Raw genomic sequence first — 112555 nt, 5'->3', positions numbered from 1 at the left:
GCTGGGCGCGGGCCGAAGGCACGGTGATGAACCTCGCCGATCGCCGCTTCGATCTGTACCGGATCGAATGGGATAAACGGGTCGGCAACATCAAGGATCCACTGGGCGAGGAACACGTGACCGGCCAGACACGGCCGCTCGGGCCTCCGTCTGCAGGCGGTGGGTGACAGCGCTGCCAGCACACGCTAGGCGTTTGGTGTGGCTGGCGAACTGACCATTACTCCATTCCTGTCTGACGCGCTGGTAATTCTTGGCGCGGCAGGAATCGTGATTCCGGTGTTCGCACGGTTTCGCGTCACCCCGATCATCGGGTTCATCCTGATCGGCGTGCTGGTTGGCCCTTTCGGGCTGGGATCGCTGGTGCCCCGAATACCATGGCTGGAACACATAACGATAACCAACCCGGAAGCGCTGACCCCGTTTGCCGATTTCGGCATCGTGCTGCTGCTGTTCGCTATCGGGCTGGAGCTTTCGTTCAACCGCCTGTGGCAGATGCGCAAGCTGGTGTTCGGCCTGGGCGCGCTGGAATTGCTGATCATCGGCTCCTCGCTTGCTGCCTTTCTCGGATTTGCTGGACTGCTCGACTGGACTGCCGCGCTGGCGCTGGGTTTCGCGCTCGCGTTCTCCTCCACAGCGATCGTGTTGCCGATTTCCGGCACCCGCACCCCGGTGGGGCGAGCGGCGCTTTCGATGTTATTGTTCGAAGACATCATGATTGTCCCGATCATCTTCATCCTCGGCGCGCTTGCCCCCAATGCGCAGGGAGAAGGCTGGGAAGGACTGATCGAAACGTTGTGGCAGGGCGGACTGGTGATCGCAGTGCTGTTGGTGGTCGGGCGCGTCGCCCTGCCCCGGTTGTTCGCACAGGCGGCGCGCACAAAAAGTCCCGAGCTGTTTCTGGCCGCATCGCTGTTGGTGGTCATCGGCTCAAGCCTTGCGACCGCACTCGTCGGCCTCTCGCCCATCGTCGGCGCGCTGATCGCAGGCCTGCTGATTGCCGAGACCGAATATCACACCGAAGTTGAACTCATTATGGAGCCGTTCAAGGGACTTGCCCTCGGCGTGTTCCTGATCACCATCGGAATGAGCATCAACCTGTTCGATATCGGGACACAGATCGGCACGATTGCCATGGCCGTGGTGGGTGTGCTGGTATTCAAGGCATTGGTCACCGGCATCCTTCTACGGTTGATGGGTGCGCGGCGCGGCACTGCGGCGGAAACCGGGGTGCTGATGGCCTCCCCCAGCGAAACGACGCTGATCGTACTGGCCGCAGCCACCAGCGCACTGGTGGTCGACCTCGAAACGGCGCAATTCTGGCAAACCGTCACCGCCATCGGCCTTACCGTCACCCCGTTGCTGGCAAAACTGGGTCGGGTGCTGGCCCGGCAGGTTGATGGCGTGGCTGAACACACCGCCATCAGCGACAGCGACGCCCCCCGGACAATCATCGTGGGTGGCGGCCGCGTGGGACGGCTGATTGCCGACATGATGCACACGCACGCCAAGCCCTATGTGATGATCGATACCAACCCCGATCTCATCGCCAATGCCAAACGTGACGGTTACAACGCCACCTTCGGCGATGCCGCGCGGGGCGATGCGCTGGTGAAACTGAGTGTGGAAACCGCCCCTGCGGTTGTGCTGACAATGGACGAACCTGTGTTGGCCCAGCGCCTTGTTTCCAAGCTGCGCGATGCATATCCCGATCTGCTGATCGTCGCCCGTGCACGGGATACCGATCACGCGGCCGCGATGTACCGGGCCGGGGCAAGCCATGCGGTGCCGGAGACGCTGGAAAGCTCGCTCCAGCTATCCGAAGCGGTGCTGGTCGATATCGGCGTGGCGATGGGCCCGGTGATCGCTTCGATCCACGCCAAGCGCGACGAATATCGCGAACAGCTGGAGCGCGAGGGAGGCCTGAGCGAAAAGCCGATGCTGCGAACGTCGAATTTGGCGACCGGCGCTTAATGCAGCCGCGTCATTCCTCGTCTCGTGCAACCGCCAGGCCGAACGGCTGCTCCAGCGGTTCTAGCAGCGATGCCGCGGGATCAACATCAACCGGCTCGCCATCATAGGTCAAACTGTAGGCCAAGCCCGCACCAGACCACTGAACGCGATATTCGACCAGCGGCCCATCGATCTGCGTCACACCATCTTCGCCGTGAAGATAGCGTTCCTCGATGTGAGAGAAGCGGAAAGCATTCCCTCTGCCGTAACTTCGGCGACATAAGTGCGGTTGCACCAACCTTCGCACAAGACAAACTCGGCCATCTGCTTGCCCGCTTCTTCGTAGAAGCGGACTTCAAAACCCCCGAGATCGCCCGTTTGCTCCGACACAAAGACATTGCTGTATATGCCTTGAGGCGGCGCGGGGCGGTTGACCGAACCGGTCTGCGCCTGACACGCTGCCGCTGCGAACGCAGCAAGCACCGACAGGCCGATCCGCGTCTTCGCGCTGGCGGCGGTCATTGCGCTGCCATCACCGCTTTCACTGCGGTCAGAGCGTCAGCCGCCTTGGCCCCGTCCGGCCCGCCGCCCTGCGCCATATCGGGCCGGCCGCCGCCGCCCTTGCCGCCCAGTGCTTCAACGCCTGCGCGCACCAGATCGACCGCGCTGAAGCGTGCTGTCAGATCATCCGTGACCGCAGCCGCGATGCTGGCCTTCCCGTCATTGACTGCAATCACGGCCGCTACGCCAGAGCCCATCCGCTGCTTGGCCGCATCGAGCAGCGGACGCAGTTCCTTCGGGTCAAGCCCTTCCAGTACCTGACCGCTGAAGGTGACGTCCGCGACGATTTCGTCCGCAATCGCAGACGCGCCGCCAGAACCGCCGCCGCCCAGCGCCATCGCCTTCCTGGCTTCGGCCAGTTCCTTCTCCAGCCGCTTGCGATCGTCGAGAAGTGCGGCAAGGCGCGCAGGGACTTCCTCAGGCGTTGCGCGGATCACGCTTGCGGCAGCCTTGAGCGCTTCCTCGCGGGAAACGAGCCACTGGCGCGCGCCTTCTCCGGTCATTGCTTCGATCCGGCGTACGCCGGAGGATACGGCGCTCTCGGAGATAATCCGGAACACGCCGATATCACCCGTGGCGCGGACATGGGTGCCGCCGCACAATTCGACCGAATAGGTGCGCCCGCCTTCACCCGCACGTCCCATCGCCAGCACACGCACTTCGTCGCCATATTTTTCGCCGAACAGCGCCAACGCGCCAGCTTCGACCGCATCGTCCGGCGTCATCAACCGGGTCGAGACCTGTTCGTTAGCACGGATTTCGGCGTTCACTTCGGCTTCGATCGCCGCAATATCTTCGGGTGTCAGCGCGACCGGATGCGAGAAATCGAACCGCAAACGGTCTTCAGCGACCATGCTGCCCTTCTGCGTAACATGCCCGCCAAGCCGGCCTCGCAGCGCGGCGTGGACAAGGTGCGTCGCGGAGTGGTTGGCCCGGATCCGGTCGCGCCGGTCAACATCGACATCAAGCTGGACATTGTCGCCCACGGCAACTGCGCCTTCCTCGATCCGCACCTGATGCGCATGGAGGCGGCCAAGCGGCTTCGATGTGTCCGTTACAGTTGCCTTGAGGCCCGCGAGGCTCGCCATGGAGCCAGCATCTCCGGTCTGGCCGCCGCTTTCGCCGTAGAACGGGGTTTGATTGGTGAGGATCGCCACCTCATCGCCCGCTGCGGCGCTTTGCACCTCTGCGCCACCCTTGATGATGGCGACCACCCGGCCCTCACCGCTGGTCGCAGCATAGCCGGTGAATTCGCTGGCGCCTTCGCGTTCGGCGATGTCGAACCAGGCTTCGCCCGAGGCTGCATCGCCGCTGCCCTTCCATGCAGCGCGAGCGGCGGCTTTCTGGCGGGCCATCGCAGCGTCGAAGCCGTCCTTGTCGACCCCGATGCCGCGGGCGCGCAAGGCGTCTTCGGTGAGATCATAGGGAAAGCCGAAAGTGTCGTAGAGGCGGAAGGCGATCTCACCGTCGAGCTCGCTGCCGCTGGCAAGATCACCGGTCGCTTCGTCCAGCAATTTCAGCCCTTTGTCGAGCGTACGGCGGAACTGCGTTTCCTCGCGTTCAAGCACTTCCTCGATCAGCGCCTGCCCTCGGGAAAGCTCGGGATAGGCCTGACCCATTTCAGTGACGAGAGCGGGAACCAGGCGGTGCATCAATGGCTCGCTTGCGCCCAGCAGGTGGGCATGACGCATGGCACGGCGCATGATCCGGCGCAGCACATAACCGCGGCCTTCGTTCGATGGCAGAACCCCGTCAGCCATCAGGAAGCTTGTGGAGCGCAAGTGATCGGCGATCACGCGGTGGCTGGCGGCCTGATCGCCTTGCGCGGCAACGCCGGTGAGCGATTCCGAAGCCGAAATCAATGCCTTGAAGGTATCGGTATCGTAATTGTCGTGAACGCCCTGCAGCACTGCGGCGACGCGTTCGATACCCATGCCGGTGTCGATCGAGGGCTTGGGCAGGTCACGACGGCTGCCGTCTGCCTGCTGCTCATACTGCATGAACACCAGGTTCCAGATTTCGACGAACCGGTCGCCGTCTTCATCCGGGCTTCCCGGAGGGCCGCCAAAAATGTGATCGCCATGATCATAGAAGATTTCGGAACAGGGGCCGCAGGGGCCGGTATCGCCCATCGACCAGAAATTATCGTTTGTACTGATACGGATAATGCGATCGTCGGGCAGGCCCGCAACGCGCTTCCACAGTGAATGCGCCTCGTCATCGGTGTGGTAGACCGTGACAGTAAGCTTGTCCTTGGGCAGGCCCCATTCGTTGGTCAGCAATGTCCAGGCATGGGTGATTGCCTCCTCCTTGAAATAGTCGCCGAAGGAGAAATTCCCCAGCATTTCGAAGAAGGTATGGTGGCGGGCTGTGTAGCCGACATTGTCGAGATCATTGTGCTTGCCGCCGGCGCGGACGCATTTTTGCGACGATGCGGCGCGCGGGCTTGGCGGGGTTTCGAGCCCGGTGAACACGTTTTTGAACGGCACCATTCCGGCGTTGACGAACATCAGCGTCGGATCATTGTAGGGCACGAGCGGCGCCGAAGGCGTGGCGGCGTGACCATTCCTACTGAAATAGTCGAGGAAGGAGCGGCGGATGTCGTTCGTGGAGGTCATGGTCGTGCAGTTAGGCATTGCGCGGGGCTAAGGCAATCCACCGCGCAATCGGGGCGACCGACGGCGTTGCAAGCGTGCCACATCCGGGCACCGGATTGCACCGGATTCGGCAATCTGGAGGGAGTCAAGCAGGGGCCTAGGGGGGTCTAAGCGACACCTGGAGGGGTCTAGCGGGGGTCTAGATGGGGTCTGGCCAAGCCTGAAACTCCAACCGAGCCAATCCCTGCCGTTCTCAAACGAAAAGCCGACGCGGGCCTTTGAAAAAGCCTGCGCCGGCGTTCCGGTTTTCCGGGCTGGCCGGTTACCCGGCCGGAGCGCGCTGTGCGCCCCTGTTCATGCCCGCTTGAGGATCAGTCGTCAGAGTCCGCGTCCGGCCCCACCATCATCTCCTCGGCGACCTTGTCAGTGCGGCTGCGGATCGCAGCTTCCAACCGGTCGCAAACTTCAGGGTGCTCCTTGAGGTAGGTTTTTGCGTTTTCACGCCCCTGCCCGATACGGATGCTGTCGTAGGAGAACCAGCTGCCCGACTTTTCAACGAGGCCCGCCTTCACGCCGAGATCGATGATCTCGCCGATCTTGGAGATGCCTTCACCGTACATGATATCGAATTCCACCTGCTTGAACGGCGGGGCGACCTTGTTCTTGACCACCTTCACGCGGGTTGCGTTGCCGGTGATTTCGTCACGATCCTTGATCTGGCCGGTGCGGCGGATGTCGAGCCTGACGCTCGCATAGAATTTCAGCGCATTGCCGCCGGTGGTGGTTTCGGGGTTGCCGTACATCACACCGATTTTCATGCGCAGCTGGTTGATGAAGATCACCATGCAGCGCGAGCGGCTGATCGAGCCGGTCAGCTTGCGCAAGGACTGGCTCATCAAGCGGGCCTGAAGGCCCACGTGCGAATCGCCCATTTCGCCTTCGATTTCAGCGCGCGGCACCAGGGCCGCAACCGAATCGACCACCAGCACATCAATCGCGTTGGAACGCACCAGCGTATCGACGATTTCCAATGCCTGTTCGCCGGTATCGGGCTGGGAGACGATCAGTTCGTCGATATCCACGCCCAGCTTCTTGGCATAGACCGGATCGAGCGCGTGTTCGGCGTCAACAAACGCAGCAGTGCCGCCCATCTTCTGGGCTTCAGCGATAACATGCAGCGCCAGCGTGGTCTTGCCCGAGCTTTCCGGCCCGTAAACTTCGATCACGCGGCCACGCGGCAGGCCGCCAATGCCGAGCGCAATGTCCAAGCCCAGCGACCCGGTCGAAATCGATTCGACCTGCATCGTTTCCTTCGAGCCCAGCTTCATTGCCGAACCCTTGCCGAACGCACGGTCAATCTGCGCAAGCGCGGCTTCGAGAGCCTTTTGACGATCCACGGCTTTTTTGTCCTCTTCCACCAATTTCAATTGGGTAGCCATCGCATGCGCTCCTTCGATTGACCAGAGGTGGCAAGCAGTTTTCCGCCGCCCCGTGGAGCCCATGTATCGCGTTTGTTCTCATGGAACAAGTAGGGAACGAAAATAATTCCTACGCGTGCACCGCGTCGGTCAATCAGCCACTGCGTTACGCAGCTTCCAATCGAATGTGCGGCTCTGGCTGGCTGGCACCGTCAGCTCGACGGTCTGGTAGCCGTTCTTCACCACCACCTTGTGGCGCGGAAAGCGGATGTCATATTCCCCGCCCCTGCCCAGTTGCAGGCGCAGCGTGATCGCGTGCGGATTGGCGTTGGTGAGCTCGGCGCGCATGTTCATCCACTTGCGCCCATCATCGGGATCAGCATTGTCACTGGTCGCGGCGCAGCGGGTGAACACCTGCGCACTGTCATTGAGTTCCAGCTCGATATCCTGCCCGCGCGCATAATCGCGCAAAGACACCTGTCCTGCCAGCTGCGGGCCTCGCTGCGTCGGCTCATACAGCGTCATCTGCCCCTGGGGCAGTGCGATACCGAGGCCTTTGGCGGTTTCGTTCTTGGTTACCAGCAGGACGCTGGCAGGTTGCGGTTCGTCACCATCGCCGATCCACGCATAGGGATCGCAAGCCGCCTGATAGAGGAACCGTGCCTTCACCGCGTCCTTGTTGAGGAAGGCAACCTGCTTCATCCCCTTGGCCGAAACATCGACGCGGCCCGGTACGCGGAACAGCTTGAGATCACCGAGATTTTCCTCGTCAGCGGTGATGACTGCGGCGGATTCGCCCACATCTTCCATCCGCATGCGCGATGCAGTGACGGTGATCATCTCGGCCTCCATCGGCGCATAGGCCATCGCAGGTGGAGGCGGCGGCGGGGGCGGCACGGGGCCGTAATCGGGCACCGGCGATCCTGCCGCCGTGCTGCCGAACGGATAGCAGGTCAGCCGCAGCGGATCGGCTGTGGGCGGATCGGCCAGACTTTGGAAATCGCTTTCGACATTGAGCCTGCCCGCAATGATCTGGAGCCTGGCCTTGTCAAAGCTCTGGCCGTTATCGTTCAACAGCGTCAGCCAGCTGAGCAGCCGCATGGTGAAGCCTTCGCCATCGCCCCCGGCATCACCCCCGCCATCAACATTGTCCAGCATGGTGCCGACATAATTGGCCTGCCAGTCAAAGCCCCAGGCAAGGTAGGTCAGCGTCACATCGTAACTGCCGCCCGCGTCCGAACGGGTATCGACCGAATAGACCGGCGCGGCAGACAGTCCGGCGGGCACGCGATCGAAGGTGAGCTTTTCGGGGAGGCCCGCACAGCGCACCGCTTCGAACCCCTGCCCGGTTTGCAGCACCAGCCCGCCATCAGCCCGCGTGCGCACAACCGCCTGTTCGCTGCGTGTCTCGCCCGTGGCGGGATTGGTGCGAGTGATCGTCACCCGGTTACCCAGCGTCCCGTCCACCAGCGCTGCGGGCGACAGCAGCTGGGCGTTGCGGTTTTTCTCGATCGTGCCGCCGGGAAGGCCGGTGACAATGGCGGACACGCCCACCATCCCCTCGGCCACGCCTTCGAAACGGATGGTGGATTCGCCCTTGGGCAGCGTCACCCGGCGGGTTTCGCTGATCATCGCGAAGCCTTGCGGGTAATTGCGGTTCAGCGGCGCGTCTACATCGCGGTCGGGATCGCGGTAGATCGAAACCGAAAGATCGGTCGGTGGCGAGGCATCGACCACCTCGCGTGCAGCGACAGGCACAGCGATGCCTGCCGCCAGAGCCAGCATACATGTCACGGCGAGGCGCATCGCCCGCGCCCTCAATACCGCGTTTCGTAGGTGACGCGGATCACCCGCTCGCCCTCGGCAGGGACGGGGACGGTGTAGCGCCGCCGGTCGGCGTTCATCTGTTCGCCTGTAATATCTTCAAAGGTGACGCGGGTATCATTGCCCCACCAGCTTCGGGACAGGCCGTTCTGCGTCACTTCGACCGCGACGGGCTCTGCCTTGGCGTTGGTGAGGGTGTAACGCATGGTGGTGCGATAGAAGGTCTTGGGCCGTTCGGCCTGCACCTCCTGCACCAACCTGCCACCTTCGAATACGCGGTAACGCGCGCTCTTTTCCCACTCGGCGCCGGTAATGGTTTCGCGCTTTTCCACCTCGGCCTTTACCGTGATGTCGAAGGCGTCGCCCGTTACCAGCGACAATTCGCTGCCCATCGGGGTGTGGCCGATGCCGTTTTCGCCGATGAATTGCGGGGTGCCTTCGCGGTCGCGCTGGTAAAAGCGCACGGTGCCAGCGGGCAGTGCATCGCCCAGCCCCTGGTTCCTTGACGAGGAAAAGGCGATGCGGCTTTGCACGTTGCGCGGGTCTTCGTCGTTCTGTTCCCAGCCGACGGAGATGGAATAGACCTTGCGCGCGGGCACGGCCTGCACATCAAGGAAGCTCACCTGCTTGGTCTGCGCATTGGCAACGGTGGTGCGGGCCGTGATCGGGTAGAGGTAGAAATCGCCGAGCCGTTCGCGCGCGGCCGCCTCGGTTCCGGCGCGGGTCATGCCGCGGCTGCCGAAGCTGCGCCCGCCCCCGCTGTTCGGGTTCCCGGCGACCAGCACGGTGTCGGCACGGTGGAATGTGGTGCCGGTGTTGTTGGTCAGCGTAACCCAGCCCTGCATATCGATGGTGTTCGCAGCCTCGTTGTAAAGCGCGACATAATCGGCGCTCCACCCCAGGCCGCCGGTGAGATAGCGCAGCGAAACGGGGCGCGTGCCGGCGCGGGCGGAGTCGAGATTGACCGAGAGCGTGGGCCGGGCGCGCAGGTTGGGCGGCACGCGGTCGAAGATCACGCGCACGGGCAGGCCATCGTCGCGCAGCACTTCGATCCGGTCGCCGATCTGGATCACCACGCCGCCTGCGGTCGAGAGCACTTTGGCGCGCTCGCGGGTTTCGGTGCCGGTGGCGGGGTTGGTACGCAGCAGGGTCACGGTTTGCCCGATCGCCTTTTCCATCAGCTTGGTGGGGGTGAGCAGATCGAAATCGAAGTTCTGTTCGATGATCGTGGTATCGGCGGCGGCGAAGCTGAGCGTTTCGGGCCGGATGCTGGCCGAGACATCGGGGAACTCGACCCGGCTGACGCCGCCTGCGATGTTCAACTGCCGCACGTCCTGCACCAGCGTGGTGCCGCCGTTGTAGATGGTGAGCGAGACATCGCCCTGAGCCGTGGCGTCAGGATCGGGGAGCGACTGCGCTGTTGCCGCCGCTGCCAGCCCCACAGCCGCCAGCGCTGCTGCCGAAATCCCGCTTGCACACACAGCTTTGCGATTGATCATATCGTCCCTCCTGCCTCAGGAGGGGTTTATGAGCGATCTGCGCAATTTATCCAAGGTGAACGAGGCGCTGTCAGGCAGTTTTCCCGCGCCGTGTCAGGCCCTCTCGTCTGCACGCGCCTGTTGCAGCACCGCACCGACCTTGTCGCCGATCGACGCGACGCTGAAGGGCTTGGCGATGAAGTGCATGTCGGGAATGTCGATGTCGCGGCGCAGCTGTTCCTCGGCATAGCCCGACATGAACAGCACCGGCATGTTCGGCAGTTTTGCACGGATCGCGCGCACCATTGCAGGGCCATCCATCCCCGGCATCACCACATCGCTGACGACAATATCGAACTGCGTGCTGCCTTCGAGAATCGCGGCCAGCCCCTCTTCGCCATTGGCGCAGGCGGTCACTTCATAGCCAGCGCGGGCCAGTGCGCGTTCTGCGACGATGCGCACCATGTCCTCATCCTCGACCAGCAGCAGCTTGCCGCCAGCCGACCAGTCGGACGATACCAGCGGTGCGGCTTCGCGTTTCTTGGGTGCTTCGCCGCGGTGGACGGGGAAATAGACAGTGAACCGCGCGCCGGTGGGGTGGCCGGTCTTATCGGTGACGTTGTCGGCGAAGATGAACCCGCCTGATTGCTTGACGATCCCGTAGGCGGTCGACAAGCCAAGCCCTGTGCCCTTGCCCTGTTCCTTGGTGGTGAAGAACGGTTCGAACAGCTTGGGCAGCACGTGCGGCGCAATGCCCCCGCCGGTGTCCTGCACGATCAGCACAGTGTAATCGGCGGCAGGCAGCACTTCCGAGCCAAGCTGGATCACCTGCCTGGCCTGCAACGTTCGCGTGTAGAGTGAAATCCGCCCCATCCCGTTTCCGCGCGACTGGATCGCATCGCGGGCATTGACTGCCAGGTTCATGATCACCTGTTCCATCTGCTGCGGATCGGCCCGCACCGCGCCAAGATTGCGATCATGCTGCACGTAATAGGTGATCTTTTCGCCCAGCAGCCGCTTGATCAGCGGGCTGACCTCGCTGACGACGTCAGGCAGCTGGATCACTTCCGGCCGCAGGGTCTGCTGACGCGAGAAGGCGAGCAATTGCCGCGTCAGCGCAGCGGCGCGGTTGGAATTGGCGCGGATCTGCTGGATATCATCATAGTCGCTGTCACCCGGAATGTGGCGCAACAGCATCAGATCGCAGGTGCCGATGATGGCGGTCAGCACGTTGTTGAAATCATGCGCGACTCCGCCTGCCAGTTGCCCCACGGCCTGCATTTTGGTCGCCTGCGCCACCTGCCGCCGCAACTGGTTTTCCTGAGACGAATCCGCAAGGCTCAGCAGCACCGCCGCCTCGCCCAGCCCGCGCACGCCAGCAAGGCCGAGCGACACGGGTTCCTCAGGCGAATTGACCAGCCGCACCGCCACATCGCCGCTGGTCGAAGGCCCACGCCCGTGGCGGCGCACCGCATCGGACAGCGCCGCCTTGTCTTCGCGCGTTACCAGATCGGTCGGGAAGGCTGGCAGCCCCCGCCCTTCGCGCCCGACCGAACGAAGGAAGGCTTCGTTGCCGAACAGGAAGCGTCCGTCACGATCGGTCATCGCAAGGCCCAACGGCAATTGCGCCAGCAAGGCATCAAGCTGCGCGACACCCGCGTGTGATGCCCCGTCCCAGCCCGAACCGATGCCCACGCCGCTATCGATCAGCAGCATCAGCGATGTCGCCTCGTCAGGCCCGGCGGGCGCGCTTTGCGTTTCGGGATCGACCAGCGGAATATCCACCAGCGTCTGCGGCGTTCCGCCGCGCCCTTCGCGGGCGAAGAATATCCGGTCGCGTTCGTCAGAGCGCAGGAAGCTGACGAAATCCTGCCCCATCAGCGTGGCGCGTTCGTCCCCTGCGGCGCGCTCGGCAAAGCCGGCGCTGACGGCGCGGATCACGCCATCGGCACGGGTTATCGCGGTTTCGATCCCGGCCCGGCTCAGCATCTTGCCGAACGGCCCGGCCAGATCGAGCGCGCCAAGATCGGTGCCGCGTGCGCGAACAATCGGGCGCAACCGCCAGATCAGGTGATCTTCGCCCCGCCCGGCCCGCTGCGCGGAAATCTGCCATTCGGATTCGTCCTGCCCTTCGACCTTGTCGAGCGCGGACGCACCATCGCGCCACGCAATGCGCGCCAGCAATGTCACCGCTTCCACCGCCTCGCGCGCAAATGGCAGCGCGGGCGGCGCCGCGCCGACGCCGAAATGTTCGACGAACAGGCTGTTGGCGCACACCATGCGATTGGCGCGATCTGTAATCGCGATCGCCTCGCCCTCGCGCTCGATCGCGGCGACTGTGACTGTCCAGTCGGGCGCGCTTTGCGCTTCTGCCAAAGGCTCGCTGCGCATCCGGTCAAGCACCACTACGCCGCCCAGCAGCACCCCTGCTCCCAGAAGAAAGGCCAATGCAACCAGCCAGCTGGCGGTGGCGACATAAAGCACTGCCGCGCTCAGCAGCAGCGCAGCCCCAAGGCCGGGCAGCAGCCATGTTGGCTGGATACCCGCGCCGGTTTCGGCAACGGTTGCAGTGCCGGTTGCGGTGGGGGCATAGGCAGCGCGATCAGAACGGGTGCCGTTGTGGCGGGACAAGCGGGAGGCTCCTGTAACTCGTTCGGCCTGCCGCCCGCGCCAATGCGCGCGGCTGACCCGGAGCCTCTCCTACTGCGAGCCGAGCCGCTGGTCGAGACGCGCTTCCATGGTCTTCAACCGTCTGGCTCGCCTGCGGGACACTACGGCGCGCCAGACCCAGACAGAAACGAAATAACCCACCATCGGAGCGACCGCCGCCAGCACACCAAAGCCAACAATGGTGACGCCGGCCATCTGAAAGAAATCGACTACCAGCGCCCATGTGGTCGATTCCATCCGGGCGTGGGCAAGCGCGGGGCCAGCCGCATCCAGCCGCAGCGTGAAATTGCCGACCTTGTTGGCAATCACCAGCCAGAACGGCAGGGTAAACGGGTTGGTGACAAACGTAACCAGCGCCGCCAGCGGCACATTGGCGCGCGACGGCAGGGCGAGAAACGCGGCAAGGAACACCTGGCCCAGCGGGATGATAAAGGCCGCAAACAGCCCCAGCGCCACGCCGCGCGGCACCGAGCGGCGGGTGAAACGCCACAATTCCGGTGACAGGAAACGGTGCGCAATCGGGGCGAGATACTTGTTCTTCGCCATGCCTTCGCGCGTGGGTGTGTGTTTGCGGATAAGATCCATCGCCCAGGTCTTTGATCGCCAGCCTGTGGCACGGCGGGGCGCGGGATCGGGGATTGGCGTGGTCATGCGCGCACCAAAACTGTCGGCGCCAATGCAAAGCCCGGAAGCGCATTATTGCAGAAGGTCGGATCAGCCAGCATGGTCACGTGCATATGGGTAGCGCGGCAGTGCTGACCAAGGCATGAATCGCACCCTTCGCAGAATTTTTTCAGCCGCGGTCGCGCATCAGGCGCGCCTTGTCGCGCTTCCAGTCACGATCCTTGATCGTGGCGCGCTTGTCATGGTTCTGCTTGCCCTTGGCCAGCGCCAGTTCCACCTTCGCGCGTCCGGTGCGGTTGAAGTAAACCATCAGCGGCACCAGCGTCATGCCTTTGCGCTCCACCGCGCCGACGAACTTCTCGATCTCGCGTTCGTGCAGCAGCAGTTTGCGCGGGCGGCGCGGCTCGTGGTTCAGGCGGTTGCCGTGGCTGTATTCGGGGATGTTGGCATTGATCAGCCAGACCTGCCCGTCCTTCACCTCGGCATAGCTTTCGGCAATGCTCGCCTCGCCCGCCCTCAAGGCTTTCACCTCGGTGCCCTGCAAGGCCAGTCCGGCTTCGAAGGTGTCCTCGATATAGTAATCGAACCGCGCGCGGCGGTTTTCGGCGACGATCTTGAGCTTGTCGAAGGTAACGGGTTTGGGGCGTGCCATGGGACGCGCGATGTAGGCGCGCGACCGATAAAAAGCGAGGGGCAAAACAAACGCGCGCTTTGCGCTTTGGCCTATGCCCGCGTAGTCCTCGGCAGAGAGGCAAGGGGGAATGCAACCGGATGGCGACAAGCGAAGCCTTCACGATCGGCGGAATTGACATCAGCCCCGGCACTGCGGGGGATGTCGCCTTTCCGATCACCACCATGGCGACCGGAACGGCATCGTCGCTGGCGGTGCGGGTGCTGCACGGTGCGCGCCCCGGCCCGGCAGTGTTCGTCAGCGGTGCAATCCACGGGGACGAGATTGTCGGCACCGCGGTGATACAGCGGCTGGCGCAAACGCTCGATCCGGCGCAGATGGCGGGCACGGTGCTGCTGGTGCCGGTTGCCAATATCTTCGGTTTTCTCAACCGCTCACGCTATTTGCCAGACCGGCGTGATCTGAACCGTAGCTTTCCCGGCAGCGCGGGCGGATCGCTGGCCGGGCAGATCGCCAATATCTTCTACCGCGAAGTGGTGGAACGCTGCGAACTCGGCATCGACATGCATTCTGCCGCGATCCACCGTTACAACCTGCCGCAGGTTCGCATTGCGGCAGGCAATGCCCGGCTGGTCGAACTGGCGATGGCTTTTGGCGCGCCGGTGATCATCGAAAGTCCCCTGCGCGAAGGATCGTTGCGCGACCTCGCCCGGAAAAACGGCGTCGACATGCTGTTGTTTGAAGCGGGAGAGGCGCTGCGGTTTGACAGGCTGTCGATCGAAACCGGGGTGGCAGGCGTGCACCGCGTGCTCGCCCATCTCGGGATGATCGAGGAAGATGACGGCCTTGGCGCGGTGGGCATTCCGGCGCGGGCCAATCACTCGGTCTGGGTCAGGGCGCCGCGCGGGGGCGTGGTGCAGATGGAGCGCGAATCCGGCGCTCCGGTCAGGAAAGGCGATGTGCTGGGCCGGGTCAGCGGATTGTTTGGCGAGGATGCGCAGCCGATGTGCAGCCCGGTCGATGGCATCATCATCGGCCATGCCACCCTGCCCGTGGTGCATCAGGGCGATGCCTTGTTCCACATCGCCGAACTCGACCACCCCGAACGGATCGGCGCGCGGATCGAAAGCATCACCGAAGCGATACTGGCAAGCGAACCGCAAGGCCCGGCAGAACGGCTGCTGGACGAAGACGAGGTGGTTTAAAGCACCCCGGCCAGCACCAGCGCCTCGTCCACGGCCTTCCTCGCCTCTTCGGAAGCTTCGACCAGCGGCAGACGCACTTCAGGCTCGATCCAGTCGTGCACGCGGCTCAGCGCATATTTCACCGGCGCCGGGCTGGCGTCCGAGAACATCGCGTAATGCAGCGGGAACAGGCGGTCGTTCAATTCCCGCGCCTTCTTGAGTTCGTTGGCGGCAATCGCTTCGTGAAACTCGGCACACAACTTGGGCGCGACATTGGCCGTTACCGAAATGCATCCGCGCCCGCCCGCCGCCGCGTGGGGCAACCACAGCTCGTCATTGCCCGAAAGCTGGCAGAATTCGCGCCCAATACCCATGCGGTGATCCGCGACCCGCGAAAGATCGCCGCTCGCATCCTTGATGGCGATGATCCGTTCGGGATATTTGCGCACCAGTTCCACCACCGTATCATCGAGAATATCGGTCACGGTGCGCGCTGGCACATTGTAGAGCACGATCGGCAGTTCGCAGTTTTCCGCAAGATAGCTGAAATGCGCGATCAACCCGGCCTGACTGGGGCGGTTATAATAAGGCGCAACGCATAGGCCTGCCGCCGCGCCTGCCTTGCGGGCAAAGTTCATGTGCAACTGCGCGTTGCGGGTGTCGTTGGAACCGCAGCCCGCAATCACCGGTACGCGCCCTGCTGCCTGTTCGATACAGACTTCGATGACGCGGTGATGCTCGGCGTTGGAGAGCGTCGAGGCCTCCCCCGTCGTCCCGCATGGCACCAGCGCAGCGCTGCCGTTGTCGATCTGCCAGTCGACCAGCCGCCGGAAGGCCGCCTCGTCAAACGTCCCGCCGCGAAAAGGAGTCACCAGAGCGGGTATCGAACCGCTGAACATTGCCATTTTCCTGCCAAAACCTGTAGGTAGCAGCAGCATCGCGATGCGTATCGCGGCCCACTGCACCTCTCTTCGTTCACCACCTGATAAGGAGCCGATTGGCATTATGTCCAGCATGGACCGTAATACTCTGAGATTCTCCCGAATTTGTGCTGGTGTCGGCCTTGCGGCTTTGATGGCAGGCGCAAGCCCGTTGCTGGCGCAAGCCTATGGTGCGCCTGCGGGCGACAACCTCGTCGCGCGCCAGCCATCGTCGGTCAGTGCCGCCATCGCCCGCTGGGAAGTGCTGCAAGCCAGCACCACGCACAGCTTTGCCGATTATGCCGGATTCGTGCTCGCCTACCCCAGCTATCCGCGGATCGATATCCTGCGTCAGCGGGCCGAGGCAGCGCTGGAAAATGAGGCACCTTCGCAAGCCGAAGTGCTGCGCTATTTCGATTCCCAACCGCCGCTGACCAATCCGGGCCGAGCGCGTTACGCATTGGCGCTGGCTGCGATGCAGCGTCCCGAAGCTTTGGCCGAGGCGCGCAAGGCGTGGCGCGGCGGTGCGATGGCCGATCCGGTCGAGCTTTATCTTTCCGGCATTTACGGCGCGCAGTTCACGCCCGAAGACCACGCTGTGCGGATGGATGCGCTGCTGTGGCAGGGCAAGGCCGATGCGGCATCACGGCAGGTGGTCAACCTGCTTGAGCAGGACCGGCCGGTAGCAATCGCCCGCCTTTCACTGTTACGCGGCGCACGGCCTGAAAGCGCCGGGCTTGCTGTACCAGCAACGGCACAAAGCGATCCCGGTTACGTCTTCAATCTGGTCAAGCATCTGCGCACCAGCGGCCAGACCGGCGAAGCGGCTCGCGTATTTGCATCGCGCCCCGATTTCGTGCGCCCTGCACTCGATCCCGAAGCTTTTGTGGGTGATCTCCTGGCTGTGGCCAAGTCCGCACCTACCCGTGATGCGGTGCGCCTTGCCAGCCGCACCGATGATCTGTTCGCGCCGGGCACCGATGTTTCGGCCACCAGCTTCACCCTGCGCGATCGCTACACCGATCTGATGTGGCTGGCGGGCACCAAGGCCCTGTGGGATCTGGGTGACGGCAATGCCGCCGCGCCGCTGTTCCAGCGTTACGGTGATGCAGCCAAGACCCCGCTGACCAAGGCCAAGGGTTATTTCTGGGCAGGCCGCGCCGCGCGCCAATCCGGCAACGAAGCTGCCGCGCGCGCCTATTTCGACATGGCAGCGCGCTGGCCCGATTATTACTACGGCCAGCTTGCCCTTTCGGCGCTTGGCCAGCCGATGCCTGCCTTTGCCGGCCTGCCGCAGCCCGCCATGGATGCGAGCGAGCGCGCCGAGTTCGAAGCCCGCCCGCTGGTCAAGGCGATCCGCGCGCTGGCCACGGGCCGCCGCGACTGGCGGACCGAGCGCCGCTTTTTCGAAGCGTTGGGCGACGAAGCCGCCAGCCCGCAGGAAATGCTGATGGCCGGCATGCTGGCGCGCGAAGTGGGCATGGACGAGCTGGCCGTGGTGCTCGGCATGAAGGCAGGCGAAAACGGGCTTTCGGGGCTGGAACGGATCGGCTTTCCCACCGTCACCACGCCGTCTTTCGTCAATGACTGGACGATGGTGCACGCCATCAGCCGTCAGGAAAGCGAATTCGATCGCAACCGGGTGTCCCACGCCGGCGCGCGCGGGGTGATGCAGTTGATGCCCGGCACTGCCCGCGAACAGGCGGGTAAGCTCGGCATGAATTACATGGCCGCCGATCTTACTGCGACGCCACATTACAACATCCAGCTGGGCGATGCCTATTTCGCCCGGATGATGAGCTATTACGGCGGGGCCTATCCGCTCGCGGTTGGCGCTTACAATGCCGGGCCGGGCCGCGTGAACCAGTGGCTGAGGCTGAACGGCGACCCGCGCCGGGGTGAAATCGACTGGATCACCTGGGTCGAGAAGATCCCGGCCAATTTCGAAACCCGCTATTATATCATGCGGGTGATCGGCAACGCGGTGACCTATTCGCACATGTACCCCTCCGAAGCGGGCCTGCCGCGCCCGGTTGATGCTTTCCTGCGCTGATCGTGCAGAAGGTTCAGGGGGCACCGATTACGCCAGCGGGGATGGCTGCGCTGAAGGCGCGCTATGACCTCCTGCTCGGCACCGAACGTCCGGCGATTGTCGAAATCGTCAGCTGGGCGGCGGGCAATGGTGATCGCAGCGAAAACGGCGATTACCTGTATGGCCGCAAGAAAATGCGCGAGATCGACCGCGAGCTGGCGCATCTGATCAAGCGGATGAAGGCGCTGCGGGTGGTCGACCCGGCTGCCCAGCATGATCGCGGCCGCGTGTTCTTCGGCGCGGCAGTGACCATCGCGGACGAGGATGACAACGCGCAAACCGTAACGCTGGTGGGCGATGACGAACAGGATGCCAGTGCTGGCAGGATCGGCTGGAATTCCCCCATGGCGCGCGCCTTGCGCGGGGCGAGCGTGGGCGATGTGCGGGTGGTGGCCCTGCCTTCTGGCACCCGCGAATGGGAAGTGGTGGCAATCGCCTATGATTAGGCTGTTCGCCCTTGCAGCCATCACTCTTTCAGCGCCTCTGGCGGCGCGCGATAGTCTGGGTGTTTATGATGGTTGGGCCGCGTTCAAAGATGCCAGCCCGGCGCGCTGCTATGCGATTGCCAAGGCGCAAGGCAAGCCTGCTGCGCCCGCCTATGCCACGGTTTCCAACTGGCCGGACAGGAAGGTGCGCGGGGCGCTGCATCTGGTGCTTTCGCGCGAAGTTGCGGAGAAAGCGGCGGTGCGGCTGGCGGTGGGTGGTAAGCGCTTCACTCTTGTTGCCAAGGGGCGCAATGCATGGGCGAAAGACGTGCGTGATGATGCTGCAATCATCGCCGCGCTGCGCGGTGCCAGCCGGATGAGCGTTTCAGCCAGCAGCGCCAAGGGCGGCACTTTTACCGATCGCTACGCCCTGGCCGGCGCCGCCACGGCGATGGATGCGGCAACCGTGGCGTGTGCAGGACGACGCTGACTGGTCAAACCGCCTGCGTGCGACTATATGCGCAGCCCTCATGGCCGATACTGCACTCATGTCCATTCCGGGCCTCGTTGACCCGGTTCCCGCCTCGCGCGACATCACGCCGCGTGATGATGGCCGCGTTGACCTGATCGGTCTGCCGCGCCCGCGCATCCGCGAACTGTTTGCAGAGGCCGGTCTGGACGACAAAGCCGCCAAGCTGCGCGCCAAACAGGTGTTCCACTGGCTCTACCACCGCGGCGTGACAGATTTCGAAGCGATGACAGATATCGCCAAGCCGATGCGCCCGTGGCTGGCCGAGCGGTTCGTGATCGGCCGTCCCGAGATTGTCGAGGCGCAGCACAGCACCGATGGCACCCGCAAATGGCTGCTGCGAACCGCCGATGGCCACGATTTCGAGATGGTGTTCATCCCCGATGAAACCCGCGGCACGCTGTGTGTCTCCTCGCAGGTTGGCTGCACCTTGAACTGCACCTTCTGCCACACCGGCACGATGAAGCTGGTGCGCAACCTGACGCCGGGCGAAATCGTCGGGCAGGTGATGCTGGCACGCGATGCGCTGGGCGAATGGCCCAAGGGCACCATGATCAGCGATGCCGATGTGATCGACGAGGATGACGAGGCCGGCCACTACACCGCCGATGGCCGCCTGCTGACCAACATCGTGATGATGGGCATGGGCGAGCCGCTGTATAACTTCGATCACGTGCGCGATGCATTGAAGCTGGTCATGGATGGCGATGGTCTCGCCCTGTCGAAACGCCGCATTACCCTGTCCACCAGCGGCGTCATCCCAATGATGGAACGCTGCGGCGAGGAAATCGGCGTAAACCTCGCGGTGTCCCTGCACGGCGTGCGCAAGGAAGTGCGCGACGAGCTGGTGCCGCTCAACAAGAAATACGGCATCGAAGACCTGTTGCAGGCCTGCGCTGATTACCCCGGTGCCAGCAATGCCCGCCGCATCACCTTCGAATATGTGATGATCAAGGACAAGAACGACAGCGACGATGATGCGCGCGAACTTGTCCGCCTGCTGCGCCAGTATGATCTGCCCGCAAAGGTCAACCTGATCCCGTTCAATCCGTGGACCGGGAGCGGTTACGAATGTTCGCCCCCCGCCCGCATCCGCGCTTTTTCCGAAATCGTGTTTCAGGGCGGGATCAGCGCGCCGGTGCGCACGCCCCGTGGGCGCGATATCGATGCGGCTTGCGGCCAGCTGAAAACCGCCGCTGAGAAGAAGTCCCGCGCCCAGCGTGATCGCGAGGCAGCAGCGGCAGTAGCCGACGCGTGAGCACCGATCCGGCGACGATCGCGTTCTATCAGGAACGCGCGCCGCACTGGGTTTTCCATTCGGGCGAAGCGCACAGCCACCAGCTTGATGCATTTCTTGACCGCCTGCCAGCGGGCGCGGCGGTGCTGGAACTCGGCTGCGGCGGTGGACGCGATGCGGCGCACATCCGCCAGCGCGGCTTTGCCGTGGATGCCACCGATGCCACCCCCGCGCTCGTCACCCGCGCCAATCAGGCATTCGCACTCGGCGCGCGCGTAATGGCGTTCCACGAACTTGAAGCCGACGGCGCGTATGCCGGGGTCTGGGCGCATGCCTGCCTGCTGCATTGCCCGCGCGGTGCCCTGCCCGATGCCCTCGCCCGCATTCACCGCGCTCTGGTGCCCGGCGGCTGGCATTTCGCCAGCTTCAAGCTGGGCGAGGCCGAGGGACGCGACCTGCTGGGGCGCTTGCACAACTTCCCCACGCCCGAATGGCTGATCGCCGCTTACCAAGCTGCCGGATTTGTCATCGAAGCCCGGCATATATACGCCGGAAAGGCCAGCGATGGCACGCAGCGCGACTGGATCGATCTTACCGTGAGAAAGCCATGAGCATCTGGACTGTCGAAGCCGTCTGCACCGGCACCGCCCGCCCGTTCAACGGTGCCGAATTGAGCGCCATCACCAAACGCCCGCGCGAAGGCACGATGCAGGTGCTGCGCGACGGGCTCGCTCCCGATGAGCAGGCCGACCGCCGTGTGCATGGCGGGCCGGAAATGGCGCTGCACCTCTACCCGCTCGATCATCACGCCTTCTGGCGCGCAACAATCGGCGATCATCCCGCGCTGGATGAGCCCGGCGGTTTCGGATCGAACCTTGCTGTGAGCGGCCTGACCGAGGAGCACGTGCACATCGGCGACCGCTTCCGGCTGGGAGCGGCGCTGATCGAGGTCAGCCAGCCGCGCCAGCCGTGCTGGAAGATTGAACACCGCTTCGGTGCGAAAGGCATGGTGGCCGCAATCATCCGGACGGGGCGCTGTGGCTGGTATTTCCGCGTGATCGACAATGGCGAGGTTGCCGCCGGCGATTCGCTTGAACGAATCAGCATCGGCGCTGCCGAGTGGAGCGTGGCGCAGGTATTTGCCGCACTGATCGCGGGCAAAGGCACACCGGCAGAATATACCGAACTCGCCAATCTGGCTGCGCTCGCGCCCAAATTACGAGAAAAAGCGGCCCTGAAACAGGGTTAAGAACAGCCTATCGCGCGCCAAGGCCGGTTCATCCAACCCTGCTGTTTCCTGATCGCGCCGTTCATCCAGCGTTCCGGTAACCTGAACGAAAAGGGTCGTGCTCCATCGGGGAGCCCTGAAGAAAGGGATACGACCATGAAACTTTTTGCTCTCATCGCCGCCACCGGTTCGCTGGCTGCTCTGGCGGTCCCGGCCCAGGCTGCCGAACTGCCCGCAAACACTGCGCCCATCGGCGCCACAGCATTTGCCGGCTTCAATCACACTTCGGCGCCGGTGATCGACGTCGCAGGCTATGACCGTGACCGTCGCTGGCGCGATGACCGCCGCGATCGCCGCTATCGCGACGACCGCCGCTGGCGCGACGAACGCCGCCTTGGTCGCAATGACCGCGTGTGGCGCGGCAATGACGGACGCTATCGCTGCAAGCGCAATGACGGCACCACCGGCCTTGTGATCGGCGCAATCGGCGGCGCACTGGCCGGTCGTGCAGTGGATACCCGCGGTGACCGCAGTGCCGGCACCCTGCTCGGCGCAATCGGTGGCGGCCTGCTTGGTCGCGAAATTGACCGGGGCGGTGCACGCTGCCGCTGATCCGTGCCGGGGGCGCGACGTGTTCCGCCAATAGTGGAACAGTTGCGCCCCCGGACACCTTTATGCCTTCCGATTGAAGACAGGCCGAAAGGAACTGCCATGAAGAAGATTGCACTCATCATCGCTGCGGGTGCCATGACCTTGCCGATGGCTGCCCCGGCGCAGGCCGATCCGCCGCCACATGCCAAGGCATGGGGCAAGCGCGCCAAGGATCAGCAGCGCCTTTACGACAGCCGTGGTCGCTATGCCGATCCGCGCCGCCTGTCGCGCAATGATCGGATCTGGCGCGACGGTGACCGTTATTATTGCCGCCGCGATAATGGCACGACTGGTCTGGTGATCGGCGCGGGTGTTGGCGCATTGCTTGGCCGCACCATTGATACCCGCGGTGACCGGTCAGCCGGAACCTTGCTTGGCGCAATCGGCGGCGGTCTGCTGGGCCGCGAGATTGATCGCGGAGAACTGCGCTGTCGCTGATGGAATGACGGGACGGGCGGGCCGCAACCTCCCTCCCCGATTGAAGCCTGCGGCCCGTCCTGATAGCGGTGCATTCATGCCCGCAATCACACCACTGCATCCATGAATCGCCCCGCCGTGCTGGTCACAGGCGGGGCGACCCGTATTGGCGCTGCGATCACGCGCCGCTTTGCTGCGGCAGGCTGGCATGTGGTCATCCATTACCGCAGCTCGGCAACGCAGGCAGAAACGCTGGCGGCTGCCTTGCCTTCTGCCGAAGCGATTGCGTTCGATCTCGCCGACGATGATGCGGCGGTGGCCGCAATAACGGCACTGGCAGACAGGCTTGGCGATTGGCGCTGTCTCGTCAATTCGGCCTCGGTCTTCGATTATGACGGTGTAACCGCGCTGAACCCGGCAACGAACCGGCAGGCGATGCAGATCAATGCCCTTGCCCCTGCCCGCCTTGCGCAGGCCTTTCTCGCACACGCGCAAAGCACGGGCGTGCGCAGCGTGATCAATGTCACCGACATGAAGACCGCCAACACCAACCCCGATTTCTTCAGCTACACCATGTCAAAGCACGCGCTGGCCGCCACTATCGGAATGATGGCCAAGGCCGATGCCTGTGCCGGTGCGCGGGTCTATGGCCTTGCTCCCGGCGCGATCCTTGCCAGCCATGACCAGCGCGAAGAGGAAACCGATATTTCCCACCGCATGAACCTGCTGGGCCGCAAAACAGGGGCGAGCGAGATCGCCGATGCGGCGCTGTTTCTTGCCAGCGCGGCGCTGCGCAGCGGCGAAACCCTGTTCATCGACAGCGGCCAGCACCTGCTGGATCAGCCGCGCGATGTGATCTGGCTGGCGCGCGAAGCGGCAGCGGCGGGGGCGGCATGATCCGCCACGCACTCTCGACGCGCCTGTGGCACTGGGTCAACGCGGCCGCGATCATCGTGTTGTTCATGAGCGGGCTGAACATCTCCAACGCGCACCGCTACCTCTATTGGGGCAATTACGGCTTCGATCCGGCTGATGCATGGTTGAAGGTGATACGGTTCCCCGGTTGGGCCACGATCCCGCAGCATTACAACTTGGCCGTGGCGCGTGATTGGCACATCATTGCCGCATGGCCCTTCGCAGTGGGCCTGCTGTTGATCTGGATCGCGATGCTGGCGAACGGCCATTTCCGCCGCGACCTCACCACCACCCAGCGCGACTGGACGCCGGGCGCAGTGCTGGCTTCGGTGAAGGCCCATTCGGGCGGTGCTGGCGGCGCGCAGGGGTACAACCCGGTGCAGCGGATACTCTATGGCATGGTGTTCGGCGTGCTGTTGCCGATGATGGTGATCACCGGCCTTGCGATCAGCCCCGGTTTCGAACCCGCCGCGCCGTGGGTGGTCGATCTTCTGGGCGGCAGACAAAGTGCGCGCTCGCTGCACTTCATCGCCTCCTGGGCCATTTTCGGGTTCGTCGTGATCCACGTCGTGCTGGCCTTGATCGACTGGCGGCGGATTGTCGAGATGGTGACAGGCGGGCGCAAGCAAGGGGATACAGCATGAACGATATTCCCCGCCGCTCGCTGCTCGCCGGGATCGCCGCGCTTGGCGTGGGGGCCTGCGCGAAAATCAATGACAGCGAGACGACCAAGGCGCTGGTTGATGCTGCCGAAGGTTGGCACCGCGCCGCGCACCGCACGCTGGCCGGGCGGCAGGGGTTGGCCCCGGAATATGCGCCCGAAGACCGCTCACCCAGCTTCAAGGGCAATGGTTCGCTGACGGTGGACACCCCGGAATACCGCGACCAGCTTGCCAGGGGCTTTCCCGATTGGGTTCTGCGCGTTGGCGGATTGGTCGAACGTCCGCTGGCCTTCACCCTTGCCGACCTGCGCGCACTGCCCCAGCGCAGCCAGATCACCCGCCACGACTGCGTGGAAGGATGGAGCGCAATCGGCGAATGGACAGGGCCGCAGCTTTCCGGCCTGCTGGACGCCGCCAAAGTGCGCGAGACGGCAAACTTCATCGTCTTTCGCTGTGCCGACCGGCTTTATGGCCGTGACTATTACGAGAGCATCGACATGGTGGAAGCCTTCCACCCGCAGACCATCATCGCCCATGCCCTGAACGGGGAGCCGATCCCGGAAAAGAACGGCGCGCCGCTGCGGATGCGGATCGAACGCCAGCTTGGCTACAAACACGCCAAATATCTCACCGCGATCGAAGCGGTTGCCAGCTTAGACGATATCGGCAGCGGCAAGGGCGGCTTCTGGGAGGATCTCGCCGGTTATCAGTGGTATGCGGGGATCTAGCTTTCGGGATATATCCGCAGCATCGCTTCCCAATCTGCAGCGATAATTTCCTCCAGCACCGCCAGATCAACATCGGCCAGCTTGTTGATGTAAAGGCAGCTTTTGCCGACCGAGTGTTTGCCCAGCCGCGCCATGGCCTCGGCATGGCCAGCAGCTGCCAGATCGTCGCAATACCCGCCCATCAGATACAGCGAATGCTTGGCCTTGCGCGGGCTGAAGCCTGCGCGCATCCAGTGGACATCGCGCCCGCTGGCATAGGTTGTGCGATATTCGCCGTAGCCGATCAGGCTTGCCCCCCACATCCGCGGCGCATGCCCGGTCACCTTGCGAAACAGCGCGTCGATCACCTCTGCCTCGGCGCGCTTGGCGGGCGGTTCGATAGCGCCTAGGTAAGCGGCGACCGAGGCATCGGTCATCTGCGTCTTGGCTTCTGCCATGCGGCTCCCCCATTTCGCTGGCTTGAGTATGTTGTCAGCCGGAGTAACACATCCTGCAGCCCGAGCGAAAGGAGACCCATGAGCAAAAACCTTTTCAATCACTGGCTGTCCCGCGCGGTCAAACAGGGGCAACTTGGCGTGGTCTTCGCCGATGGCAGCGCCGCCACCTTTGGCACACCAGCCCCCGGTTTTCCCGAAATCGTCCTGCGCTTCACCGATGACCGGGTGCCCCGCGATATCGTGCTTGATCCGCGATTGGGCGCAGCGGAAGCCTTCGTCGATGGCCGTTTGCTGATCGAGGAAGGCGATGTGATGGGCCTCGTCAGTCTGCTGCGCAGCAACAGCCCGTGGGACAAGGGCGGCGACTTCGCCCGCGCCAGCACTTTCAAACGCCTGATCAACCGTGCCAGCTTCGCCGCCGAACAGATCAACAACCGCGTCGGATCAAAACAGAACGTCGCGCACCACTATGACATCGGCAACGCGCTTTACGCGCTAATGCTGGATGAAGATCATTGGCAGTATTCCTGCGCCTATTGGGGCGCAGGCGTCGCCACTCTGGCCGAGGCGCAGGGGGCCAAGCTGGCGCATATCGCCACAAAGCTGGCGCTGTCGCCGGGGCAACAGGTGCTCGACATCGGTTGCGGCTGGGGCGGGATGGCGATCCATCTGGCAAGGCATCACGATGTCCACGTGACCGGAATCACCCTGTCCGAAGAGCAGGCCGCCTTTGCCCGCGACCGTGTGCGCGCAGCAGGCGTAGCGGACAAGGTCACGATCCTTCTGGAAGATTACCGCGACACCGCCCAATCCAGCCGCCGGTTCGACCGGATCGTGTCAGTCGGCATGTTCGAACACGTCGGGCGCGCGCAGTTCGAGACATTTTTCGAAGCCAGCGCCCGGATGCTGGCCGATGATGGCGTGATGCTGCTGCACACTATCGGGCGAATGGGCGGGCCGGGCACCACCGATGCCTTCACCCGCAAATACATCTTCCCCGGCGGCTATATTCCTGCATTGTCAGAGACGCTCGCCGCCAGCGAGAAGTTCCGCCTGATCGCCGCAGATGTGGAAACGCTGCGGCTGCATTACGCCCGCACGATCCGCGAATGGTATGCCAACTGCGTCGCCAACCGAGACGCCATTGTCGCGCTGTACGATGAACGCTTCTTCCGGATGTGGACGTTCTATTTGGCGGGCGCGGCCACGGTGTTCGAGCATGGCGGCATGTGCAATTACCAGATCCAGTACGTCCGCAGCCGCCATGCGCTGCCGATCACGCGGGATTATCTGCTCAGCGGGGACTAGGCCACCTCGCGGGCGCCGGGGCGGTTGCGGGGGCGGTAAACCGGCCCGAAACCCATCAGCGCCGCCCCCACCAGCGGCAGCGCCACCACCCACCAGCGGATGCCCGAGACAGAGTCGGGGCTGGCGATCGTCAGCCCTGCTGTCGCCCCCAGCCCCGCGCAGATCGCCAGCACGCCCAGAACGGCACGCAAACGCGGCACAGTGCGCCCGCCGCGGATCGGCCCGAAGCTGCGTTCGTGCCGCGCAAAGATCGCGATCATCGGTAGCAGCGCGAGCACGTAGATGCCGATCCATAGCGGCCGCGAAACCCACCATGCGCCAGTGCCGGGCACCGCGTCCAGCCCCGCCCCGCCAAACGCCAGCCATGTCACTGTCATCACCAGCACGAACGCGGTGAGGTGCCACAGATAGATCGTCATGATCATCCCGTTCATCAGCACCGTTGCTGTCCAGATGCGGACATTATCGAGCATCCTGCGCCCCAGCGGCTCCAGCGCCAGCACAAGCCCCGATTGCACCATTCCCAGCGCGAACAACGCCAGCGTGGGCGGCAGCGAATTGGAAAAGCCATCGGGCGCCGACACCATCGAGACGGGGTAGAAGCCGTAAACCGTGATGCGGATCAGCACGGCGAGGCCCACCGCAAACCACGCCAGCGCGAACAGGCGGTTATCGAACCGCCCGTCGCGCCAGGCAAAACCCAGTTGGTGCACGCCCAGAAACACCCACAGGAAGTTGGTGAAATTGACGAAAGGCACACCCGCCGTAAAGGTCAGCCAATCGGTCAGCATGGCAGCCGGAACAAACACGGCAACACTCAGCCACCCGAACCGTTTCCACGCACGGTAAGCCAGCGGGGTAAAGGCGGTGACCAGCAGATAGACCGCGAGGAACCACACCGGGATCAGCGCCGCCTCGGTCGCCATGCGGATCTGTTCACGCGGCAATCCCGCCTGCGTCAGCACCACCGCCAAGGCCGCCCACAGCAGCAGCACCGGAAACGTCGGCGTGATCAACCGCTGCACCCTGTTTGCCAGCCAGTCACGATAAACGCCGGACTGGCCGGGCGCGGCCTTGCCGATGGTCAGTTGCCAGCTCACCGAATTGGAATAGCCGCCGACCAGAAAGAACACCGGCATCACCTGAAAACCCCAGGTCAGCCAATGGGCCCAATCGGACACCAGCAGCAGATCGCCGCGCTGCAATTCGCCTGCCGCGTTCACATACAGCCCGGCCATCAGCCAATGGCCGACCACCACCGCCATGATCGAAACCGCGCGCAGAAAATCGACCCATCGGTTGCGTTCGGGCGGAGTTTGCTCCGCCAACCCGCGCGCTTTGCTCCACATCTGCAACATCCGGCCCCCGTAAATCACGATTCTCACAGTGTTGGCAGTGACTTATCCGGAACTTCTGACGAAATCATTGATGCCTGCCCAGCCGCCTGCTAACGCGCCCCGCACTCTTGCAGCAAGGAATTTCCCCGTGTCCGATATCAAGCGCGTCGTCCTCGCCTATTCGGGCGGTCTCGATACCAGCGTCATCGCCAAGTGGCTGACCGTGGAACGCGGGCTTGAGGTCGTGACATTCACCGCCGATCTCGGCCAGGGCGAGGAAATCGAACCCGCGCGCGCGAAGGCCAAGGCGATGGGCATTCCTGACGAACACATCTTCATCGAAGACCTGCGCGAAGAATTTGTGCGCGATTTCGTGTTCCCGATGATGCGTGCCAATGCCCGTTATGAAGGCGACTATCTGCTCGGCACCAGCATCGCCCGCCCGCTGATTTCCAAGCGTCTGGTGGAAATCGCGCATGAAACCGGCGCTGATTTCATCGCCCACGGTGCGACCGGCAAGGGCAATGATCAGGTGCGCTTCGAGCTTTCGGCCTATGCGCTCGACCCGGACATCAAGGTGATCGCCCCGTGGCGCGAATGGGACCTGACCAGCCGCACCGCGCTGATCGCCTGGGCCGAAGCGCACCAGATTTCCGTGCCCAAGGACAAGCGCGGCGACAGCCCGTTTTCGACCGACGCGAACCTGCTGCACACCTCGTCCGAGGGCAAGGTGCTGGAAGATCCGTGGGAGGAAACCCCCGATTACGTCTATTCGCGCACGGTCAATCCGGAGGACGCGCCCGATGTGCCGGAATACATCACTGTGGATTTCGAGAAAGGTGACGGGGTGGCGCTGAATGGCGAGGCCATGTCGCCGGCCACTCTGCTGACCGCGCTCAACGAGTTGGGCCGCAAGCATGGCATCGGCCGGCTCGATCTGGTCGAGAACCGCTTTGTCGGCATGAAGAGCCGCGGGATGTACGAGACCCCGGGCGGCGAGATCTACGCCCGCGCGCATCGCGGGATCGAACAGATCACGCTGGATCGCGGCGCAGCGCACCTCAAGGACGAGCTGATGCCGCGCTATGCGGAGCTGATCTACAACGGCTTCTGGTTCAGCCCCGAACGCGAGATGCTGCAAGCCGCGATCGATCACTCGCAGGACAAGGTGACCGGGACCGTGCGGCTGAAGCTCTACAAGGGACTGGCCAGTGTGGTGGGCCGCCAATCGCCCCACTCGCTCTATTCCGAAGCCCACGTGACCTTCGAGGACGATGCGGGTGCCTATGACCAGAAGGACGCCGAAGGCTTCATCAAGCTGAACGGCCTGCGTCTGCGCCTGCTGTCACGCCGCAATCGGGACGCCTGATCGCCCGAAAGACGAGTCGCATCGCTGTACGCGGCGGCTTGCGGGGCATGATCTGCCCGCAAAATGGCGTTTTCCCGGCTGCCCTATGGGCCTGCATTGCGGTTTGCGATGGATTGTTGACTTATCCACTCGCGTCCACAGGCGAAATCGCCCGGAGTGGAAAACTCGGCCTTCAGGATGTTGTCAGATCGCCGATTCAGGCGCACCTTCAACTTGTCTTCGGGACACAAATCAACCGGAACGGAAAGCCGCAAGGCCTTGAAGTTCTAATGGTTCTAATCCCAAGGATGGCGGTGAAATCGTCCACGCGCTGATCGAGAGACGGCATGCACGGGGCTTCGGCTCAATGCAAGCAGGCTCGTTTGAGAACAGCACGACGCGTTATCACCGGACAGGCCCTGAACCGGGCCGGACAGAAGTGCAGCGGAAACGGCGAAAGCCCCCAGTCCGCAGTTTTTGTGACCGGCAACACGGCAAGGTCTCGGCCAGGCAACTGCGCATGGCAGCGGACAGCACAGCCTCCGGGCACATGCAGACCGCAGCAGGGCAGGAGCGAAAGCCGGATGCCGGCGCGAGCGCCGGTGACGAAATCCTGATGATGCCAGTCGCAAGACCGGGCAGGCAGGGATTAGACATCGGGCGCCAAGTATGCGCTGTCGAAAGCAAAGGTCGAAGGTTCGCCGGAGATCGCGCCAGAAGCAGCACATCCACACGCCGGTGAGAGTGGGGTCGGCAGCAATGCCGGCCCCATTTGCTTTGGGCCGCGTATGCTTTGCGACAAGGGGGGGCATCCGGCAACCACGGCGATTTGCCTCTGGGCTGGCCGGACATGACCGAGTCGCTGAACGCCCAAACCGCCAAGAACCACATTCTCGTTGCTTTGTTCCACAACGGTTCGTCGTATTTGCAAGGCGACTCGTTCCATGAATGACGGCTCGGGGCGATGAAATATCAACCCAGTTTGCTTTTGGTGGGCACCCCGAATTATCCGGCGCGTCGTGATCAAGGGAATGCGCATAGCGGGCTTCGGGCCCATCGGGCTTCAGGTGGCCGTGGTCGCCGGGCTGCTCGGGCTGGCGCCGCTCGGCGCTTCGACGGCTGCTGCGCCGGATGCGGGGGCATCGCGTGCCGATCCTGCCGTTAGCGCTGCCGCGATCGAGCTGGTTCCGCTGCAACCTTCTGCCGAGGTCACTGCCCCGGTGTTCGAGCCTGCAGTCGAGACTCCTTCCGCCCCGCAGGAGACCGCGATCGGCAGCGGAAGTGCTTCTTATTACGCCGCAAAGTTCCACGGTCGCCGGACCGCCAGCGGCGAGACGTTCGACAATACCGGGATGACTGCGGCGCACCGCACCTTGCCGTTTGGCAGCCTGGTTCGCGTGAGCAATCCGGCCAATGGCAAGAGCGTGGTGGTGCGGATCAATGATCGCGGGCCGTTCACCAAAGGCCGCGCAATCGACGTCAGCCGCGCCGCTGCCGAGGAACTTGGCCTGATCGCCCGCGGCCATGCCACGGTGGAACTGGCGCTGATCGCAGACTGATCGACCGGACAAGGCTGCCGCGGGCTAGCGGGGGTCTGGAGGGGGTCTAAACGGGTCTAGCGGGGGTCTAAACCGGCCTGAAATCCGATGTTTCACACCCAAACCCTTGTTTTACAGACATTTCGAATGTTTCACGCTCTTTTGCGTTTCGCATCCCATCCGCGCGGCGAGCGCGCTTGCGGGGCTGCGGCCCGATTCACTTCCCCCTCAAGGCGTCGGCAGGCTGATCCCGGCGCTGCGGGCGCAGGATTGCGTGATACCTTCCACTTTGGCGCGCTCGCTGCCCAGCATGTCTGTCAGCGCGAGGCCGTTTTCGGCGAGCCTGTCGGTGGTGCAGGTGCACCATGCGGTGCCCTTGGCCGGATCGGAGACGGCCCGGGCAAAGCGGATCTCGCACTTGGCGATCGCGGCGGCGCGGATATCCTCCGGCGATTGCGGCCCGCATCCCGCCAGCATTGCGGCCATCAGCGGCGCCAGCATGAGCCCCGCCCCGAAACCCGCACCCCGTTGCCGCCCCTGCATTGCCCTGTCCCCCGCTGACCGTAGCGCAGAATAGCCCCCCGCCCCGCCCCGGCCAAGCGCCTGATGATGGGATACCGAGGCACAGGTAGTCCCCCTCCCGCTTGCGGGAGGGGTTAGGGGTGGGAGCGAGCGCAGCGAGCCTTGTGACAGGCCCACCCCCAGCCCCTCCCGCAGGCGGGAGGGGGGTCACGTTCCCCCGCCCGCACAGGTGGCGGAGCGCATCGGGCTGCGGGGGGATATTCGCCATAGCCTCACCTCCCGCCCCGCGCCCGGATCGCCCCTCCCTCACGCTGCGCAGCGCCAGAGCCACAAAACCGCGCTCGCGTGGCCGGACGACGGAGGCGCAGCACACCAACGCGCGCGCGGGTGGAGGCTAGCGGGGGGTGGGGGGTGTAGGAAAGGTGGCCACACGGCGTCCTATTCTTCAATAAATTCGGCGTTATCCAAGCATCCCCGAGCCAAAGCGGTGCGCCAATGGTTGTTGCTGAAGGCCCTGAAGCTCCTAACAGATTTTTCCAAATAATCCCGAACCGCCGCCGCCCCTCCAGACTTCCGAAACTCCTCCACCAGCCCAGACTGGCGAGCAAGTTCGGCAGATGCCTGAATTGAATAAAGCTCCCAAAGGCCAAACTCGGTAAAATGATTGACTAATTTCAGTACGTTATTGGCATGGAGAGATGCAGAATCTATGTCAAATTTTGCAATCCAGTATCCGTCAGTTTTTTCAAGTTTACAAACTAGCCAATCTATTCCTTCAAAATAGTCGAAGTAGGGATGAAGAGGGGCCTCAGTGAAAGATTGATACGTACGATCCCTCTTAATTTTGTTGCAGTCAGCGCAGGAAGGCACCAAGTTCTGAGGACATACCGATAATATCGGAAACTTGCTCTTGGCTAAAAAATGATCCAACTGCCCAACATTGCGGTGATTGCAATATGGACAAATATTATGAGGAGTCGACAATCTAATTTCTTCGTAAAGCAACCTAGCCTTTGAACGCCTCCTCAGTAACCCTTGATCATACAGAGTTATTAAATCTAGTGTGGGAATTTTAATTTCGGCAGGATTGCCATCTGCGATCTCATGGAGTGAGTAAGTCGCACCCTTTTTCGAATAGTCCGCCGAGCTTTCCAAGTAAACTGGTCGAGCCTCTCTTAGTCTCTCCCGCAAATTTTGATCCAAAAAGCGCTCTGAAGCGGCATCATACATCTCTTCCGCAGAGATAGTTGGAGAAGCTAAGTTCAGCATCACTTCAACGCCTGAAGACTGCGAGCAACTGCCATTCCCTCAGCGCCAATCTGATCTTCAAACTCCCCGAGCAATTGGTCTAAACTCCAGCCCTCATCGACCATCTTTTGCCGGATGATCTTGTGAAAGCCGGTCTCAGTTATTTCCAAACCAAAAACAGCATGTGTTAGTCGCCCCACATCCTCACCAAAGGTTTCAAGGGGCGGACGAGAGGCCGCGATAGTTCTTCCAGATCGATTGATTATCCACACGCAGTTTGAGGGAACTTCTTGCAGCACAACCGGTGAATGTGTTGCAACTAGAGCAACCCCATTTTGGCTGATCAACAATTCCGAAAGTGCGCGTATAAAAGCAGAAAGAAGAGGGGGGTGCAAATGACCCTCAGGCTCATCAAGGAGGACAAACGTTTGCTCTTCTACTACTTGAACAAGCCTGGTTATTGTCAATAACACAATCGCGTGGCCTGAGCTTAAACCCCCAAAGATGTCCTTGGCCTCCGCATCCCAATCATCAAAGTGCAAACTAGTGTCTGCTAGATCGGAAACCCCTGATTCCGCAAACAAGGGATCTGATGACAGCGTTGCCAGCGCCCTCGCCCAGCGTTCGCGCTTTACGCCCGACAAACAACTTGATGCTGCGGATACAAAATCCAAGACAAGCTCGCTAGTATGCTTCAGGTAGGGGATCTTTTCGCCATCGTCATCTTTCCAACCTCTTAAACCGATGTGATGAAAGTCCGCATCGTCAATTTTATGGTCGAAAGAATCGAACGCACTAAAGGTTACCGCCGCGAGATTGGCAAACTCTTCACCACCAGAAATCGAGTCAATTTCAAACTGCCCTGAATTTGACGCAGGCGCCATAATCGCTTCGATCATATTATTAAGAGTGGTTGTCTTACCGACTCCATTTCTACCAATTAATACGTGCACATTAGTTGGCGGAAGTGATCCAGGTTTCACCGAAAAATCTAAAACACAAGTTCTGCCAACTTGACGTTCATCTCGAGGTGGAAATGTGTATTTGAAATTGTATGGCGTAAGTTCAACATCTCCGTGAGCCAGTCGATTGTATCTAGTTTTCAATCGGCTGGTATCCATTGACCGAAAAAGCGAAATTTTCGCTACATCTTCGTCCTTATAATTTTCGTATATTGTGAGGTCGTACGCCATATCGTGCATGGCCGGAAAATATATTTCCGCGATACCCAGATTCACTATATCAGAATAATAGTCTCCAGAAAGTCCGACAGAGAAAAACCCCTCTGGTAACTGGGAGAAAGTCTTAGGAATCTCGGTCCGGCGCTCTTCTTTTGATTGGCCCGCATGGCCGATCTTTACCCATCCGAGGTGAAAAGTGCGGCTAGACTGATCGGTGTAACGAACGCCGAATTTGGTCTCATATGTAAACCAATCATCCCAATCATTGTAGATGAGTTGCACAGAATTGGGCATCGCTTGGGTCGCAAGCTCTCCCTTCTCAAAGTTGAAGAAGGTGATCGTCACCAAGTCTCTCCCATCAAGCTAGCTAGCTCAGCCCAGATGCAGCATTAGTAGCCTAACCCAACATCCCCCGCAAATACCCCCCGGTAAAACTTCGCTCCACCTGCGCGACCTGTTCCGGCGTACCAACAGCAACCACCTCACCCCCACGCACACCGCCCTCCGGCCCGAGATCGATGATCCAGTCGGCGGTCTTGATCACGTCGAGGTTGTGTTCGATCACGACGACCGAATTGCCGCCGTCCACCAGCCGGTGCAGCACTTCGAGCAGCTTGCGCACATCCTCGAAATGCAGGCCGGTGGTCGGCTCGTCGAGGATGTAGAGCGTCTGGCCAGTGCTGCGGCGGGCGAGTTCCTTGGCCAGCTTCACCCGCTGCGCCTCGCCGCCGCTCAAGGTCGTCGCCTGCTGGCCGACCTTCACGTAGCCCAGCCCCACCTCGTTCAGCATCCGCATCTTCTCGCGGATCGGGGGGACGGCCTTGAAGAACTCCTCGGCATCCTCGATCGTCATGTCGAGCACGTCGGCGATCGAGTGGCCCTTGAACTTCACCTCCAGCGTTTCACGGTTGTAGCGTTTGCCGTGGCATTCCTCACAGGTGACGTAGACATCGGGGAGGAAGTGCATTTCGATCTTGATCAACCCGTCGCCCTGGCACTTCTCGCAGCGGCCGCCCTTGACGTTGAAGCTGAAGCGCCCCGGCTTGTACCCGCGGGCGAGGCTTTCGGGCAGGCCGGCGAACCAGTCGCGGATCTGGGTGAAGGCGCCGGTGTAGGTGGCGGGGTTGGAGCGCGGGGTGCGGCCGATGGGGGACTGGTCGATCTCGATCACCTTGTCGCAATACTCAAGGCCGGTGATGGAATCGTGTGCGCCCGCGATCACGCGCGCGCCATTGAGCGCCCGCGCCGCGCCGGCCTGCAAGGTGTCGATGGTGAGCGATGATTTGCCCGATCCCGATACACCGGTGATGCAGCAGAAGGTGCCGAGCGGGATTTTCGTCGTCACGCCCTTCAGATTGTTGGCGCGGGCGTTCTTGACCACGATCTTGTGGCCGTTGCCCTTGCGGCGGGTGGCGGGGACTTCGATCTTCCGCCTGCCGGTGAGGTAATCGGCGGTGAGCGATCCCTTGGCCTTGAGTATCTGTTTGAGGCTGCCTTGGGCGACGATCTCCCCCCCGTGCACGCCCGCGCCGGGGCCGAGATCGACGATGTAATCGGCGGTGCGGATCGCGTCCTCGTCATGCTCGACCACGATCACGGTGTTGCCGAGATCGCGCAGGCGTTTGAGGGTTTCGAGCAGGCGATCATTGTCGCGCTGGTGGAGGCCGATGCTGGGCTCGTCGAGCACGTAGAGCACGCCGGACAGGCCGGAGCCGATCTGCGAGGCGAGGCGGATGCGCTGGCTTTCGCCGCCCGATAGGGTGCCGGAGGTGCGATCAAGGTTGAGGTAGTCGAGGCCCACGTTGTCGAGGAAGCCGAGGCGTTCGTTGATTTCCTTCAGGATGGCCTTGGCGATTTGCGATTGCTGCGACGTCAGCTGCGCGTCGAGTGCGAGGAACCACGCCTTTGCGTCCGATACGCTCATGGCGACAGGGGTGGCGATATCGGTATCGGCGATGCGGACGCTCAGCGCCTTTTCGTTGAGGCGTTTGCCGCCGCAGCTCTCGCAAGGCTGCGCGGTCTGGTACTTGGACAGCTCCTCCTGCATCCAGGCGCTTTCGGTCTGCATCAGGCGGCGGTTGAGGTTGCCGATCACGCCTTCGAAGGCCTTGTTCACGGTGTATTCGCGGCGGCCATCCTTGAAGGTAAGCGGCACCGGCATCCCGCCCGTGCCGTGGAGGATGATGAGCTTCTGGTCGGGCTCCAGATCTTTCCACGGGGTGGTCAGATCGAACCCGTAAGCCTTGGCGAGGCTGGCGAGCACCTGCATGTAATAGGGCGACGGCGGGTTGGACTTGGCCCAGGGTACGACCGCGCCCTGTTTCAATGTCAGCGCCTCGTTGGGGACGACCAGCTGCGGATCGAACAGCTGCTTCTCGCCGATCCCGTCACAGGCCGGGCAGGCGCCTTGCGGGGCGTTGAAGGAGAACAGGCGCGGTTCGATTTCCTCGATGGTGAAGCCGCTGACGGGGCAGGCGAACTTCTCGGAAAAAACGATGCGGTTGGACGGCAGGCCTGCGCCTTTCATCGCCTTTCCGGCTTGCGCCTCATCCTCGCGGCCCGGCACCACGCCATCGGCCAGATCGACAAACGCCAGCCCCTCGGCCAGCTTGAGCGCCTGTTCGAAACTGTCGGCCAGCCGCGTTTCGATGCCCTCTTTCACCGCGATCCGGTCAACCACCACTTCGATGTCGTGCTTGAACTTCTTGTCGAGCGCGGGGGCTTCCTCGATCGGATACATTTCGCCGTCGATCCGTACGCGGGTAAAGCCGACGCGCTGCCATTCGGCCAGCTCCTTGCGGTATTCGCCCTTGCGCCCGCGCACCACCGGGGCGAGCAGGAACAGGCGCGTGCCTTCGGGCAAGGCCATCACCCGGTCGACCATCTGGCTGACGGTCTGCGCCGAAATCGGCAGGCCGGTGGCAGGCGAATAGGGCGTGCCGACCCGCGCCCACAGCAGGCGCATATAGTCATAGATCTCGGTGACAGTTGCCACGGTCGAGCGCGGGTTCTTCGAGGTCGTCTTCTGCTCGATACTGATCGCGGGGCTAAGGCCGTCGATATGTTCGACATCGGGCTTCTGCATCATTTCGAGGAACTGGCGCGCATAGGCCGAAAGGCTCTCGACATAGCGCCGCTGCCCTTCGGCATAGATGGTATCGAACGCGAGGCTCGACTTGCCGCTGCCCGAAAGGCCGGTGACCACGATCAGCGCATCGCGCGGCAGATCGATGTCGATACCCTTGAGGTTGTGCTCGCGCGCGCCGCGCACGGAAATGGTGGTAAGGCTCATAAGGTTGATCTGTTCCGGAAATGTTCGCAGATGTAAAGGGCGGCGCGGCGGGCTTTTCCGCAAGCGGGTAGGAGATGGGGACGGGTTGTGCCGGTGCAACGGGTGGGTTGCGATTATGATCCGGGGGCAATCCGGCCCGAAAGAGCGCCAATCAAGACAACCCAAACACCCGCGATCATAGCCGCAATGCTGATTGCAGAACGCCTTCTGGTAAATTCTCACCAAGCAAGTCTATGAACAATAGGGATTTCATCGTAAAAACACCTACCCTACAGAAAATCTGAAGTCGCCAGAATTTGCTGCTTGGGCCACATCAGGGGCCTGTCTGCTGGTCTCCAGCCGGGGCCTCCAGGGTCGCAACCTGGCTCGTCCGACAAGATCTGGCCGGGGGCCGAAACACCCAAAACAGGGCACTCAAACGCCTTTGCGGCGCGTGTTTCGGCCTCTGGTCTTTTCTCCGCCGCTTATCCGGCTGCGCGGCCTGCGATCAAAGCCTGCGCCCCTGCCTCGCCCAGCCACCGCGCATCCACGCCCCAACCTTGCGCAATCACTTGCGGGGCGAGCGCGGTTTGCGGTGGGCCGTCCGCGATCAATCGCCCGTCCTTCAGCACCAGCACCCGGTCGGCATGGTTCATCGCTGTGGCCAGATCGTGCAGCACGATCACCACCCCCTGCCCGCTTGCAGCGCAGCCGCGCAGATGGGCGAGCAAGGCCAACTGATGCGCCAGATCGAGCGCCGCCAACGGTTCATCGGCGAGAATCCATTGCGGCTGCCCCGCCAGCACCCGCGCCAGTAGAACGCGGGCGCGTTCTCCGCCGGAAAGCTGGCTGACCGGGCGATGGCGCAAGGGTTGCAGATCGAGCGCCGCCAGCGCTGCCTCAACCGCGGCGGTTCCGCGATCGCGCCACGGCAGGCGGCCCAGCGCCACAAGGCTTTCCACCGCCACATCCCATGCAATGTCAGGCGTTTGCGGAAGATAGCCGATGGCCTGCGCTCGTCCGCGAGGGTGGAGGCTTGCCAGCGCCGCGCCTTCCAGCATCACGCTCCCCTCTGACGGGGCCAGCAAACCCGCCAGCCCCAGCAGCAGCGATGATTTGCCAGCGCCATTGGGGCCGACGATGGCGGTGATCGTGCCGGGCCGAAGTTCGGCAGAAAGGCCTTCCACCACCCGCTTGCCGCCGCGCACAAGCGCAAGGTTCTCTGCCGCCAGCATCACAGTTGCCCCCGCCGCATCCGCAGCAACAGCCAGCCGAAGAACGGCGCACCGATCAGCGACAGCGCTATGCCGAGCCGCAGTTCCGTCACCAGCGGCATGATGCGCACAATGCTGTCAGCGGCCAGCACAAGGCACGCGCCTGCCAGAGCGCTCGGCAGAATGAGGCTCGACGGCAGGCGGTCAGTCAGCGGGCGCACCAGATGCGGCACCACCAGCCCGACAAAGCCGATGATCCCCGCGACCGCCACACCCGCACCAACCGTCAGCCCCACGCCCACCACCAGCAGCGCCAGCAGCCGCCCAGGATTGAGGCCGAGCGAGCGCGCCGCTTCCTCACCCAGTGTCAGCGCATCGAGGCTGCGGGCCGCCAGCGCCAGCACCGCAATCCCGGCGGCGGTCAGCGGAGCGGCAATGGCAACTTCGCGCCACGAACGGTCGGTCAGCGCGCCGTTGAGCCACAAGACGATTTCCGAAAGGGCAAAGGGATTAGGCGCAAGGGTAATGGCCAACGCGGTGAGCGCGCCTGCAAGGCTCGCCAGCATCAGGCCCGCCAGCGTGAACAGGGCGATCCCTCCGCCTGCTCCGCCTGCTGCATCGGACGATGTTCGCCCCGCGATCAGCGCCAGCAGCGCCATGCCAAGGCCCGCGCCGGTCAGCGCCATCAGCGGCAGGCTCCACGCGGCCAGCACCGGCGGCACGAATGCGCCCAGCCAGAAACTCGCCACCGCGCCCAGCGCCGCCATCGGCGCGATGCCGAACAGGCCGGGATCGGCCAGCGGGTTTCTGAGATAGCCCTGCATCGCCGCACCCGCCGCGCCCAGCCCCGCGCCGATCACGATTCCCAGCACCGCACGCGGCAGGCGCAGTTCGGCGAGGATCAGCAGCGCATTGGGCGCAAGATCGGCGGCAAAGGGGTTGATCCACACCCGCCCCGCCAACAGCGACAGCGGCACCAGCACGGCGAGCAGCAGCGCGAAGATCAGGCTGGCGCGGTTCACGGCTTGCGCTCCACCTCGGCGCGGATGGACCGCAGCCGGGTGCGCGCTTTGGAAATGGTCGGCCCGCCGCAATAAAGCAGCGCGGGATCGAAGGGGGCGACGTGGGTGGATTGGAACGCCTCGTCCAGCACGGGGTGGCGCTGGCCCGCCGCATCGCCTGCCACCAGCAAGACCTGCGGCGGATCGGCGAGCACGCTTTCGAGCGTCACCCTGTCGGCCTGCCGCAACCCGCGTGCAGCGGCGTGGCTGGCAAAACCTTCCTGCCGCAGCAGTTCGGCAATCAGGGTCTGCTCGCCCGCCACGATCTCGCCCGGTTGCCACAGCAGCGCGCTGATCGTTGGCGACGCGGTTGGCGCGGAGGAGGTGATGCTGGCGGCGAGTGCTGCGCCCGCCTGCGCCTGCCCGGCCAGTGCCGCGACCTCGCGCACCTGTGCGATGCTTTCGGCGATGGTCGCGGGGCTGCCGAAGGTTGCCACCCGCAGGCCTGCCCGTTCGAGCGCGCTGCGGGTCGGCTGCGGCAGGTAGATCGAGGCGAGCACCAGATCGGGGCGGAGCGCGATCACCTCCTCCGCCGTGCCGCCGGTCACGCCGTATCGCGCGGCAACCACCTGCGGGATCGAACTGCCACCGGGATCGCGGCTGTAATGCGAAAGCGCCAGCACCTGATCCGGCCCGGCCACCTCCACCAGTATCGCATCGAGGCAGGGGTTGAGGCTGACGATGGTTGGCTGCCCGTCCTCGGCCCGCGATGCTGGCTGCGGCGCGCAGGCGGCGAGCGTCAGGGCGGCGATCACGCCGGTCATCCCGATCCAGAAGCTGCTGTGATCCCGCGCCATATCCGCTCGCGGCGATAGGGCGGCGCGGTCAGGCGCGCAAGCGCAAGGCCTGCCGTTAAGCCCTCACCCCCACCTGTCCGGAATCGGGACGCAGGAGTGCGCGGCCCTCGCCCCGCTGCGCGCAGGCGCGTAGGGCGAGCCCATACTATGACCGCCCGCCGCACCCGTCTCGCGCCTGCCGCCCCTGCCCCAGGGCCAGGGCTTGCGCGTAAAAGCTGGCGCAAGCGCTTGGCGGTGCTGCTTGCTGCGATCACCGTGCCCGCGATGGCAGCCACTGGAGGGGTCGGCGCGCTGCCCGGCCCGGCGGTAGAAAGCACCGCCGCGCTGGCCACCCGTAAAGCCGCCGCTGCCGCTTTGCCGTTCGAACGGCCCGGCATGAGCTTTCCGGGGTCAGCATTCTATTACATGGCCGATCCCGCAGGCAGCGCGCTGGTCGCCCTGCCCACCGCCGATCCGCTTGCACGCGGAGCCGCGGAAAGCGGTCGCGAGCTGGGCGCATTGATCGATGTCGGCGCGGCGGCCAAGCCGTTCTTCACCCCCGGCTCCGGCATCACCCACATGCGGGCGCAGGAATGCCTTGCGCAGGCCGTGTGGTACGAAGCCGCAAGCGAGAGCGAGGCCGGGCAGCGCGCCGTGGCGCAAGTGGTGCTCAACCGCGTGGCGCACCCCGCATGGCCGGCGAGCGTGTGCGGCGTCGTCTATCAGGGATCGCAGCGCAGCACTGGTTGCCAGTTCACCTTCACTTGCGACGGCAGCCTCGGCCGCCGCCCCTCGGGCTCCACCTGGGCGCGGGCGCAGCGGATCGCGGGCGATGCGCTGTCGGGCGATGTCTACGCACCTGTGGGTCTGGCGACGCATTACCACACGCTTTGGGTCAATCCCTATTGGGCGGGCACGCTCGACCATATCGGCACGATCGGCGCGCACCGGTTTTACCGCAATCGCGGTGCGGGCGGGCAGGCTGCGGCCTTTGCGGCCAGTTATGCCGGGTTCGAGCCGGTGGTGAGCGGGCGGACCACCCCCGCCCCTGCGTCTGTCACCTCTGCTGCCTACGCGCCGCTCGATACCGCGCCGGATCGTCCGATAATCGCCTATGATCTCGGCCCGGTGCCCGCCAAGGCCGGAAGCGCAAAAGCTGCCTCGCCCGACGCCAGCACCCCGCCGAGCGAGCCTGCGTCCGGCACCGGCGCGGTCAAGGCGGAATATGCCCGCGCAGGCCAGTGGAAGACCCAGCCGAATACCGCTGCGGCAGCAACGCCAGCCGAATAAGCCATAGCGCTGGCCCGCAAAACAGGGTTAAGGGCGCCGAAACCCTGTTATCACACCAAGATTTAGCGGCGCGGGTCTAGACCCCGGCTCGCACACCGATCCTTGCCGTGTGCGCTATCAGACCCGGAAAGCCCTGCCCCCTATGTCCGTTCGCTTTGCTGCCGCCAACAATCCTGTCCGCCGTATCGGCTGGCGGGCCGCAGGGCGCGGTTTGGTGGCCCCTGCGCTGGCGCGGGCTGTGAACGACAATGGCGATCCCGTCGCAGCTGCGGCCAGCTTCGATCCCCTGCTGGCCGATGCGCTGAAGCATTTCGCCGTCCACGGTCTTGCGTCTGCCAAGGCCGCACTGACCGAGGCCGAGGATGCCGCACAACGCGGCGACGGGAACGCCAGAGCACACTGGCTGGCGATCACCGGGCTCTTCGACCGCCGACTGGCCGACCGCGCGCGCCGCCGCCCGAACCCTGCCTGACCTTACGGCACCTGCGCTACGTCGTTTCCCTGATGCGTTGACCTGAAGCACTTAATGCAACTGCGAACTGTTTGCAAAGATAGTTGCCTGATGCGACCTTTTGACGGTTGCAATCGCATTCCCAGCGGCTTACCGCGCCTTCAGAGTATTAGTCTTAACGGGTGCCATGCCGCTTGGGACGGGGGTTGGCGCCACCGCTGCGTGCCGTAATGCGCGCAACCGTATTTTCGTCCCGATGGATCAGGGAAGGAAGTCCAAGAATGGCCCGCAAGAAGATCGCCCTCGTCGGCGCAGGCAATATCGGCGGCACGCTCGCCCACCTCGCCGCGCTCAAGGGCCTTGGCGATGTTGTTTTGTTCGACGTTGCCGAAGGTATCCCGCAGGGCAAGGCGCTCGATCTTTCGCAGTGCGGCCCGGTTGAAGGCTTTGACGCTTCGATCACCGGGTCGAACGACTATGCTGACATCGCGGGCGCTGACGTAGTGATCGTCACCGCAGGCGTGGCGCGCAAGCCCGGCATGAGCCGCGATGACCTGCTCGGTATCAACCTCAAGGTGATGAAGGCCGTGGGCGAAGGCATTGCTGCCAACTGCCCCGATGCTTTCGTGATCTGCATCACCAACCCGCTCGACGCGATGGTCTGGGCGCTGCGCGAGTTCTCGGGCCTTCCCGCCAACAAGGTCGTCGGCATGGCCGGCGTGCTGGACTCGGCGCGCTTCGCCACCTTCCTCGCATGGGAATTCGGCGTTTCGGTGAAGGACGTGAACGCCTTCGTGCTCGGCGGCCACGGCGATACGATGGTGCCGGTGCTGTCCTACTCGACCATCAACGGCATCCCCGTGAAGGACATGGCCAAGATCAAGGGCATTTCCGAAGATCGCCTCGGCGAAATCGTCCAGCGCACCCGCTCGGGCGGCGGCGAGATTGTCGGCCTGCTCAAGACCGGCTCGGCCTTCTATGCGCCCGCCACCAGCGCCATTTCGATGGCCGAAGCCTACCTCTACGACCAGAAGCGCATCCTGCCCTGCGCGGTGCAGGTTGACGGCAAGTACGGCGTCGATGGCCTCTATGTCGGCGTGCCGGTTGTGATCGGCGCGGGCGGCGCGGAAGAAGTGATCGAGATCAGCCTGACCGACGAGGAAAAGAAGAACCTCGGCGTCAGTGTCGATGCGGTCAAGGAACTGCTCGAGGCGTGCAAGGCGCTGGACAGCTCGCTGGCGTGATTACGTTAGCCCTCCCTCTCCTCACGGCGGCCCTGATGGCTGGTTTCGGCTGGATGGGCTTCCGTCGGAAGTGGATTGCGGCGGGGCTGCTCAGTCTGCCGTTTTTTGGTTTGGCAGTCTGGCTCGAAGTTTCGACAGCTGGTCCGCCCCTGCACGAAAGTAACTTTGGCATCTTGATGCTTTTTTTTGTGTTTGGGCCTCTTGTTGCAGCTTGGCTCGCTTTCGTTTGCGCAGCCGTGATTTCATTCTTTCGGTCGTCAAAGACCGTCTCGGAACCTGGAGACTAACTTAATGTCCATCCTCGTAAACAAAGACACCAAGGTCATCACCCAAGGGATGACCGGCAACACCGGCACCTTCCACACCCAGGCAGCGCTCGATTACGGGACGCAGATGGTCGGCGGTGTGACCCCCGGCAAGGGCGGCACCACCCATATCGGCCTGCCGCAGTTCAATACCGTGCGCGAAGCCAAGGCCGCGACCGGCGCGACCGCCTCGTGCATCTACGTTCCGCCGCCGTTCGCCGCTGACGCGATCTGCGAAGCGATCGATGCCGAGATCGAGCTGATCATCTGCATCACCGAGGGCATCCCGGTGCTCGACATGGTCCGCGCCAAGCGCGCGCTGCAGGGCTCCAAGTCGCGCCTGATCGGCCCCAACTGCCCCGGCGTGCTGACCCCCAACGAATGCAAGATCGGCATCATGCCAGCCAACATTTTCAAGAAGGGCTCTGTCGGCATCGTCTCGCGCTCGGGCACGCTCACCTATGAAGCCGTGCACCAGACCACCATGGCGGGCCTCGGCCAGACCACGGCTGTCGGCATCGGCGGCGATCCGGTCAACGGCACCAACTTCATCGACATGCTCGACCTGTTCCTGGATGATCCGGAAACGGAAAGCATCATCATGATCGGCGAAATCGGCGGATCGGCCGAAGAAGAAGCCGCCGCCTTCATCAAGGCCGAACGCGCCAAGGGCCGCGCCAAGCCGATGGTCGGTTTCATCGCCGGCCTCACCGCCCCTCCGGGCCGCCGCATGGGCCACGCTGGCGCCATCGTCAGCGGCGGTCAGGGCGGCGCGGAAGACAAGATCGCGGCGATGGAAGATGCGGGCATCCGCGTCAGCCCCTCGCCCTCGCTGCTGGGGGAAACCCTCGCCGCGATGCTGAAAGAAATGGCATAACCGCCGTTTAGAATACCGGCCCCTCGCGTGACGCGGGGGGCCATCCTTCCTCCTCCCCGGGAGTCCCATGATGGGCAACGAACCGCAGAACTTCATCCCCGCCTTCGCCGATCAGGAAGGCCCGCAGCCCGGCCCTTCGTGGGAAAAGCGCGGCTGGCTCGACGCGCTCAGCGATAGCGCATCCGATCTGGTCGCGGCGATGGACCCGACCGAGATGAAGCTCGCGGTCAAGGCGGCGGCGAAGGATGCCGGCAAGGCGCTCGATCCCAAGGCGGTGGAGAAAGCTGCCTCGCTTTCGATTGCGGCAATGACGCTGGTGCGGCTGTACCGTGTGCGCGGGCACATGGCGGCAGATCTCGATCCGCTGGGCCTTGCAGGGCGCGAAGGGCCGGAAGACCTGACGCTGGCGTGGCATGGGCTCGCCGGCAAGGAGAACGAAGAGGTCTATGTCGGCGGCGTGCTCGGCATGGAATGGACCACCGTGGGCAAGCTCCACGACCGGCTGTGCGAAGTCTATTGCGGCAAGGTCGGCCTCGAATACATGCACATCGCCGACACCGATGAACGCCGCTTCCTGCAGGAAAAGTTCGAAAGCCCCGGCGACACGATCCAGTTCACCCCCGAAGGCAAGAAGGCGATCCTCGCCGCCGTGCTGCGCGGGGAGCAATACGAAGAATTCCTCGCCAAGAAATATGTCGGCACCAAGCGGTTCGGTCTGGATGGCGGCGAGTCCATGATTCCGGCGCTGGAAGCCGTGATCAAGCATGGCGGTTCATCCGGCGTGCGCGAGATCATCTACGGCATGGCCCACCGCGGCCGGTTGAACGTGCTCGCCAACGTGATGGCGAAACCTTACCGCGTGATCTTCCACGAATTTTCGGGCGGCAGCGCCAACCCCGATGATGTCGGCGGATCGGGCGATGTGAAGTATCACCTTGGCACCTCGACCGACCGCGAGTTCGACGGGATTTCGGTGCACATGAGCCTTGTGCCCAACCCTTCGCACCTTGAAGCGGTCAACCCCGTAGTGCTGGGCAAGGCCCGCGCCCAGCAGGCGATCCGCGATGATCTGAAGGTCAAGGCGCAGGTGCTGCCCGTGCTGATCCACGGCGATGCGGCGTTTGCGGGTCAGGGCGTTGTGTGGGAAAGCCTCTCGCTGTCCGGCGTGCCGGGTTACGATACCGGCGGCTGCATCCACTTCATCATCAACAACCAGATCGGTTTCACCACCAGCCCCAAGTTTGCGCGGTCTTCGCCATATCCCAGCGATGTGGCCAAGGGCGTTATGGCGCCGATCCTGCACGTCAACGGCGATGATCCCGAAGCGGTGACCTTCGCCTGCAAGCTGGCGGTCGAATACCGCCAGACCTTCCACCGCGACGTTGTGATCGACATGTGGTGCTATCGCCGCTTCGGCCACAACGAGGGTGACGAGCCCAAGTTCACCCAGCCGCTGATGTACGATTCCATCCGCTCGCACCCCAAGGTCAGCGTCAATTACGAAGGCCGCCTGATCCGCGAAGGCGTGATCGAAGCGGGCACGCGCGAGCGGATGGCGGGCGAATTCGTCGCGCTGCTCGAAGATGAGTTCGAAGCGGGCAAGAACTACAAGGCGAACGAGGCCGACTGGTTCGGCGGGCGCTGGAGCGGGTTGAACAAGCCGGCTGATCCGGAGACCGCGCGCCGCTCTGTCGAAACCGCGATCGAGCCCAAGGTGCTGGATTCGCTGGGCCGCGTGCTGACCGAAGTGCCAGGCGATCTCGCCGTCCACAAGACGCTCGACCGTGTGCTCGCCGCCAAGCGCGAGATGTTCAGCACGGGTGAGGGCTTCGATTGGGCGACGGCAGAGGCGCTCGCATTCGGCAGCCTTGTGATGGAAGGTTACGGCGTGCGCCTGTCCGGTCAGGATTCCGGCCGCGGCACCTTCAGCCAGCGTCACGCGGTGTGGGTCGACCAGACTTCGGAACGCAAATATATCCCTCTCAGCACCCTGCCCCACGGCAAGTTCGAAGTGCACGATTCCACCCTGTCGGAATACGGCGTGCTCGGCTTCGAATACGGGTTTGCGATGGCCGATCCCAAAAGCCTGGTGCTGTGGGAAGGCCAGTTCGGCGATTTCGCCAACGGCGCGCAGATCATGATCGACCAGTTCATCGCATCGGGTGAAAGCAAGTGGTTGCGCGCCAACGGCCTCGTGATGCTGCTGCCGCACGGGTACGAAGGGCAAGGGCCGGAGCATTCCTCTGCCCGTCTGGAACGCTTCCTCCAGCTGTGTGCCGATGACAATATGTGCGTGTGCAACATCACCACACCGGCCAACTACTTCCACGTGCTGCGCCGCCAGATGCTGCGGTCTTTCCGCAAGCCGCTGATCATCATGAGCCCCAAGTCGCTGCTGCGCCACCCGCTGGCCAAGAGCAGCCGCGATGAGTTCCAGGGCGATCGCCAGTTCCGGCGCATCCTTTCCGACACCACCGAAATCGCCGATGAAAAGGTGCGCCGCGTGGTGCTGTGTTCGGGCAAGGTCGCCTATGATCTGATGGAGGCCCGCGATGCTGCGGGGATCGATGATGTCTCGATCATCCGTATCGAACAGCTGTTCCCCTTCCCCGGCGATCCGCTGGCGCTGCGGCTTGGCCGGATGACCAACCTCCAGGACGTGGTGTGGTGTCAGGAAGAACCTCGCAACAATGGCTCATGGTTCTTCGTGAACGAACGGATCGAGGAATCGCTGACCGCCGCAGGTCACACCGGCAAGCGCCCGGTCTATGCCGGGCGCGATGCGGCTGCCTCGCCTGCCACAGGCCTCGCCAGCCGCCACAAGGCCCAGCAGGAGGCGTTGATCGCCGCCGCGCTGGGGCTGTAACGGCCCGCCTTTCTTCACACGAGATTCAAGCAAGTTTCAGGAACCCATTCCAATGGCCACCGAAATCAAAGTCCCCGCTCTCGGCGAATCCGTCACCGAAGGCACGATTGCCGAATGGCTCAAGCAGCCGGGCGAAGCTGTCGCCGCTGACGAGGCGATTTGCAGCCTTGAAACCGACAAGGTCGCGGTTGACGTGCCCTCGCCCGTAGCTGGCGTGATGAGCGAACACCGCGTTGCCGTGGGCGACACGGTTGAAGTCGGCGCTGTGATCGCGGTGATCGATGAAGGCGCAAGCGCTGCCACGGCGGCTCCCGCTGTCGCCGCCAAGGCCGACACGCCTGCCCCGGCAGCGACAGAAGAGCCCTCAGGCGCGGCGCAGACCATGTCGCCTGCGGTGCGCCGTGCGGTGCTGGAACACGGCGTCGATCCCTCCACGATCAAGGGCACCGGCAAGGATGGCCGCCTGACCAAGGAAGATGTGCTGGCGGCGGCCGAAGCCAAGGCGAAGGGCACCCCTGCCCCCGCGCCTGCGCCCGCCCCGGCACCGTCTGCGGCAGCCCCCGCCTCGACCGGCGGCGCGCGCGGCGAAGAACGCGTCAAGATGACGCGGATGCGCCAGACCATCGCCAAGCGGTTGAAGAGCGCGCAGGACAATGCCGCGCTGCTGACCACCTTCAATGATTGCGACATGAGCGCGGTCATGGAGGCACGCGACAAGTACAAGGATCTGTTCGCCAAGAAGCACGACATTCGCCTCGGCTTCATGGGTTTCTTCGCCAAGGCGGCCTGCCTTGCGCTGAAGGACGTGCCGAGCGTCAACGCCTACATCGAAGGCGATGAGATCGTCTATCACGATTACGTCGATATCTCGGTCGCGGTTTCGGCGCCCAACGGCCTTGTCGTCCCCGTGATCCGCGATGCCGACAAGAAGGGCTTTGCCCGGATCGAACAGGACATCGCCGATTTCGGCAAGCGCGCCAAGGAAGGCACGCTGAAGATGGAAGACATGACCGGCGGCACCTTCACCATCTCGAACGGCGGCGTGTTCGGCAGCCTGATGAGCACCCCGATCATCAACCCGCCGCAGAGCGCGGTGCTGGGCCTCCACCGCATCGAGGATCGCCCGGTTGTCCGTAACGGCGAGATCGTGATCCGCCCGATGATGTATCTGGCGCTTTCGTATGATCACCGCCTGATCGACGGGCGCGAGGCTGTAACGGCGCTCAAGATCATCAAGGAAGCGATCGAAGATCCGACGCGGATGCTGATTGATTTGTAAACTTTTTTCCGTTCGGGCTTCGCTGGTGTTGCTGCGCAACAGCTACGCTTCCGAAGCCCTGCTCTTTCTTTCGGAGCAACGGACCCCAAGTGAAGGACTATCCTTCGACAAGCTCAGGATGAGCGGAGTTTTTTATGGCTGAATTCGATTACGACGTCCTCATCATCGGTGCTGGCCCCGGCGGTTATGTCGCGGCGATCCGTGCGGCGCAGCTGGGGTTGAAGACCGCTTGTGTCGAAAGCCGCGAAACGCTCGGCGGGACCTGCCTCAATGTCGGATGCATTCCCTCCAAGGCGCTGCTCCACGGTTCGGAACTGTTTGACGAGGCGAACAACGGCCACTTCGCCACCTGGGGCATCACCGCCACGCCCACGCTCGATCTGGGCAAGATGATGGCCGAAAAGACCAAGGCCGTGGGCGAATTGACCGGCGGGATCGAATTCCTGTTCAAGAAGAACAAGGTCACTTGGCTCAAGGGCCATGCAGCGTTTGAAGACGCGCACACCGTCACCGTCGCGGGCGAAAAGGTCACCGCCAAGGACATCGTGATCGCCACCGGCTCCTCGGTCACCCCGCTCCCGGGCGTCACCGTCGACAACGCGGGCAAGCGCATCGTCGACAGCACCGGCGCGCTTGATCTTGATGAAGTGCCCGAACACCTCGTGGTGATCGGTGGCGGCGTTATCGGGCTGGAGCTTGGCTCGGTATGGCGGCGTCTTGGTGCGAAAGTAACCGTGGTCGAATATCTCGATCAATTGCTCCCCGGCATGGATGGCGATGTGCGCAAGGAAGCGCAGAAGGTCTTCAAGAAGCAGGGCATGGCTATGATGCTCGGCCAGAAGGTCACCGGCGCGAGTGTTGACGGCAAGACCGTGACCCTTACCATCGAAAAAGCCGCAGGCGGCGACGAGCAGACGCTCGAAGCAAGCCACGTGCTGGTCGCCATCGGCCGCCGCCCCAATACCGACGGGTTGGCGCTCGACAAGGCGGGGCTCACCACCAATGCGCGCGGGCAGGTCGAGATCGACCACGATTTCCGCACGTCTGTGCCCAACATCTGGGGCATCGGCGATGTCGTTCCCGGCCCGATGCTCGCCCACAAGGCCGAGGATGAAGGCATCGCGGTGGCCGAGAATATCGCGGGCCTCACCGGCATCGTGAACCATGATGTGATCCCCAGCGTCGTTTATACCGCGCCCGAAATCGCCGGCGTCGGCATCACCGAGGAACAGGCCAAGGAACGCGGGCTCACCGTCAAGATCGGCAAGTTCCCGATGATGGCGAACAGCCGCGCCAAGGCCAACCGCGACACCGAAGGGTTTGTGAAGGTCATCGCCGATGCAGAAACCGACCGGGTGCTGGGCGTGTGGATCATCGCCAGCCTTGCAGGCACGATGATCGCCGAGGCCTGCGTCGCGATGGAATTCGGCGCGACCAGCGAAGACATCGCCTACACCTGCCACGCCCACCCCACCCACGCCGAAGCGCTGAAAGAGGCAGCGATGGCTGTGACGGGCAAGCCGATCCACATGTAAGGCGCAGACGGGGTGTGGGGGCGAGCATCTGATCGCTGGCGCCTCACCCTGCCCTTGCTGTTCCCGTCGCTCGGCGGGCTGGCTTACCTTTATGCCCTCGGTGCGCCCGCGCGACTGGTTGCAGTCAACGCGGGCGCCCTGGCATTGGCGCTGGCGTGGGTCGTGTGGGGATGGCTGCCGGAAGGGCGAAGATCACGGATCGGCTTTGCGGCAACGGCGCTTCTGCTGTTGTTCCTGCCGCCGCTGCTTCAACACGATGTTGACGGGGTGTCGCGCTGGCTGCCGCTCGGAAGGGCGCTTTTTCTCCATTCGGGTGCACTGCTGCTGCCCTTGATCATTGTGATCGCAGCGCGCGAGCCTCGCATCGGACCGTGGCTGCTGGCAATTGCCACAGTCGCTTTGGCTCTCCAACCCGACGCAGGTGTGCTCACCGGCCTCGCCGCCGCGAGCGCGGCTCTGGCTGCGCTGCACCGCTCTTTGACCATCGCGCTTGTCGCCGGTGGAAGCCTGACACTGGCACTCGCAACCTTCGGCGCTGGCGACCTCGCGCCGCAGCTCTATACCGAGGGTGTGCTGGACCATGTAGCGGAGCATTCGCTGGCCGGGGCAGCCGCGCTGGGACTGGTGCTTTTCGGGACACCGCTCTGGTATCTGGTCATCCGGGCAGCAGCGCCGCAAGAAGAAGGCTACGCCCTCGCCGCGCTAATTATCGCGTTCGGGATAATAGCATTCATCGCGCCCTTTCCCTATCCCCTGATCGGTTACGGTGCGGCGCCGATCCTCGGCTTTGGTCTGGCACTCGGCGCAAGCCGGCACGTCACGCCGGTCGGGACAAAGTCCGGCTGACGGCTATCGTGCGCCCGCATGATCCGCTACCGCGTTGCATACATTGCACATAAGGAACGAAAAGTGGCGGCTTGGCGCAAGGTTTCCATTGCAGTAGCGCTGGCCGGCCTGACGCTGTTGGCTGCCTGCAGCAATAGCGCGGAGGGCGAAACCAACGCGCCCCCGCGCGCGACAGACCCTATCGCCTACCCAAAAGATCCTTCGCGGATTGCGGTGGATGTCGATGTTGATCTGGCAGCGCTGGAACGTGCGCTCGAGCGTGAAGTGCCGCGCGAGCTGTGGCAAATCGATCAACCCGAAAGCGAATGCATCGCGCCAAAGACCATCGATCTCGCGCTGTTCAAGGTCAAATCGCCCGAAATCAAATGCCGGATCGTCGGCAAGGTCACGCGCGGACGGCTGCGGCTGAGCGGCAGCGGGCAGAGGCTGGTGGTAAACCTGCCTGTCAACGGGACGCTGGCGGCACGCGATGTTGCAGGCATCTTCAAGGGCGAAACTGCCACGGGCACCGCTGAAGTCGCCCTTGCGATGAGGCTCGATCTGCAACCGGAATGGCGGCTGACGGGTACATCGAAGCTCGATTACCGCTGGACGAAGGAGCCCGGTATCGATTTCATGGGACAGCGGATTACCTTCACCAGCGAGGCCGATCGCGAGCTGCGCCCGATCAAGCGTGACGTCGAACGTATCGTTGCGGGCGAGCTGGCAAAACTCCCGGTCAAGCAAACCGCAACCGAAGGCTGGCGCGCCGGGCACGAGGTGTTCGAACTGAACGAGAAGGACCCGGCGGTCTGGGGCAGGCTCACCCCGCAGCAGTTCCGGTATGGCGGTTACGAGGTCAGGGGACGGGTGCTGACCTTGCAGCTGGGCCTTGATGCCCTGTTCGAAACCTTCGTCGGAATGAAGCCGGAAGCCGTCACCCCCGCTGCCCTGCCCCCTGTGGCCCGGCGCGAAAAAGACACTGTGCGGTCAGTGCTGCACGTGCCGGTGGTGGCCGATTATGCGGTGCTGGAGCCGGTCATCGCCGAGGCTTTGGCCAAGCGGGCGAAGCGGCCATTTGTGATCGAGGATTATGGATCGGTTACCGCCAGCTTCGCCAACATTCGCGTCTATGGCACCGGCAAGGGCCGCATCGCGGTGGGCGCGAAATTTGCCGCGCGCTCCGATTTGCCGGTGGTCGGCAAGGCCAAGGGCACCATCTGGCTGACCGCGCGTCCCGAAAACGAGGCAGGATCGCGCAAGGTGCGCTTTGCCGATGTGGCGGTGACGGGCGAAACCGACATCACCGGCGAGGCATTCCTGTTCGCGCTGGCCAATTCGCCCGGATTCCAGGATGCGATCACATCAGCGCTGGAACAGAACTTCGAAAGCGATTTCAGCAGCCTCAGGGCAAAAATCGATCAGGCGCTGGCGCAGCGCGAGGGACGGATCACCGATTACAGCATCACTATCGGCACGGTGGAAACCGGAATCATCACCGCGCATGGCGAAGGGCTCTACTTGCCGGTCGATGTAACAGCGCGGATCAAGGCGAGGCTGCGGCGCATAGATTGAACAACTGATTTGGCACAAAGGCTTTTGCCGTGCCGCCAGGGCAGATAAGTCCCGATACCGAGAGTGGGGAGAGTTACGCACACATGGCCTATCCGCAACTGACCGACAAATCGGGCGCTTTGGCAACTGCACTGGCTGTCCGCACCCGCAAGATCAGCGTTGCCGAGGCTGTGGACGCCGCGATCACGCGGGTCGAAAAGCTGGATTCCAACATCGATGCCCTGGCCGTGCCCGATTTCGAACGGGCCTACGAAACCGCCAAGGCAATGGACAACGCCGCGCGGCGGCTCGATCAGCCATTGTTCGGCGTGCCGATGACGATCAAGGAAAGCTTCGACGTCGCGGGCCTGCCCACCACCTTCGGCCACCCGCAGTTTCGCGATAGTATCGCGCCGAAGGATTCGCTGCTGGTCAGGCGGTTGAAGGCGGCGGGGGCATTGATCATCGGCAAGACCAACGTGCCGGTGGATCTGACCGACTGGCAGAGTTTCAACCCGGTCTATGGCCGCACCAGCAATCCGCACAATTCCGACCGTTCCCCCGGCGGATCATCCGGTGGCAGTGCGGCGGCAGTCGCCAGCGGCATGGTGGCTTGCGATTACGGCACCGACATCGGCGGATCGGTGCGCGTCCCGGCGCACTTCTGCGGCATCTGGGGCCACAAGACGACCCACGGCCTGATCCCCAAGCACGGCCATGACCATCCCGCCATGTCCCGGCGCGATGGCTTTGTCGCGGCGCATGACAGCCCGCTCAGCATCGCCGGGCCGCTCGCCCGCAACGCGCCCGATCTGGCGCTGCTGGTGGAGGTGGGCGCGGATGTTCCGCTGCGCCGCAAACCGCGCCCGATCAGCGAATGCCGGATGCTGGCGATCACCGCGCTTCCCAATGCGCCCGTCGATGCCAGCGTGATGGCCCCGACCGAAGCCGCGCTGGAAACCCTTGCGCGAGCGGGCCTGCGGATTGATCGCGGCAGCGATCTGCTGCCCGATCAGGCGCTGCAATACCGCCACTACCTCAAGATGATGAACGTGGTGATGGCACGCGGTGCGCCTGCGCCCGATGGCAAGCGGGCTTCGGCCACCGACTGGTTCGATCTGCTCGATGCGCAGGCCGCATGCATCGCGCAGTGGGATGCTGTGTTCGAAACCTACGATTTCGTGCTCGCCCCGCCCGCGCCGGTGCTGGCGGTGCCGCATAGAGACAAGGCGGTGTTCCGCGGCACGATCAATATCGACGGGGTGGAGGAACCGGGCGGCAATGGCCTTGCCTGGGCCGGCCTGGCAACCTTCCCCAACCTGCCCGCCACGGTGCTGCCCATCGGCAGCGGGAACTACCTCGGGGCAGATCTGCCGTGCGGAATGCAGGTGATCGGCCCGCGCTGGCGCGACCTTGATTGTATCGCGGCGGCCGAGGCAATCGGGAACATCTTGCACGGTTGATCCTGCTTCGCCATGGGGCGCGGCATGGCTTCCACTTCCCTCATGCGCTCGCTCGCCAAATGGCACGTCTGGCTCGGTTGGCTGGTCGGCGTGCCGATTGTCATGTGGCTGGCGACCGGATTGCTGATGGTTTCGCGCCCGATCGAGGAAGTGCGGGGCGAACATCTGAAGCGCGAAACGCCCGCACAGCCGCTGGCGATCCCCGGAAGCACACTCGCCGCGCCCGAAGCCAGCCTGAAGGAAATGCGCGTCACCATGCAGGATGGCCGCGCGGTCGCCATCCTCACCACGCTGGACGGGGCAGTGAGCCGGGTCGATTTCGCCACCGGCGCGGCGCTCGATCCGCTGGATGCGTCTGATGCCCGCGCACTGGTGGCCAAGCGGATTATCGGCGGCGCAGCAGCAGAGCGGGTGACGCTGTTCCCGGCCGACAGCACCCCGTTCGATTTCCGCCGCCCACTCGCCGTGTGGCAGGTTGCGCTGGCAGACGGCACCAATGTCTATGTCGGGCGTGACACAGGCGAGATAGAGGCGGTGCGCACCCGCTGGTGGCGCGCCTTCGATTTCGCTTGGGGCCTGCACATCATGGACCTGTCCGAACGGGAGGACACCAGCCATCCGGTACTGATCATCTTCGCCGCACTCGGCCTGACGGGCGCCGTGATCGGCTGTGTGCTGATGTTCCACCGCCGCCGGACGCGAGCCGACCTGCGATGAACCCGACCGTTCTGACCCCGATTCTCGATCTGCTCGATCTGGCAGGGATCGCGCTGTTTGCATTGTCCGGCGCTGTGCTGGCAGCGCGGCTGCGGCAGACCTTCGTGACGATGGGCTTCTTCGCGCTGGTCACCGGCGTGGGCGGGGGCACGGTGCGCGATCTGCTGATCGGCGCGCCGGTGTTCTGGATCACCGATGCCTGGGTGGCCGCGGTGTGCTTGGGCACGGCGCTGATCGCCTGGTTCACCCCGGTGCGGATGTGGGACGGCAAGGGTTTCGATTACGCCGATGGCGCGGGGCTTGCCGCCTATGCCGTACTCGGCAGTGCCAAGGCGATTGCCTATGGCGTGCCGCCGGTTCCTGCCGCGCTGATGGGCGTGATTACCGGGTGCGTGGGCGGGATCATCCGCGATGTGGTGGCGGGCCGCCCGTCGATCATCATGAGCCCCGAACTCTACGTCACCCCTGCCGCATTCACGGCGGTGCTGACGGTGGCGGGAATGCTGGCCGCACCGCAGTTGGGTATCGCGAGAGAATGGGCGTGGGTGCTGGGATTTTTCTGCGGTTTTGCGCTGCGCAGCGCCGCGATCCGGTGGGAATGGGGCCTGCCAAGCTATGGCGGCATGCGGGAGGGGAGCTAACCCCCCCTCCCCCGAAGAATTACAGATCGCCGTCGATGGTTTCGGGAATCTCCTCGCCCGGAATCGGCCCGCCGGGATAGGCGGGCATCCTGTCAGTGACCACTGGTCTGGCCTGGCCCTGGGCCACCTGCATCGGCGCGGACGACATCTGTGCTTCCTGCACGGCAAGATCGGGGCGAACCGATCCGCCTACCGCCATGCGCGCTGTGGCATAGCGCCGGTCATCCCACTGGCCTTCGCCGCGCGGGGCCGGGCTTTCCGCTCCGCCCGAATAACCGATGCCGGAAAAGCCGCCGCCGTAATCGATGCCGTCGATCTGCCCGCTATTGCCGATCCGGCACTGAAACGGCGAACCGTTGAACAGCAATCCGCTGACCACCCAGCCGGCGCCGGTGCGATCGACATTGTCGACCGTATCGACCCGCACATCACGCTCGATCCGGGTAAGGCACTGGTTGACTGCATTGTCGAGGCCCGCTGCGCCGGTGCTGCGCGGTGTCGTCGTGCGGCGATCATCATACCGGCGGTTATCATCGCGCCATTCGCGATCGCGGACATCGCGCTCGACGATCACGACATCGCGATCCCGCTGGCGCCGGTTGTTGCTGCTGGCGATGGCAGCAATACCGCCGATGATCGCAGCGCCAATCAGTACATCGCCCGCGCCAACGCGGTTGCGACGCCATCCGCGCCGGTGGCCCCAACCGCAATTCCAGCGGCAACCCCAATCGGCGGTCGCGGATGCGGGATTATAGCGGCTGCTGTCAAACACTGCTGAAGGTGTGCCCAGCCCGGTTGCGGGAAGGACCGCTGCCGAAGCCGGCGCGGCGAACATGGTGGTACCGGCAAGCGCACCGGCAACTGCCAGGGCACGAATTTTCAGAGCCATAATGCTCCCTCCTGTTTCCATGCGAGCGCCCACCAACGCCCAGATGTGGGAGAGGTTAGCTGGCGCAGGCTTGCGCTGTGCTGAACCGTTTGACGCGAAATACAATCGCCCCGCCTTCCCTTTCAGAGAGGCGGGGCGATGTTGGTGCTCGCGTCCAGAGCGACATACGCGATGCAGAAGAGGGTTAGCGCAGGCCGCGAACACCGCTGAAGTCGATCCGCGGTGCGCCGCGCCCATCGATCCGGCAGGTGAACCGACCACGATCCGAGCCACGGGCATTCCAGCCACCACCCACATCGATCCGGCCCTTCACGCGGAAGCCATTGCGGGTGCGATCAACATCGCGCACGTCGATCACGTCGGCATAGCGGTATCCGCCGAAGCGACGCGCCTGGTTCTCGGCTGCGCGGACGCAGCGATCCACAGCGGTACGCGGGTTGATGCCAAAGTTTCCGCGATTACCGCGGAAATTGCGATCATTGTAGGCATAGCGCCGATCGCCGCGATTATTGTCAAACGCACCGGCCAAGGCCGCGATGCCGCCGATCACCACAGCGCCTGCAATAATCTCGCCGGCGCCGATCCCGCCGCGATCGCGGTGGTCGTCAGCCATTGCAGGGGTGGCAGAGGCCGCAGTCAACGCAGTCGCAGCGACCGCGCCGAGCGTGAGCCGGGCCCATTTGCCGGAGGCCAGCCGGTTGGTCTTGGTGGTCATCAGATCTATCCTCGTCTGGCACCGCGCGCCTGATTGCGGGGGTGACAAGGACGTTTTGCGGGATTCGGGGTGAGATGAAGCTGAATTGTGCTTGCAGGAATTATTAATCTAATTGGCCATTCAGATGAACAAGCCAATCATTCGCTGCCTAACGCGGCCAGCACATCGCGGGTGAAGGCGGCAATGTCGAAGCTTGCGCCCACGGGATCCTCGCCCCGGCGAACGATCACCACGTCGCGGCTAGGCACGATCACCACATACTGCCCGCGATTGCCGAAAGCGGCGAAGGTATCGGGCGGCACGCCTTCGGATTTGTTCAGCAACCAGAACCCCGCGCCATAGCCGAACGGCCCATCGGGCTGCGGGCCGCTGGGGGTAGAAACGTATTTCACCCAGCCTTCGGGGAGGATGCGCTCGCCCGAGGGCAATTTGCCGTCATTGAGGTAAAGCTGGCCAAATTTCGCCAAATCGCCCGCGGTCGTCCAGACTTGCGACGACAGGATATAGTTCCCCTGCCAATCCGTTTCGGCAACCGTCCTATTCATTCCGATCTTGGCGAAAAATTCGGCAGGCGGGTGCGCCGCGAAACTCGGCTTGATCGCAGCGACTGCGGCGAGCGTATCGTTGTTGGCGTAGCGATAGGTACTGCCGGGCGCGGCAATCAGCGGCCAATCGAGCGCCACTTCCTCCACCGTCGCGCCGCCCCAATATAGCGGATCGGTGCGATTGCCCGGCGTATCCGAATATCGGCCCGAGCCCATGCGCAAAAGATGGTCAATGGTGATCGCGCGGCGCGGGTCGGCAACAGCCCCACCGAGGCCCGCCGAGGCGCTGACATCAGCCTCCCCCCGAAAAACCGCGGCACCGACCAGCGTAGCGGCGATCGACTTGGCGACCGACCAGGTCCGCTGCGGGGTCTTGTCATCGAAGCCGGGGGCGAAGAAGGCCGAACTGCGGCGCCCGCCGGGCGAAGCGCGGCTGACCAAAACAGCCGTGGTGCGGCTCCCCTCCCCATACCCGCCCGCCAGCGCCGCCTTCTGCACTCTGTCCACCGATGGAATTTGACGCGCAACAGGCTTGCGACCGGTTCGCTGGTCTCCGGCATCGATGATCTTTCCACGGGCAGGTGGCGCTGGCCGCTCTGCCCGCGTCACTGGCTGGCCCGGATTGCCCCCATTCTCGGGCGCACCGATCGGCAGAATCGCGCATCCGGTCTGCGTCCCTGAATATGCCGCGACGCGGGCCGGAAGATCCTCGGCCCAGTGAACGGCGACATGGGCGATCTGGCCGGTCGGTCGGCGCACGATTTCGAAGGGCAAGTCCGGGATGATTGCATCAAGCGGCGCTTGAATGCCGGTCAGTTCCCACTGTGCCACGCTTTCCGGCGAGCGGATCACCCCGTTTGCTTCGGCATTGGCAATCGCGCCGCACAGCATCAGCGCCTTGTAACCTGCCGCAAGCGTCCGATCGTATCGCGCGTCGAGGCGCTGTTGCTGGTTCTGGGAAGTGGCGGGGACGGCGAGGAGCAGCGTCGCGGCTGCAAGGGCGGTGCGGATCATGGCGCGCAGCCTAGCCTGCGGCCCACAAAAGGAAAGGGCCGGAAGCGTTCCCGCCCCGGCCCTTGTCTGTGTTCATGCGAAGCGCGGCTTACGCGTCTTCGTATTCATCTTCCGACTGCACCGGGCCCGAATCCTGGCCGCGAGCATCTTCGTCACGCTCGACCAGTTCGATGATGGCCATCTGCACCGCGTCCCCGGCGCGCACGCCAGCGCGCAGCACACGGGTGTAGCCGCCTTCACGATCCGAATAGCGCTCGGCCAGAACTTCGAACAGCTTCTTGAGCTGCGCTTCGTCGCCCAGACGGCTCATGGCGAGACGACGGTTCGACAGGCCGCCGCGCTTGGCCAGCGTGATCAGCTTTTCGATGTAAGGGCGCAGTTCCTTGGCCTTGGGCAAGGTGGTCTTGATCTGCTCGTGCTTGATCAGCGCGGCAGCCATGTTGCGGAACAGGGCGTTGCGGTGACCCGTCTTGCGGCCCAGCTTACGGCCCGACATACCATGACGCATTGTAATCTTCCTTCGTTCGAAAAGGGGCCGTTCGAGGTACCCCAGTGCCGGTAGCTGTCAGGGCCGCTACCTTCGCCCGATATGCAAGCCCCTGCCGAAGCAGGGGCTCGCGAATTCATCAGCCGAGAAGTTCTTGTTCGAGCTTCTTGGCCATTTCCTCAATGTTTTCCGGCGGCCAGCCCGGGATATCCATCCCGAGGCGCAGACCCATGCTGGAGAGCACTTCCTTGATCTCGTTGAGCGACTTGCGGCCGAAGTTCGGCGTGCGCAGCATCTCGGCTTCGGTCTTCTGGACCAGATCGCCGATATAGATGATGTTGTCGTTCTTGAGGCAGTTGGCCGAACGCACCGACAGTTCGAGCTCGTCCACCTTCTTGAGGAGGTAACGGTTGAGCTGGTTGGCGTCGCTTTCTTCCGGCTGAACGGCATGGCCGATCATCGCGCCGGCGGGCTGCGGAATACCATCTTCGAAGTGGACGAATAGCGTCAGCTGGTCCTGAAGGATGCGCGCGGCATAGGCCACGGCGTCTTCCGGGGTGACAGTGCCATCGGTTTCGACGGTCAGCGAGAGCTTGTCGTAATCAAGCTCCTGACCGACGCGGGCGTTCTCGACCTTGTAGCTCACCTGACGGACAGGCGAATAGAGCGAGTCGACTGGGATCAGGCCGATCGGCGCATCGGCCGGGCGGTTCTGCACGGCAGGCGAATAGCCCTTACCGGTGTCAGCAGTCAGCTCCATGTTGAGCGTCGCGCCTTCATCGAGCTGGCAGATCACCAGATCCTTGTTCATGATCTCGATATCGCCGGTCACGGCAATATCGCCTGCCTTGACCGCGCCGGGGCCGGTAGCCGAAAGCTGGAGCCGCTTGGGGCCTTCGCCTTCCATCTTGAGCGCGATCTGCTTCACGTTCAGCACGATGTCAGTGACATCTTCACGAACGCCGGCCAGCGACGAGAATTCGTGCAGCACGTTTTCGATCTTGATCGAGGTGATCGCCGCGCCCTGAAGGCTCGACAGCAGCACGCGCCGCAGCGCGTTGCCGAGGGTCAGGCCAAAGCCACGCTCGAGCGGTTCAGCCACGAAAGTGACCTTGCGCTGACGATCGCCGCCATCCTTGATTTCGAGGGAGTTGGGTTTCTTGAGTTCCTGCCAGTTCTTCGTGTTGACGGACATGGATTTCCCCTAATTCGCCTGTGCGGGCGGGTTCAAACTTGGGCGGGCCGGATGCGCGGGATGAGGCGCAGTGTCAGGCCCGATCGGGCGGCGACGGCACGACCTGCCGCCGCCATCCCGGCGGATCAGACGCGGCGGCGCTTCGAGGGCCGGACCCCGTTGTGCGGGATCGGGGTCACGTCACGGATCGATGTAATGTTGAAGCCCACGGCGGCAAGACCGCGCAGTGCGCTTTCGCGGCCCGAACCCGGGCCCTTCACTTCGACTTCCAGCGTGCGAACGCCGTGTTCGGCAGCTTTCTTGCCGGCATCGTCGGCTGCAACCTGTGCGGCATACGGGGTCGACTTGCGGCTGCCTTTGAAACCCATCGCGCCTGCACTGGACCAGCTGATTGCATTGCCCTGCGCGTCGGTGATGGTGATCATGGTATTGTTGAAGCTGGCGTTGATGTGCGCAACGCCGCTGCTGATGTTCTTTTTGTCACGGCGCCGAATACGGCCTGGTTCGCGTGCCATCGTGTAATATCCTCTAGCTCGTCAGAAGGAAAAAGCGTGAGCGGCTAAGCCGCCAGCTTACTTCTTCTTGCCCGCGATGGGCTTGGCCTTGCCCTTGCGGGTGCGGGCGTTGGTGTGAGTGCGCTGGCCACGAACGGGCAGACCGCTGCGATGACGCAAGCCGCGATAGGCACGCAAATCCATCAGGCGCTTGATGTTCATCGCAGTGCTACGACGAAGATCGCCTTCAACGGTGAAGTCAGCATCGATGGTTTCGCGGATCCGCAGCACTTCCTCATCGGTGAGGTCCTGCACACGCGCGGAGTGGGCGATACCCAGCTTTTCAACGATCTGGACAGCCGTGGTACGACCAATTCCGTGAATATAGGTGAGCGCGATAATCACGCGCTTGTTGGTGGGGATATTGACCCCGGCAATACGAGCCACTTATTTCTCCATGCTCCACAGGGACTTGGCCACATTGGGCGGCCACCCTATCTCAACGCTCATCCATCCCCATGTTCGTTTGCAGCAGCGTGCAGGCACGCAAACAGCAAAAAGTCCGGTTGGCACGCGCGAGGGCGATGCCTGCCGAACTTGCTTCGAACATGTCGAATGAGTGGCGCGCATAGGCTGATTCGCGGCGCAGGTCAACCGTGTGGCAAGGGGCAGTCAAGCCCTCGTCAGGCGCGAGGCTGGCTGTCCTCGAGATCGCCAAAGGCGTCGTCAACCGAAGCCGGCTTGTCAACCACGGCAGAGGGTGCCGGGATGCGAGACCTGATTACAGGTACTGCGGTGGTCTTTGCCGCTTCTGTCGTCTTGCCCTCTGCTTCGGCACCGCCATCCGCGCCCGCCGGAGCAGGATCTTCGGACGAAACCGGGCCCTCGGCAGGATCGGACGCGGGCGCCGCATCGGGCATTGCGACCGGGCCAAGCAGATCGGCCAAAGCGGTCAGCTGCGCGCCCATCACCCCGTCAACCGCCTTGGAAATGACAGGGACTTCGTAACGCATCGTCCCGCCGACATTATATTCCCATACGATCCGGGTGCCCTGCTCCACAGTGCTGATCGTGATGGTCAGGATGCCGGTTACCGGCTCGCTCTGGAGCGGGCCGAGCGCGCCTTGCATGCGCAATGCTGTTTCGGGATAGGCCTGTATCACACGCATGTGTTCGACGCTGCCTTGCAGGGTGAAGCGGCCCGGCTCGTCGACTTCGGGAATGGTCTCGCAAAAGCATCCGCCCGCCTGCGGCGTAAGCGTGAGGTTGGCGGCATCGCCTGACCAGGTATGTTCGGAACGCCACCAGCCCGCAGGTGCAATCAGCGCCAGCCATGCGTCTTTGGGACTGGCCTCAACCACAACCTCGTGACGCGAAACGAAGCCATCATCGGTAACGCGGGTCAGTTCGGCCGCTGCCGGGCTGGCGAGCGACAGCGCAGCCACTGCCATAACGGATCGGCACAAATTCGGGCTTACCGGCACCGCCCGTGCCTCAGCTCTTCAAGATCGCGTCGATCTGGCCCGCGACCACATCAATCGCCGCCATCCCGTCAACCCGCGTCACGATGCCGCGTGTTTCATAGCCAGGCAGGATCGGCGCTGTCTTTGCGCGATATTCCTGCATCCGCATCCGCACCGTTTCCTCATTGTCATCGGGGCGGCGTTTGAATTCGGTGCTGCCGCAAACGTCGCAAACGCCGTCTTTGGCAGGCGGGTTGGCAGTGTCATGGTACAGCGCGCCGCAATTCCCGCAGGACAGACGTCCGGTGATCCGTTCGACCAGAGCATCCTCGTTCACTTCGAGTTCGATCACGTGGTCGAGCACCCGGCCATTTCTGGCAAGGATCGCGTCAAGCGCATCGGCTTGGGCCGCCGTGCGGGGATAGCCATCGAAGATCGCGCCGGTCTCGGCGCCCATCGCCGCCAGTTCGGCGTCGATCAGATCGGACACGATTTCGTCGGAAACCAGCTCGCCCCGCTCCATCACGGCCTTGGCCTTGAGGCCAACCGGCGTGCCCGCCTTGACCGCGGCGCGCAACATGTCGCCGGTGGAAAGCTGCCGCATCCCGTGACGTTCGACCAGACCGGCGCTTTGCGTGCCTTTGCCTGCTCCGGGAGGGCCAAGAAGAATGATGTTCACGAACCGTCCCCCATTACGCCGCCGGTTCATGCCGACGGCTTGCTTGCAGACTTGCGGGTTCAACCATGGTCAGCGTCGCGTCAAGCAGACTTAAGTCTGCAATCAGCGCATCCGACCCTTGAGCTTCGCCTTCTTGATCAGATCGCCATACTGGTGCGCCAGCAAATGTGATTGCACCTGGGTTATGGTATCCACAGTCACGTTGACCACGATCAGCAGGCTGGTGCCGCCAAGGAACAACGGAATTCCGGTCTGCGCGATCATGTATTCCGGCACGACACACACAACAGTGAGATAGGCCGCGCCCAGCACCGTGATCCGGGTAAGGACATATTCGAGATAGTCCGCGGTGCGCTTGCCCGGACGGATACCGGGAATGAACCCCCCGTTCTTCTTCAGGTTATCCGCTGTCTCCTCAGGGTTGAAAACAACCGCGGTGTAGAAGAAGCAGAAGAAGATAATCCCGATCGCATAGAGCGCCATGTACAGCGGTTGCCCGTGCGCGAGATACTGGTTCAGCGTGATGATCACATTGCCGAAGGTGCTCTCGGTATCGACCGAGTTGCCGGCGAACTGCGAGATCGTCAGCGGCAGCAGCAACAGCGAACTGGCGAAAATCGGAGGAATCACACCGGCAGTATTGATCTTGAGCGGAAGGTGCGAGCGATCCGCCTGCATCATGCCGCGCTCGGTCGCGCGCTTGGGGTACTGGATCAGCAACCGGCGCTGGGCGCGCTCGAAGAAGCTGATGCCGTAAATCAGCACCGCAATCATCACCAGAAAAGCGATGATGATCCACGGCGCGATCGAACCGGTGCGTCCGCCTTCGAACAGGTTGCTGGCAAAGCTGGGGAACTGGGCGACAATGCCGGCCATGATGATCAGCGAAATACCGTTGCCGATCCCCCGGCTGGTGATCTGCTCACCCAACCAAAGCAGGAACATCGTGCCGCCCACAATGCTGACCACGGCGCCGATACGGAACAGGTAGCCCGGATCGACCACAGCGGCCAAACCGCTTTGCGCGGCGAAGCTTTCCAGACCGACAGCAAGGAAATAACCTTGGATTGCGCACAGGAATACCGTGCCATAACGCGTATACTGGTTCAGCTTCTGCCGCCCGCTCGCGCCTTCTTTTTTCAGGGCAGAAAGCGCCGGGTGGAGGGCCGAAGCCATCTGCACAACAATCGAGGCCGTGATGTACGGCATAACGCCGAGCGCAATCAGGCTCATGCGCTCGAGGCTTCCACCCGAAAATGCGTTGAACAGATCGAGGATGCCGCCGCGGGTCTGTTCATACAGATCGCTGAGGATCAGCGGATTGACGCCCGGCAAAGGCACAAAGCTGAGGAAACGGAAAACAATCAGCGCGCCGATCGTGAACCAGATGCGCTGCTTGAGCTCGGTCGCCTTGGCGAAATTGCCAAGATTGAGGTTGCTCGCGATATTGTCGGCGCGTGATGCCATGTCGTCTTATCGATCCTAGCTCTTGGGTCGTCGGCTGCGCCTGTCAGGCGACCACAACGAACCTTCCCTTGCGCGCCATACCGGCAGCGGTTCTGCACGCGAGAGCGTAAATAGGGAGCGCGGGGGCTCTTGTCGAACCCCCGCGCTCCCAATTTCGTCGATTACTTTGCTGCCGCAGCCTTGGCCGCCTTGTTGGCGTCGCGGCGGGCAAGCTTCTTTTCGTGCTCGGGGGTCGGGGCCGCAGCCACTTCAACCTTGCCGCCAGCCTTCTCGACCGCAGCAATTGCGCCCTTGGTCGCACCGGTCACCGCGAAGGTCACCTTGGAGGTGATTTCGCCCTTGCCGAGCAGACGCACACCATCCTTGCCATCGCGTACCAGGCCAGCGGCCCGCAGGACGTCTTCGGTAATGGTCGCCTTGGCATCGAGCTTTTCAGCGTCGATGAACTTCTGGATCATGCCGATGTTCACTTCGGCATAATCCTTGGCGAAGGGGTTGTTGAAGCCGCGCTTAGGCAGGCGCATGTGCAGCGGCATCTGGCCGCCTTCAAAGCCCTTGATCGCAACACCGGAACGGGCCTTCTGACCCTTTTGACCGCGAGCCGAGGTCTTGCCCTTGCCAGAGCCGATACCACGGCCCACACGCATGCGGCCCTTGCGGGCACCGGCATTGTCGCGGATGTCATTCAGTTTCATAGTCGTGCACTCGCTTTCGCTTTTGTCGCGCTGAGAGAAAGGAAGGCCCCGAATGATCGGGGCCTGCCTGGGTTTTAATCGATCACCTGCACCAGATGCGGGATCTTGGCGATCGCGCCGCGCACTTCAGGGGTATCCTGACGCTCGACGATCTTGTGCATCTTGTTCAGCCCGAGACCGATAAGGATCTTGCGCTGGCTTTCGGGACGACGGATCGGCGAACCGACCTGCTTGATCTTGATGGTAGCCATTATCGGTTACTCCGCGATCGCGGCAGCGTCAGCTTCCGCTTCGGCTGCACTCGATCCGCCGCGACCGAGAAGGTCAGCAACCTTCTTGCCGCGACGCTGAGCAACCGACTTCGGTGAAGTCTGCTCAGTCAGCGCGTCGAAGGTGGCGCGGATCATGTTGTAGGGGTTCGACGTGCCGACCGACTTGGTCACCACATCGGCAACGCCAAGGCTCTCGAACACAGCGCGCATCGGACCACCGGCGATGATGCCAGTACCCGGAGGCGCCGTGCGCAAGGTCACCTTGCCAGCGCCAAAACGGCCATTGCCGTCATGGTGCAGGGTGCGACCTTCCTTGAGCGGAACGCGGATCATCTTCTTGCGGGCTGCAGCAGTCGCCTTGGTGATCGCTTCGGGAACTTCGCGGGCCTTGCCGTGGCCAAAGCCGACGCGGCCCTGACCATCGCCAACCACGACCAGCGCAGCAAAACCGAAGCGCTTACCGCCCTTTACGGTCTTGGAGACGCGGTTGATGTGCACCAGCTTTTCGATGATGCCATCATCTTCTTCCTGACGACCGCCGCGGTTGTTGTCACGGCCGCCACGACCACGACCGCGATCACCGCCGCCGCCCTCGCGGTTGCCGCCACGGCCACGGCCACGACGCTGATTGCCATCATCTGCCTGTGCGGGCGACTGGTTATCAGCCGCCTCGGACGGCGTGGTTGCCACGGCGGGCACCTCGGTCTGGTTTTCGGTGTTCTCTGGCATAATCAGAACTCCAGCCCGCCATCGCGGGCGGCATCGGCCAGCGCCTTGACGCGGCCATGAAACAGGAACCCGCCGCGATCGAACACGACAGTGGTAACGCCCGCCTTCTTGGCGGCTTCGGCGATTGCCTTGCCGACTTCGACAGCAGCATCGACATTGGCGCCGCTCGACTTGACACCGAGCGTCGAGGCTGCGGCAACAGTGCGACCGGCAGCATCATCGATGATCTGCGCGTAGATGTGGCGGCCGGTGCGGTGCACCGACAGACGGGGCTTGCCGCCGGCACGTGCGCGAAGCGCGGTGCGGACGCGGCGACGGCGCCGTTCGAACAGGGAGAGCTTAGCCATCTTACCTCTTCTTCCCTTCCTTGCGGAAGATATACTCGCCGCGGTAAGCGATACCCTTGCCCTTATAGGGCTCGGGCTTGCGCCACCGGCGGATTTCAGCGGCGAACTGGCCGACAGCCTGCTTGTCCACGCCCGAGACTTCGACCGTGGTCTGGTCCGGGGTCTTCACTTCGAGGCCCTCGGGCACCGGAAGATCGACATCGTGGCTGTAGCCGAGCTGCAGCTTCAGGTTCCGGCCCTGTGCGTTGGCACGGTAGCCGACGCCCTTGATCACCAGAACCTTGGTGAAGCCTTCGCTGACGCCTTCGACCAAGTTCGAAACAAGCGTGCGCTGCATGCCCCAGAAGGCGCGTGCCTGCTTGCTGTCATTGGCCGGCTTGACCGAAATCGTGCCATCTTCGACCTTGTAATCGATCAGATCGGACAGACCCAGGGTCAGGGTGCCCTTGGGCCCCTTTACCGTCAGCGTGCCGTTATCGATGGTGGCCGTCACCCCGCCGGGGATCGCCACCGGCTTTTTGCCGATGCGGCTCATCAGAACACCTCCGCCAGCACTTCGCCACCGACGTTGTTGGTGCGTGCCTCGGCATCCGAGAGCACGCCCCGCGGCGTGGAGACGATGGTGATACCAAGGCCGTTGCGGATCGTCGGCAGTTCCTTGGAACCCGAATAGACGCGGCGGCCAGGCTTCGAAACGCGGGCCACGTGCTTGATCGCGGGCTCGCCTTCGAAATATTTCAGTTCAATCCGCAGCGCCTTGTGCTTGCCCGAATTGTCTTCGCTGAAGCCACGGATGTAGCCTTCACGCTGAAGCACTTCGAGCACGCTTGCACGCAGGTTGCTGGCGGGCGTCAGGACGGAGTCCTTCTTCGCACGCTGGCCGTTGCGGATGCGGGTGAGCATATCACCCAGTGGATCGGTCATAGCCATTGTTCAGTCCTCACCAGCTCGACTTGGTCAGACCGGGAATCAACCCGCTGTTGCCAAGCTGACGCAGTTCGATCCGGTTGATGCCGAACTTGCGGTAATAGCCGCGCGGGCGGCCGGTGGTGGCGCAACGGTTGCGAACCCGGGTCGGGTTCGCGTTGCGCGGAAGCTCTGCCATCTTGAGACGCGCCACGAGACGTTCCGTCTCGTCGAGCGATTCATCGGCAGCAATCGCCTTCAGCTTCTCGTACTTCGCAGCGTACTGCTTGACGAGCTTCTTGCGACGCTCATTCTTGTTGATGGAACTCAGTTTCGCCATGGACTTAAGCTCTCTTGCCTAGTGTCTTTTGGGGGAAGCGGCTCACGCCGCCTCCTTCTGTTCGGTCTTGGCCTCGCCAGCGAAGGGGAAGCCGAACAGGCGCAGCAGTTCGCGCGCCTCTTCATCGGTTTTCGCGGTGGTGGTCACGATGATGTCCATCCCGCGGACCTTGTCGATCTTGTCGTAGCTGATTTCGGGGAACACGATCTGTTCCTTCAGCCCCATCGCGTAGTTCCCGCGGCCATCGAACGACTTGGCGTTCAGACCACGAAAGTCACGGATGCGCGGCATTGCCACGGTGACCAGACGATCAAGGAATTCGTACATGCGCTCGCGGCGCAAGGTCACCTTGCATCCGATCGGCATGCCTTCGCGCAGTTTGAACTGGGCGATCGACTTCTTGGCGATGGTGATAACCGGCTTCTGGCCGGCGATCAGCGCCATTTCCTCGGCAGCGGTCTGAACCTTCTTCTTGTCCTGGCTCGCCTCGCCCACGCCCATGTTGAGCGTGATCTTTTCGAGCTTCGGAACTTCGAGACGGTTCTTGTAACCGAACTTTTCGGTCATCGCGGCCACGATTTCGGCGTCATACTTCGCCTTCATCCGTGCCGTGTAGGTGGCATCAGCCATTGATGGTCTCCCCGCTCTTCACAGCAACGCGCACCTTCTTGCCGTCCTTGGTTTCAAACCGGACGCGGGTGGGCTTGCCATCCTTGGGATCGGCCAGAGCGACCTTCGAGATGTGCATCGGAGCCGGAAACCGGTCGATGCCACCCTGGGGGTTGGTCTGGCTGGGCTTGCGGTGACGGGCGGCGATGTTGATGCCTTCGACAACAACCTTGCCATCCTTGGGCATGACCGAGGCGACCGTACCGGTACGACCCTTGTCCTTGCCCGACAGCACGACGACGCTGTCACCCTTCTTGATCTTGGCGGCCGACATTACAGCACCTCCGGAGCAAGCGAGATGATTTTCATGAAGCCACGCGAACGCAGTTCACGCACCACGGGGCCAAAGATACGGGTGCCGATCGGCTCCTCGTTCTTGTTGACCAGCACGGCAGCGTTGCTGTCGAAACGGATGACGGTGCCATCCGGACGACGAACGTCCTTGCGGGTGCGCACGATCACAGCGCGATGAACATCGCCCTTCTTGACCTTCGCGCGCGGCTGCGCCTCCTTGATGGAGACGACGATCACGTCGCCGACACCCGCGGTACGACGCTTCGACCCGCCCAGCACCTTGATGCACTGGACGCGCTTGGCGCCGCTGTTGTCCGCGACGTCGAGATTGGATTGCATCTGGATCATTGATCCGGTTCCTTCTCACTGGCTTTCCGGGACGCCCAATCCGACTGGGGCCCGGTAGTTCCGTTTACGTCTAACTCAGTTACCGGCCGCAGCGACGTCGAGGTCAGCCTCGACAGCCTGCGTACCGCCCGCAACAACCCGGTCCTTGACGATCCAGGTCTTGGTCTTGGACATCGGCCGGGTCTCTTCGATCCGGACGACATCACCAACGGTAAACTCGTTGTTCTCATCGTGCGCGTGATACTTCTTCGAGCGCCGGATGATCTTCCCGTAGAGCGGGTGCTTCACCTTGCGTTCGACCAGCACGGTCACGGTCTTGTCGGTCTTGTCGGAGCTCACAGTCCCGACGAGGATGCGCTTGGGCATTGTGGTAACTCCTTACGCTTTGCCGGCGGCGGCTTTGGCCGCGCGCTCGTTCTGAAGCGTTTTGATCTGCGCGATGCTCCGGCGCACCATGCGGATGCGCGACGGGGCTTCGAGCTGGTTGGTCGCAGCCTGGAACCGCAGATTGTACTGCTCGCGCTTCAGCTCGGTGAGCTCGGCGGTCAGTTGATCGTCAGTCTTGGTGCGAAGGTCCGCAAAGTCGGCCATTATTCGCCTCCCAGGTGGCTGGTGTCACCCAGACGGGCGACAACCTTGGTCTTGATCGGCAGCTTCATTGCTGCGCGCTCGAATGCTTCGGCAGCGAGCGGGCCCGCGACGCCATCGAGTTCGAACAGGATGCGGCCCGGCTTAACCCGCGCTGCCCAGTATTCGACAGAACCCTTGCCCTTACCCTGACGGACTTCGGCAGGCTTCTTGGTCACTGGCACATCGGGGAAGATGCGGATCCAGAGACGACCCTGACGCTTGATGTGACGCGTGATCGCACGGCGAGCCGCTTCGATCTGGCGGGCTGTAATCCGCTCGGGTTCCATCGCCTTGAGGCCGTAAGAGCCGAAGTTGAGGGTGGTTCCACCCTTGGCTTCGCCCTTGATCCGTCCCTTGAACTGCTTGCGGAACTTGTGCTTTTTCGGTTGCAACATGGTCTGTTACCTCAACGAGCCGGCCGGACGCCGGAAGTCTGGGCTTCCATCATCAGGCGATCCTGCGCGGTCGGGTCATGGGCGAGGATTTCGCCCTTGAAGATCCACACCTTGATACCGATGATCCCGTAGGCGGTGAGCGCCTCGCAATCGGCGTAATCGATGTTGGCACGCAGCGTGTGAGCCGGAACGCGGCCTTCACGATACGATTCAACACGAGCGATTTCAGCGCCGCCAAGACGGCCACCGCAAGTGATCTTGATGCCCTCGGCCCCGAGACGGATGGCCGACTGCATCGCGCGCTTCATCGCCCGGCGGAATGCCACGCGGCGAACCAGCTGATCAGCGATGCCCTGCGCAACAAGCTTGGCATCAACTTCCGGCTTGCGGATCTCGACGATGTTCAGCTTCACTTCGCTCTGCGTCATCGTGGCAAGCTTCGAACGCAGCTTTTCGATATCTGCGCCCTTCTTGCCGATGATCACGCCGGGACGTGCCGCATAGATCGAAACGCGGCACAGCTTGGCCGGACGCTCGATCACCACCTTGGAAACTGCCGCCTGCGGCAGGTTCTTCATGATGTACTTGCGGATCATGACGTCTTCTTTGAGCAGCTGCGCATAGTCACGCCCTTCGGCGTACCAGCGGCTGTCCCAGGTGCGGTTGATCTGCAGGCGCAGACCGATCGGATTGCTCTTCTGGCCCATCTTACGCCTCTTCTGCTTCGCGAACCACAATCCGCAGCCGTGAGAACGGCTTGAGGATGCGGGTCGACTTGCCGCGACCACGGGTGTGGAACCGCTTCATCGTCACCGACTTGCCGACCGAGGCTTCCGCCACGATCAACGCATCAACGTCGAGGTTGTGGTTGTTTTCAGCGTTGGCGATCGCCGAGGCGAGAACCTTGCTCGCATCGCGTGCCATTGCCCGCTTGGAAAAGGCGAGAATATTCAACGCCTCTTCTGCCTTCTTGCCGCGGATCAGGGCCGCAACGAGGTTGAGCTTCTGCGCCGAACCACGGATTGTGGTGCCGACGGCCAGCGCCTCGTTATCGCCCACGCGGCGGGGTGCCTTAGCCTTGCTCATCAGCGCTTGCCCTTCTTGTCGGCAGCGTGGCCGGGGAAGGTGCGCGTCGGCGCAAATTCACCAAGCTTATGTCCGACCATTTCTTCCGAAACCGAAACGGGAATGAACTTGTGCCCGTTATAGACATTGAAGGTGAGCCCAACGAACTGCGGCAGAATCGTCGAGCGGCGCGACCAGGTCTTGATCGGCTTTGCATTGCTCGCTTCCTGCGCGCCTTCTGCCTTCTTGAGCAGGCTCAGCTCGACAAACGGACCTTTCCAGACGGAACGTGCCATCGTCTTTTACCTCTTCTTCTTCGCGTGACGCGAACGGATGATCATCTTGTCCGTCTGCTTGTTATGGCGAGTGCGGGCACCCTTGGTCGGCTTGCCCCATGGAGTCACCGGATGGCGACCGCCCGAGGTCCGGCCTTCACCACCGCCGTGCGGGTGATCGACCGGGTTCTTGGCAACACCGCGGGTCAGCGGGCGAACGCCCATCCACCGCTTGCGGCCAGCCTTGGCAAAGTTCTGGTTGCCGTTGTCGGGGTTCGACACAGCACCAACCGTACCCATGCAATCGGCGCGCAGATAACGCTGCTCGCCCGAGTTCAGACGCACGATAACCATCGCGCGGTCACGGCCGACGACCTGCACATAGGTGCCTGCCGAACGGGCGATCTGGCCGCCCTTGCCCGGCTTCATCTCAACGTTGTGGCAAATCGTGCCAACCGGCATCTGACCCAGCAGCATCGCGTTGCCCGGCTTGGTGTCGGTCTTTTCGCCAGCCACAACCGTGTCGCCGACAGCAAGGCGCTGCGGAGCGATGATGTAGGCCTGTTCGCCGTCCTCGTACTTGACGAGTGCGATGAACGCCGTGCGGTTGGGGTCATATTCCAGACGCTCGACGGTGGCAGGCTGATCCCACTTGCGACGCTTGAAGTCGATGTAGCGGTACTTCTGCTTGTGACCACCGGCGATGCCACGCGAGGTGACATGACCCTTGTTGTTGCGGCCACCGGTCTTGTGCTTGCCTTCGGTAAGCGCCTTGACCGGCTTGCCCTTCCACAGGGCCGACTTGTCGACCAGAATCAGACCGCGGCGAGCGGGACTGGTCGGTTTATAGTTCTTGAGTGCCATTGTTCGTTTCCTGTCCCTTGGCCTCAGATACCGCTGGTGATGTCGATCATTTCACCCTCGGCGAGGGTGACAATGGCCTTCTTCACATCGGAGCGCGTGTAAGGCTTGCCCTTCCAGCGCTTGGTCTTGCCCTTCATGATCAGGGTATTCACCGAGACGACCTTCTTGTCGTAAATCGCCTCGACGGCTTCCTTGATCTGCGGCTTGGTTGCAGTGCCTGCAACCTTGAAGACCACGGCGTTGTTTTCCGACGCGAGGGTCGACTTTTCCGTGATGTGCGGCGCGATGATCACGTCGTAATGACGCGCATCGACAGTCTGCTTCTTAGCCATTGAAGCGCGCCTCCAGCTTTTCGACAGCGGCCTTGGTCAGCACCAGCGTGTCGTGGTTGAGGATGTCGTAGACGTTGGCGCCCATGGCCGGCATCACGTTGATGCCCGGCAGGTTACCGGCAGCCTTCTTGAAGCCTGCGTCAACCTGTTCGCCGTCGATTACCAGCACCTTGCCCGAAAAACCGGCCTTCTCGAAGTGGCCCTTGAGCACCTTGGTCTTGGCCTCGGCCAATTCCAGGGTGTCAACGATCACAAGACCGTCCTTGGCCTTCGACGAAAGCGCCATCTTCAGACCGAGCGCGCGGATCTTCTTGTTGAGCGACTGCTCGAACTCGCGCTTGCGGGCACCGTGGGCCTTACCGCCGCCGATGAAGATCGGAGCTGCACGGTCGCCGTGACGGGCGGTACCACCACCCTTCTGCTTGCCGAACTTCTTGCCGGTGCGGGCCACGTCCGAACGCTCACGCGTCGGGCGGGCAGTGCCGCGGCGGTTTTCCAGCTGCCAGGTCACGACCCGGTGCAGGATGTCGGCGCGCGGCTCGATGCCGAACACATCGTCCGAAAGCTCGATGTCAGCGCCCTTCAGCGCCGAACCGTCGATGTTCTGAACCTTAATCTTCATGGCTCAGCCTTCCTTGTTTTCGTCGGTGGCCGGAGCGTCGGTTTCGACGGCTTCGGTCACGACCACATCTTCAGCAGCCGTTTCGGCAACCGAGGGGGTCTCTTCAGCGACAGGAGCGTTCTTCGAAAGGACAGCGCCGGGGAACGGCACACCTTCTGGAAGCGGCAGCTTCACAGCGTCACGAACCAGCAACCAGCCATTCTTCGCGCCGGGCACCGAGCCCTTGACGAACAGCAGGCCGCGCTCGGCGTCCGTGCGGACGATTTCGAGGTTCTGCTGGGTGCGCTGACGGTCGCCCATGTGGCCGGCCATCTTCTTGCCCTTGAACACACGGCCCGGATCCTGACGGTTACCCGTCGAACCGTGGGCACGGTGCGAGATCGACACGCCGTGGGTCGCACGCATACCGCCGAAGCCCCAACGCTTCATGGCGCCGGCAAAGCCCTTGCCCTGCGTGTGACCGGTGATGTCGACCATCTGACCGGCGATGAAATGTTCGGCGCTGATGGTCGAACCAACCGGCACGAGGCCGTCGGCGTCTTCGACGCGGAATTCAGCGACGCGCTTCTTCAGGCCGACATCGGCCTTGGCGAAATGTTCACGCTGCGGCTTGGCAACGTTCTTCTGCTTGGCTTCGCCTGCACCCAGCTGGACTGCGAAATAACCATCGCGGTCTGCGGTGCGGTGCGAAACCACCTGGCAATCTTCCAGAGCGAGAACGGTAACGGGCACGTGCCGTCCATCCTCCTGGAAGAGGCGGGTCATCCCGACTTTCTTTGCGATAACGCCGGTGCGCATCGTCAGTTACTCCTCAACAGAGGCACCCTACGGACCATCCGCAAGGTGCATGGCGAGGCCATGTTGCAAGCAACACAGCCCCAGTTCAGCCCGAATTTTCATGCATCGCCCCGTCCGGGCTGATTGCTCCGCTGGCCGGATGGCCGCTGGAGCGAGACGGGGGACGCAGCCCGGATAGATTATCCGGCGGTATCCACCCTATCGTCAGGTGGAGCTATCTGAGCTCCAACGATAGAGGCCCCCTGCCGAAGCGGGGGGCATTTCGGCCGGCTTACGCCAGCTTGATTTCAACGTTCACGCCAGCGGCCAGATCAAGCTTCATCAAAGCATCGACGGTCTGGGCGTTGGGCTGCACGATATCGAGCAGCCGCTTGTAGGTGCGCACCTCGAACTGCTCACGCGACTTCTTGTCGACGTGCGGACCGCGGTTCACGGTGAACTTCTCGATACGCGTCGGCAGAGGAATGGGGCCACGAATAAGAGCGCCAGTGCGGCGGGCCGTATCTGCGATCTCGCCAGTTGCCTGGTCGAGCACGCGGTGATCAAACGCCTTGAGGCGAATACGGATATTCTGAGCTTCCATGTCCTACTACCGATGCGAAAGAGCCAAGGAGCCGCCGGCTACCCGGCATTTCCCAAAAAACAAAGGCCGGCCCCGCCATTTTCCGGTTTCCCGAGGCGGGCGGCCTTCTTCAAAACTGTAACAAACGGGACGAATCTCGTTTGCGGATGCGCGCCTATACGGAGCGTGTTGGATTCTGGCAAGAGCCAACTGAAAGGAAATTGCGCCGAAGCGTAACGACCTCGTCCGCGGTGCGATCACCGCCCTGCCCTCACACAAAAAGGCCCGGCTGCTCCTGATGAGCGGCCGGGCCTGTTTTGCGTTCAGTTAGCTCCCTAACGGGAGCAGAACCTTACTTGGTGATCTTGGCAACGACGCCCGAACCCACGGTGCGGCCGCCTTCGCGAATTGCGAAGCGCAGACCTTCGTCCATGGCGATCGGTGCAATCAGCTTCACGCCGATGGTCACGTTGTCGCCCGGCATCACCATTTCGGTGCCTTCGGGAAGGATCACTTCGCCGGTCACGTCGGTGGTGCGGAAGTAGAACTGCGGGCGGTAGTTGGCGAAGAACGGCGTGTGACGGCCGCCTTCGTCCTTCGACAGCACGTAGACTTCTGCGCTGAACTCGGTGTGCGGGCTAACCGTGCCGGGCTTGCAGAGAACCTGGCCACGCTCGACGTCTTCACGGGCAACGCCGCGGATCAGGGCGCCGACGTTGTCGCCAGCTTCACCGCGATCAAGCAGCTTGCGGAACATTTCCACGCCGGTGACGGTGGTCTTGCGGGTGTCCTTGATGCCGACGATTTCGACTTCTTCGCCCACATTGACGATGCCGGTTTCGATACGGCCGGTCACCACGGTGCCGCGACCCGAGATCGAGAACACGTCTTCGATCGGCATCAGGAACGGCTTGTCGATCGGACGATCGGGCTGCGGAATGAAGCTGTCGACAGCTTCGATCAGCGCGATCACCGAATCCTTGCCGATGTTGTCATCGCGACCTTCGAGAGCGGCGAGAGCCGAGCCCTTGATGATCGGAATGTTATCACCGTCAAAGTCGTACGACGACAGCAGTTCGCGGACTTCCAGTTCGACGAGCTCGAGGATTTCCTCGTCATCGACCTGATCGACCTTGTTCATGTAAACGACCAGTGCCGGCACGCCGACCTGACGGGCGAGCAGGATGTGCTCGCGGGTCTGGGGCATCGGGCCGTCAGCAGCGTTAACCACCAGGATCGCGCCGTCCATCTGGGCGGCACCGGTGATCATGTTCTTCACGTAGTCGGCGTGGCCCGGGCAATCGACGTGGGCGTAGTGACGCGCAGCCGATTCGTACTCGACGTGGGCGGTCGAGATGGTGATCCCGCGCTCACGCTCTTCGGGAGCCTTGTCGATGTTGGCGAAATCGACAGCGGCGCCGCCGTAAACTTCAGCCATCACCTTGGTGATTGCGGCGGTCAGCGTGGTCTTGCCATGGTCAACGTGACCGATGGTGCCGATGTTGCAGTGCGGCTTATTCCGCTGGAACTTTTCCTTGGCCATTTCTCTGGTGTACCTTCTTGAATGAAACGATGTGTTCGCGGGAGAACGGCGGTGCCCGCTGAATCAGGCGCCGCCCCTAGACCGTCAGACCGGCTTAGGCAAGTTTCTCCTTGACCTCGGCTGCGACATTCGCCGGAACCTCGTCATAGTGCGAGAACTGCATGGAGTAGTTCGCACGCCCTTGCGTGAACGAACGCAGCTCGTTGACGTAGCCGAACATGTTGGCGAGCGGGACAAACGCCTCGACCGCCTGGGCATTACCGCGCGTGTCGGTGCCCTGGATCTGTCCGCGCCGGCTGTTGAGATCGCCGATAACGTCGCCCAGATAATCATCCGGAGTGACAACTTCGACCTTCATGATCGGCTCGAGCAGCTTGATCCCGGCCTTCTGCGCGACTTCACGCATGGCACCGCGAGCGGCGATTTCGAACGCAATCGCGCTCGAGTCGACGTCGTGGTACGCACCATCGGTCAGCTTGATGCTGAAGTCGATGATCGGGAACCCGACCAGGTGCCCGCTGGCAGCCTGTTCGCGGAAACCCTTTTCGATCGCCGGGATATATTCGCGCGGGATGTTCCCGCCCTTAATCACGTCTTCGAAGATCACGCCCTGGCCACGCTCACCGGGGATGACCGTAACCTTCACGCGGCCGAACTGGCCCGAGCCACCCGACTGCTTCTTGTGGGTGTAATCGACTTCGACTTCGCGGGCGAGATACTCGCGGTAAGCCACCTGCGGCGCGCCGACGTTGGCTTCGACCTTGAACTCGCGCTTCATGCGGTCGACGATGATGTCGAGGTGCAATTCGCCCATGCCCTTGATGATGGTCTGGCCGCTTTCGTGATCGGTCGAGACGCGGAACGAGGGATCTTCAGCCGACAGGCGGTTGAGCGCGATGCCCATCTTTTCCTGGTCAGCCTTGGTCTTGGGTTCCACCGAAAGCTCGATCACCGGCTCGGGGAATTCCATCCGTTCGAGCACGATCGGCGCCTTTTCCGCGCAGAGCGTATCGCCCGTGGTGGTTTCCTTCATGCCGGCAAGCGCGATGATGTCCCCCGCGAAGGCTTCATCCACGTCCTTGCGCTCGTTCGCATGCATTTCCAGCATACGACCGACCTTTTCCTTCTTGTCCTTCACCGAGTTCAGGTAGGTGCCCTTGGTGAGGTGACCCGAATAAATGCGGATGAAGGTGAGCGAGCCCACGAAGGGATCGTTCATGACCTTGAATGCGAGAGCGCTGAACGGCGCTTCGTCAGTGGCCGGACGGCTGTCGGGCTCGTCGCTGTCGATCTTGACGCCCTGGACGTCAGGAATGTCGAGCGGCGAAGGCAGATAATCGACCACGGCGTCGAGCAGGGGCTGAACGCCCTTGTTCTTGAACGCCGAACCGCAGCACACGGGCACGAACGACTGGTTCAGCGTGCCCTTGCGGATCAGCGCCTTCAGCGTTGCGGCATCAGGCTCGTTGCCTTCGAGATAGGCTTCCATCGCGTCGTCGTCCTGCTCGACGGCAAGCTCGATCAATTCGCTGCGGTAGATCGCCGCTTCATCAGCCAGATCAGCCGGAATCTCTTCGTAGAAGAATTCGGCGCCCAGCGCTTCGTCCTTCCAGATGATCGCGCGGTTGTTCACAAGGTCGACAAGGCCCTTCAGATCGGCTTCGAGACCGATCGGAATGTACAGCACAGCCGGGCGCGCACCCAGACGATCGATGATCGACTGCACGCAATATTTGAAGTTGGCACCGGTGCGGTCGAGCTTGTTGATGAAACACATGCGCGGCACGCCGTACTTGTCGGCCTGACGCCACACGGTTTCGGACTGCGGTTCAACACCGGCCACGCCGTCGAAGCAGGCGACCGCGCCATCGAGCACGCGCAGCGAGCGTTCGACTTCGATGGTGAAGTCCACGTGTCCGGGAGTGTCGATGATGTTGATCCGGTGTTCCGGGCCCTTGCCGTCTTCGGCCTGCCAGAAACAGGTCGTCGCAGCCGAGGTGATCGTGATCCCGCGCTCCTGCTCCTGCTCCATCCAGTCCATCGTCGCCGCGCCATCGTGCACTTCGCCGATCTTGTAGGACTTGCCGGTGTAGAACAGAATCCGCTCGGTCGTGGTGGTCTTGCCGGCGTCGATATGCGCCATAATGCCGATATTGCGGTAGCGTTCGAGCGGATGGCTGCGTGCCATAATGAATTCCCTAAGATTGCTGGAGCCGGGCGGGCCACCCGGGCCTCGCTCGCGCTCCATATAGTTGCTTTTGTGTCAGCGGAAAGACCGGCCGCCCGTTTTTCACCGGAGCGGCCGCTTCCCCTGCCCCGCTCTTACCAGCGGTAGTGCGAGAACGCGCGGTTGGCGTCTGCCATCCGGTGGGTGTCTTCACGCTTCTTGACGGCATTGCCGCGGTTGTTGGCCGCATCCATCAGCTCACCCGACAGACGCGCTGCCATGGTGGTTTCCGGACGACCGCGTGCAGCCGTGATCAGCCAGCGGATCGCCAGCGCCTGGGCACGCTCGGGACGAACCTCGACCGGCACCTGATAGGTCGCACCACCAACACGGCGGCTGCGCACTTCGACCTGCGGCTTCACATTGTTCAGCGCATCGTGGAACAGCTGGATCGGATCGGCCTTGGCCTTCGATTCAACCGTGGCCATCGCGCTGTAAACGATGCCTTCGGCAACCGCTTTTTTGCCGTCATACATGAGGTTGTTCATGAACTTCGACAGGATCTGATCACCATACTGGGGATCGGGCAGGATGACCCGCTTTTCGGGACGACGACGACGTGACATCTTTTTAATTCCTTCGGAATGCGCCCCGACCTTCGTCGGGGCTTGCGGCTCCGGCCCGCTCCCCCGCCCGGCCACCCAGATGCTATCCCGCAGGATGGCCGGGCGGAGGAGCGGTCCGGAGCCGGACCTTGCCTAACCTTACTTCGGACGCTTGGCGCCGTACTTCGAACGCGACTTGCGACGGTCCTTCACACCCTGTGTGTCGAGCACGCCGCGCAGGACGTGGTAACGCACACCGGGAAGATCGCGCACACGCCCGCCGCGGATCAGCACAACAGAGTGCTCCTGCAGGTTGTGGCCTTCACCGGGGATGTAGCTGATGACCTCGCGCTGGTTGGTCAGGCGAACCTTGGCCACCTTGCGCAGCGCCGAGTTCGGCTTCTTCGGGGTCGTCGTGTAAACGCGGGTGCAAACGCCGCGCTTCTGCGGGTTCTGCTCCATCGCAGGGACCTTGGACTTGGCCTTCTGCGGAACGCGGCCCTTGCGGACCAGCTGGTTGATTGTCGGCATTAGTTCTCACTTCACCTGATAAGGGTGGAACGGGTGCCGGAAGATGGGAGGAGGAAAAGCCCTAGACCGCCATCCCGAGCTTCACCCGGAACCGCTGGCAGCTAGCAAAAAGCCCACTGCGAGCATCCAGCCGAAGCTGAAAGACGTCTAAGCCGAAACGCTCCACCCGCAAATCCGGCCCTTCGGCCACCGGGTTACTTTGACGGCTGCCCCCTTGGGAGGAACGCACCGGCAATGTTCAGCTCGAGCCGGGGATTAGCCCGGAAGATGGGCGCCCTTAGGCGGGATTGGATGGGGGGTCAAGGGGCGGCTGCCGGAGCGACCGAAGGAACCTGGAATTGCCGCGTCTCGCTTTGGATAAGCCGCGGCACCGCACTATCTGCGCGATTTCGCTGCAAATCCCCTGGCCATGATGGTTTCGAAATAGGCCGCCATCGCATCACGCGCCTTGTCAGTAAGTCTCACAAAAATACGGCGTTTGTCTTTCTCGTCAGCAGCACGATCCACGTATCCACGCGCTTCAAGTATCTGAATGTACCGCAAAGCTGTGGTGTTTGGCACCCCGCTTCCAAGGCACAAAGAAGAAACGCTGAGGCGCGATTCAGCCAGTTCGGAACGATACAGATCCAGAAGCATCGCCCATGTCGGATCGAAAAACAAATCCTGGTCGAAATACTTCGCGCGCGCCTTACGAGCCGCCAATATCTTATCAAGTGCTACAGTAATATCTTGCCGGCTTGGCTGGATCGGAAGAAACTTTAAGTTCGTTGCTGCCGGGAAGTTCGAATTACCACCGCACACGCGGCTGACAGGTCTTTCGGCATTCAGCGCAATAACGTTGCTGACATCACCACAATTTTCACCCGCCGATTGCGCAGCCCTGCTTTGCACGAAAGCCGTGATGCAATCAATGCACTCGTTAGCTAATTTCATTTCGGTTGGCATAGCGTTGCTTATAACATAGGCTGGTAATCAGTGTTGTCACCTAATCGGGTGTCACCTGATTAGATTACATCAAACTGTCACACTCTCGGGAATGATCGGAAAGCGCATTCTCCCTTGGACAGCCTGAATTTCTGAAGAATGAATTTTGAATTGTAAGTGAGTATGGGCGCAGGCATTGCGGGAAATAATCTGATCAGCCGGATTAACGAGGCTGAGAACGTCACTGCGGTACTTGGCGTCATGTATGATTCCTGCCTCTCAATTGGGGGCGATAAATTCAGTTATCATCCCGAAATCATGTTCGAAGGCGTGGCATCGGCGCGCTCAAAGGTATTCGCGCTGGGTTATCCGTCTGAATGGATGAAACTATACGTGACAGGCAAACAGAAGCTGGTTGATCCCATACCCGACCTGATCATGAAAATGGGCCGCCCGATGACCTGGCAAGAGGCGATTGGTCATTCCAAGCTGGATGCCGTCGCGCTTGCCCATATCGAAGAGGGCCGAAAGTACGGCCTTGTCGATGGTCTTGGCTTTCCCCTCTGGGGCCCGCGCGGGAACAACGCCTATGTGGCAATCGGCTTTCCGCACAACATCGTAAACCTGCCGGCCGATGCGATACGCACCGAACATATGCTGCTGACGGCAGGTCACCAGAAAATCCAGGAATTGATCGCGGCGCAAACGGTCTCGGCAACGCTGTCAGACCGTGAACTTGAGGTGCTGACATGGGTCAGCAAGGGCAAGAGCAACAATGACGTCGCAACCATTCTCGACATCTCCCCTGATACGGTCGCAACCTACAAACGCCGTATTTACGGGAAGCTGGGCAGCCACGACAGAACTGGCGCAACGATAAAGGCTTTGCGGCTGGGGCTTATCCGCTTGTAAGGCAACGCCGCGCCCCCCGGCGGCGCGGATCGGCAAGGGCATGGCAGAGCTGTGCAAGACGCCGCAGCGTGCAAATGACCGATTCGCGGATGACGAAGCCCGCGCACCGGGTTCATGAAACAGTCCGCTGCAAGTTTATCGGCGCGATGTGAGCTGTGATCGGCGAGGATGGCAACCATGGCTGACCATCGCGCTGGAAATGACCCCCAGGCCTCAGCCTTGGAGGAACCCCACCAGAGCCCGCACCTTGCGGCTGCGCCATTGCGGCGCGGGCGCGAGGAGCCAGTAGGCGCGGATCGCCGGTTCGGGCTCGCCGATTCCTTGCAGGCGGCCCTGCGCCAGCGCGGCCTCGGCCAGGGCCAGCGGCAGGATCGTGCGGCCCATCCCGGCGAGCGCGGAATCGAGCGCCTGCCCGGGGCTCCCCGCCTTCACGCAGGGCAGCGTGCCATCGGGCAGCGGGGCGCCGGGCCAGTCGATCCACGCATCCCGGTGCTGCGGCGCGGCGACGGTGACGCGCAGCGCGGGGGCGAGTTGCACCCCTTCGAGATCGCCCGGCCCATCGACCAGCCGGATCGCGAGATCGAGGTTCGCCTCGGTGAAATCGGCGTGTTCATCAGCCGAAAGAATATACTGGATACCCGGCGTGCCCGCCTGAAACCGCGCCAGCCGCGGGGCAAGCCATGCGGCGAAGAATTCGCGCGGGACAGCGATGGTGTAACGATCGGACGCCTGGCCCGCCTGCATCGATTCGACGCTTTCCTCGAACCGCAGGAACCCTTCGCGCAGCGGATCAAGGCCCGCGGTGCCTTCGGGTGTGAGTTCCAGCCCTTTGGGCGTGCGGCGGAACAGCACGACGCCCAGAACATCTTCCAGCGCGCGGATCTGCTGGCCAACGGCGGCAGGCGTGACCGCGAGTTCATCCGCCGCGCGCGTGAACGAAAGGTGCCGCGCGGCGGCATCGAACACGCGCAGGGCGTTAAGGGGGAGATGGGTGCGCTTCACGCGGCGTGCCTAATCGTGCAGCCGCCCGACCGCAATAGTCAGCGCCCCAGTCATCGCTAAGGTCAGCGGGTGCTGCGCCCTTCGGCAGTCTCCGGCGCGGCGAGCGGGAAGAACGGTATGCGCACTTCAGCCGGCGAACCATCACCGCGTTCGAAGGTGTAGAACCCCTCCATCGATCCGAACGGCGTCGTCAGCGGGCAGCCGGAAACGTAATCGTGGCTCTGCCCCGGATCAAGCAGCGGCTGTTCGCCCACCACGCCTTCGCCATCGACATGGTTCACCATCCCGCGCCCGTCAGTGATCCGCCAGTGCCGGGTGCGCAGCCGCAGCGGCTCGTGCGAGGCGTTCTCGATACGGATGTGATAGACCCAGAACCATTTGCCCGCTTCCGGATGCGATTGTTCCGGCAGATAGTTCACGGCAACGCGGACGGTAACCCCGTCGGTTGTGGCAGCGTGCTGGAAAAACTCTTTCATGACGCTCCCAAGGTTAGCGATTCTTTGTGCACCTACAAGAGGGGCAACGCGCTTAACCCCCGCTGTATCCCGCAAGTGCACAATTCACTGCACCGCGAAGCGCGCATCAGCCCCTGGCGAGCAGTTCCTCAATCTGGCCGAGGCGTTCCTTGCCGAAGAACATCTCGTTCGCTTCACCTTTGGGGCCCACAAACATCGTCGGGATGCCGAAGGCGCCGCGGGCGACCACGGTATCGGTGTTGGCGACCAGCCCCTGTTTGACTTCATCGGTCTGGGCGCGGGCAAGCAGATCGGCGGCATCGAAACCTGCGGCGGTGATCGCATCGCCCAAGGCTTGCGGCGATGTCACGTCGATCCCGCCTTCCCAGATCGGACGCAGCAAGGCTTCGGCAAACTGCACCCCGCGCCCATCCTGATCGGCGGCGTAAAGCATCCGCTGGAGCGTGATCGAATTGAACGGAAACTGCGGGTGCAGGCGATAATCGTTCAGGCCGTGGCGGGTGATGAAGCGCTGCATTTCCAGCATCGCATATTCATTCTTGCCCTTCACCTCGGCGTCGCGGAGCATCGGCGGGGCATTGCCCGTCAGCTTGTGCATTCCGCCAAGGAACACGGGGATGACGTCAAGTTCCGCCTCGTAACGGTCGATCAGCTCACGCAGCGGCCACCACACCAGATAGGCGTTGGGGCTGACGAAATCGAACACCAGTTCCACACGCTTGGCCATCATTCGGCTCCCTTAGATCCCCGCCACCGCGAGCGCCTGATCCATGTCTTCGGTGAGATCGGCGATGTCTTCGAGGCCCACATTGATCCGCAGCAGCCCTTCGGTCACGCCCATCGCGGCGCGGGCCTCATCGCCCATGTTGGCGTGGGTGCTGGAGGCAGGGTGGCACATCAGGCTGCGCGCATCGCCGATATTGTTGGAAATATCGATCAATTGCAGCGCGTCGAGCACCGCAAAGGCGCGCTCCCTGCTGCCGACATCCAGCGCGAAGATCGGGCCGGTGGCATCCATCTGCGCCTTGGCGAGATCGTGGCGCGGGTGGCTCGGCAGGCCGGGGTGGAGCAGGTGCCCGCCCGCCTTGATGACCCGCGGTTCGAGGAATTGGCCCAGCGCCACCGCCTGTTCGGATTGCTTGAAGGCGCGCAGCGGCAGCGTCTCCAGCCCCTTCATCACCACCCAGGCATTGAAGGCGCTAAGCGTCGGGCCGGTGTTGCGCTGGAACGGCATCAGCACTTCATCGATCCACTGCTGCGAAGCGCAGATCGCGCCTGCCAGCACGCGGCCCTGCCCGTCCATCAGCTTGGTCGCGCTATAGGCCACCACATCCGCCCCGAAAGCCATCGGGCGCTGCAACACGGGCGAGGCAAAGGCGTTATCGACCACGGTGGTAATCCCGTGCGCACGGGCGAGGCCGCAAACGTGGGCAAGGTCGACGATATCGAGTGTCGGGTTGGCGGGCGTTTCGAAGAAGAACACCTTGGTGTTGGGTCGGATCGCAGCTTCCCATGCGGCGTTATCAGCGCTGTCGATGATGCTGACTTCGATGCCGAATTTCGGAAGCAATTGGTCGCACAGCCAGCGGCAGGAACCAAACGCGGCGCGTGCGGCGACCACGTGATCGCCAGTGGAAAGCTGGCACAGCAAGGCTGCCGTCATCGCCGCCATCCCGGTCGCCTGCGTGCGGCAAGCTTCCGCCCCCTCCATCAGCGCGATGCGTTCTTCCAGCATGGCAACCGTCGGGTTCTGCAGGCGCGAATAGGTCATGCCTACCGCAGTGCCCGCAAACCTGTCGGCCACGGTCTGGGCGTCGTCGTAGGTATAGCCCGAGGTGAGGAACAAGGCCTCGCTCGTCTCGCCATGTTCGCTGCGCCAGGTGCCGCCGCGCAGCGCCTTGGTGGCAGGGCGCCATTTGGCGGTGGCGGCGCGGTCCATTCCGGTGGTCTTTTTCATGGGCGGGGGCTTTAGGACGCTGCGAGGCCGCTCGCAAGCAGGCCTTGCTGCGCAGTATCGCCGTGCCCGACGGCGGACAGCATCAGTGCGCCTTCGATCATGGTCATGAGATAGCGCGCCCCGCCCGCCGGATCGGGATCGTCGGCGGGCATCTGCCCTTCGAGCCAGACGAGCTGGCGCGTCATCATCGCCTGCGCCGCATCATGATAGCCCGGCACACCGCGCGTCGCGCCGGCGACAATATCCCACCACAGCACCAGAAAGGCCTGCATTTCGGGCTTGCTGCCTTCTGCCAAAATCCGCGCAAGGCATTCTTGCCGGGTCGCGGCCCGATCGCTTCCCAGCGCCGCGTCGAGCGCCCCGGAATACAGCTCCGCAATGTAGCCGAGCAGTTCGGTGATCAATGTTTCCTTGTTGCCGAAATGATAGATCAGCATCCGGTCGCTGGTGCCCGCTGCCTTGGCCAAAGGCCGCAGGCTGGCCCCGCCCAACCCGTGTTCGAGCACGTGCGCGGCGAGTTTGGGCAAAAGCGTTTCGCGTGACAATTGCACTGGCAGCATTTTCCTCTTGTAGCGGGCGCTACATAGCCTTATCGGGTTTTGTAGCAAACGCTACATCGAAGGAGACACCCATGACCGCATTCCAGTTCATCTGGCTCGCCGCGCTGATCGGCGGCCTTATCGCCCTTCTAACCATCCTGATTGCAAAGCGCGAGACTGGTAACGCAGCCGTTGCAGCAATGCTGTGCGCCGGTTTCGCGGCCTTCACCGCTGTCCAGATCGGGCAGGAAGGCGTGATCGGATTTTTCACGAATCACTCGCAGGATCTGACCGGATTGCAGGTGTGGTGGGATCTGATCATGTGCGCCTTGATCGCCCTGTTCTTCATCGCCCCGCGCGCGCGGCAGCAAGGCATGAATGTCCCGCTGTGGGCGCTGTTTGCCGGGACTACCGCCAGCATCGGCCTGCTCGCCATGTGCGCCCGCCTGTTCTGGCTGGAGCGGAACGCTGCCCAACCCAAAGCCGCGCCATAATCATCCTTGCCCAAGGGGCGGGCACTGCCTAATCCCCTGGGCAACATGGCCGAAGCGCCCGCGACCTTTCTCCACGAACCCCATGCGCCGCAGCACCCGCGCGATCCGCTGGCGTGGTGTATCGCGATCGCTGCCGCTTATGCCTTGCTGGCGGGCTGGCAGATCACGATCCCTTCCGCGCTGTTCTTCGACGAGATCCATTATATCCCTGCCGCGCGCGAATTGCTGGCGTGGTGGCAGGGCGGAACGGGCGAATATCTCAACCGCGAACACCCCCTGCTGGGCAAGGAGCTGATCGCAGTGGGCATGGCGCTGTTCGGCGACAACCCGCTGGGCTGGCGGATCATGCCGCTGGCGTTCGGCACGCTGGCGCTGTTCGCCGCGATGCGGGCGCTGTGGCACGCCAGCCTTGACCGGTTTGCAACCGCCGCTTTCGGCGTGCTGTTGGCGACCGGGTTTCACCTGTTCGTCCACACTCGCATCGCCATGCTCGATGGATTCATGGCCGCATTTCTCGCGGTTGCCGCATGGCAGCTTGCCGCCGCGATCCGCGAGCCGGAGAATGGCCGCTGGCGGCTGGCGTTGACCGGGATTGCGCTGGGTTGCGCGATGGCGGCCAAATGGAATGCGATACCGCTTGCGGTGATACCCGGCCTCGCGTTCTTCGCCGCGCGCCTTGCTGCCGGACGCCGCCGCCTGCTGCTCAGCCGCCGGGGTGCGCCTGTGCCGGGGATCACGCTGGTCGAAGCCTTCGTGTGGCTCGGCATCGTGCCGCTTGCGGTGTATGCGCTGACCTTCGTGCCGGGTTACTGGCTTACCGAATATCTGCGCCCCTCGCCGTTGGCTACGCAGGGGTTGATCGGGCTGCATGGCCAGATGCTGGAACTGCAAAAGCAGATTCTCGATCCCCATCCTTATCAAAGCACCTGGCCGCAATGGGTGCTGAACACGCGCGGCATCTGGTATCTTTACGAAGTCACGGACGGGACGCAGCGCGGGGTAATGCTGATCGGCAACCCGCTGACGATGCTGCTCGGCCTGCCAGCGTTGGCGTGGTGTCTGGCGGCTGGCGCATGGCGCGGCAATTGGGCCAGGCTGGGGGTGGTGATCGGCTATGCCGCCGCGCTCGGCCTATGGATCATCGCGCCCAAGGCGGTGCAGTTCTATTACCATTATTTCGTGCCGCATTTCTTCCTGCTGGCCGCGCTGGCGCTGGCGCTATCAGACCTGCGCCGGGCGGCTTGGGGCAAATGGCTGGCTTGGGGAGCGCTGGCGGGATCGGCAGGGCTGTTTGCGGTGTTCTACAAAGTGCTCGCCGCCGCCCCGCTCGAAGGGGTGAACAGTTTCGTGAATTGGACGTGGCTGGCGGGGTGGCGGTAGCTTCGTCATTGCGAGCAAAGCGACGCAATCCATGGACCGCACACCCAATTTCCAACCGGCCGTCTACCTCATGGCAAACCACAAAGGCGGAACGATCTACGTCGGTGTGACTTCCGACTTATCGAAAAGGGCGTGGCAGCACCGCGAGGGTGTCGTTGAGGGATTTACTTCAAGATACGGATGTAAGCGGCTGGTGTGGTTCGAATTGCACTCGACAATGGAGCACGCCATCTCCCGCGAGAAGCAGATCAAAGGCGGCTCGCGCAAAGACAAAATCGCGTTGATCGAGGCCGGGAATCCTGATTGGCGGGACTTGTTCTTTGGTCTCAACAGTTAGGCCATGGATTGCTTCGTCGCTGCGCTCCTCGCAATGACGAAGTTCTGTTAAAACCTACCCCACACGAAGCGGCTCGACAGGGCGTAGTTCCACACTGATCCCACCAATATCCCCGCCAGCGCCGCCAGCGCCCAGAACAGGCCCTTCCCTTCCAGAAAAGTTGCCACTGCGACATTGGCGAAAGCACCCACCGCGCAGGTCGCGCAGAAACCCAGCCAGCCGCGCAGCACGGCGCCCCAGCCCTTCAGCCGCTTGTCGCGGTACGTCAGCCAGTTGTTGAGCCAGAAGTTGAAACTCATCGCCACCAGCACCGCCGCAGTCTGCGCCAGCACAAAGCCTTCGCCAATCACGAACAACAAGGCGGACAGCACGGCGAAGTGGACGATCACCCCCAGCCCGCCAACAGTGCCGAACAGCGCAAACCGCGTCGGGATCACCTGCCCCAGCGTCTTGTCGTAAAGCCCGGCGAGGAAATCGAACAGAATGGCGCGGTCCAGCTTGCTTGTCCCTTCACGGCGGGCGGCGAATTGCAGCGGAAACTCCTTCACCCGCAGCGGCGTATCCGATGTCGCCAGCAGATCGAGCAGGATCTTGAACCCGATCCCCGACAGGCGCGGCACCAACGCACGGGCGCGGGCGGTTTCCAGCATGAAATACCCGCTCATCGGGTCGGTCAGATCAACGCCTGTCAGCCTGCGCGCCACGCGGTTGGCGAAAGCGGACAGGCGCTCGCGTTCGGGCGCGTCCCAATCGGCGGTGCTGGCGCCATCGGCAAAGCGGCTGGCGACGGCAATATCGGCCTCGCCTGCCTTGAGGCTCTCCAGCATCGCAGGCAGCAGCGCGGGATCATGCTGGTGGTCGGCATCCATCACCGCCACGTAAGGCGCAGCGGTGGCGCAGAACCCTTCGATTGCCGCGCTCGCCAGCCCGCGCCGCCCGATGCGCTGGATCACGCGCACGCGGGAGTTGGCCAGTGCCAGAGCGCGGGCTTCATCGGCGGTGCCATCGCGGCTGTCATCATCGATGATGATGACTTCCCACGCCGTATCACCCAATGCCGCCGCAATCCGTTCGACCAGCGGGCCGAGGTTCCCGCGTTCGTTCAACGTCGGCAGGATAATGGCGAGGTCGAGCGGCATGGCGTCAGAGGCGCGCGCGCACCGCTTCGCCAATCGCCGCCGTTCCGTGGCTGCCGCCAAGATCGCCGCCGAGGAAGCCGTCAGCCAGCGCCGCCGAGACCGCGGTCTCGATCCGTGCCGCTTCACTCTCCATCCCGAAGGAATGGCGCAACATCATCGCGGCGGACAGGATCGTCGCCATCGGGTTGGCCTTGCCCTGCCCCGCAATATCGGGCGCGCTGCCGTGGATCGGTTCATACAGGCCGAAGGTGCCGAAAGCGGTTTCGCGCTCGCCCAGCGAGGCGCTCGGCAGCAATCCGATGCTCCCTACCGCCGCGCTTGCCAGATCGGACAGGATATCGCCGAACAGATTGCCCGTCAGCATCACTTTGAAGCGATGCGGGTGGCTGACGACCTGCATCGCGGCATTATCGACATACATGTGATCAAGCGGAACTTGGGGATATTCCGCCGCCACTTCCACCACCACATCGCGCCACAACTGGCTGGCTTCGAGCACATTGGCCTTGTCCACGCTGGTAAGACCGTGCCCGGCTGCGGCGGCAGCACGGAAGGCGACATGGGCAATACGGCGCACTTCGGGCGCGGAATAGGCCATCATGTCCCAGCCCTCGCGATCGCCGCTATCTGTGGCGCGCTGGCCCTTGGCGCCGAAATAGACGTCGCCGGTGAGCTCGCGCACGATCAGCATATCGAGGCTGGCAGCAATATCGGGCCGCAGCGGGGAGAGATGCTCCAGCCCGGCGAAGACCTTGGCGGGGCGCAAGTTGGCAAACAGGCCCAGGTGCTTGCGCAGGCCCAGGATCGCCTGTTCGGGGCGCAAGTGGCGTTCCAGCGTATCGCACGAAGGATCACCCACCGCGCCGAACAGGATCGCATCCGCTTCCCGCGCCATGGTGAGCGTTTCTTCCGGCAGCGGCACGCCGTGGCGCTTGTAGGCGATACCGCCGACATCGCCTTCGAACAGGGTCAGCCCCGGCAAGGCCAGCGCTTCCAGCACGCGCACTGCCTCTGCGGTCACTTCCGGGCCGATCCCGTCACCGGGCAGAACTGCGATTTTCATGGGCGGATCACTCTCAGGCTATGCGTTGCAGCCGCTCGACCAGCAGCTTTCGCGCGGCCATAACATCGCCTTTGCGCCCTGCAAGCAGGTAGTGCGCCAGCTGGCCCTCCAGCACGCCAAGCGCCTGCAACTGCGCGGCCAGATCATCGGCCTGCACAGGCACGCCGCCGCCATAACCCATTTCGCGCAGCAACATGGTTTCATAGGCGATCAGCCCGCTCACCCACCCCCGCGCCGAGGGTGAGACGGCAATCGCGCTCATCAAACCATCGAGCGACAGATAGAGATCGGGATAGGACTGCCGTTCGGGCAGCGCGGCCGCCGTCAGTCCGCAGGCCCACTGGATCGCGGCGGCGGGCAGCGGCTCTGTCATCAAGGCAGCGCGGGAATGCTCCAGCTCCAGCCGGGCAAAGGGCAGCTGGCTGGGGGAACGGGTGGTGAGTTCGATCGCGACACGGTTGCCCGGCACCATCACCGCGCGCATCTGCCGCCCGCGCCCGCCCGCGACATAGCCTGCGACAAGCCCGTAATCGGCGGTCAACACCCGCGCGATCGCCCCGGTCTCGCCCTGCGGGCGGCTGGCGAGCAATATGGCAGAGGCGCGCAGGTTCATGCCCGCGCGGCCGGATTACTTGCCCGAGAGCTTGGCTTCCAGCGCGGCGACTTTCGCTTCCAGCGCGTCAGCCTGTTCGCGGGCCTTTTGCGCCATCGCCTTGACCGTATCGAATTCCTCGCGGCTGACGAAATCGATCCCGCCAAAGGCTTCGCGCATCCGTTCGCGCGCGCTGTCACGGGCTTCGCGGGACATGCCCGCCATTGTCCCTGCGGCGCTGTTGGCGAGTTTGACGAGGTCGGCGATGATCGGGTTCTGGCTTTGCATTTTTTCTTTGTGGGGAGGCTTGCACCGAAGTGCAAGCCTATCCTCGCTCATGCGACCTGACGGTCGCGTCGCTGCGGGCGGAGTCTTCGTCGGCCTACCGCTTCGCTGCTTGAGGCCGGACGCGCTTGACCGATGTTCCGGGGCCTACAATTCCACCCGCGTTTCGGCCCCATCAGCTCCGCGCGCGCCGCCATCGGGGTTGGCCATCATGAACTGGTAATTGAGCACGGCGGCAAAGCACAGCCACGCCAGATAAGGCAGCAACATCAGCGCCGCTGCGCGCCGCACCCGCCAGATCAGCGCCAGCGCGATCAGAAGGCTGGCGATCCCGAACCCCAGCACCATCAGGGCGGACAGCATGTCCTGCAGCCCGAAGAACACTGCGGTCCAGCTTTGCGTGCCGATGAAATGGATCGCAAAAGCAATCAGCGCGACGCCCCGTCCATACGCCCCCCACGCGCTCGCCACCAAAGCCAGCGACAGGCCGATCAGGACGAACAGGATCGACCAGACAATCCCGAAAGCGGCGGGCGGCGGGAAGATCGCGGGCTTCACCAGCCCGACAAACCATGCCGTGTCCGGCCCGCCCAATTGCCCCGCCGCAAAGCCGATCAGCAGGATCAGCGGCACCAGAAACAGCGACCAGCGCAAGAAGCTGGCACGCAATTGTTCTTTTGAAGCAAGGACGTTCATGATTTCTCCTGCGCGCAGGGTGCAGCGGCGATTCTGTCCCATAGGCGGAGCGCGGGGATACCAGAGCCACGCGCCAGCGCAAACTTGTCCGCACCGGATCGCCCCGCAATGAGGCACCGGGTTACGCAGCAAACGCAAAGCGGGCATGTTTCTGCTGGAAATTTGTCGAAAGATTTGGGCTACGAACCTGCGTCTGCTAGAGGCTGCCACATTCCTGCCGCGATTCGGTAAGCGCGCTACGGCGGGGGCCACTACATCTTGCGCGCTTGCTCACCATTCCAAGCCGGTTTTCCGGCCCAACAGGGGAATATCACCATGAAGAAGACCTTCGCGCTCGTCGCCGTTCTCGCTCTCGCCACCGCCGCTTGCTCGGCCCCGGCTGAAGAAGCTGCGACCGAAGCAGATACCACTGCCGTTGCTGAAGAGCCCGCCGCTGAAATGGCCGCCGAAGGCGAAGCCATGGCCGCTGAAGGTGCCGAAATGGCTGCCGAAGGCGCCGAAATGGCTGCCGAAGGCGCTGAAGCTGCTGCTGAAGCCGCTCCGGCCGAGTAAGCCTTCGGGCTTGCCCGCCCCGGTGTAATGCCGGGGATCGGACAGATCAAAACCGGCAGTGACCTAACGGTTGCTGCCGGTTTTTTCTTGCTTGGGGTCTTATCCCCGCCGGGCGGCGATCAGGAATTCGACATTGCCCTGCGGCCCGGTGATCGGGCTGGTGGTGATACCTTGCACGTCCCAGCCCAGCCCTTCGATCCATCCGCGCACTTCATCGCACACCCGGACGTGCAGTTCGGGATCGCGCACCACCCCGCCCTTGCCCACTTCCTCGCGCCCCACTTCGAACTGCGGCTTGATCAGCGCGACCAACTGGCACTCAGGCGCGGCCAGTTTCAACGGCACGTCGAGCACCTTGGCCAAGCTGATGAAGCTGGCATCGCACACAACCCAATTGCAGGGCCGGTCGATAAGATCGGGCGTCAGGATGCGGGCGCTGGTCTGTTCGAGCACCGTCACACGCGGGTCTTCGCGCAGCCGCCACGCCAGTTGGTTGGTGCCACTATCGACACAGAACACGTGATCCGCGCCGTGGGTCAGCAACACATCGGTGAACCCGCCGGTTGATGAACCGATATCCATCGCCGTTGCGCCCGCCGGATCAAACCCGAAATGTTCGATCGCGTGCGCCAGCTTGATCCCGCCCCGGCTGACCCAGGGATGATCGCGCCCGCGCACATCGAGCGGCGCGTCTTCGGGCATCTGGTGGCCGGGCTTGTCCACCTTGGTCTCGCCCGCAAACACCAGCCCCGCCATCACCAGCGCCTGCGCCCGCGCGCGGCTTTCAGCCAGCCCGCGTTCGACCAGCAGCTGATCGACACGGCGTTTCTGCGGCTTGGGGGGACGGGTGGAGTTTTCAGACATGGGCATTCCGGGGGTGGACAGGCCAAGGCTCTAGCGCGCAAAGTGCAGGCATGAAAGCCACCACCATCCAGCTTGCCGCCGCCCTGACCCTGACCTTCGGGGTCGCCGCCTGCGTGCCGTCGGCCTCGGCTCCGACACCAACCCCCGCGCCCGTGACAGGAACTGCGCCGCCCGCGCCTTCAGCCGGGGCACCCAGGCAACCTGTGCCAATGCTGACAGAGTGGGACAATCTGCCTGCCACACCGGGTCAATGGCGCTACAGCGCGCGCAATGGCGCCAGCGAGGCGGCATTTTCAGGGCGGGATAATCAGCCACTGGCGCAGCTACGTTGCGATCCGGCCCGCCGCGCGGTCAGCCTCACCTTGCCCGGCGCGAGTGCGCGCGGGTCAGAGATGATTGTCCAGAGCGAGACCCTGTCGCGCGTGCTGCCCTATCCGCAGGCCCCGGGCGGCGCCACCGTGACATTTGCGCCGGGCGATCCGTTGCTGGATGCGATGGCGCTGTCGAAGGGGCGCTTTGCGGTGAACGCAGTGGGCGCCGGCCCGCTCATCCTGCCAAGTTACGCCGAGGTCAGCCGGGTGATCGAGGATTGCCGGTAATTCTCGTCATTGCGAGCTCAGCGAAGCAATCCATGGCCTGACGTCACCAATGGCGGCTCCGGCGGTCCATGGATTGCTTCGTCGCCTTCGGCTCCTCGCAATGACGAAGAACTTCCGATTCTATACATTAATATCCACAGGCTGATGCACAGGATGTCCCCAGCCTGCCCACACCCCTGCCCCGAAACACAAAACGCCCGAGGTTTTCCCCGAGCGTTTCCAGCCACGGCGTTGCGCGGCGAAGAAAGAGTATGACGGCGGAAAAGTTAAATACAAGTCTTGTCCTTTGCCCCGCCATGAATCACATTGCATCTCGAGGCCAGCGGCGAACGCGGCTCTCGGCCCCCGGTGATGCGGCGGGTCTGGCTCACAAGCGCGAAAGGAGGTGATCCGATGTCTCATGGTTCAGTAGCGAGGTCGGTGAAGATCCCTACGGAGCATACTCGGTAATTCTCTAGCCGAGTAAGGCTCTGTGAGCGGCACTTCCGGCCGCTGACCATGTCAAGGGCAGTTCCAGCCAGTCGGCGGAGCTGCCCTTTTCATATTTTGCATTCGGCAAATTCTATTATTCGTCGGAACCGCTAGAGTTTAGAGGACCGGCAGACTACCGTGTTTTTTCAGTTCAAGTGAGCTACAACTTACGTCATTGGGGGTCGGCACAGAGTGATTGTTTGTTACCTTGATGACAGCGACGCGAAGGTTTCCAAAGTCGAAACCATCGCTGGTTACCTCGCCGACGAGGAAGGCTGGTCACGCTTTGAGGAGAAATCGGAGGAGATTTGCTCCAAATATGACGTTGAACTAATTCGCGGCCATGACCTTGATAACCGAAGAAAGGCTTTCAGGGGCTGGACGCAACTGAAGTGTCAAAGGTTTCTCGAAGAAATTAGCATTGCAATGGTTGGGAACGTCATTGGGGGTATAAGTAGGTCGATTGGCAAGGATCACTACAAGCTGCGTAAGAGGCAGCTTATGGAAACATCTCCATCACAAAAGCGATCATTTGCAAGTCTATCAGGATTCGGTTTTTGCTTTGGCAATATATCAGTAGCACTGAAGGACGGCGACGAGTTTGGCATTCGAGATCAAGTGCGGGAAGAGGGAATCATCTTCAATTTAGAGGCAGGAAGCTCCAATAATTTAGACATAGTTAGATACGTTGAAGGTGAAAAAGATCATAGGAATTTGCATATCAACACAATTGTATCGGAGGTGGATAAAAGAAGCTGCCGCGCCATCCAAATTGCAGACCTCTACGCTTTTTATTCGAGACGGAGAGGCAATTATCATGAACGCCGAAAGCACCTGATTATTCCACGTGTGCCAGACATTCATCAGTTACATTTTGGAAAAAAAGTTCCTCACGATACAGCTGTAATTGAAGAACCCTTCATCTCTGGCACAAATCAGAGGACAGGGGAGACTTTCTCGTTCATGGGCTTAACGAAGGGTCTGCATGACTAGCAACCGAAAGTGCCCTTGAGTTAGCTTGGCGTAGGATGCTTGCCCTTGCCCTCGCACCGCACTAATCGCGCAAATCATGCATTTTACCCGCACGCCCCACCCCGCGCCCACGCCTGATGCCACCCGCGAACAGCTGATCGCCGATCCGGGCTTCGGCACGGTGTTCACCGATCACATGGTGGTGATCGATTACGACGAAGCCTTGGGTGGCTGGCAGACCCCCACCATCGGCCCGCGCCAGCCCATCGCGATGGACCCGGCGGCCAGCGTGCTGCACTATGCGCAGGAAATCTTCGAGGGCCTGAAGGCCTATCGTCACCCCGACGGCGGGCTCGGCCTGTTCCGGCCCGAAGCCAACGCCGCGCGCTTCAATGCCTCGGCCGAGCGGCTGGCCATGCCCCAACTTCCGCCCGAACTGTTCCTCGCCGCGATCCGCGAATTGCTCGATGTCGACGGCAACTGGTTCCCCGCGGTCGAGGGGGGCGCGCTGTATCTGCGCCCCTTCATGATCGCGACCGAGGCATTCCTCGGCGTGCGTCCGGCCAAGCAATACAAGTTCATCGTCATTGCCAGCCCGGCGGGCAATTACTTCAAGTCGGGCGCGAAGGCGGTAAGCATCTGGATTTCCGATTACACCCGCGCCGCGCCCGGCGGCACCGGGGCGGCCAAGTGCGGCGGCAATTACGCTGCCAGCTTAGTGCCAACCGGACAGGCCTTTGCCATGGGCCACGATCAGGTGCTGTTCCTCGATGCGGTTGAGCGCAAGTGGGTCGAAGAACTGGGCGGCATGAATCTGTTCTTCGTCTTTGCCGATGGCACCGTGATCACCCCGCCGCTGACTGGCACGATCCTGCCGGGCATCACCCGCGACAGCCTGATGGCGCTGCTGGAAGAACAGGGGCTGACAGTTTCGGAGAGCCCCTATTCCATCGACCAATGGCGCGAGGATGCGGCGAGCGGGCATCTAGTCGAAGTCATGGCCTGCGGCACCGCTGCCGTGGTCACTGCGGTCGGGACCGTTGCCGGGCCGGAAGGAGCGTTCACCATCGGCGCAGGCGGCATCGGCCAGACCACCGCGAAACTCCGCGAGACGCTGGTTGGCATCCAGACGGGACGAATTGCCGATAACCATGGCTGGGTGATGCGGGTTTGATTCAGGTCGCCGCGCTCTACCAGTTCACGCCCTTCGCCGATCCCGAAGCCTTGCGCGGCCCTTTGCTGGCTGCCTGCGAGGCACATGGGATCAAGGGCACCTTGCTGCTCGCCCGCGAAGGGATCAACGGCACCATTGCGGGCACGGACAATGCGCTGGCCAGCGTGCTTGGCCACATCCGCGCGCTGCCCGGTTGTGGCGACCTCGACGTGAAGTTCTCCGCCGCGCCCGAAATGCCATTCCACCGCATGAAGGTGCGGGTGAAGCGCGAAATCGTCACCATGGGCGAACCCGATATCGACCCGACGCTGTCGGCCGGCCACTATGTCGATCCGCATGACTGGAACGCGCTGATCGCAGACCCGGACACCATCGTGATCGACACCCGCAATGATTACGAAGTCGCAGTCGGCACATTTGCAGGCGCGGTTGATCCGCAAACGCCATCATTCCGCGACTTTCCCGCGTGGTTCCGCGAGCACCGCGACGAATTGCTCGAAGGCAAAAAGAAGGTCGCGATGTTCTGCACCGGGGGCATCCGCTGCGAGAAGTCCACCAGCTTCCTGCGCGCCGAGGGGGTGGACGAGGTTTACCACCTCAAGGGCGGCATTCTGAAGTATCTGGAACAGGTGCCTGAAGAACAAAGTCTTTGGCAGGGTGAATGCTTCGTCTTCGATGAGCGCGTTACGGTGCGCCACGGGCTCGAACAGGGCACCTTCCAGCTGTGCCGCGCCTGCCGCCGCCCGCTGGATGCCGCCGCCCTCGCCCATCCCGATTACGAGGACGGGGTCAGCTGCCCCGCCTGCATCGACGAGCGCACGCCGCAGCAACGCGCCGGTTACGCCGAGCGCCAGCGGCAGGAAGCCCTCGCCCGCCAGCGCGGGGAACTGCACGTCGGCGCGGTGCGCCACCCCAGGAAATGACCGAAGCTCCCGTCCTCTATTCCTTCCGCCGTTGCCCCTATGCGATGCGGGCGCGCATGGCGCTGTGGGTGGCGGGAATTGCGGTGACCTTGCGCGAGGTAAAACTCGCCGCCAAGCCGCCCGAACTGATCGAAGCCTCGCCCAAGGCGACCGTACCGGTGCTGGTGCTACCCGATGGAACCGTGATCGATGAAAGCCTCGCCATCATGCGCTGGGCGCTGGCGCAGAATGATCCCGAAGGCTGGCTGGCGGGCGATGATGCGGCGCTGATCGCGACCAATGACGGCGTGTTCAAACACCACCTCGACCGCGCGAAATATCCGGGGCGGTATGACGAGGATGGGGTGACCGATCACCGCGCCGCAGCCCTTGCGCTGCTCCAACCGCTGGAAGCGCGGCTGGAAAGCGCAGCTTTTGTGTGCGGCGAGAAACGCACGCTGACCGACGTTGCGCTGTTCCCCTTCATCCGCCAGTTCGCGCATATCGACCGCGAATGGTTTGCCGCGCAAGCTGTGCCGCGCCTGCAAGACTGGTTGGAGCGGCACATCGCATCCGATCTGTTTGCTGCGATCATGCCCAAGTTTGGCCCTTGGACCGCTGGCGACGCGCCGATCCGTTTCGGGCCATAGCCCGCGGCCCTACCTTAGGTGGTTGTTCGCATGTCCTGACATCGGGCAATGGCGCCTGCAGCAGTCCATTCAACCGCAGAAGGAAACCCCGTGATGTTTGTCGAACCCAATGAGATGGACATCCTTGCCCGGGCCGTGCTGCTCACCGCAGGCGCTCTGCTGTGGGTGGTGCTGCTTGTGCGCATGGTGGGCCTTCGTTCCTTCTCGAAGATGACCGCGTTCGATTTTGTCGCGACAATCGCCACCGGATCGCTGCTGGCGACCGCCGCCACTGCGACAAGCTGGTCCGGTTTTGCGCAGGTGGCCATAGCGATACTGGCATTGATGGCAGTGCAGGCGGCACTCTCCGCGCTGCGCAAGGCGAGCCGGACAGCGCGCGAGTTGCTGGGCAACACGCCGATCCTGCTGATGCGTGATGGCGTGTTCCTTGACGATGCGATGCGCACATCGCGGGTCGCGCGCGAGGATGTGATGGCCAAACTGCGCGAAGCCAATGTGACCGATCTGAAAGCCGTGCGGGCCGTGGTGCTCGAAAACACCGGCGACATTTCGGTACTGCATGGCGGTGAGCTTGATCCCGAATTGCTGCAGGGCGTCCGGGGCGCCGCGCAGGCACCGCGTTAAGCCGGGGCCAACCCGTCCCGGAACGCATCGACCAGCCAGCTGGCCGCCGGGCCTAGCCGCGCATCGCGCCGCCACTGGGCCGAAAGCCGGTAATGCGCGCCGGGCTTTTCCGGCAGATCCAGTTCCACCAGCGCGCCGCCTGCCAGATCGCCCGCCACCATGGCGCGGGGCATATTGCCCCAGCCCAGCCCTTCGCGCAGCAGCGAATGTTTCGCCCCCAGATCGCCCAGCCGCCAGGTCAGCGGGCTGAGCACGGAAAACTCGCGTCCTTCGGTCAACGGCGAACGATCGGTCAGCACCAGTTGCAGATGACGGCGGCTTTCTCCCGGAGCGATATCCGGCTGTGCGAGCGGATGAGAGGGCGCGGCGACCGGAATCAGATCGATCTCGCCCACCGCCTGCCGTTCCAGCGCGGGGTGATCGCCCGGCACCGGCCCGGCGATCGCCAGATCGGCCCCGCCATCGATCACGCAGGCTGCCACCGCGCCAAGCCCTTCGATCCGCAAAGTCAGAGAGCAGGTGGGAAACATCCGCCGGAACTCACCCAGCACCCGCGCGGTCAATTCGCCTGACACCATGACGTCAACCACCAGCGTCAGCGCCGGTTCTTGCCCGGCATGGAGTGACCGCGCCTTGGCCAGCAGCGCGTCTACTCCGTCGGCAATGCCCCGCGCTTCGGCCAGCAGACCTGCACCCGCCGCTGTCAGCACCGGGCGGCGCGATCCCTCGCGTTCGAACAGCGAAAGGGCCAGCTGCGCCTCAAGCTGCGCGATGCCGTAAGACACTGCCGAAACCGCGCGGCCCATCGCCTTGGCAGCGCCGCCAAAACTGCCGTGTTCGGCCACGGCAAGAAAGATTCGCAGATGATCGAGACTGGGATCGCCGAGTTTCATAGGCAGCATGTTCAAATAATCCGAACATCTTGGCAAGTTTTATCGCACTTATCCGTATGAACCATTCCGCCTATCTCCCGTTGCAACAGAACAAGGAGACACGACATGATCGAACTTCGTCCCTTCGACACGCTCGGCGCGGCCAATCATGGCTGGCTGGATGCGCGCCACCATTTCTCTTTCGCCAGCTACCACGATCCCGCCCGCGTCCACTGGGGCGCATTGCGGGTCTGGAATGATGACAAGATCGCCGCAGGCACCGGCTTTCCTACCCATCCGCACAGCGACATGGAGATCATCACCTATGTCCGCAGCGGCGCGATCACGCACCGTGACAGCATGGGCAATGAAGGCCGCACCGAAGCGGGCGACGTGCAGGTGATGAGCGCGGGCAACGGCGTGCGCCATTCGGAATATAATCTCGAAGGCGAGGATACCACGCTGTTCCAGATCTGGATCATCCCCGATGAACGCGGCGGGACCCCAAGCTGGGGCGCACGCCAGTTCCCAAAGGATGAACGCTCGGGCGCTTTCGTTCCGCTCGCCAGCGGGGTCGCCAATGATAACGATGCGCTGACGATCCGCGCCGATGCGCGGGTGCTGGGGGCGACGATCAAAGCGGGGGAAAGCGTGACCTACACGCCCCGCAGTGCTGATCGTCACCTCTATCTGGTGCCCGCCACCGGCAAGATCCGGATCGATGATGTCGAAGCCAATGCCCGTGACGGCGTGGCGATCACCGCGTTGGCAAGCATCACCATCACCGCGCTGGAAGACAGCGAAGTGGTGCTGGTCGACGCGGCGTAACCTTCCTCCCCGGAGCCGGCCGGTTCCCCATCCCCCTCCCGGCCGGCTCCACCCTTTTTCAATCCAAGGACATACCCGATGAGCAACATTCTCTACATCACCGCCAGCATCCGTTCGCAGGACGATTCGGTTTCGCGCGGTCTGGGCCAGCGGATCGTCGAGAACCTTGCCGCCAAGCCCGGCGCCAGCGTCACCACGCGCGATCTGGCCGCCAATGATGTGCCCTATGTCACCGCTGAAAGCTTTGCCGCGGAACGCACGCCTGTGGGCGAGCGGACGCCGGAGCAGAACGAACTGGCCGCTTTCGCCGACACGCTGATCGCCGAATTGCAGGCCGCCGATACCATCGTGATTGCCGCGCCGGTTTACAATTTCGCCCCGCCCGCGACGCTGAAGGCCTGGGCCGATCTGGTCGCCCGCGTCGGCACCACTTTCCGTTACACCGCAACCGGCCCCGAAGGCCTGCTGACCGGAAAGAAGGCCTATCTCGCGATCGCCAGCGGCGGCACGCAGGTGGGCAGCGATTATGATTTCATGACCCGCTGGCTGACCTTCTTCCTCGGCTTTATCGGCATCACCGATGTCGAAATGGTGGCGGCAGACGGGATCATGGGCGAAGGCGGCGAAGAAAAGATCGTGTCGGCGCAGAAGCAGGCCGAACAGATGGCGGCCTGAGTAAACTCACCTCCCCCCTCCCGCTTGCGGGAGGGGCCGGGGTGGGAAAGTAGGCGAAGCCAGACCCCCGTCCAGCCTCGTCTAGACCCCTCTTAGACCCCCTCTAGGCCCCCTCTAGCCTCGCTTTGCTGCGATGTTTCACGTGAAACATCGCAGCAACGGTCACAAGCGTGGCCGCACCAGCAGCGGCTTGAAGATGTTGCGGCTGGGCCGGATCACGATGATCGCGACGCCGATGATCGCAAGGCCCCCGCCCACGATGAGCGGCCACCCGATCTCGTCACCCGTCAGCCACGTCCCGAAAGCAATCGTCAGCAGTGGGGTGAGCAGGGTGAGCGGCACGATCAGGTTCGCATCATGCATCTGAAACAGCCGGAAATAGGCCGAATGCGCGCCCACCGATACGACCAGCCCGGCAAACACCACGCACCCCGCCACCGCCAGCGGCGCTGCCTCGACCGCGGCGATCTGCCCTGTCTCCAGTGCCAGTGAAGCGGGCAGCATCACCGCCAGCGAAGCCACCGCCGCCCAGGCCTGAAGCGCCACCGCGCCAATCTCCAGCCGTTTGACAAAGACCGAGGCAAACGCCCCCACCAGCACGCCGACAAAGGCAAAGCCCAGCCCGACCGGATCGCTCGACCCCGAAGGTGCGCCGATCGCAAGGCCGACTCCGCCCAATGCCAGCGCCATCCCGATCCCGCGCCGCCAGCGCACTTCCTCGCCCAGAAAAATGATCGCAAACAAGACCGTGAGCGGAGCGCCCGCAAGGTTGACGATCCCGACTGCCGAGGGGCTGGCAGTTTGCAGCCCCACAAACTGCATCCCGAAACTGCCCCCGGTGATCGCAAATCCGATCAGCAGTACCATCGGCAGGCGGGCGGGAATCGTGCGCAGCAGCGGGAACAGCACCACCAGCACCATAACCGAACGCAGCACGGTGTAGAACAGCGGCGGCAGGCCCAGCGTGCTCACCGCGATCTTGCTGACCACGACATTCATCGCCCAGGCGACATTGCAGAACAGCATGATGCCGAGCGCGGAAAGGGGCAGGTTCTTCGGCATCAACAGCGGCGCATCACGAGGGTGGGCTGCCGTAAACCTCGCTCACAACATCGGCCGGCAGGCTTTCGCGCAGCTCTTCGCGCCACACGGTCGCCACCGCATCGGATGGTGCGCGCCAGTCCCCGCGCGGGGAAAGCGCACCTGCCGAAGACACCTTCGGCCCATTAGGCAAGGCCGAACGCTTGAACTGCGAAAAGCCGAAGAACCGCGCACAGAACTTGTCCATCCAGCGCACAATGGTGGCGAGATCGTAGGCGTTCTTGCGGTCCTGGGGGAAATCCGCAGGCCACAGCCCGTGATTGTCACCCTTCCACGCATGCCACGCCAGGAACGCCACCTTCGAAGGGCGCTGGCCAAAGCGGATCACGTGGTGGAGGAAGAAGTCGTTCAGCTCATACGGCCCCACCAGTTCCTCGGTCGATTGCACCTTGCCGTCCGCGCCTGCCGGAACAAGTTCGGGCGAAATCTCCGTATCCAGCACCGCAGCCAGCACATCGCCGCAGGCATCGGTGAACTGCCGTGTGCGGATCACCCAGCGGATCAAATACTGGATCAGTGTCTTGGGCACGCCGGCATTGACGCCGTAGTGGCTCATGTGATCGCCCACGCCGTAAGTGCACCAACCCAGCGCCAGTTCCGAAAGATCGCCCGTGCCGATCACGAACCCGCTGTGCTGCCCGGCAAGGCGGAACAGATAGTCCGTCCGCAGTCCGGCCTGCACGTTCTCGAAGGTCACATCATGCACCGGTTCGCCATTGGCAAAGGCGTGGCCGATATCTTCGAGCATTGTGTTCGCTGCGGGGCGAATATCGATCTCGCCCGCCGTGATCTCCATCGCAGCCATCAGGCGGTGGGCGTTGCTCTTCGTGCCTTCCGAGGTGCCGAAGCCGGGCATGGTATAACCGCGAATGGTGGAGCGCGGCAGGCCCAGCCGGTCGCACGCCTTGGCCGCCACGATCAGGGCATGCGTGGAATCAAGCCCGCCCGAAATGCCGATCACCAGGCTTTTCGTCCCCGTGGATTCGATCCGCCGCATCAGCGCATCGACCTGGATGTTGAACGCTTCGTAACAATCCTCGTCGAGCTTTTCGGGCCGGTCGGGCACAAAGGGGAAGCGCGCAATCGGGCGGTTCAGCCCGATGTCGCCCTCGGCATAGGCGTGCTCGAACACGACCCGGCGATAGCTGTCTGCCGGGTTCCCCGCCCATTCGGCAGCATCGGCAAAGGTCTGGTTGCGCATCCGTTCGGCGGCGAGCCGTTCGGTATCGACATCAACCACGCACAGCTCGCCCTTGAGATCAAACCGTGTCGATTGCGCCAGCAGATCGCCCATCTCGTAGATCACGCCCTGCCCGTCCCACGCGAGATCGGTGGTGCTTTCCCCGTATCCGCTGGCGGAATAGACATAGGCGGCGATCGCGCGGGAAGCGCTGGAACGGCAGTGCAGGTGTCGGTCATCCGCCCGCCCAATGGTGACGGGGGACGCTGAAAGATTACACAAAATCAACGCGCCTGCCATCGCAGCCTGCATCCCCGGCGGCACCGGCGCCCAGAAATCCTCGCAGATTTCCACGCCGAAGCGGAAGCCGGGAAGGTTGGCGGCGGCGAACACCAGATCGGTGCCAAACGGCACTTCCTCGCCCGCCACGCCGATCCACAGGTCGGTGCAGCCGCGCCCGTGGGCAAAGTGGCGCTTTTCATAGAATTCGCGGTAATTGGGCAGGAAGCTTTTGGGCACCACGCCCAGAATCTGCCCACCCGCGATCACCACCGCGCAATTGTAAAGCTTGTCAGCCCGGCGTAGCGGCGCGCCGAATACCAGCACCGGGTTGAGATCGGCAGAAGCCGCCACCACCTCGGCCAGAGCCTGCTCGACCCGCTCCAGCATCGCGTGCTGCAACAGCAGATCGTCAATCGCGTAAGATGACAACGTCAGTTCGGGATAGACCACCAGATCAACGTTCGCTGCATGCGCCTTGCGCGCTTCGTCCAAAACGCCTGCGGTATTGTAAGCGACATCGGCGGGGCGGCAGTTCGGTGTGGCCGTGGCCACGCGCACGAAGCCGTGTTCATGCATGTCGTAAAAGGGGTGGACCTGAACCATCGGCTTCGCGTCTCCTGCTGGCGCGGCTGTAACGCGCGATCCGCGCGCTGCCTAGGCCGGGTCGCATGCCAGCAGATCAGCCGCGCTCCCGCATTCTTCCAGAAAGGCGATCAGCCCGCGTTCGGCGCGGGTGAGCCAGCGGGTCTTGCGCGGCAGGCGCAGCCCTGCGCGCCACTCCTCCTGCCCTTCAATCCGTTCGATCACGGCGGGATGAACATAGGAGGACCGCGCAATCGCAGGCGTGTTGCCGAGATGATCGGCGACGTGCTCCAGCATTTCGCCCATCGTCATGCGCGCTCTTGCGGTTGCCAACTTTTCAAACGCCAGCGCGCTGGCATGAAAGGTGCGGAAATGCTTGGCCGAAAAGGCCTCGCCCATGGTCTCGCGCAGGTACAGATTTACGTCCGAAGACGCGACAGAGCGCAGTTCGCCATCGTCGTCTTCGTAGCGGAACAGGTGATCGTCTTCTTCGTCCAGATCCTGCATTTGTTCCACCGCACGTGCCAAAGATGCGTCGGTAAGGACAAGTTCACGCTCCTTGCCGCCTTTGCCAACGAATTGCAGCGCAATCCGCTTTCCGCCGACCTCGGCGTGGTCACTGCGCAGGGTGGTGGCACCGTAACTCTCATTGGCCCGGGCGTAATGTTCATTGCCGACCCGGATTGCCGAAAGGTCGAGCAGGCGCACCACCGCTGCCAATGCGCGTTCGCGGGTCAGATGCTTCTGCGCAAGATCGTCATCCACCCGTTTGCGGACCAGAGGCAGCAATTTGCCAAATCCGGCGCAGGCATCATATTTCGCGCTCTCGCGTTCGGCACGGAACGCCGGGTGATACCGGTATTGCTTGCGCCCGGCATCGTCATAACCTGTGGCCAGGATGTGGCCATTATCGGCGGGGCAAAACCATGCATCGGCATAAGCGGGCGGCAGGGCGATCGCGTTCAATCGCTTGCGTTCCGCCCGGTCGCGGATCAGCTTGCCCGCCGGATCATAATAGGCCCAGCCCTTGCCCGCCCGTCGCCGCGTGATGCCGGGCAAATCATCGTCAACATAGACCAGCTTTTCCATAGCAAAGGAAAGGCGCTGGGCGCTTGCAATGTTCCACCTTGCTGCAGCCCGCCCGCCACCCCAGCTAGGCTTTCACGCTGGCGTGCACTATTGCCGCGCTCAAAGGAGTGACCCGAATGGCCGACGCAACCTATACCCCGCCCCCTGTCTGGAGCGCCGAAACCGTCTCTGGCGGGCGTTTCGCCAACATCAACCGGCCAACAGCGGGCGCGCGCGAGGAACGCGAATTGCCGGTGGGCGATCACCCCTTCCAGCTCTATTCGCTCGCCACCCCCAACGGGGTCAAGGCGACCGTGATGCTCGAAGAATTGCTCGAAGCCGGGCATACGGGCGCCGAATACGACGCATGGACGATCAACATCGGTGATGGCGAACAATTCGGTAGCGGGTTTGTCGGCATCAACCCCAATTCCAAAATCCCCGCCCTGCTCGACCGCAGCGGGCCGACCCCGTTCCGGGTGTTCGAAAGCGGCGCGATCCTTGTCCATCTGGCCGAAAAATTCGGCGCCTTCCTGCCCACCGATCCGCAACGCCGCGCCGAGGTGCTTTCGTGGGTGTTCTGGCAGGTCGCCAGCGGCCCGTTCATGGGCGGCGGCTTCGGCCATTTCTACGCCTATGCGCCGGAAAAATACGAATACCCGATCAACCGCTATGCCATGGAAACCAAGCGGATCTTCGACGTGGCGGACAGGCGGCTGGCCGAGACCCGCTTCCTGGCAGGCGACGATTACACCCTCGCCGACATCGCCAATTTCCCTTGGCTCGCGCCCTTTACCGAGGGCAATATCTACAACGACGCCAAGACTTTTCTGAGCATCGACGAATACAAGAATGTCGCCCGCTGGGTCGCTGAAATCAACGCCCGCCCGGCTGTGCAGCGTGGCCGCATTGTCAACAAGGTATGGGGCGACGAAGACACGCAGTTGAAAGAGCGCCATTCAGCCGCCGATTTTGCCGGAAAGCGGCTGGTTTCCGGCCCGCCTGCATGAACGGTTGGCGAAAGCGCAAATTAACGCGCTTTCGCCCCCTTCACATCCTGATCGAAGCCGTTATAGAGCGCCGCTCTTGCTGGGGCGTAGCCAAGCGGTAAGGCACCGGTTTTTGGTACCGGCATGCGAAGGTTCGAATCCTTCCGCCCCAGCCACGAATATCTTCAGATCCAAATATCTGAAAAATAACGGGTTTCCCTTCGAGTCAAAACCCCGTGGCACCCTGTCGTGGCACCCTGTCGTGGTCCTGATTTCAGCACCATGATTCGAGCGGATTTCAAGCGCAAGACGGCTCTCCGATTTGCGCAGCTTTTCCACCGACAAATGCACATGTTTTGCACCGCGGCTCTGCATCGTGTCCGCTGATCGGTTGAAAGACGCTGAGCTTGCCGATCAGCTACTATGACCGTGTTTGGGACTTATCTGCCGTTCCCAAGCCGCGGGCTGAACGTCTGCTATCGTCATATGCTGAAGTTCAGCTCTTGTCCGAGCGGCGTCGCGTTAAGACTGAATCTGGGCTGCCAGACGACTGGCAGCGTTCGAACATGAAAATAGCAATAGCTGAGGATGTCTTCGGAGCCTCCATGGAGCGTCCCTTGCAACGACGTCCTTGCCGAGCGAGCGAAGCCGCGGCTATGGCGTGCCGATGGGGTTTCACCGCGACATTCTGGCGCTCGACGACGAAGATCTGGAGCGGTTCGTTCGCGACTGGATCGCTCGCAAGACGTCGGACTATGTCGAGGTCCAGCGATTCTCCGGCGCGGGCGACCTCGGCCGGGACGTCGTCGGCTTCCTGACCGACCGAAGGCATGAGGGGCCTTGGCACAATTATCAGTGCAAGCAGTATGGGCGAACCTTGGCGACGTCGTCCGCGCTGCTCGAACTTGGCAAGATCCTGTATCATAGCGACCGCGGCGAGTTTACGCCGCCGACGGTTTACTTCTTCGTCGCGCCGCGCGGAATGGGTCGAGATCTCGAGAAGCTGGTATTCAATCCGTCGGCAATGCGCACCGCGCTGATAGAGCGTTGGGATTCGACCTGCGCCAAGAAGATCGTGCGCGGTCAGACCATCGCGCTGGGGGGCTCGCTTCTTGCGATCATAAACGCGTTCGACTTCGGGCAGGTCAAGCGTCTGACGGTCGACGACATCCTGGGCGACGAAGCTGCGGCGCCGGTGCTGGCGAAGTGGTTCGGCTCTGATCCCGGCCCCGCGCCCCGAGGCATTGTTCCGGTAAACGTGGACATCCGAGAGCAGCCGTATCTCGGCCAGCTGATCGACGCATATGGCGAGCGTGCCGGATCGCCATTCCAAGACCACCTTGCGGTGAGGGATAATCCGCAATTTGGGGAGCACCTGCAGGACCAGCGCAAACGGTTTTTCGAGGCCGACGCCTTCAACCGCTTCTATCGCGACAACACGCTGGAGGAGGACCTCGAGGCGCTTCACGACGACGTCTATCACGGTGTCAACGGCCATTATCGCGGCAATCATGGCGACACGCTGGGACGGATCGATGCCGTGATGTCACAGGCCGCCGCTGTGACACCCGGCGGCCTTCTAGCCCGGCATGCTCGGGTGCAGGTGAAACAGGGCTTCTGTCATCACTTCGCTAACGATGGGAAGTTCGTGTGGAAGAGGTGATCGACCGGTCCGAGCCGATCGGGCTGTTCAACAGCAAACTGGAGACAGGCACGCGTGCCGTGGTCCTTCTCGACGCGGCCTATCCGCGCGCGCTGGATCTCACCCGTCTTACCTGGTTCGACCATCTGGTCGTCCATACCGGCGATGCCGGCGGTCCGTCGAGCCTGCACCCTGCCCTGCCTGAACGGACGGGCGAATTGCTCGTCCGCCGCCGCCTAGTCGAGGACAGCTTGACGCTCATGCGGCGTGTCCACCTCGTCGACGCCGTGGTCGACGAGCATGGCGTCGCATTCCGTGCGAGCGACGAAGCAGCGCCATTCGTCAATTTGATGCGCACCGAATATGCCCAGACGCTGAAAGAGTGCGCGAAGTGGCTGATCGAACATTTCGCCGATCTTTCGGCCGAAGAGCTCGCACGGCGTGTCGAGCATCGGCTGGACCGGTGGTCGGTCGAGTTCAGCTCGGAAAGCTCCCAGCCCGGTGGGGGTTCCTGATGACGATCGTCATCCGCAAGATCGCGTTTTCGGGACAGGGCATCGTGTCTGAACTCGACTTCTTCGACGGGCTCAACCTAGTCTATGGCGCGTCCAACACCGGCAAGTCATTCGCCACCAAGGCGATCGACTACATGCTGGGCGGCTCGCGGCAGCTGCCGGACATCAACGAGCGGCGCCCGTATGAGCGTGCGTGGCTGGGCCTGTCGATGCCGGGTGGCGATGAAATGCTGTCCCGCGCGTTGGCCGGCGGGAACTTCTCAGTCCAGTCAGGGCTCACCATCATCCAGGATGCAGCCGAGGGCATCCGCATACTCGCCGCGAAGCACGACCACACCGACGAAGCGAACCTGTCGCAGTTTTTGTTGGGGCAGATCGGTCTCCGGGGAAAGAGGATCGCGGTCGACACAAACGGCAAGAAACGGTCGCTCAGCTTTCGCGACATCGCACGCTTCTGCATCGTCGACGAAACGACGATCCAAAGCGAGGGCTCGCCCGTCCAGACTAGTAGCCCACTGACTCAGACGGCCGAGCGTAGCGCCTTCAAGCTGCTGCTGACGGGCATCGACGATAGCGCGATCGTCGAGGTTGTGGACAGCCGCACATTCAAGTCGTCCGCCTCGGCGCAGCTCGAGATGCTGGACGACATGCTCGCAGCCGTCGACGTCGAGCTCGAAAATGGGTTCGCCGATGCGGAAAGCCTGAAGGATCAGAACGATCGCCTTGAGGCGACCTTCGCCGCTGCCCAGGCCGAACTCGAAGCAGCGCAGGGATCGATCCAAGACCTGCTCGAACACAAGCGGCGGCTGAGCCTGGAGGTTTCGTTGCTCACGGGCCGCCTCGACGACATCGACCTGAGCCTCGAACGGTTCGCGCAGCTGGACTTGGTCTATGTGTCTGACATCAAAAGACTCGAGGCACTGGACGAGGCTGGTTTTCTCCTGACCCTTGGCGGCGGGCGCGATTGTCCGCTGTGCGGAGCCGCGCCCGATGACCAGCATCATCACCAGGAGGTCGGCGACGTCGAACGCGTCCGGGCCGCGGCGGCCGCAGAAGCCGCGAAGATTGTTCGGCAGCGAGCTGACCTGGCAAACACGGTGGCGCAACTCACGTCAAATCGGCAGAGGCTGCTCGACCATTTGCCGACCATGCAGGATAGCCTAAAGGACACCGAGGCGCAGTTGGAACGCCTTACGCCAAGTGCCACTGAAGCACGTCGCGCAATGTCGGAGATCATGGAGGTGCGTGATCGGATCAGACGCGGCCTGGCGCTGCTCGATCAGCGCAAGTCGCTTCTGGAACGCCGCGCGGACATCGCCGCCCGCAAGCCAGCGGGCAAGGCAGATCGTCCGAAGATCGGCGTCGATGGCCCGACGGCGCACGAGTTCGCCCAGGTCGTCAGCCGAGTTCTGACTGCCTGGAACTTTCCCGGCGACCGCCATGTGTCGTTCGATGAGACTAGCTATGATCTGCGTATTGACGGCAAGTTGCGTGGCCATAATGGCAAGGGCGTTCGCGCGATCACGCATGCAGCGTTCAAAGTGGCCTTGCTGATCTATTGCAAGGAGCGCGGATTGCCACACCCCGGGTTCTTGGTGCTCGACACGCCGCTGCTGACATATCGCGATCCCATCGGCGACGACACGCTGACGGATGAAGAGCGCCTGCTGGCGGCATCGTCGCTCAAGCAACACTTCTTCGCTCACCTCGCTTCGCTGTCAAACGTCGGTCAATTCATCGTCGTCGAGAATGTAGATCCGCCTAGCGACCTGGCGTCCATCGCCAATGTGGTCATTTTCCGTGGTGGATCGGGCGGACGGTCAGGTCTGCTTTAAGCCGAGTTCGCTATCTCTAGGCTGTGCTTGGCTTTCAATACAGTGGCTGCTGGATGGGATCAGGCGCGGAGCCATCAATTGCGCCGGTGGCATTTTGTGCCTCAACAGCATTCGCAATTATCAGTCTTTTGGCTTAACCGCTTTTGTTCCGGAGCGCTGCCGATCGTCCACTTTGATGAGTTCTAACGGCAGTTTTTACCGCGTGCTGACATCCGCTGTTTCGGTGCTGAACGGCTGATACTGGGTCGGCAGCCGTCACGGCTCAGATCGGGCCGTTAATGGCGGCTTTGCCCCGCTCTCGGAAAATTCCTGCCGTTCAGCAGCCGACCCCAACCCGGACATACCAAACTCTGCAGTTAAATGCCGACCCGGCTCACGGCGCATTGCGGCTGTGATGACCTTGTTGCATGCGTGTCGGTTGAGCGCCCGACCGGCCGCTGAATTGACTACAAGCAACAGCGCTGAAGCGCTCGAATGCTTCAACCTTGCCCGTCCCCGGCGACGACTGCTGTCATACCTTGCTGCGCAGCACGCTGTGCGCCGAGGACTCCTCCAAGCAGGTGCAGACCATCCTCTGCATGTAACAGCGCACTGGCAAGGCGATCGGAGTAGTGTGAAGAAGGCCGCCGGAAAGGCGATTGCCTTTCCGCGCCGCGCGGCTAAATTGCCGCTTCAAAACAAGGGGTCGTCCTTCATGTCACCGTTCAAGCCCGCACGCCGGGCCGCTTTCGCCGCTTCCATCGGCGCGCTGGTTTTTGCCCTCGCGGGTTGCGGCGGAGGTGGCGGTGGTGGCGGTGGTGGCGGCGACGGATCGAGTGGCGGCACGAGCAGCAACCGGGCCCCGCAGATCACCTCGGCCTCAGCTGCGACCCTCATTGAGAACAGTGCGCTTTCGCTGCCGCTCTCTGCGAGCGATCCCGATGGCGATGCGGTGACCTTCGCGATTGGCGGGCCTGACGTGGCCGCTTTCCAGTTGTCGGGATCGACCGTGCAGTTCCGTCAGGTGCCGGATTTCGAGCGCCCGGCCGATAGCAACCGCGACAATGTCTACAACCTGACCGTCACCGCTCAGGACAGCCGCGGCGCATCAAGCACCGCAGATGTCACGATCACCGTAACCAACAGCAAGGAAGGGATTGCAGTCACCCGCATCGCGACGGGGTTCACCGATCCGGCAGCCGCGTCGTTCCTTGTGACTCGCAACCTCTCCAACGTCGCCACCACCGGGCAGATCGCGATCGCGCGCACCAATGGCGAGATCTACGATGTCGATGGGGCAACTGGCGCGCGAACCTTGCGGGTGGACATATTTGCCGGGCGGCCGCGCGGACGGCTGCTCGCAATGACTTTCAAGGGCGGCGCGAGCGGCTTCTATAGCGGGCTTTATGCGATCGGACAGGAGCCAGGTGGCCGCGTGTTCCTTCAGCGCTACACTGTCGGCTCCATAGAGGAGCTGGAGATTCTGCCGAACGGCTCGGCGCAAGTTGCCGCCTCGCTGTTCACCGGTCCGGCGAATTCCGGCCAAGGGGGCAACCTCTACATGACTGTCTCTGACGAGTCGGGGACTTCGGCGCAGGATCCAGCCTCGCCGCTTGGCAAACTCATTTTTCTCGAGGAGCAGGATCCTTTTGCCGGCGCAAGCGTGCGCCCCGGGTTTTACATCGCCCGCATCATCGGCAGCGGAATCAGGAGATCTGGCGGCGCGGGCGCGTTCAACGGGGAGATACTGCTTAGCGACCAGGGCGGTTCGTTCGAACAGGAGCTGACCTCCTTCCTTCCAAACGCGCGCCCGCTCGACTTTGGCTGGCCTGGACGCGAAGGCACCCGCGGAATCGGCGCAAATCCACCCGCAGCCGTTAACGGCCCACGCTTGGTCTACGGTTTCGGCAATGGCCCCGATCAGGGCACCGGGATCATCTACGGTGGCCTTTACCGCGGGCCGATCGCCGATCTCGACAACCGGTTCGTGTTTGGCGACCGGAGCGGCACCTTCTGGTCGGTGAAGTTCGCCGATCTCGCCAGCGGGTCCCTGCTTGGGCTGCCACAATTGGATCGGCGGACGCAGGACTTCGTGCCCACTGCGGGACTGATCGAATCTCCGGTAGCGTTCGCGATCGACGATCAAGGCCGCATGTTCATCCTCGACAGCGACGGCGAATTGTTCCGCGTCGACCCGGCGTGATGCCCACGCGTCAGTGAATGGAGATGATCCCGTCAGCCGCCCGCCAGTCCTGTGCGCCGATGAGGTGCTTGCCAGTTCACTTCGTGATTACCGACGCCATGGCGGGGGCCGCACTGAACTTCAGACCGCCAGTGACGCAGGTGCCAGCCCCGGATTGAGGCGAGCGGCAGAAAACACCTAACTCCAGTCATCCCTGGCCGCCCAGCGCAATCCCGAATCCGGTCTGGCACCTTTGCCCACATTTTGGCCAGAAGCAGAAATTCTGAAACCGACCCCAAAGCGGTCTTGTGCGTTAACTGCCGGCCTTATTCCTTTGGCTAGCTAGCGTTATCCTTCCTCCCAGCCAGACCAGACCTTGCGCGATATCGGTCAGTCGAGAGCTGCACTGTTTTGCACCGGTGACCTGAAATTCGCATCAGTGGGCGGTGCGCCCGGCGTGAGAGCCCACTTTGTGACTGTCAGCCTGGGCGGCTTGATTTTGGACTATACGGTTGAAAGAGGATGCGTCGGTCGAAGCATCCTCTTTTCGTGTTATCAACGTGATTGCGACTGGGCGCGCATTGCTTCCTCGATCTGCGCCATGGTGGCACGAACGATCACCGTGCCCTGGTCAGTCAGTGCCAAGGATGTCTTAGGCAGCGTCATTGGCCCGGCGTCGCTCTGGATGGCCACTGCATTGTCCGACACGCCCTGGATTGTGCCGAGTTGCTGATTGTCGGCAGTCTGAACCGGCGCGCCCGCTTTGACCGCAGCATCAAGTTCGGCCTCGTAGGCAGCAACACGCGTGTCAAATTGTTCGACCAGCGAGGCACGGGTTAGCGCGATCTTGGGTCCGTCAGCTCCGCCACTGATCGCAGCGGCGCCAATCGGAACCATCCGCTCGCCAACCTTGAGGACAACGATATCACCTTGCTTGTCCGCAACCGTCCCAACCTCGGCACCGTCCGAACCATAGATCACCGTTCCAGTCTGAACGGGGAGTGCCTGGTCAGCACCGGGAGATACGCCCTGTTGTGCTACTGCCGGAGCAGCGACGGCGATAACCATAGCGGCGGTAGCTGCGAGAAATTGTTTCATGTCGATATCCTTTTCTTCGGCGTTCGAGGTGATCGGGCGGAAGCTAGGGACCGTAAATGAGGCATCAACCTGAAAAGGGACGAGCCGTGCATGAGCCGCCATGCACGCCATCGGCGATCAAACCGCCAGTTTACCGAACAGACATGGCGGCGAGCCT

General features: G+C 62.8%; 118 protein-coding genes and 1 tRNA gene (1 of these 119 cut by a window edge). 48 read left to right on the top strand and 71 right to left on the bottom strand.

Features of this window, described 5'->3' with window-relative positions; genetic code table 11:
* Both IP79_RS05255 and IP79_RS05250 read left to right on the top strand, forming a co-directional pair.
* A protein-coding gene (locus IP79_RS05255; RefSeq protein ID WP_054118224.1) for a bifunctional GNAT family N-acetyltransferase/carbon-nitrogen hydrolase family protein crosses the window boundary here: on the top strand, positions 1-167 show its 3' portion. The gene continues 1474 nt to the left of window position 1, outside the view; the window shows 167 of its 1641 coding nt (coding positions 1475-1641); its start codon lies off the left edge, out of view; the stop codon is at positions 165-167.
* 31 nt (positions 168-198) lie between these two features.
* Positions 199-1971: a cation:proton antiporter gene (locus IP79_RS05250; protein WP_054118223.1), complete on the top strand. Its 1773-nt coding sequence runs from the start codon at positions 199-201 to the stop codon at positions 1969-1971.
* 10 nt (positions 1972-1981) lie between these two features.
* Here IP79_RS05250 and IP79_RS15420 read toward each other — a convergent pair whose 3' ends face one another.
* The 9 genes from IP79_RS15420 to smpB all read right to left on the bottom strand — a co-directional run bounded on the left by IP79_RS15420 (position 1982) and on the right by smpB (position 13774).
* Positions 1982-2152 (bottom strand): hypothetical protein, encoded by a 171-nt coding sequence (locus tag IP79_RS15420; RefSeq protein WP_156318122.1) that lies wholly within the window; start codon positions 2150-2152, stop codon positions 1982-1984.
* Entirely contained in the window at positions 2149-2472 is a 324-nt protein-coding gene (locus tag IP79_RS05245; RefSeq protein WP_054118222.1) for a hypothetical protein, read from the bottom strand. Before IP79_RS05245 ends, IP79_RS15420 begins: the two co-directional genes overlap by 4 nt.
* Positions 2469-5129 (bottom strand): alanine--tRNA ligase, encoded by a 2661-nt coding sequence (gene alaS, locus IP79_RS05240; RefSeq protein WP_054118221.1) that lies wholly within the window; start codon positions 5127-5129, stop codon positions 2469-2471. The genes IP79_RS05245 and alaS overlap by 4 nt, the downstream gene beginning before the upstream one ends.
* Positions 5130-5479: 350 nt before the next feature.
* Positions 5480-6547, bottom strand: a complete 1068-nt coding sequence (gene recA, locus IP79_RS05235; protein WP_054118220.1) for a recombinase RecA — start codon at positions 6545-6547, stop codon at positions 5480-5482.
* A gap of 129 nt (positions 6548-6676) precedes the next feature.
* Entirely contained in the window at positions 6677-8332 is a 1656-nt protein-coding gene (locus tag IP79_RS05230; protein ID WP_197273743.1) for a DUF4139 domain-containing protein, read from the bottom strand.
* 11 nt (positions 8333-8343) lie between these two features.
* Complete coding sequence (locus IP79_RS05225; RefSeq protein WP_054118218.1) at positions 8344-9849, bottom strand: DUF4139 domain-containing protein; 1506 nt, start codon at positions 9847-9849, stop codon at positions 8344-8346.
* Between the two features lie 93 nt (positions 9850-9942).
* On the bottom strand, positions 9943-12369 hold the full coding sequence (locus IP79_RS05220; protein WP_054118270.1) for a response regulator: 2427 nt from the start codon (positions 12367-12369) through the stop codon (positions 9943-9945).
* A gap of 159 nt (positions 12370-12528) precedes the next feature.
* A complete protein-coding gene (locus IP79_RS05215; protein ID WP_054118269.1) occupies positions 12529-13083 on the bottom strand; it encodes a DUF2062 domain-containing protein in 555 nt (184 codons plus the stop codon).
* A 208-nt stretch (positions 13084-13291) separates the two neighbouring features.
* On the bottom strand, positions 13292-13774 hold the full coding sequence (gene smpB, locus IP79_RS05210; protein ID WP_054118217.1) for an SsrA-binding protein SmpB: 483 nt from the start codon (positions 13772-13774) through the stop codon (positions 13292-13294).
* A gap of 119 nt (positions 13775-13893) precedes the next feature.
* On the opposite strand from smpB, the gene IP79_RS05205 reads away from it, so the two are divergent.
* The gene (locus IP79_RS05205) at positions 13894-14958 is read left to right on the top strand and encodes a succinylglutamate desuccinylase/aspartoacylase family protein (RefSeq protein WP_054118216.1); all 1065 of its coding nucleotides are present in this window, start codon (positions 13894-13896) and stop codon (positions 14956-14958) included.
* Here the strand turns inward: IP79_RS05205 and dapA are convergent.
* Positions 14955-15836, bottom strand: a complete 882-nt coding sequence (dapA, locus tag IP79_RS05200) for a 4-hydroxy-tetrahydrodipicolinate synthase (RefSeq protein ID WP_054118215.1) — start codon at positions 15834-15836, stop codon at positions 14955-14957. The genes IP79_RS05205 and dapA overlap by 4 nt on opposite strands.
* Before the next feature lie 175 nt (positions 15837-16011).
* Between dapA and IP79_RS05195 the strand changes: the two genes are divergently transcribed.
* From IP79_RS05195 to IP79_RS05145, 11 genes are all read left to right on the top strand, one after another.
* Positions 16012-17910 carry a lytic transglycosylase domain-containing protein gene (locus IP79_RS05195; protein WP_054118214.1) on the top strand — a complete coding sequence of 633 codons (1899 nt, stop codon included), beginning with the start codon at positions 16012-16014 and terminating at the stop codon, positions 17908-17910.
* Between the two features lie 2 nt (positions 17911-17912).
* On the top strand, positions 17913-18395 hold the full coding sequence (greB, locus tag IP79_RS05190; protein WP_082337026.1) for a transcription elongation factor GreB: 483 nt from the start codon (positions 17913-17915) through the stop codon (positions 18393-18395).
* Complete coding sequence (locus IP79_RS05185; RefSeq protein WP_054118212.1) at positions 18388-18864, top strand: invasion associated locus B family protein; 477 nt, start codon at positions 18388-18390, stop codon at positions 18862-18864. Before greB ends, IP79_RS05185 begins: the two co-directional genes overlap by 8 nt.
* A 40-nt stretch (positions 18865-18904) precedes the next feature.
* Positions 18905-20161: a 23S rRNA (adenine(2503)-C(2))-methyltransferase RlmN gene (gene rlmN / locus IP79_RS05180; protein ID WP_054118211.1), complete on the top strand. Its 1257-nt coding sequence runs from the start codon at positions 18905-18907 to the stop codon at positions 20159-20161.
* Complete coding sequence (locus IP79_RS05175; protein WP_054118210.1) at positions 20158-20751, top strand: class I SAM-dependent methyltransferase; 594 nt, start codon at positions 20158-20160, stop codon at positions 20749-20751. Before rlmN ends, IP79_RS05175 begins: the two co-directional genes overlap by 4 nt.
* Complete coding sequence (locus IP79_RS05170) at positions 20748-21389, top strand: MOSC domain-containing protein (protein WP_054118209.1); 642 nt, start codon at positions 20748-20750, stop codon at positions 21387-21389. The genes IP79_RS05175 and IP79_RS05170 overlap by 4 nt, the downstream gene beginning before the upstream one ends.
* Positions 21390-21524: 135 nt before the next feature.
* Positions 21525-21980: a glycine zipper 2TM domain-containing protein gene (locus IP79_RS05165; RefSeq protein ID WP_054118208.1), complete on the top strand. Its 456-nt coding sequence runs from the start codon at positions 21525-21527 to the stop codon at positions 21978-21980.
* A gap of 99 nt (positions 21981-22079) precedes the next feature.
* Positions 22080-22457, top strand: coding sequence for a glycine zipper 2TM domain-containing protein (locus IP79_RS05160; RefSeq protein WP_054118207.1), 378 nt, complete (start codon positions 22080-22082; stop codon positions 22455-22457).
* 102 nt (positions 22458-22559) lie between these two features.
* Positions 22560-23333 (top strand): SDR family oxidoreductase, encoded by a 774-nt coding sequence (locus IP79_RS05155; protein WP_054118206.1) that lies wholly within the window; start codon positions 22560-22562, stop codon positions 23331-23333.
* A complete protein-coding gene (locus tag IP79_RS05150; RefSeq protein WP_054118205.1) occupies positions 23330-23995 on the top strand; it encodes a cytochrome b/b6 domain-containing protein in 666 nt (221 codons plus the stop codon). Before IP79_RS05155 ends, IP79_RS05150 begins: the two co-directional genes overlap by 4 nt.
* Positions 23992-24741: a molybdopterin-dependent oxidoreductase gene (locus IP79_RS05145; RefSeq protein ID WP_054118204.1), complete on the top strand. Its 750-nt coding sequence runs from the start codon at positions 23992-23994 to the stop codon at positions 24739-24741. The genes IP79_RS05150 and IP79_RS05145 overlap by 4 nt, the downstream gene beginning before the upstream one ends.
* Here the strand turns inward: IP79_RS05145 and IP79_RS05140 are convergent.
* Positions 24738-25178 carry a DUF1801 domain-containing protein gene (locus tag IP79_RS05140; protein ID WP_054118203.1) on the bottom strand — a complete coding sequence of 147 codons (441 nt, stop codon included), beginning with the start codon at positions 25176-25178 and terminating at the stop codon, positions 24738-24740. The genes IP79_RS05145 and IP79_RS05140 overlap by 4 nt on opposite strands.
* Before the next feature lie 78 nt (positions 25179-25256).
* On the opposite strand from IP79_RS05140, the gene IP79_RS05135 reads away from it, so the two are divergent.
* A complete protein-coding gene (locus IP79_RS05135) occupies positions 25257-26486 on the top strand; it encodes an SAM-dependent methyltransferase (protein ID WP_054118202.1) in 1230 nt (409 codons plus the stop codon).
* On the opposite strand, the gene IP79_RS05130 is transcribed toward IP79_RS05135, so the two are convergent.
* Complete coding sequence (locus IP79_RS05130) at positions 26483-27871, bottom strand: acyltransferase family protein (RefSeq protein ID WP_156318118.1); 1389 nt, start codon at positions 27869-27871, stop codon at positions 26483-26485. The two genes, IP79_RS05135 and IP79_RS05130, sit on opposite strands and share 4 nt — an antisense overlap.
* 100 nt (positions 27872-27971) lie before the next feature.
* On the opposite strand from IP79_RS05130, the gene IP79_RS05125 reads away from it, so the two are divergent.
* Together IP79_RS05125 and IP79_RS05120 are read left to right on the top strand one after the other, a co-directional pair.
* Positions 27972-29192: an argininosuccinate synthase gene (locus IP79_RS05125; RefSeq protein ID WP_054118200.1), complete on the top strand. Its 1221-nt coding sequence runs from the start codon at positions 27972-27974 to the stop codon at positions 29190-29192.
* A gap of 998 nt (positions 29193-30190) precedes the next feature.
* Positions 30191-30730 (top strand): septal ring lytic transglycosylase RlpA family protein, encoded by a 540-nt coding sequence (locus tag IP79_RS05120; RefSeq protein WP_233994092.1) that lies wholly within the window; start codon positions 30191-30193, stop codon positions 30728-30730.
* A 207-nt stretch (positions 30731-30937) separates the two neighbouring features.
* Here IP79_RS05120 and IP79_RS05115 read toward each other — a convergent pair whose 3' ends face one another.
* The 7 genes from IP79_RS05115 to IP79_RS05090 form a co-directional block, all read right to left on the bottom strand.
* Complete coding sequence (locus tag IP79_RS05115) at positions 30938-31210, bottom strand: hypothetical protein (protein WP_156318116.1); 273 nt, start codon at positions 31208-31210, stop codon at positions 30938-30940.
* A 459-nt stretch (positions 31211-31669) separates the two neighbouring features.
* Positions 31670-32500, bottom strand: a complete 831-nt coding sequence (locus tag IP79_RS15415; RefSeq protein ID WP_156318114.1) for an HNH endonuclease — start codon at positions 32498-32500, stop codon at positions 31670-31672.
* Positions 32500-34005 (bottom strand): AAA family ATPase, encoded by a 1506-nt coding sequence (locus IP79_RS15180; RefSeq protein WP_156318112.1) that lies wholly within the window; start codon positions 34003-34005, stop codon positions 32500-32502. The genes IP79_RS15415 and IP79_RS15180 overlap by 1 nt, the downstream gene beginning before the upstream one ends.
* Before the next feature lie 52 nt (positions 34006-34057).
* Positions 34058-36952, bottom strand: a complete 2895-nt coding sequence (gene uvrA, locus IP79_RS05105; RefSeq protein ID WP_054118197.1) for an excinuclease ABC subunit UvrA — start codon at positions 36950-36952, stop codon at positions 34058-34060.
* 464 nt (positions 36953-37416) lie between these two features.
* On the bottom strand, positions 37417-38166 hold the full coding sequence (locus IP79_RS05100) for an ABC transporter ATP-binding protein (protein ID WP_082337024.1): 750 nt from the start codon (positions 38164-38166) through the stop codon (positions 37417-37419).
* Positions 38166-39167 (bottom strand): FecCD family ABC transporter permease, encoded by a 1002-nt coding sequence (locus IP79_RS05095; RefSeq protein ID WP_054118195.1) that lies wholly within the window; start codon positions 39165-39167, stop codon positions 38166-38168. The genes IP79_RS05100 and IP79_RS05095 overlap by 1 nt, the downstream gene beginning before the upstream one ends.
* A complete protein-coding gene (locus tag IP79_RS05090; RefSeq protein ID WP_233994091.1) occupies positions 39164-40003 on the bottom strand; it encodes an ABC transporter substrate-binding protein in 840 nt (279 codons plus the stop codon). The genes IP79_RS05095 and IP79_RS05090 overlap by 4 nt, the downstream gene beginning before the upstream one ends.
* A gap of 147 nt (positions 40004-40150) precedes the next feature.
* On the opposite strand from IP79_RS05090, the gene IP79_RS05085 reads away from it, so the two are divergent.
* The 12 genes from IP79_RS05085 to IP79_RS05025 all read left to right on the top strand — a co-directional run bounded on the left by IP79_RS05085 (position 40151) and on the right by IP79_RS05025 (position 55029).
* Positions 40151-41272 carry a cell wall hydrolase gene (locus IP79_RS05085; RefSeq protein ID WP_082337023.1) on the top strand — a complete coding sequence of 374 codons (1122 nt, stop codon included), beginning with the start codon at positions 40151-40153 and terminating at the stop codon, positions 41270-41272.
* 142 nt (positions 41273-41414) lie between these two features.
* The gene (locus IP79_RS05080; RefSeq protein ID WP_054118194.1) at positions 41415-41744 is read left to right on the top strand and encodes a hypothetical protein; all 330 of its coding nucleotides are present in this window, start codon (positions 41415-41417) and stop codon (positions 41742-41744) included.
* 260 nt (positions 41745-42004) lie between these two features.
* The gene (gene mdh, locus IP79_RS05075; protein ID WP_054118193.1) at positions 42005-42967 is read left to right on the top strand and encodes a malate dehydrogenase; all 963 of its coding nucleotides are present in this window, start codon (positions 42005-42007) and stop codon (positions 42965-42967) included.
* Between the two features lie 291 nt (positions 42968-43258).
* A complete protein-coding gene (gene sucD / locus IP79_RS05065; RefSeq protein WP_054118191.1) occupies positions 43259-44149 on the top strand; it encodes a succinate--CoA ligase subunit alpha in 891 nt (296 codons plus the stop codon).
* 70 nt (positions 44150-44219) lie between these two features.
* Complete coding sequence (locus IP79_RS05060) at positions 44220-47015, top strand: 2-oxoglutarate dehydrogenase E1 component (RefSeq protein ID WP_054118265.1); 2796 nt, start codon at positions 44220-44222, stop codon at positions 47013-47015.
* Between the two features lie 52 nt (positions 47016-47067).
* Positions 47068-48294: a 2-oxoglutarate dehydrogenase complex dihydrolipoyllysine-residue succinyltransferase gene (odhB, locus tag IP79_RS05055; protein WP_054118190.1), complete on the top strand. Its 1227-nt coding sequence runs from the start codon at positions 47068-47070 to the stop codon at positions 48292-48294.
* Positions 48295-48428: 134 nt separating this feature from the next.
* Entirely contained in the window at positions 48429-49829 is a 1401-nt protein-coding gene (gene lpdA, locus IP79_RS05050) for a dihydrolipoyl dehydrogenase (RefSeq protein ID WP_054118189.1), read from the top strand.
* Positions 49830-49841: 12 nt separating this feature from the next.
* Complete coding sequence (locus IP79_RS05045; protein WP_054118188.1) at positions 49842-50675, top strand: hypothetical protein; 834 nt, start codon at positions 49842-49844, stop codon at positions 50673-50675.
* 63 nt (positions 50676-50738) lie between these two features.
* Positions 50739-52229 (top strand): DUF4403 family protein, encoded by a 1491-nt coding sequence (locus IP79_RS05040; protein ID WP_197273742.1) that lies wholly within the window; start codon positions 50739-50741, stop codon positions 52227-52229.
* Positions 52230-52312: 83 nt separating this feature from the next.
* On the top strand, positions 52313-53671 hold the full coding sequence (locus IP79_RS05035; protein ID WP_054118186.1) for an amidase family protein: 1359 nt from the start codon (positions 52313-52315) through the stop codon (positions 53669-53671).
* A 24-nt stretch (positions 53672-53695) separates the two neighbouring features.
* Complete coding sequence (locus IP79_RS05030; RefSeq protein WP_054118264.1) at positions 53696-54388, top strand: PepSY domain-containing protein; 693 nt, start codon at positions 53696-53698, stop codon at positions 54386-54388.
* Complete coding sequence (locus IP79_RS05025; RefSeq protein WP_054118185.1) at positions 54385-55029, top strand: trimeric intracellular cation channel family protein; 645 nt, start codon at positions 54385-54387, stop codon at positions 55027-55029. The genes IP79_RS05030 and IP79_RS05025 overlap by 4 nt, the downstream gene beginning before the upstream one ends.
* Before the next feature lie 19 nt (positions 55030-55048).
* On the opposite strand, the gene IP79_RS05020 is transcribed toward IP79_RS05025, so the two are convergent.
* The 36 genes from IP79_RS05020 to IP79_RS15175 all read right to left on the bottom strand — a co-directional run bounded on the left by IP79_RS05020 (position 55049) and on the right by IP79_RS15175 (position 79911).
* On the bottom strand, positions 55049-55918 hold the full coding sequence (locus IP79_RS05020) for a hypothetical protein (protein ID WP_054118184.1): 870 nt from the start codon (positions 55916-55918) through the stop codon (positions 55049-55051).
* A gap of 184 nt (positions 55919-56102) precedes the next feature.
* Positions 56103-56633 (bottom strand): hypothetical protein, encoded by a 531-nt coding sequence (locus tag IP79_RS05015; protein ID WP_054118183.1) that lies wholly within the window; start codon positions 56631-56633, stop codon positions 56103-56105.
* 137 nt (positions 56634-56770) lie between these two features.
* The gene (locus tag IP79_RS05010) at positions 56771-58192 is read right to left on the bottom strand and encodes a serine hydrolase domain-containing protein (protein WP_054118182.1); all 1422 of its coding nucleotides are present in this window, start codon (positions 58190-58192) and stop codon (positions 56771-56773) included.
* Positions 58193-58280: 88 nt separating this feature from the next.
* Positions 58281-58700 (bottom strand): 50S ribosomal protein L17, encoded by a 420-nt coding sequence (gene rplQ, locus IP79_RS05005; protein WP_054118181.1) that lies wholly within the window; start codon positions 58698-58700, stop codon positions 58281-58283.
* A 118-nt stretch (positions 58701-58818) separates the two neighbouring features.
* Positions 58819-59874 (bottom strand): DNA-directed RNA polymerase subunit alpha, encoded by a 1056-nt coding sequence (locus IP79_RS05000; RefSeq protein ID WP_054118180.1) that lies wholly within the window; start codon positions 59872-59874, stop codon positions 58819-58821.
* Positions 59875-59999: 125 nt separating this feature from the next.
* Complete coding sequence (gene rpsK, locus IP79_RS04995; RefSeq protein ID WP_054118179.1) at positions 60000-60389, bottom strand: 30S ribosomal protein S11; 390 nt, start codon at positions 60387-60389, stop codon at positions 60000-60002.
* 57 nt (positions 60390-60446) lie between these two features.
* Entirely contained in the window at positions 60447-60815 is a 369-nt protein-coding gene (gene rpsM / locus IP79_RS04990) for a 30S ribosomal protein S13 (protein ID WP_054118178.1), read from the bottom strand.
* Positions 60816-61051: 236 nt separating this feature from the next.
* Complete coding sequence (locus IP79_RS04985; protein WP_054118177.1) at positions 61052-61819, bottom strand: hypothetical protein; 768 nt, start codon at positions 61817-61819, stop codon at positions 61052-61054.
* Positions 61820-61862: 43 nt separating this feature from the next.
* A complete protein-coding gene (locus IP79_RS04980) occupies positions 61863-62510 on the bottom strand; it encodes an adenylate kinase (protein ID WP_054118263.1) in 648 nt (215 codons plus the stop codon).
* 102 nt (positions 62511-62612) lie between these two features.
* Positions 62613-63977 carry a preprotein translocase subunit SecY gene (gene secY, locus IP79_RS04975; protein WP_054118176.1) on the bottom strand — a complete coding sequence of 455 codons (1365 nt, stop codon included), beginning with the start codon at positions 63975-63977 and terminating at the stop codon, positions 62613-62615.
* A gap of 161 nt (positions 63978-64138) precedes the next feature.
* A complete protein-coding gene (gene rplO / locus IP79_RS04970) occupies positions 64139-64672 on the bottom strand; it encodes a 50S ribosomal protein L15 (protein WP_054118175.1) in 534 nt (177 codons plus the stop codon).
* Between the two features lie 74 nt (positions 64673-64746).
* Positions 64747-64923 (bottom strand): 50S ribosomal protein L30, encoded by a 177-nt coding sequence (gene rpmD, locus IP79_RS04965; RefSeq protein ID WP_054118174.1) that lies wholly within the window; start codon positions 64921-64923, stop codon positions 64747-64749.
* Between the two features lie 6 nt (positions 64924-64929).
* Positions 64930-65673, bottom strand: coding sequence for a 30S ribosomal protein S5 (gene rpsE, locus IP79_RS04960; protein WP_054118173.1), 744 nt, complete (start codon positions 65671-65673; stop codon positions 64930-64932).
* 2 nt (positions 65674-65675) lie between these two features.
* The gene (gene rplR / locus IP79_RS04955) at positions 65676-66020 is read right to left on the bottom strand and encodes a 50S ribosomal protein L18 (protein ID WP_054118172.1); all 345 of its coding nucleotides are present in this window, start codon (positions 66018-66020) and stop codon (positions 65676-65678) included.
* Position 66021: 1 nt separating this feature from the next.
* Positions 66022-66555: a 50S ribosomal protein L6 gene (gene rplF, locus IP79_RS04950; protein WP_054118171.1), complete on the bottom strand. Its 534-nt coding sequence runs from the start codon at positions 66553-66555 to the stop codon at positions 66022-66024.
* Entirely contained in the window at positions 66555-66950 is a 396-nt protein-coding gene (gene rpsH, locus IP79_RS04945) for a 30S ribosomal protein S8 (protein ID WP_054118170.1), read from the bottom strand. The genes rplF and rpsH overlap by 1 nt, the downstream gene beginning before the upstream one ends.
* A 10-nt stretch (positions 66951-66960) precedes the next feature.
* Positions 66961-67266, bottom strand: coding sequence for a 30S ribosomal protein S14 (gene rpsN / locus IP79_RS04940; protein ID WP_054118169.1), 306 nt, complete (start codon positions 67264-67266; stop codon positions 66961-66963).
* A gap of 42 nt (positions 67267-67308) precedes the next feature.
* The gene (gene rplE / locus IP79_RS04935; RefSeq protein ID WP_054118168.1) at positions 67309-67896 is read right to left on the bottom strand and encodes a 50S ribosomal protein L5; all 588 of its coding nucleotides are present in this window, start codon (positions 67894-67896) and stop codon (positions 67309-67311) included.
* On the bottom strand, positions 67889-68209 hold the full coding sequence (gene rplX / locus IP79_RS04930) for a 50S ribosomal protein L24 (RefSeq protein WP_054118167.1): 321 nt from the start codon (positions 68207-68209) through the stop codon (positions 67889-67891). The genes rplE and rplX overlap by 8 nt, the downstream gene beginning before the upstream one ends.
* On the bottom strand, positions 68209-68577 hold the full coding sequence (rplN, locus tag IP79_RS04925; RefSeq protein ID WP_054118166.1) for a 50S ribosomal protein L14: 369 nt from the start codon (positions 68575-68577) through the stop codon (positions 68209-68211). The genes rplX and rplN overlap by 1 nt, the downstream gene beginning before the upstream one ends.
* A gap of 75 nt (positions 68578-68652) precedes the next feature.
* Entirely contained in the window at positions 68653-68943 is a 291-nt protein-coding gene (rpsQ, locus tag IP79_RS04920) for a 30S ribosomal protein S17 (protein ID WP_054118165.1), read from the bottom strand.
* A 12-nt stretch (positions 68944-68955) separates the two neighbouring features.
* Complete coding sequence (gene rpmC / locus IP79_RS04915; protein WP_054118164.1) at positions 68956-69168, bottom strand: 50S ribosomal protein L29; 213 nt, start codon at positions 69166-69168, stop codon at positions 68956-68958.
* Positions 69168-69602, bottom strand: a complete 435-nt coding sequence (gene rplP, locus IP79_RS04910) for a 50S ribosomal protein L16 (protein ID WP_054118163.1) — start codon at positions 69600-69602, stop codon at positions 69168-69170. The genes rpmC and rplP overlap by 1 nt, the downstream gene beginning before the upstream one ends.
* 11 nt (positions 69603-69613) lie before the next feature.
* Positions 69614-70309: a 30S ribosomal protein S3 gene (rpsC, locus tag IP79_RS04905; RefSeq protein ID WP_054118162.1), complete on the bottom strand. Its 696-nt coding sequence runs from the start codon at positions 70307-70309 to the stop codon at positions 69614-69616.
* A 1-nt stretch (position 70310) separates the two neighbouring features.
* Positions 70311-70688 carry a 50S ribosomal protein L22 gene (gene rplV / locus IP79_RS04900; RefSeq protein ID WP_054118161.1) on the bottom strand — a complete coding sequence of 126 codons (378 nt, stop codon included), beginning with the start codon at positions 70686-70688 and terminating at the stop codon, positions 70311-70313.
* Entirely contained in the window at positions 70688-70963 is a 276-nt protein-coding gene (gene rpsS / locus IP79_RS04895) for a 30S ribosomal protein S19 (RefSeq protein ID WP_054118160.1), read from the bottom strand. Before rpsS ends, rplV begins: the two co-directional genes overlap by 1 nt.
* Before the next feature lie 6 nt (positions 70964-70969).
* Entirely contained in the window at positions 70970-71806 is an 837-nt protein-coding gene (rplB, locus tag IP79_RS04890; protein ID WP_054118159.1) for a 50S ribosomal protein L2, read from the bottom strand.
* Between the two features lie 23 nt (positions 71807-71829).
* Positions 71830-72138, bottom strand: coding sequence for a 50S ribosomal protein L23 (locus IP79_RS04885; protein WP_054118158.1), 309 nt, complete (start codon positions 72136-72138; stop codon positions 71830-71832).
* Complete coding sequence (rplD, locus tag IP79_RS04880; protein WP_054118157.1) at positions 72131-72760, bottom strand: 50S ribosomal protein L4; 630 nt, start codon at positions 72758-72760, stop codon at positions 72131-72133. The genes IP79_RS04885 and rplD overlap by 8 nt, the downstream gene beginning before the upstream one ends.
* A 3-nt stretch (positions 72761-72763) precedes the next feature.
* On the bottom strand, positions 72764-73558 hold the full coding sequence (gene rplC, locus IP79_RS04875; protein ID WP_054118156.1) for a 50S ribosomal protein L3: 795 nt from the start codon (positions 73556-73558) through the stop codon (positions 72764-72766).
* A 271-nt stretch (positions 73559-73829) separates the two neighbouring features.
* The gene (gene rpsJ, locus IP79_RS04870) at positions 73830-74141 is read right to left on the bottom strand and encodes a 30S ribosomal protein S10 (RefSeq protein WP_017665146.1); all 312 of its coding nucleotides are present in this window, start codon (positions 74139-74141) and stop codon (positions 73830-73832) included.
* A gap of 331 nt (positions 74142-74472) precedes the next feature.
* Entirely contained in the window at positions 74473-75663 is a 1191-nt protein-coding gene (gene tuf / locus IP79_RS04865) for an elongation factor Tu (RefSeq protein ID WP_054118155.1), read from the bottom strand.
* 94 nt (positions 75664-75757) lie between these two features.
* Positions 75758-77851, bottom strand: coding sequence for an elongation factor G (fusA, locus tag IP79_RS04860; protein ID WP_054118154.1), 2094 nt, complete (start codon positions 77849-77851; stop codon positions 75758-75760).
* Positions 77852-77985: 134 nt separating this feature from the next.
* Positions 77986-78456 carry a 30S ribosomal protein S7 gene (gene rpsG, locus IP79_RS04855; protein WP_054118153.1) on the bottom strand — a complete coding sequence of 157 codons (471 nt, stop codon included), beginning with the start codon at positions 78454-78456 and terminating at the stop codon, positions 77986-77988.
* A gap of 138 nt (positions 78457-78594) precedes the next feature.
* Entirely contained in the window at positions 78595-78966 is a 372-nt protein-coding gene (rpsL, locus tag IP79_RS04850; protein ID WP_054118152.1) for a 30S ribosomal protein S12, read from the bottom strand.
* A 375-nt stretch (positions 78967-79341) separates the two neighbouring features.
* Positions 79342-79911: a MarR family winged helix-turn-helix transcriptional regulator gene (locus IP79_RS15175; RefSeq protein ID WP_082337022.1), complete on the bottom strand. Its 570-nt coding sequence runs from the start codon at positions 79909-79911 to the stop codon at positions 79342-79344.
* 162 nt (positions 79912-80073) lie between these two features.
* On the opposite strand from IP79_RS15175, the gene IP79_RS04840 reads away from it, so the two are divergent.
* Positions 80074-80802, top strand: a complete 729-nt coding sequence (locus IP79_RS04840) for a helix-turn-helix transcriptional regulator (protein WP_054118150.1) — start codon at positions 80074-80076, stop codon at positions 80800-80802.
* 213 nt (positions 80803-81015) lie between these two features.
* Here IP79_RS04840 and IP79_RS04835 read toward each other — a convergent pair whose 3' ends face one another.
* From IP79_RS04835 to IP79_RS04815, 5 genes are all read right to left on the bottom strand, one after another.
* Positions 81016-81804: a LysR family transcriptional regulator gene (locus tag IP79_RS04835; RefSeq protein ID WP_054118149.1), complete on the bottom strand. Its 789-nt coding sequence runs from the start codon at positions 81802-81804 to the stop codon at positions 81016-81018.
* Positions 81805-81866: 62 nt separating this feature from the next.
* Positions 81867-82280 carry a Co2+/Mg2+ efflux protein ApaG gene (apaG, locus tag IP79_RS04830; protein WP_054118148.1) on the bottom strand — a complete coding sequence of 138 codons (414 nt, stop codon included), beginning with the start codon at positions 82278-82280 and terminating at the stop codon, positions 81867-81869.
* Between the two features lie 106 nt (positions 82281-82386).
* A complete protein-coding gene (locus IP79_RS04825) occupies positions 82387-83010 on the bottom strand; it encodes a 2-hydroxychromene-2-carboxylate isomerase (protein WP_233994090.1) in 624 nt (207 codons plus the stop codon).
* Positions 83011-83019: 9 nt separating this feature from the next.
* Positions 83020-84237 (bottom strand): trans-sulfuration enzyme family protein, encoded by a 1218-nt coding sequence (locus IP79_RS04820; protein WP_054118146.1) that lies wholly within the window; start codon positions 84235-84237, stop codon positions 83020-83022.
* Positions 84238-84248: 11 nt separating this feature from the next.
* Entirely contained in the window at positions 84249-84797 is a 549-nt protein-coding gene (locus IP79_RS04815; protein ID WP_420705620.1) for a TetR/AcrR family transcriptional regulator, read from the bottom strand.
* Positions 84798-84868: 71 nt separating this feature from the next.
* Between IP79_RS04815 and IP79_RS04810 the strand changes: the two genes are divergently transcribed.
* From IP79_RS04810 to IP79_RS04800, 3 genes are read left to right on the top strand one after another with little or no spacing between them, the layout of a single operon-like run.
* Positions 84869-85270 (top strand): hypothetical protein, encoded by a 402-nt coding sequence (locus tag IP79_RS04810; protein ID WP_054118145.1) that lies wholly within the window; start codon positions 84869-84871, stop codon positions 85268-85270.
* A gap of 45 nt (positions 85271-85315) precedes the next feature.
* Complete coding sequence (locus IP79_RS04805; RefSeq protein WP_054118144.1) at positions 85316-86650, top strand: phospholipid carrier-dependent glycosyltransferase; 1335 nt, start codon at positions 85316-85318, stop codon at positions 86648-86650.
* Positions 86651-86681: 31 nt separating this feature from the next.
* On the top strand, positions 86682-86987 hold the full coding sequence (locus IP79_RS04800) for a GIY-YIG nuclease family protein (RefSeq protein ID WP_054118143.1): 306 nt from the start codon (positions 86682-86684) through the stop codon (positions 86985-86987).
* Between the two features lie 47 nt (positions 86988-87034).
* On the opposite strand, the gene IP79_RS04795 is transcribed toward IP79_RS04800, so the two are convergent.
* The 5 genes from IP79_RS04795 to IP79_RS04775 form a co-directional block, all read right to left on the bottom strand.
* Complete coding sequence (locus IP79_RS04795; RefSeq protein ID WP_156318108.1) at positions 87035-88126, bottom strand: glycosyltransferase; 1092 nt, start codon at positions 88124-88126, stop codon at positions 87035-87037.
* A gap of 4 nt (positions 88127-88130) precedes the next feature.
* Entirely contained in the window at positions 88131-89189 is a 1059-nt protein-coding gene (leuB, locus tag IP79_RS04790; RefSeq protein ID WP_054118142.1) for a 3-isopropylmalate dehydrogenase, read from the bottom strand.
* A gap of 13 nt (positions 89190-89202) precedes the next feature.
* Positions 89203-89802, bottom strand: a complete 600-nt coding sequence (gene recO, locus IP79_RS04785; protein WP_054118141.1) for a DNA repair protein RecO — start codon at positions 89800-89802, stop codon at positions 89203-89205.
* A 15-nt stretch (positions 89803-89817) separates the two neighbouring features.
* Positions 89818-90069, bottom strand: a complete 252-nt coding sequence (locus IP79_RS04780) for an accessory factor UbiK family protein (protein ID WP_054118140.1) — start codon at positions 90067-90069, stop codon at positions 89818-89820.
* Positions 90070-90213: 144 nt separating this feature from the next.
* Positions 90214-90762 (bottom strand): TspO/MBR family protein, encoded by a 549-nt coding sequence (locus tag IP79_RS04775; RefSeq protein ID WP_054118260.1) that lies wholly within the window; start codon positions 90760-90762, stop codon positions 90214-90216.
* Positions 90763-91077: 315 nt separating this feature from the next.
* Here IP79_RS04775 and IP79_RS04770 point away from each other — a divergent pair, with 315 nt between their 5' ends.
* Positions 91078-91314 (top strand): hypothetical protein, encoded by a 237-nt coding sequence (locus IP79_RS04770; RefSeq protein WP_054118139.1) that lies wholly within the window; start codon positions 91078-91080, stop codon positions 91312-91314.
* A 99-nt stretch (positions 91315-91413) separates the two neighbouring features.
* On the opposite strand, the gene IP79_RS04765 is transcribed toward IP79_RS04770, so the two are convergent.
* Entirely contained in the window at positions 91414-92184 is a 771-nt protein-coding gene (locus tag IP79_RS04765; protein ID WP_420705619.1) for a TlyA family RNA methyltransferase, read from the bottom strand.
* 44 nt (positions 92185-92228) lie between these two features.
* Here IP79_RS04765 and IP79_RS04760 point away from each other — a divergent pair, with 44 nt between their 5' ends.
* The 6 genes from IP79_RS04760 (at position 92229) to IP79_RS04740 (ending at position 97570) form a co-directional block, all read left to right on the top strand.
* Positions 92229-92777 (top strand): hypothetical protein, encoded by a 549-nt coding sequence (locus IP79_RS04760; RefSeq protein ID WP_156318106.1) that lies wholly within the window; start codon positions 92229-92231, stop codon positions 92775-92777.
* Positions 92778-93440: 663 nt separating this feature from the next.
* A complete protein-coding gene (locus tag IP79_RS15410; RefSeq protein ID WP_156318104.1) occupies positions 93441-94241 on the top strand; it encodes a DUF3800 domain-containing protein in 801 nt (266 codons plus the stop codon).
* A 76-nt stretch (positions 94242-94317) separates the two neighbouring features.
* Complete coding sequence (locus IP79_RS04755) at positions 94318-95394, top strand: branched-chain amino acid aminotransferase (RefSeq protein WP_054118136.1); 1077 nt, start codon at positions 94318-94320, stop codon at positions 95392-95394.
* A complete protein-coding gene (locus IP79_RS04750; RefSeq protein ID WP_233994088.1) occupies positions 95391-96317 on the top strand; it encodes a rhodanese-related sulfurtransferase in 927 nt (308 codons plus the stop codon). Before IP79_RS04755 ends, IP79_RS04750 begins: the two co-directional genes overlap by 4 nt.
* Positions 96314-96946, top strand: a complete 633-nt coding sequence (locus tag IP79_RS04745) for a glutathione S-transferase (protein ID WP_054118134.1) — start codon at positions 96314-96316, stop codon at positions 96944-96946. Before IP79_RS04750 ends, IP79_RS04745 begins: the two co-directional genes overlap by 4 nt.
* A 93-nt stretch (positions 96947-97039) precedes the next feature.
* Positions 97040-97570, top strand: coding sequence for a DUF421 domain-containing protein (locus tag IP79_RS04740; protein WP_054118259.1), 531 nt, complete (start codon positions 97040-97042; stop codon positions 97568-97570).
* Here the strand turns inward: IP79_RS04740 and IP79_RS04735 are convergent.
* Positions 97567-98463 carry a LysR family transcriptional regulator gene (locus tag IP79_RS04735; protein ID WP_054118133.1) on the bottom strand — a complete coding sequence of 299 codons (897 nt, stop codon included), beginning with the start codon at positions 98461-98463 and terminating at the stop codon, positions 97567-97569. The two genes, IP79_RS04740 and IP79_RS04735, sit on opposite strands and share 4 nt — an antisense overlap.
* Positions 98464-98568: 105 nt before the next feature.
* Between IP79_RS04735 and IP79_RS04730 the strand changes: the two genes are divergently transcribed.
* Both IP79_RS04730 and IP79_RS04725 read left to right on the top strand, forming a co-directional pair.
* Complete coding sequence (locus IP79_RS04730; protein WP_054118132.1) at positions 98569-99270, top strand: pirin family protein; 702 nt, start codon at positions 98569-98571, stop codon at positions 99268-99270.
* 78 nt (positions 99271-99348) lie between these two features.
* Positions 99349-99945: an FMN-dependent NADH-azoreductase gene (locus IP79_RS04725; protein ID WP_054118131.1), complete on the top strand. Its 597-nt coding sequence runs from the start codon at positions 99349-99351 to the stop codon at positions 99943-99945.
* Between the two features lie 162 nt (positions 99946-100107).
* Here the strand turns inward: IP79_RS04725 and IP79_RS04720 are convergent, their stop codons facing one another.
* From IP79_RS04720 to IP79_RS04710, 3 genes are read right to left on the bottom strand one after another with little or no spacing between them, the layout of a single operon-like run.
* The gene (locus IP79_RS04720; protein WP_054118130.1) at positions 100108-101007 is read right to left on the bottom strand and encodes a DMT family transporter; all 900 of its coding nucleotides are present in this window, start codon (positions 101005-101007) and stop codon (positions 100108-100110) included.
* A gap of 13 nt (positions 101008-101020) precedes the next feature.
* On the bottom strand, positions 101021-103111 hold the full coding sequence (locus IP79_RS04715; protein WP_054118129.1) for an NAD(+) synthase: 2091 nt from the start codon (positions 103109-103111) through the stop codon (positions 101021-101023).
* Positions 103112-103162: 51 nt separating this feature from the next.
* Complete coding sequence (locus IP79_RS04710; protein WP_082337021.1) at positions 103163-104179, bottom strand: DNA topoisomerase IB; 1017 nt, start codon at positions 104177-104179, stop codon at positions 103163-103165.
* A 116-nt stretch (positions 104180-104295) separates the two neighbouring features.
* Between IP79_RS04710 and yghU the strand changes: the two genes are divergently transcribed.
* The 6 genes from yghU (at position 104296) to IP79_RS04680 (ending at position 111321) form a co-directional block, all read left to right on the top strand.
* Positions 104296-105168 carry a glutathione-dependent disulfide-bond oxidoreductase gene (gene yghU, locus IP79_RS04705; RefSeq protein WP_054118127.1) on the top strand — a complete coding sequence of 291 codons (873 nt, stop codon included), beginning with the start codon at positions 104296-104298 and terminating at the stop codon, positions 105166-105168.
* Positions 105169-105248: 80 nt separating this feature from the next.
* A tRNA-Gln gene (locus tag IP79_RS04700) sits at positions 105249-105323 on the top strand.
* A 491-nt stretch (positions 105324-105814) separates the two neighbouring features.
* Entirely contained in the window at positions 105815-106810 is a 996-nt protein-coding gene (locus IP79_RS04695; RefSeq protein WP_054118126.1) for an ABC-three component system protein, read from the top strand.
* On the top strand, positions 106798-107304 hold the full coding sequence (locus IP79_RS04690) for an ABC-three component system middle component 2 (RefSeq protein ID WP_197273741.1): 507 nt from the start codon (positions 106798-106800) through the stop codon (positions 107302-107304). The genes IP79_RS04695 and IP79_RS04690 overlap by 13 nt, the downstream gene beginning before the upstream one ends.
* Complete coding sequence (locus IP79_RS04685; protein WP_054118125.1) at positions 107304-109139, top strand: hypothetical protein; 1836 nt, start codon at positions 107304-107306, stop codon at positions 109137-109139. The genes IP79_RS04690 and IP79_RS04685 overlap by 1 nt, the downstream gene beginning before the upstream one ends.
* Positions 109140-109752: 613 nt before the next feature.
* Positions 109753-111321 (top strand): Ig-like domain-containing protein, encoded by a 1569-nt coding sequence (locus IP79_RS04680; protein WP_054118124.1) that lies wholly within the window; start codon positions 109753-109755, stop codon positions 111319-111321.
* Between the two features lie 534 nt (positions 111322-111855).
* Here the strand turns inward: IP79_RS04680 and IP79_RS04675 are convergent.
* A complete protein-coding gene (locus IP79_RS04675) occupies positions 111856-112500 on the bottom strand; it encodes a hypothetical protein (protein WP_054118123.1) in 645 nt (214 codons plus the stop codon).
* Positions 112501-112555: the final 55 nt, after the last annotated feature.

The sequence above is a fragment of the Porphyrobacter sp. AAP60 genome, from assembly GCF_001296025.1.
In the GTDB taxonomy this organism is placed as follows: domain Bacteria; phylum Pseudomonadota; class Alphaproteobacteria; order Sphingomonadales; family Sphingomonadaceae; genus Erythrobacter.
The sequence above is the reverse complement of the archived record's forward strand: the minus strand, read 5'-3'. Positions and strand labels throughout refer to the sequence as shown.

What these genes read in the sequence shown, in the direction of transcription:
- IP79_RS05230 (WP_197273743.1), bottom strand. Translation starts at nt 8,332, where the DNA reads ATGCGCCTCGCCGTGACATGTATGCTGGCTCTGGCGGCAGGCATCGCT.
- rpsL (WP_054118152.1), bottom strand. Translation starts at nt 78,966, where the DNA reads ATGCCGACAATCAACCAGCTGGTCCGCAAGGGCCGCGTTCCGCAGAAG.
- IP79_RS05035 (WP_054118186.1), top strand. Translation starts at nt 52,313, where the DNA reads ATGGCCTATCCGCAACTGACCGACAAATCGGGCGCTTTGGCAACTGCA.
- IP79_RS05135 (WP_054118202.1), top strand. Translation starts at nt 25,257, where the DNA reads ATGAGCAAAAACCTTTTCAATCACTGGCTGTCCCGCGCGGTCAAACAG.
- IP79_RS04885 (WP_054118158.1), bottom strand. Translation starts at nt 72,138, where the DNA reads ATGGCTAAGAAGCAGACTGTCGATGCGCGTCATTACGACGTGATCATC.
- rlmN (WP_054118211.1), top strand. Translation starts at nt 18,905, where the DNA reads ATGGCCGATACTGCACTCATGTCCATTCCGGGCCTCGTTGACCCGGTT.
- IP79_RS05160 (WP_054118207.1), top strand. Translation starts at nt 22,080, where the DNA reads ATGAAGAAGATTGCACTCATCATCGCTGCGGGTGCCATGACCTTGCCG.
- IP79_RS05025 (WP_054118185.1), top strand. Translation starts at nt 54,385, where the DNA reads ATGAACCCGACCGTTCTGACCCCGATTCTCGATCTGCTCGATCTGGCA.
- IP79_RS05085 (WP_082337023.1), top strand. Translation starts at nt 40,151, where the DNA reads ATGACCGCCCGCCGCACCCGTCTCGCGCCTGCCGCCCCTGCCCCAGGG.
- IP79_RS15175 (WP_082337022.1), bottom strand. Translation starts at nt 79,911, where the DNA reads ATGCCAACCGAAATGAAATTAGCTAACGAGTGCATTGATTGCATCACG.
- IP79_RS04725 (WP_054118131.1), top strand. Translation starts at nt 99,349, where the DNA reads ATGAGCAACATTCTCTACATCACCGCCAGCATCCGTTCGCAGGACGAT.
- alaS (WP_054118221.1), bottom strand. Translation starts at nt 5,129, where the DNA reads ATGACCTCCACGAACGACATCCGCCGCTCCTTCCTCGACTATTTCAGT.
- IP79_RS05150 (WP_054118205.1), top strand. Translation starts at nt 23,330, where the DNA reads ATGATCCGCCACGCACTCTCGACGCGCCTGTGGCACTGGGTCAACGCG.
- IP79_RS05000 (WP_054118180.1), bottom strand. Translation starts at nt 59,874, where the DNA reads ATGTCCGTCAACACGAAGAACTGGCAGGAACTCAAGAAACCCAACTCC.
- IP79_RS04755 (WP_054118136.1), top strand. Translation starts at nt 94,318, where the DNA reads ATGCATTTTACCCGCACGCCCCACCCCGCGCCCACGCCTGATGCCACC.
- IP79_RS04775 (WP_054118260.1), bottom strand. Translation starts at nt 90,762, where the DNA reads ATGAACGTCCTTGCTTCAAAAGAACAATTGCGTGCCAGCTTCTTGCGC.
- IP79_RS04805 (WP_054118144.1), top strand. Translation starts at nt 85,316, where the DNA reads ATGGCCGAAGCGCCCGCGACCTTTCTCCACGAACCCCATGCGCCGCAG.
- IP79_RS04985 (WP_054118177.1), bottom strand. Translation starts at nt 61,819, where the DNA reads ATGGCAGTGGCTGCGCTGTCGCTCGCCAGCCCGGCAGCGGCCGAACTG.
- IP79_RS05010 (WP_054118182.1), bottom strand. Translation starts at nt 58,192, where the DNA reads ATGATCCGCACCGCCCTTGCAGCCGCGACGCTGCTCCTCGCCGTCCCC.
- IP79_RS04825 (WP_233994090.1), bottom strand. Translation starts at nt 83,010, where the DNA reads ATGATGGCCAAGCGTGTGGAACTGGTGTTCGATTTCGTCAGCCCCAAC.
- IP79_RS05060 (WP_054118265.1), top strand. Translation starts at nt 44,220, where the DNA reads ATGGGCAACGAACCGCAGAACTTCATCCCCGCCTTCGCCGATCAGGAA.
- mdh (WP_054118193.1), top strand. Translation starts at nt 42,005, where the DNA reads ATGGCCCGCAAGAAGATCGCCCTCGTCGGCGCAGGCAATATCGGCGGC.
- IP79_RS05185 (WP_054118212.1), top strand. Translation starts at nt 18,388, where the DNA reads ATGATTAGGCTGTTCGCCCTTGCAGCCATCACTCTTTCAGCGCCTCTG.
- IP79_RS04795 (WP_156318108.1), bottom strand. Translation starts at nt 88,126, where the DNA reads ATGCCGCTCGACCTCGCCATTATCCTGCCGACGTTGAACGAACGCGGG.
- rplF (WP_054118171.1), bottom strand. Translation starts at nt 66,555, where the DNA reads ATGAGCCGCATCGGCAAAAAGCCGGTGGCGATCCCCGGCGGGGTGACG.
- IP79_RS05225 (WP_054118218.1), bottom strand. Translation starts at nt 9,849, where the DNA reads ATGATCAATCGCAAAGCTGTGTGTGCAAGCGGGATTTCGGCAGCAGCG.
- IP79_RS04710 (WP_082337021.1), bottom strand. Translation starts at nt 104,179, where the DNA reads ATGGAAAAGCTGGTCTATGTTGACGATGATTTGCCCGGCATCACGCGG.
- rplO (WP_054118175.1), bottom strand. Translation starts at nt 64,672, where the DNA reads ATGAAACTGAATGACATCCGCGACAATGCCGGTGCCCGCAAGGGCCGC.
- IP79_RS04810 (WP_054118145.1), top strand. Translation starts at nt 84,869, where the DNA reads ATGACCGCATTCCAGTTCATCTGGCTCGCCGCGCTGATCGGCGGCCTT.
- IP79_RS04765 (WP_420705619.1), bottom strand. Translation starts at nt 92,184, where the DNA reads ATGCCCATGTCTGAAAACTCCACCCGTCCCCCCAAGCCGCAGAAACGC.
- IP79_RS05170 (WP_054118209.1), top strand. Translation starts at nt 20,748, where the DNA reads ATGAGCATCTGGACTGTCGAAGCCGTCTGCACCGGCACCGCCCGCCCG.
- rpmC (WP_054118164.1), bottom strand. Translation starts at nt 69,168, where the DNA reads ATGGCCGACTTTGCGGACCTTCGCACCAAGACTGACGATCAACTGACC.
- IP79_RS04760 (WP_156318106.1), top strand. Translation starts at nt 92,229, where the DNA reads ATGAAAGCCACCACCATCCAGCTTGCCGCCGCCCTGACCCTGACCTTC.
- rpsJ (WP_017665146.1), bottom strand. Translation starts at nt 74,141, where the DNA reads ATGGAAGCTCAGAATATCCGTATTCGCCTCAAGGCGTTTGATCACCGC.
- rplV (WP_054118161.1), bottom strand. Translation starts at nt 70,688, where the DNA reads ATGAGCAAGGCTAAGGCACCCCGCCGCGTGGGCGATAACGAGGCGCTG.
- IP79_RS04675 (WP_054118123.1), bottom strand. Translation starts at nt 112,500, where the DNA reads ATGGCGGCTCATGCACGGCTCGTCCCTTTTCAGGTTGATGCCTCATTT.
- leuB (WP_054118142.1), bottom strand. Translation starts at nt 89,189, where the DNA reads ATGAAAATCGCAGTTCTGCCCGGTGACGGGATCGGCCCGGAAGTGACC.
- IP79_RS04730 (WP_054118132.1), top strand. Translation starts at nt 98,569, where the DNA reads ATGATCGAACTTCGTCCCTTCGACACGCTCGGCGCGGCCAATCATGGC.
- IP79_RS04695 (WP_054118126.1), top strand. Translation starts at nt 105,815, where the DNA reads ATGGGGTTTCACCGCGACATTCTGGCGCTCGACGACGAAGATCTGGAG.
- rplC (WP_054118156.1), bottom strand. Translation starts at nt 73,558, where the DNA reads ATGCGCACCGGCGTTATCGCAAAGAAAGTCGGGATGACCCGCCTCTTC.
- smpB (WP_054118217.1), bottom strand. Translation starts at nt 13,774, where the DNA reads ATGGCACGCCCCAAACCCGTTACCTTCGACAAGCTCAAGATCGTCGCC.
- IP79_RS05020 (WP_054118184.1), bottom strand. Translation starts at nt 55,918, where the DNA reads ATGGCTCTGAAAATTCGTGCCCTGGCAGTTGCCGGTGCGCTTGCCGGT.
- IP79_RS04840 (WP_054118150.1), top strand. Translation starts at nt 80,074, where the DNA reads ATGGGCGCAGGCATTGCGGGAAATAATCTGATCAGCCGGATTAACGAG.
- recO (WP_054118141.1), bottom strand. Translation starts at nt 89,802, where the DNA reads ATGAACCTGCGCGCCTCTGCCATATTGCTCGCCAGCCGCCCGCAGGGC.
- lpdA (WP_054118189.1), top strand. Translation starts at nt 48,429, where the DNA reads ATGGCTGAATTCGATTACGACGTCCTCATCATCGGTGCTGGCCCCGGC.
- IP79_RS05100 (WP_082337024.1), bottom strand. Translation starts at nt 38,166, where the DNA reads ATGCTGGCGGCAGAGAACCTTGCGCTTGTGCGCGGCGGCAAGCGGGTG.
- fusA (WP_054118154.1), bottom strand. Translation starts at nt 77,851, where the DNA reads ATGGCACGCAGCCATCCGCTCGAACGCTACCGCAATATCGGCATTATG.
- IP79_RS04685 (WP_054118125.1), top strand. Translation starts at nt 107,304, where the DNA reads ATGACGATCGTCATCCGCAAGATCGCGTTTTCGGGACAGGGCATCGTG.
- IP79_RS05155 (WP_054118206.1), top strand. Translation starts at nt 22,560, where the DNA reads ATGAATCGCCCCGCCGTGCTGGTCACAGGCGGGGCGACCCGTATTGGC.
- rpsQ (WP_054118165.1), bottom strand. Translation starts at nt 68,943, where the DNA reads ATGCCCAAGCGCATCCTCGTCGGGACTGTGAGCTCCGACAAGACCGAC.
- IP79_RS04745 (WP_054118134.1), top strand. Translation starts at nt 96,314, where the DNA reads ATGACCGAAGCTCCCGTCCTCTATTCCTTCCGCCGTTGCCCCTATGCG.
- tuf (WP_054118155.1), bottom strand. Translation starts at nt 75,663, where the DNA reads ATGGCCAAGGAAAAGTTCCAGCGGAATAAGCCGCACTGCAACATCGGC.
- IP79_RS05115 (WP_156318116.1), bottom strand. Translation starts at nt 31,210, where the DNA reads ATGCTGGCGCCGCTGATGGCCGCAATGCTGGCGGGATGCGGGCCGCAA.
- IP79_RS04740 (WP_054118259.1), top strand. Translation starts at nt 97,040, where the DNA reads ATGTTTGTCGAACCCAATGAGATGGACATCCTTGCCCGGGCCGTGCTG.
- rplN (WP_054118166.1), bottom strand. Translation starts at nt 68,577, where the DNA reads ATGATCCAGATGCAATCCAATCTCGACGTCGCGGACAACAGCGGCGCC.
- uvrA (WP_054118197.1), bottom strand. Translation starts at nt 36,952, where the DNA reads ATGAGCCTTACCACCATTTCCGTGCGCGGCGCGCGCGAGCACAACCTC.
- yghU (WP_054118127.1), top strand. Translation starts at nt 104,296, where the DNA reads ATGGCCGACGCAACCTATACCCCGCCCCCTGTCTGGAGCGCCGAAACC.
- rplQ (WP_054118181.1), bottom strand. Translation starts at nt 58,700, where the DNA reads ATGCGTCATGGTATGTCGGGCCGTAAGCTGGGCCGCAAGACGGGTCAC.
- IP79_RS05090 (WP_233994091.1), bottom strand. Translation starts at nt 40,003, where the DNA reads ATGGCGCGGGATCACAGCAGCTTCTGGATCGGGATGACCGGCGTGATC.
- IP79_RS04820 (WP_054118146.1), bottom strand. Translation starts at nt 84,237, where the DNA reads ATGAAAAAGACCACCGGAATGGACCGCGCCGCCACCGCCAAATGGCGC.
- rpsK (WP_054118179.1), bottom strand. Translation starts at nt 60,389, where the DNA reads ATGGCACGCGAACCAGGCCGTATTCGGCGCCGTGACAAAAAGAACATC.
- IP79_RS04770 (WP_054118139.1), top strand. Translation starts at nt 91,078, where the DNA reads ATGAAGAAGACCTTCGCGCTCGTCGCCGTTCTCGCTCTCGCCACCGCC.
- IP79_RS04780 (WP_054118140.1), bottom strand. Translation starts at nt 90,069, where the DNA reads ATGCAAAGCCAGAACCCGATCATCGCCGACCTCGTCAAACTCGCCAAC.
- IP79_RS05215 (WP_054118269.1), bottom strand. Translation starts at nt 13,083, where the DNA reads ATGGATCTTATCCGCAAACACACACCCACGCGCGAAGGCATGGCGAAG.
- rpsH (WP_054118170.1), bottom strand. Translation starts at nt 66,950, where the DNA reads ATGGCTATGACCGATCCACTGGGTGATATGCTCACCCGCATCCGCAAC.
- apaG (WP_054118148.1), bottom strand. Translation starts at nt 82,280, where the DNA reads ATGAAAGAGTTTTTCCAGCACGCTGCCACAACCGACGGGGTTACCGTC.
- secY (WP_054118176.1), bottom strand. Translation starts at nt 63,977, where the DNA reads ATGGCATCACGCGCCGACAATATCGCGAGCAACCTCAATCTTGGCAAT.
- rplB (WP_054118159.1), bottom strand. Translation starts at nt 71,806, where the DNA reads ATGGCACTCAAGAACTATAAACCGACCAGTCCCGCTCGCCGCGGTCTG.
- rplP (WP_054118163.1), bottom strand. Translation starts at nt 69,602, where the DNA reads ATGTTGCAACCGAAAAAGCACAAGTTCCGCAAGCAGTTCAAGGGACGG.
- rplE (WP_054118168.1), bottom strand. Translation starts at nt 67,896, where the DNA reads ATGGCTGATGCCACCTACACGGCACGGATGAAGGCGAAGTATGACGCC.
- IP79_RS05140 (WP_054118203.1), bottom strand. Translation starts at nt 25,178, where the DNA reads ATGGCAGAAGCCAAGACGCAGATGACCGATGCCTCGGTCGCCGCTTAC.
- rplR (WP_054118172.1), bottom strand. Translation starts at nt 66,020, where the DNA reads ATGGCTAAGCTCTCCCTGTTCGAACGGCGCCGTCGCCGCGTCCGCACC.
- rplD (WP_054118157.1), bottom strand. Translation starts at nt 72,760, where the DNA reads ATGAAGATTAAGGTTCAGAACATCGACGGTTCGGCGCTGAAGGGCGCT.
- recA (WP_054118220.1), bottom strand. Translation starts at nt 6,547, where the DNA reads ATGGCTACCCAATTGAAATTGGTGGAAGAGGACAAAAAAGCCGTGGAT.
- IP79_RS05165 (WP_054118208.1), top strand. Translation starts at nt 21,525, where the DNA reads ATGAAACTTTTTGCTCTCATCGCCGCCACCGGTTCGCTGGCTGCTCTG.
- rplX (WP_054118167.1), bottom strand. Translation starts at nt 68,209, where the DNA reads ATGTCGGCCGCCAAGATCAAGAAGGGTGACAGCGTCGTCGTGCTGTCG.
- IP79_RS05195 (WP_054118214.1), top strand. Translation starts at nt 16,012, where the DNA reads ATGGCAGGCGCAAGCCCGTTGCTGGCGCAAGCCTATGGTGCGCCTGCG.
- IP79_RS05245 (WP_054118222.1), bottom strand. Translation starts at nt 2,472, where the DNA reads ATGACCGCCGCCAGCGCGAAGACGCGGATCGGCCTGTCGGTGCTTGCT.
- IP79_RS05015 (WP_054118183.1), bottom strand. Translation starts at nt 56,633, where the DNA reads ATGACCACCAAGACCAACCGGCTGGCCTCCGGCAAATGGGCCCGGCTC.
- dapA (WP_054118215.1), bottom strand. Translation starts at nt 15,836, where the DNA reads ATGTTCAGCGGTTCGATACCCGCTCTGGTGACTCCTTTTCGCGGCGGG.
- rpsC (WP_054118162.1), bottom strand. Translation starts at nt 70,309, where the DNA reads ATGGGCCAGAAGAGCAATCCGATCGGTCTGCGCCTGCAGATCAACCGC.
- IP79_RS05030 (WP_054118264.1), top strand. Translation starts at nt 53,696, where the DNA reads ATGGCTTCCACTTCCCTCATGCGCTCGCTCGCCAAATGGCACGTCTGG.
- IP79_RS05080 (WP_054118194.1), top strand. Translation starts at nt 41,415, where the DNA reads ATGTCCGTTCGCTTTGCTGCCGCCAACAATCCTGTCCGCCGTATCGGC.
- rpsS (WP_054118160.1), bottom strand. Translation starts at nt 70,963, where the DNA reads ATGGCACGTTCCGTCTGGAAAGGTCCGTTTGTCGAGCTGAGCCTGCTC.
- IP79_RS04735 (WP_054118133.1), bottom strand. Translation starts at nt 98,463, where the DNA reads ATGAAACTCGGCGATCCCAGTCTCGATCATCTGCGAATCTTTCTTGCC.
- sucD (WP_054118191.1), top strand. Translation starts at nt 43,259, where the DNA reads ATGTCCATCCTCGTAAACAAAGACACCAAGGTCATCACCCAAGGGATG.
- IP79_RS04800 (WP_054118143.1), top strand. Translation starts at nt 86,682, where the DNA reads ATGGACCGCACACCCAATTTCCAACCGGCCGTCTACCTCATGGCAAAC.
- IP79_RS05205 (WP_054118216.1), top strand. Translation starts at nt 13,894, where the DNA reads ATGGCGACAAGCGAAGCCTTCACGATCGGCGGAATTGACATCAGCCCC.
- rpsN (WP_054118169.1), bottom strand. Translation starts at nt 67,266, where the DNA reads ATGGCGAAACTGAGTTCCATCAACAAGAATGAGCGTCGCAAGAAGCTC.
- rpmD (WP_054118174.1), bottom strand. Translation starts at nt 64,923, where the DNA reads ATGGCTACCATCAAGATCAAGCAGGTCGGTTCGCCGATCCGTCGTCCC.
- odhB (WP_054118190.1), top strand. Translation starts at nt 47,068, where the DNA reads ATGGCCACCGAAATCAAAGTCCCCGCTCTCGGCGAATCCGTCACCGAA.
- rpsG (WP_054118153.1), bottom strand. Translation starts at nt 78,456, where the DNA reads ATGTCACGTCGTCGTCGTCCCGAAAAGCGGGTCATCCTGCCCGATCCC.
- IP79_RS04715 (WP_054118129.1), bottom strand. Translation starts at nt 103,111, where the DNA reads ATGGTTCAGGTCCACCCCTTTTACGACATGCATGAACACGGCTTCGTG.
- IP79_RS05145 (WP_054118204.1), top strand. Translation starts at nt 23,992, where the DNA reads ATGAACGATATTCCCCGCCGCTCGCTGCTCGCCGGGATCGCCGCGCTT.
- rpsE (WP_054118173.1), bottom strand. Translation starts at nt 65,673, where the DNA reads ATGCCAGAGAACACCGAAAACCAGACCGAGGTGCCCGCCGTGGCAACC.
- IP79_RS04815 (WP_420705620.1), bottom strand. Translation starts at nt 84,797, where the DNA reads ATGCTGCCAGTGCAATTGTCACGCGAAACGCTTTTGCCCAAACTCGCC.
- IP79_RS04720 (WP_054118130.1), bottom strand. Translation starts at nt 101,007, where the DNA reads ATGCCGAAGAACCTGCCCCTTTCCGCGCTCGGCATCATGCTGTTCTGC.
- IP79_RS15415 (WP_156318114.1), bottom strand. Translation starts at nt 32,500, where the DNA reads ATGCTGAACTTAGCTTCTCCAACTATCTCTGCGGAAGAGATGTATGAT.